This window comes from Arthrobacter subterraneus (genome assembly GCF_900099735.1).
Classification (GTDB): Bacteria; Actinomycetota; Actinomycetes; order Actinomycetales; family Micrococcaceae; genus Arthrobacter_D; species Arthrobacter_D subterraneus.
Genome location: NZ_FNDT01000009.1, coordinates 1 through 115,343, shown reverse-complemented (window position 1 = coordinate 115,343; position 115,343 = coordinate 1). Strand labels below are relative to the sequence as shown.

The window sequence follows — 115,343 nt, the reverse complement described above, 5'->3', positions numbered from 1 at the left end:
GCCATGCCGTACCCGCCGTGCGCACCGATGCTCTTCAGATCGGCCTGGATGCCTGCTCCACCGGTCGGGTCGGTTCCGGCCACGCTCAGTACGCGCGGAACAGTCCGGAGCCGGGCCGGGGCAGGCAGGCTCGACGGGTCTTTGGTGTGTTGGGTGTGTTCCTCAAGCGTGCGAATACTCATCCGCGACATCCCTCCGCTAGGCCAAGGGCCGCCTGTTCCGGCGGCCGTCTCTAGATCAGGTTCAACGCGTCTTATCTCAGCCCGCAACGGGCACCGCGTGTCACTTCGTCCCACCCTACCGCGCGGCGGGAAAATACCCATTCCATGACGCACGGCCGGGAAAAACAGAACACGCCGCTCCCGCTGGGGATACGGCGTGTTCTGTAGGGCAGGCAGGAAGCCTGAAGGGACACCTAGAGTTCGGAGGCGGGCACCCCGACACCGAGGATCATCGGCTCTTCGGTCTGCTTCGGTGCCGCCGCGGGCTCGGCAGCCCGTGCAATGTGCTGCGTACCGGCTGCCGGAGCGCTGCCGGCTGCAGCGACCCGCTCGATCGTCGCGTTCTCCGCTGAGCCCTGGGCACTGCTGGCGGCGCGGTGCCGCCGGTTACGCCGACCCGACGACGGCGCTGCTCCGGTGCCCGTGGCAGCCTGCTGCACGGTCTCGGGGCGGGAAGCAGTATCCGGCACCGCAGGTTCATCCCGCGGTGCCTCCGCCGGCCCGCTGTCCGTCCCCGCCGGGCCGGCCTGTGACGGCGCCGCAGATTCCGGCTGACCCGTCGCAGGGAAACGGTTGAACGCCTCCGTCAGACTCTCAAGTGTGAGGCTGGGCTCCGGCCGGACCGACGACGGCGCGTTTTCAGCGCGCGGCAGCGTCACCTTCTCGCCGTTGATGGTCAGCACAGGGCCCGACGCCGGCGCAGCCGCGGCGGGCGGAAGCACCTCGTGATCATGCTCATGCGCGGCATGGGTGGCTGCCGCGATGCTGGCCAGTGCAGCGCGGGCGGCTTCAGCGCGGGCCTGGCGTTCGGCGTCGTCGCCCTTCTGCTCGGGCGCAGGAGTGTGCTCTTCATTCGGCTGGGTGCGGGCCCGGCGCTTCCGTTCGCTGCGGGAAACCTTCTCCTGACGGAGGTGCTGCTGGTGATTCTCCGGCGAGACTACGTGCCTGCGGTGCTCCACGGGCTCGTCATGGGTCACCACGCCCCGCCCGGCGCAGTGTTCACAGTTCTCTCCGAACACCTCGAGCAGTCCGGTCCCCATGCGCTTGCGGGTCATCTGGACGAGGCCCAGGGAGGTGACCTCCGCAACCTGATGCTTGGTCCGGTCGCGTCCCAGGCACTCGACGAGCCGTCGCAGTACGAGGTCGCGGTTCGCTTCAAGCACCATGTCGATGAAGTCGATCACGATGATGCCGCCGATGTCCCGGAGGCGAAGCTGCCGCACAACCTCTTCCGCTGCCTCCAGGTTGTTCTTGGTGACGGTTTCCTCGAGGTTGCCGCCGCTGCCCGTGAACTTGCCCGTGTTGACGTCAACCACGGTCATGGCTTCCGTCCGGTCAATCACCAGTGAGCCGCCGGAAGGCAGGAACACCTTACGGTCCAGCGCCTTCTGGATCTGCTCATCGATGCGCCGGGCGGCGAAGATGTCCTCGTCCTTCGTCCACTTTTCGAGCCTGCCCACGAGGTCCGGAGCAACGTACATGACGTAGGCCTCGATGGTGTCCCATGCCTCCTCGCCGGAAACGATCAGCTTGGAGAAGTCTTCGTTGAACACATCGCGGACCACCTTGATGGTCAGGTCCGGTTCGCCGTACAGCAGTTCCGGTGCCAGCGTCTTGGCCGAGGCTGCCTTGGCCTCGATCGTCTCCCACTGGGAGCGGAGGCGGTTGATGTCGTGGGTCAGTTCCTCTTCGCTGGCGCCCTCGGCCGCGGTGCGCACAATCACGCCGGCGTTCTCCGGCAGCCGGTCCTTGAGGATCCGCTTGAGGCGGTTGCGTTCGACGTCGGGAAGCTTCCGGGAGATACCCGTCATGGAGCCGCCCGGAACATACACGAGGTAGCGCCCGGGAAGGGAGATCTGGCTGGTCAACCGGGCGCCCTTGTGGCCCACGGGATCCTTGGTGACCTGCACGAGGACCGGGTCACCGGACTTCAGCGCCAGCTCGATCCGGCGCGGCTGGCCGTCGAGACCTGCAGCATCCCAGTTGACCTCACCGGCGTACAGCACGGCGTTGCGGCCGCGCCCGATATCGATGAACGCAGCTTCCATGCTGGGCAGGACGTTCTGGACCTTGCCGAGGTACACATTGCCGATCAGTGAATCCTGCTGGGTCTTGGACACGAAGTGCTCGGCGAGCACTCCATCCTCCATGACGCCGATCTGGATCCTGTCATCGCGCTGCCGGACCACCATCTGGCGATCGACGGACTCGCGGCGGGCCAGGAACTCCGCCTCGGTGATGACATGGCGGCGCCGGCCGGAATCGCGCGATTCCCGGCGGCGCTGCTTCTTGGCTTCCAGGCGGGTGGAACCCTTCACGCTGGTGACGCGGTCCGACGGCGCCTCCTGGCTCTGCCGGGGCGCGCGGACGCGCGTCACCGTGTTGGGCGGATCGTCATCCTGCCCGCCGGTGAGTTCCAGGTCCTCTTCACCGCGGCGGCGCCGGCGACGACGACGCGAAGTCACCGACTCACCCTCCCCGCCCTGCTCTGCCGGTCCGCCGGACTCCGACTCGGGCGCTTCGCCCTCAGCGGACCGGCTGCGGCTCCTGCTCCGCCGGTTACGGCGGCGTCCGCGCCCGGTGTCGCTGTCCCCCTCGGCCTCATCATCGGCGTCGTCTGCGACGGCCGCTTTCGGCTGGGTCCGGGGCACCACGGCGGTGAGGTCCGGTGCATGAAACAGCAGCGAGACAGGCGAGTCCGGAACAGCGAACGGATCCAGTCCACCGCTGTTCTGAGCTGCGGATGAGTCCCCAGCAGGAGAGTCCGGGGCGTTGCCGGAAGTGTCGGCAGCCTTGTCTCCTGCCGCGGGGGCTGCTTCACCGGCGGCGGACTGTGCCGGGGCGGCCTCAACTTTCACGGCATCCTCGGCGTCCGGGGTCGCAGCGTTGGCCTGCCCGGCGTCGGCCGTTGCGCGGCGGGAGCGCGAGCGGGCCGAGCGGGAGCGGCGGGACCCCTGCCCGGAATCCGCCTCCCCCTCCGAGGAGGAATCGTCCGCTGCACTCGGGGCTACCGGCGGCTCGGCTGCTGCCTGTCCGTCGCCTGCAGGCTCTGCGGCGGCCGACCCTGCTGTATCGGGCAGGGCAGCCGATTCATCGGTGGTTGCTGCTTTTGCGCTCGCGCGGCGGCGACGGGCGGGCTGCTCGGGGGCGGCATCGCCGGCGGCGGGTGCCTCCGCAGCTTCCCCTGCAGCGGAATCGGGCCGGCCTGCCGGTACGGTTGCGCGGGTGCGCCGGGTGCGGGCCGGTTTGCGCGCCGGTGCGTCACCGGACAACGGTGCGGCGTCAGGAATTGCACCATCAGCGTTTGGCCCGTCAGAGTTTGGCCCATCAGCGTTTGGCCCGTCAGAGGTGCCGGTTTCCGTGACCGTCCCATCAGCGGACGCGGGTGCCGGTTCCGCGCCGATCGACGGCGGCTGGGCGGGCGACTCGGGCAACGTGAGTTCACCCTGGGTTGGCCGGCGGGTGGCCCGGCGGCGGGCCGGCGGCGCGGCCTCTGCCTCGCCGGCTTCGGGGGACTCCCCCGTCACCGCTGGTGCGTCGTCGCTCTTCTTGCGGCGCGTGCGCGGTGCCTTGCGTGCAGGTGCTTCTCGCTCAGCGGCATCCGTCAGGACCTCTGAGGAATCTGATGCGTTTGTATCCATATTCGGCTGTGCTCCACCCCCGGAACACCGTCCACATTCCGGCGCCCCGAGGCGCTTGGTCGGGTGTCCGCGGCGTGAGTGCACGCGCCACCCGGAAGTCGTTTTTGTGTCGTTCGAGGTCGCGCCAACCATGGGGCGCGGCATCACTCGAAGACCAGTGGCGCTTTTCCTGCCCGATCGCTGAAACCAGCGCGGGTTCTGCCCGGCGGATTCTGCGGGGTTCACCATGGAAATACCAAAATCCGCAGGAGCGTCGCCGGCAGAACCGGAAGCCTGTCACTGGACCGGCACCGGAATGTGGTTCCTGCGCCAGCCACGTTCATTGTCTCACACGCCCGTCGCTGCCTGCAGTACCGGAGGTTAGACTCGCTCGTGGCGGGCCGCTGCCGGAGCGGCGGCGGGAAGACCTGGACGGACGGGAACAGTTGGGAGTGGGCATGCCAGCCAATGCCGGGCACGGCGGAGCGGGGACCGCGGGTGCGCGGGAGGCCGGCGGGCCTGCATTCGCCACCGACCGGGGAATGGCATGGGCGTTCGCCGTGTGCGGCGCCGTCGGCTTCCTGGCCTCAGGACAGCTGGTCCTGGAACGGCTGGCGCTGTACCAGGACCCCGGTTACGTGACGTCCTGCGATATCAGCCCGTTTGTCTCCTGCGGTGAGGTGTTCCGGACCTGGCAGGCCGCGCTGTTCGGCTTCCCGAATCCGCTCATCGGTATTGTTGCCTTCGCGGTCATTCTTACGACGGCGATGGTCCTGTTCTCCGGCGCCCGCCCCGCCCGCTGGTACTGGCGGGGGCTGCAGGCCGGGGTGGGCCTCGGGTTCGTGTTCGTTATCTGGCTCTGGAGCCAGGCGCTGTTCGCCATTCACATTCTCTGCCTGTACTGCATGGTGGTATGGGCAGCGATGATCGTGCTGACCGTCCTGCTGACCGCGCGGAACGCCATCCACGGCGACGTTCCGTCCCCGGCCGCCCTGCGCCGCTTTCTCGCCGGGTGGGCCTGGCCGCTGACCGTGCTGCTGCTGGCTGCCACCGCTGCGTCAGTGTTCTTCAGCTTCTCCCGTGCGTTCCTCGGCTAGCGGGCCACCGGCTAACAGGGCGCCGGTGCTAGAGCTTCGGCAACTGCCCGGTGGCTGAGGGAACCTCACCCGGCAGCGGACGGGCGACAGGAACCTTGGTGCCGAGCACCTGTTCCACAATGTCCTGTGCCACCTTGCGGGCAGACAGCCCCACGCGTTCCAGCACCTCGCTGCGGGAACCGTGATCCAGGAACTCCACCGGCAGGCCCACCTCGTTGAGTGCTGTATCGACACCGGCCGAGCGCATCTCCTGGCGAATCCGTGATCCCACCCCGCCCGCGCGTACCCCGTCCTCGATGACGACGACGATCCGGTGTTCCGCCGCCAGCCGGATGACCGAACCGGCCACGGGCAGAACCCACCGCGGGTCAATGACCGTGGAGCTGATTCCCTGCGCACCCAACCTGTTGGAGACGTCGAGGGCGAGTTCGCTCATCGCGCCCACGCTGACAATCAGGACGTCGTTCTGGCGGGAGCCGGCCGGCCTGCGGCTCAGGACGTCCACCCCGTCGGCAAGCCGCTCTACCGACTCGACCTCGACACCGACGTTGCCCTTCGAATACCGCACCACGGAGGGCGCGTCACTGATTGCGACGGCTTCCCGCAATTCCTCCCGCAGCCGGGTGGCGTCGCGCGGGGCGGCGAGGTGCAGTCCGGGAACGATCTGCAGCATCGACAGATCCCACATGCCGTGATGGCTGGCCCCGTCCGGTCCGGTCACCCCTGACCGGTCCAGCACGATGGTCACCCCGGCCTTGTGCAGCGCAACGTCCATGAGGAGCTGGTCGAATGCACGGTTCAGGAAGGTGGCGTACAGGGCGATCACCGGGTGCAGGCCGCCGAAGGCCATACCGGCTGCACTGGTGAGCGCGTGCTGCTCGGCGATGCCGACGTCGAACACCCGGTCTGGATGCTTCGCCGCAAACTTGTGAAGGCCAACGGGGATGAGCATGGCGCCGGTGATGCCGACAATGTCCTTGCGCTCGTCGGCTATGGCGGCGATTTCCTCGGCGAAGACCGATGTCCAGGACTGCACTCCCCCGGCTCCGATGGGCTCGCCCGTCTCCGGGTCAATGATTCCCACGGCGTGGAACTGGTCGGCCTCATCGGCGCGGGCGGGGGCGTAGCCGTGGCCCTTCTCGGTGATGGCGTGGACAATAACCGGGCCGCCATAGTTTTTCGCCTGGGTCAGGGCGTGCTCCACTGCGGGGAGGTCATGGCCGTTGATGGGTCCGATGTACTTCATGCCCAGGTCCTCGAAGAGGCCCTGGGGCGCCCACCAGTCCTTCACACCCTTCTTGGTGGCGTGCAGGCTCCGGTAGGCGAACCGGCCGACCACGCCGCCGCCCTGGAGCTTCCGCTTCCACCAGTCGAGGGTGCCCTCATAGACCCGGTGGGTGCGGACGGAATCGAGGGTGGGTCGCAGCGACGCCAGGTAATCAGCAACCCCGCCGATGGTGGGTGCGTAGGAACGCCCATTGTCATTTACCACGATCACCACGCGGCGCCGCTTGTCCGCGGCGATGTTGTTGATCGCTTCCCACGCCATGCCGCCGGTGAGCGCGCCGTCCCCGATGAGGACGACGGCGGAGCGGTCTTCTTCCCCATTCAGTACCCGTGCGCGGGAAATGCCGTCCGCCCACGAGAGCGAGGCGGAGGCATGCGAGCTCTCAACGACGTCGTGCACTGATTCGGCGCGCGAGGGATAACCGGAGAGCCCGCCCTGCTGGCGGAGGGAATCGAAATCCTGCCGGCCGGTGAGCAGCTTGTGCACATAGGACTGGTGTCCGGTATCAAAGACGATGCTGTCGCGCGGCGAGTCGAATACCCGGTGGATGCCGATGGTCAGTTCAACTACACCGAGGTTGGGTCCGAGGTGCCCGCCCGTGCGTGAGACCGTGCGGATGAGGAAGGCTCGGATTTCCGCGGCCAGGCGGGAAAGCTGCTGTCCTGACAACCTGGTCAGGTCCTGTGGGCTGTGGATGGTCTCCAGAAGTCCCATCGCGCCTCCTTCTAAAACTGGTGATCTGCGGCGTCGGTGCGCTCTCACTCGCTGTTAACTCTAACGCCGCGTCCCGGCGACGGGTGCCGGGCCGGGCGTACGCCGCGCGTTAACGCAGAACACGCCGCCTCCGCCAGAGCGGATGCGGCGTGTTCTGCTGCGGCCCGTCGGTTAGGACGCGGACAGCTGGCGCAGGACGTACTGCAGGATGCCGCCGTTGCGGTAGTAGTCCGCTTCGCCCGGCGTGTCGATGCGCAGGACGGCGTCGAACGTGACCGGGTCGCCTCCCTCTTCAGGGGTAGCGGTCACCCTGACGGTTGCCGGGGTGTTGCCGTTGTTCAGTTCCGTGACACCCTCGATCGCGAACGTCTCCGTGCCGGTGAGGTGGAGCGTTGCGGCGTTCTCGCCGGCCGGGAACTGCAGCGGCAGGACACCCATGCCGATCAGGTTGGACCGGTGGATGCGCTCGTAGCTTTCGGCGATGACGGCCTTCACGCCGAGCAATGCGGTGCCCTTGGCTGCCCAGTCACGCGATGATCCGGAACCGTACTCCTTGCCTGCCAGGATCACCAGCGGCGTGCCGGCGGCATGGTAGTTCATCGCGGCGTCGTAGATGTAGGTCTGCGGGCCACCGGTCTGGGTGAAGTCGCGGGTGAACCCACCTTCCACGCCGTCCAGGAGCATGTTCCGCAGGCGGATGTTCGCGAAGGTTCCGCGGATCATCACCTCGTGGTTGCCGCGTCGGGACCCGTAGGAGTTGAAGTCCTTGCGGGCCACACCGTGCTCAAGGAGGTAACGGCCTGCCGGGCTGTCGGACTTGAACGACCCTGCGGGGCTGATGTGGTCGGTGGTGACCGAGTCGCCGAGCCTGGCCAGGACGCGGGCGCCCTCAATGTCCGCAACCGGTTCAGGGGTTGCCTGCATGCCCTCGAAGTATGGGGGCTTGCGGACGTAGGTGGAATCTTCGTCCCAGGCAAAGGTGTTGCCCTCGGGGGTGTCGAGCGCCTTCCAGCGGTCATCGCCGTCGAACACGCCTTCATATCCCTTGGAGAACATGGCCTCGTCGATGGAGGAATCGATGACCTGCTGCACCTCGGAGGGGCTTGGCCAGATGTCGCGGAGGAAGATGCTCTTCCCCGACTCGTCCTCGCCGAGCGGATCATTCTCGAAGTCGAAGTCCACGGTTCCGGCGAGTGCGTAGGCGATCACCAGCGGCGGTGAGGCGAGGTAGTTCATCTTCACGTCCGGGTTGATCCGGCCCTCGAAGTTGCGGTTGCCCGAGAGCACCGCGGCGACTGCCAGGTCATTGTTCTGCACCGCGTTGGAGATCTCTTCCTCGAGCGGACCCGAGTTGCCGATGCAGGTGGCGCAGCCGTACCCGACAATGTAGAAGCCCAGCTTCTCCAGGTACGGGGTGAGGCCGGACTTGTCGTAGTAGTCCGTGACCACCTTCGACCCCGGTGCCACGGAGGTCTTTACCCAGGGCTTCGAGGCAAGGCCCTTCTCGACGGCGTTCCTCGCGAGGATCGCTGCAGCGAGCATCACCGAGGGGTTGGACGTGTTGGTGCACGAGGTGATCGATGCGATGGTGACGGCACCATGGTCGAGAACAAACTCACGCCCGTCGCCCATGGCGACCTTCACCGGCCGGGACGGCCTGCCGTCTGCCGTGGCTGCGGCGGAGTGCTTCAGCGTGGAGGTCATGGCGGGCACGTCGGAAGCCGGGAAGGATTCCTCGAGTGCCTCATCCAGCGCCGCCTCGTCCGCGTTCCCGGTGTAGTTGTGGATGTCCTTGCGGAACTGTTCCTTGGCCTCGGTCAGCGCGATCCGGTCCTGCGGCCGCTTGGGGCCGGCGATGGACGGAACAACGGTGGACAGGTCCAGCTCGATGTATTCGGAGAAGCGGATTTCACGCGACGGATCATGCCAGAGGCCCTGTTCCTTGGCGTAGGACTCCACCAATGCCACGCTCTCCTCGGAGCGCCCGGTGAGGCGCAGGTATTCCAGGGTGACGTCATCGATGGGGAACATTGCGGCGGTGGAACCGAATTCGGGGCTCATGTTGCCGATGGTGGCGCGGTTGGCCAGCGGCACCTCGGCCACTCCCTCGCCGTAGAATTCGACGAACTTGCCCACGACGCCGTGCTTGCGCAGCATCTCGGTGATGGTCAGGACCACGTCGGTGGCGGTGGCGCCGGCCGGGATGGATCCGGTGAGCTTGAACCCGACAACGCGCGGGATGAGCATGGATACGGGCTGGCCGAGCATCGCGGCCTCGGCTTCGATGCCGCCGACTCCCCAGCCCAGCACGCCCAGGCCGTTGACCATGGTGGTGTGCGAGTCGGTGCCGACGCAGGTGTCAGGGTAGGCCCGGAGGGTGCCGTCAACTTCGCGGGTCATGACGGTGCGCGCCAGGTATTCGATGTTGACCTGGTGGACAATGCCGGTACCCGGCGGGACAACCTTGAAGTCGTCGAACGCCGTCTGGCCCCAGCGGAGAAACTGGTAACGCTCGCCATTGCGCTCGTACTCAATCTCCATGTTGCGCTCGATGGCCTCGGAGTTGCCGAAGACATCGATCTGCACGGAGTGGTCGATCACCATCTCGGCGGGTGCCAGCGGGTTGACGCGCGCCGGGTCTCCACCGAGTTCCTTGACGGCTTCACGCATGGTGGCAAGGTCCACCACACACGGCACACCGGTGAAGTCCTGCATGAGCACACGGGCCGGGGTGAACTGGATCTCGATACTCGGCTGGGCGTCGGCGTCCCAGGATGCGAGTGCGCGAATGTGATCCGCGGTGATGTTTGCGCCGTCCTCGGTGCGCAGCAGGTTCTCGAGCAAAACCTTGAGGCTGTACGGAAGGCCATCGGCGCCTTCAACTGCATTCAACCGGAAAATCTCGTATTCGGCACCGGCGACATCTAGTACGCCTTTGGAACCGAAGCTGTCCACATTACTCATGTCAGGACTCCTCTCGCCGTCTTCTATCCTTGTTCCGGCGGGCGCGAGCTGCCAGTTAGGAACACCTAAGACCCGGACTGCGGCAGGAATCGTTTTCGCAGGCGGGTGCCGGCTGCGAAGTCCACACGGAACAACCGTTTTTCATCCTATCCGCATGCGCAGGACAGGGGGCGTCACAGTGGGCGCAGGACCGCCACAGATTCCATATGGTGGGTATGGGGATAAAGATCGAAGACCCGGAGGGAGTCCAGGCCCCAGCCCGCCGCCGCGAAGTACGCGACGTCCCGGGCGAAGGACGCCGGATCGCAGGACACATACACCACGGCCTTTGCCCCGGTGCCCGCGATGGCCCGCACCGTCTCCCTGCCGGCTCCCGCCCGCGGCGGATCGAGCACGACGGCGTCCAGGTGCGGCCGGCGCTCGCGCAGCACCTTTTCCACCTTCCCCTGCACAATGTCCACGTGGTCCCGGCCATGCAGGTTCCGCCGTGCGTCGCGGCTTGCCGCCGGTGAACCCTCGACCGAGAGCACCGAGCCGGTCTGCCCCACTCGTTCGGCGAGGGCGGCAGTGAAAAGTCCGGCTCCCGCGTACAGGTCTGCGACCCGCGCTCCGGACGCCGGCTGGAGGCCCTCCAGCACGGCCTCGGTCAGCACCCGGGGCGCGCTGCGGTGAATCTGCCAGAACCCCTCGCCGGTGACCCGGAAGGTGTGGCCGCCGACAACCTCCCGCACCCAGGTGCGCCCGCGCAGCCGAAGGACCGACCCGGTGTCGGGGTTGAGGACGGCCACGGAAGCGCCCGGGATTCCCTCAGCAAGGGCACGGAGGGCACGGCCGGGCGGGTCCTGGGTGCTTCTCAGCAGCACCAGCGGCTCTTCATCGCCGGATCCGGCTGCCACCTCGACGCCGTCCACACCACTGAAGTCCCGCTCCCAGAGGGCGAGCGCGTTGATCGCAGGGACGGCGAGCGGCATGTCCGCCACCGGAACCAGCGTGGTCGAACGGTGTTCGTGCATGGCGAGGTGCCCGTCGGGATCGACGGCGAATCCCACGCGGGTGCGCCAGCCGAGCCCGTCCGGGGACTCGTCCGGCACGGCTTCGACGGTGATCCGGCGGTCGATCTTTCCGAGGCGGGCAAGCTGTTCCGTGAAGATGTCAGCCTTCAGCCGCCGCTGGGCGGCCAGCCCGATGTGGCCGAACTCGGCGCCGCCCACGGGGCGCGTGCCCCGCATTCCTGCCAGAGCCGCGTCTGCAAGCGGCCACGGGTGGTTCACCCGGTCGGTCGATGCCTGCACCACCTCGGTGGCGTCCGCGCGCCAGAAGCGGGCGTCGTCGTCGTACTCGGTCAGGCGGGCCTTCACCACCTCGCCGGGGAGCGCATGACGCACAAAGATCACCCTGCCCTCATGGCGGGCAACGCAGTGCCCGCCATGGGCGGGCGGGCCGATGGTCAGTTCGAGTTCTGGGGTCTGCGTCACCTGAGGTCCTGGAATTTGCGGGCGGCATCGGAGGAAGCCAGCTGCCATGGCACGCTTGCCACCATAACGCCCGGCTCGAAGTGGAGCCGTGTCTTGATGCGAAGTGCGGTCTGGTTGTGCACGAGCTGCTCCCACCATTTACCGACAACGTATTCGGGGATGTAGACAACGATGAGGTCCCGGGGTGAGTCCCTGCGCATCGACTTGATGTAGTCCATGATCGGCTGGATGGTGTCGCGGTAGGGAGAGGCAAGGACGGTGATCGGCACGGGCACCTCAAGGCGGTCCCAGTCCTCGAGCGTGCGCCGGGTTTCCTCCGGGTCGACGTCCACCACGATCGCATCCAGTTTGGAGGGCCGGGATGCCCGCGCGAAGGCCAGGGCACGCAGCACCGGTTTGCGCACGTGGGAGACGAGGATGACTGCGTGGACTCGGGAGGGCAGGGCACGGGCGGAGGCGGCATCATCGATGGCCAGTTCGCGGGCCACCTGGTCGTAGTGGGCCTTGATGCTGAACATGACCACAAACAGTGCGGCCATGGCCAGGACCGCAATCCAGGCACCGAACTCGAACTTCGTCACCAGCACCACCACGAGCACCGCCGCGGTCAGCACGAAGCCGATCGAGTTGATTGCCCGGGACTTGTTCATCTGCCAGCGGCGCTTCCTGTCCACGGTACTGCGCAGCTCGCGGCCCCAGTGCTTGATCAACGCCAGCTGGGTGGCGGTGAAGGACACAAAGACGCCGACAATGTACAGCTGCACCAGCTGTGTGACGTCCGCGCGGAAGACGAGGATGAGCAGGATGGCGCCGAGGCCGAGGGCCATGATGCCGTTGCTGAACGTGAGGCGGTCACCGCGGGTACGCAGCTGGCGGGGCAGGTAGCCGTCCTTGGCCAGGATCGACGCCAGCACCGGGAAACCGTTGAAGGCGCCATGCGCTGCCAGCAGCAGGATGAGCGCGGTCGCAGCGACGACCACGATGAACGGGAGGCTTCCGCCGTCGAAAATGGTCCGTGCAAGCTGGCTGATGACCGGGTTCTGCACGTAGGACCCGGGCACGGGCTCACCGTCCAGCAGCAGCTGCGTGGCGGGGTTCTGCACCACGTGGACCCGCGTGGCGTTGGCGAGGTAGATGACTCCGGCGGTCATCAGGGAGGCGACCACGCCGAGGATGAGCAGGGTGCTCGCGGCGTTCCTGCTGCGCGGAGGCTCGAAGCTGGGCACATTGGCGCTCGGAGCCTCCACACCGGTCAGCGCCGCAGCCCCCGAGGAAAACGCCCGCAGGATGAGGAGTGCGCCGGCAAGGCCCACCAGCCCGTTGTCGAACGCCGCGTCCGGAATGATTTCGAAGCGGGCGCTCGGCGCCTCCCCCAGCGTCCCCGTGAGCCGCTGGATGATCCCGGTGACGCACAGCGCCAGGATTGCGGCCATGAACACGTAGGACGGAAGCGCCAGGACGCGTGCGTCCCGGGTGAAGCCGCGCAGGTTCACCAGAACCAGCACGACGACGGCCCCCACCGCCAGTGAGGTCTGCGCCCCTGCGAGCACGGGGGCCAGGGAAATCAGATAGTGTGCGGCGGCGGAAACCGACACGGCAACCGTCAGGACGTAGTCCACCATGAGCGCCGCAGCCACGGTCACCCCCGCGCCGTCGCCGAGGTTGCGCCGGGCGATTTCATAATCACCGCCGCCGGAGGGATAAGCGTGTACGGACTGCCGGTAGGACGCGATGACCACCAGCAGGACAACGATGACGGCGAGCCCCACCCAGGGGGAAACAGCAACGGCGGTGACTCCCGCGAGTGCGAGGGTAAGAAGGATCTCGTCCGGTGAATAGGCCGTGGAAGACAGTGCACTGGTCGAAAACAGCGGCATGGCGATCTTCTTGGGCAGCGTCTCATGCCGGAGCCGGTCGTTGCGGAACGGTTTGCCCACCAGCACCCGCTTGGCGGCCTCGAAGAAAGTCAGCACAGCCCACAGACTAGCGCGTTTGGTGGTGCCGCCCTCCACTACCCTTGGAAGACAATGAACGGAACACAATCAGGGGTGGCGCAGTGGCGCATTTCGTAATCATGGGCTGCGGCCGGGTGGGAGTCAGCCTGGCACACACGCTGGACGAGTCCGGACACAGCGTGGCAATCATTGACCAGGATGACCGCGCGTTCCGCAGGCTCAGGGGTTCCTTCGGCGGCCGCAAGGTCACCGGCGTTGGCTTTGACCGCGACACGCTGAAGAACGCGGACATCGAAAACGCCTATGCCTTCGCCGCCGTGTCCAGTGGTGACAACTCCAACATTCTTGCCACCCGGGTGGCGCGGGAGATTTTCCACGTCCCGCACGTCGTCGCCAGGATCTACGATCCCGGGCGCGCCGAGATCTACCAGCGGCTCGGTATACCCACCGTTGCGGCCGTCCGGTGGAGCGCGGACCAGGTCCTGCGCCGGATCCTCCCTGAACAGAGCATCAACGGCGATTTCCGGGAATCCTCGGGAAGGCTCATCCTGGGCGAACTCACCCTCCATGACGGCTGGCTCGGCCGCTCGATCAAGGAGATCGAGGCGGCCGCCGGAGTCCGCGTCGCCTACCTGACCCGCTTCGGCGAGGGGATGCTGCCCGGCAGCGGCACCAGTTACCAGGAAGGCGACGTGGTCCACGCCATGATGGAAACCGCCGCTACGGATGAAGTGGCTCGGGTACTGTCCAAGCAGCCGCGGGAGGAGCAGGAATGAAGGTAGTCATTGCCGGGGCGGGAAGTGTGGGGTCCTCGATTGCCCGCGAGCTGTTGTCCAACAACCATGACATCCTGCTCATCGATGAGAAGCCCGAGGTGGTCGGGCGCAGCGGCCTTAAAGGGGCGCGCTGGCTGATCGGTGATGCCTGCGAGCTCACCACGCTCAAGGACGCCAAACTGGACGAGGCCGACGTCGTGGTCTCCGCGACCGGTGATGACAAGGTAAACCTGGTCGTCTCCCTCCTTGCCAAGAGCGAGTTCGGCGTGGGACGGACGGTGGGCCGGGTCAACAATCCCAAGAACGACTGGATGTTCGATGACTCCTGGGGAGTGGACGTCGCCGTCAACACGCCCCGCCTCATGACGGCACTGGTCGAGGAAGCGGTGGAAATCGGCGACCTTGTGCGCCTGTTGACCCTGCAGACCGGCGTGTCCGCGATTGTGGAGTTCACCGTTCCGCAGGACTCGCTGCTGGTGGGACGGACCCTCGGCTCCGTCGAGTTGCCCGCCGACTGCACGGCGGTGGCCATCCTGCGTGACGATGCTCCGATTGCTCCCAGCCCGGATGATGTGGTGGAGGCCGGCGACGAGCTGTTCTTCGTCGCTGCCATCGCCGCCGAGGATGCCCTCAGGACTGCTCTGCGGCCGACCTCGTAACGGAGCCTTCCGGCGAGCCGGCCGCGTCAGGCGGGCGGATGCTGCTGCTTCTCCAGCGCCGGCCGGGATACCAGCCACGCGAACCAGAGCCCCAGTGCGTAGAGCGGAACCCCCATGGCAACGCGGGTGGCGCCCAGGGCCGCGATATTGTCCGCAAGGTAGAGCGGCACCTGCACAATGAGCCGCAGGGCCAGTACGGCGACGATCAGCCAGGTTGCCAGGGAGTAGGCGCGGATCCTCGCCGGTTGTTTGCGCCATTCCGTGCCCTCGCCGCGGATAAACCCGAAGAGCAGTCCGGCCAGCGGCCATCGGACGGCGATGGACACAGCCATACCCACGATGTAGGCGGCGTTGGTGAAGAATCCGGGGAGGAAGAAGTCCTCCGCGTTGCCTGTCCGGTTCGCGACAAAGGCACAGATGGCCACGCCCACCAGGCCGGACAGAGCCTGCGTGAGGGGCGTTCTGGTCAGGAGCCGAATGACCGTGAACACTGCGGAGACGGCCAGCGCAGCCACGAGGGCGAGCTGCAGATCCCGCAGGATGGTGAAGACCACGGTGAACAGCAGGCCGGGCAGGATGCTCTCGGCGAGGCCGCGCACTCCTCCGATGGACTGCAGCACGTCGATGCGGCCGCTCTCATCCTGGCGGACCCCCGCCTTGGCAGCGTACTGGCCGGCCAGGCCGCCCATTCCCGGCTCGGGCTGCGGGACTTCACGGTTGTCGGACGGATCGCTGCCTGGCGGGTTCTCTGCGGGCTGGTTCACTCTGACTCCTCGACACGGCCGACAATCTCATACCGCGGGTTGTGAATGGTGGGTACCCCGTCAACGACGGTGAGCATTCCCTCGAACGCCAGGTTGACCCCCGGGTCGATGCCCGGGATCCTCCGCTGCCCGGTCCAGAGGAGCCGGACGCGGGCGTCGCGCGGTTCGTGCAGGGTTACCATCGCCGAGAACTGGGGCATGGCACTGCGGGGCAGGATGGTCACCCGCTCCACGAAGCCGTGCCCGCTGATCCGTCCACGGCGCGGCAGGGCCAGTTGGTCAGCCAATGTGGGTGATCTCGGGACCCCGGCGTAGCGGGTCATCCGGAGCCGTCAGCGGCTGCTCAGCCTGCTGCTTCGGGGCTCCGGCGTCCTTGGGCAACCGGAGCGGCAGGAGCTCACGCGGAGGCAGCGGATGCTCTCCGCGAACCACGACCACGTTCCGGAAGAGCTGTTCCATCGGCGCGGCTGCTGCTGGATCCATGGCACCAGGGCCCCCGAAGACGCCTCGGAGGAACCAGCGCGGACCGTCCACTCCGACGAACCTCGCCACCCGGAATCCCTGACGTCCGTCGGGAGTCTGTGCGGGAAGCCTGGCGATCAGTTCGGTACCGAACTCCCCCGTGCGCTCTTCGACGGTGCCGCCCTGCGAGCCCACCGATGCTGCGATCTGGCCGCGGATTTCATCCCAGAGCCCTTCCGACCGGGGAGCAGCGAACGCCTGCAGCTGCAGGTTCGAGCCCTTGATATCCAGCGTGACCGCGATGACCCGCTTTGTACGTTCCTCGACCTCGAGACGGAGCTGCAGGTTCTCGGCAGCGGCAATACGAAGGGCTCCGAGGTCGATGTAGCCGGCGGTAGTGTCCTTCTCGGACTCGTCGAACGGACCGGTAGCGGCGCGGCCGTCCTCTGTCGACGCGCCCTCGCCCTGCTCTTCCGGAAGCTCGTCGGTCTCGTCGGCAGAACTCAATGCAGCGCTTGAGTCCTTACCGGACTCCTGGTTTTTCTTGCGGCGCCCGAAAATCATGATCGGGATCCTCCTTCGATAGTTCTCGACAGCCGGCGGCTGCCGGTCGATTGCGTCAGCGTGTGGCTCCGGCCGAGGGCGTGAACCCCCCGGTGGAGCCGAATCCACCGGCACCCCGCACCGAATCGGGCAGCTCCTGGACCGTCACGAACGCTGCGTGTTCCACTTTCTGGATCACCAGCTGGGCGATGCGGTCGCCCCTTCTGAAGGACAGGGAAGCGGCCGGATCCGTGTTCAACAGGGTCACGGCGATTTCGCCGCGGTAGCCGGCGTCGACTGTTCCGGGCGAATTGACGACGGTGATGCCGTGTTTGGCGGCCAGTCCTGACCGGGGATGGACAAACGCGGCGTAGCCGGCCGGCAGTGCCAGGGATACCCCGGTGGGGATCAGCGCGCGCTCACCGGGCTGGAGCTCGAAGTCGATCCTGGTCCGCAGGTCCGCGCCGGCGTCACCGGGGTGTGCGTAGGAAGGAGGCTCGAGGCCGTCGTCGAGCATTTTGATCTGCACTGACAATGCTTCCGCTGTATCAAGCACGTCTTCTCCTGCACGGTTCTTCTGATGGGCGGGCACAGCATGCGCCGTCGGCCGGCGCTGCGCCGAAAGTGCGGAATGCACCGGAGCCCTTTGCACCATTTACTGTAGCGCTTCCACGGGCTGGCCTGCGCTTTCAGGCCGGGATGAAAAGCGGCAGGAAAGGTGCTTAGCTAGCTGACATGCCTACAGGATCCGCCGGTGAGCCGGTGCTTTACGAAGAGAAGCTGTGGCCGGCGCCGTGGATCTGGCTTGTGGTGGCCGGTGCCGCCGTTGCCTCCGTATTCACGTTCATTCCCATCAGCATCCAGGCAGGGATAGTGGCCGCCGTCGTCGTCGCCGCCGTCCTGAGTACCCTCCTCCTGCTTTCCACCCCCCACATCAGGGTGACCTCCACCGAGCTACAGGTGGGAAAAGCGCAGATCGAGCGGAAGTATCTGGGAGATGTTGAGGCGTTCACCGGCTCAGCTGCAACAGCGCAGCGAGGGACGGAACTGCACGGCAAGGCATACCTCTGTATCCGGGGGTGGATCTCGCCGGTGGTGAGGATCACGATCAATGATGCGGAGGACCCTACTCCTTACTGGTTAACGTCAACGAGGCGGCCCGAGCAGCTGACAGCTGCCCTGACCGCCCCGTCGCAGGGAACGTAAAGTCGCAGGAAAAGGCTCAGCCTTCGCAGTCCTTGCAGTAGGCCAGCCCGTCCTTCTCTTTCGCAATCTGGGAGCGGTGGCGCACGAGGAAGCAGGAAGCACAGGTGAATTCGTCGGCCTGCGCCGGAAGGACCCGCACGAGGAGTTCCTCGCCGGAAAGATCGGCGCCCGGAAGTTCAAAGCCTTCCGCTGCGTCAGTCTCGTCCTCGTCGACTACCGCGGACTGCTTGTCCGTACGACGGGATTTCAGCTCTTCAATGGAGTCTTCGCTGAGTTCGTCGTCAGTCTTCCGAGGCGCATCGTAGTCAGTCGCCATAGTTAGTAGTTCACGCTCCGGTGGATGTCGGTGGTCTATCGGTGGAAATCAGTGATCCAGGAACGGCGCCGTACAGCGCAGGTCCTGTTCGTGTCACAACGCTGCGGGGGCCAATTTTGTGCCCGTACCGCAGAGATTGTTGCTGATCGTCCCCTGAAAAGCGAATCGGTGCATAACTTCCGCGCCACACCTAGGGATGAAGTAGGAACGGACCCCTTTGGATGGCAAAGTTTCACCAAAGGTAATGTATGTCGGCTGGAGGGTTTTTGATGCAGGAGCTACGGCTGGTAGGCGTGGATGAGGGCGGAGGCCATCTGCTGCTGGGCGGTGAGGGTGGGGCTTCGTTCCGCCTGCCTATCAACGAGGCGCTGCGGATGGCAAGCACACGGCCGTCCACACGTCCGGCACGGCAGGAGGCACCCGGTACATCGGAGAGCCCGGACGGCAAGGCACGGCGCGCGCCCCTGAGCCCGCGGGACATCCAGGCGCGGATCCGGGGCGGCGCAACCGCCCAGCAGATCGTCGATGAGATGGGTGTGGAACTGCAGCATGTGCTGCGCTATGAAGGACCGGTCCGCGCCGAGCGCGATTACATGGCCCAGCTTGCGCAGCGGGTCGAGGTGGCTTCGCCGCTGCCCTCCAATGATGGCTACCGGTCCGCGTTCGGCGACAATCCGGCCCAGCTCGATGACATGGTCCGGTACCGCCTGCAGGCGTTCGGGGTGGATCCGGAAACCGCTGAATGGGACGCCTGGCGCAAGCCGGACGGCCTGTGGACCGTGGTGGTCCGGTTCGAGCTGCCTGCCGGAACTGCAGCCTCCGTGGGTGAGGAACCGCCCGCGCAGTGGACGTTCAACCCGTCCCGCAAGACGGTGCTGAATGCCAACCGCTGGGCCCAGGTCCTGAGCGAGCTGGAGCCGCTTGACGGCCCGCTCCCCTCCCGGAGGCTCAGCGCCGTGGCGGACAGGGTTTTCGACTTTGAGACCGATGCCGCCGAGGAAACACCCCAGGACGACGACGCCGATGAGCTGCTGGATGTGCTGCGGTCACGCCGCGGTCACCGCCTGGGCACGGATGAGGACGGCGATGATGCGCTTGCCCTGATGCTGGCCAAGGGCCACGTGCCCGCTGCGCATCCGCGTCCGGGCAACGGCGAGGCCGAGGAAGCGGACACTCAGTCGGCCGGTGCCCAGACCCGGCCTTTCCCCGGACTCAGCCTGGCTCCCTCCATTTTCGACGACGAAAACTCCGGGGACATGTACGACGACGGCACGCCACGCCTTTTCGAGGGCGTGAGTACGGACACCAGGGAGATCAGCGTTATTGCGCGGCCGCAGCGCCCGGCCGAGGAGTCAGAGTCCGTTGCCGCCCGGGAGCCATCGCGGCGGGCCGACGCCGCCGGGGAGAACCCGTCTACGTCCGATGAGACCCGGGATGCTGCGCAGAAGGCGCCGGAGGCCGACCGGAAGCTTCGGCCAAGGCGCTCCAGCGTGCCGAGCTGGGACGAGATCGTATTCGGCACGAAGGGCGACTAGCCTCCGTCGGAGACTGCACCTCCAGCCAGGGCGCCGGGAGACTACAGGCGCGCGGCCACGGGGTCGAACGGCAGCGCAACGTCGCTGCCTGCCTGGGTGCGCGCGCTGAGAGTGGTGACGCGGCGCATATGGTGCCGGCGGCACAGCGTTTCATAGCCGATCACCGGCGCGGCCGGCGGATCGAGCTCGTCCAGCCCGCCGCCCGTGAGCCTCGCCTGGCGTGGATCAGTCTCCACGGCAGCCGGCTCGACGTCACCGACCACCATCTGCTCACCCTCCACCACCATCACGCCGTCCACGGTGCGCGCATTGTGGGTGGCACGCCGTCCGCACCAGCACAGAGCCTCGACCTGCAGGACCTGCGTGCGGTCAGCGAGCTCGATGAGACGCTGTGACCCGGGAAAGAGCTCTGTGCGGAAGTCGGACGTGATGCCGAACGCAAAAACGTCAATGTCCATATCGTCGACCACCCGCGCCAGCTGTTCGATCTGCCGCCGGGTGTAGAACTGCGCTTCGTCGCAGATGAGATAGTCCACCCGTGTCCCATGCGTGCGGCGCCGCACCAGCTCCTCCCAGAAGTCGGTGTCCTGACGCACTTCCACGGCCTGTGTCATGAGTCCGAGGCGGCTGGAAATCACTGATTCCCCCGCACGGTCGTGGGAGCTGAAGAGCAGTCCGCTGCGGCCGCGGGCGGTGTGGTTGTGATCCATCTGCAGCGCGAGGGTCGACTTGCCGCAGTCCATTGTTCCGGAGAAGAACACGAGCTCGGCCATCGGTCAGCGACCCACCATACGGGCTGGGCCCGGTCCGGGCTTGGCGAGGGTCAGCAGCGGGACTTCCCTTTCGGCGCGGGTGATGGACCCGTGCTGGCCGACCACTTCGAGCGCCGACGCCGGGACCCTGCGGGTGTCATAGAACGCCACGGGCTCGCGTGCGGCAATGAGGACGTCTCCGATCCGGGGGCTGACTGCCGGGGCAACCGGACCGAACAGGCCGGCGGCAATCGCCTCCCCGCGTGTCAGGACCCAGGCCCTGTGTCCGTGGGCGCTGCGCCAGGACTCAACCAGACGCGCCACGCCCGCCTCCGTCAGATCCGGTTCTGTGTAGAGGTGGACCATCCGAGGCTCGCCCCCGGTGAGGGCTACGCCGTCAATCAGGGCGGGATCAGCGGAAAAGTCCACCTGCTGTTCCGGTGCAACATCCACCATCCCGTGATCGGCTGTCAGGAGGAGCAGCGTGTGGGGCGGCAGGCCGGCTGCAAGGGACCGCATGGTCCGGTCCAGGTCCTCCAGCCGGTCTCCCCAGTCGGCGGACATGCATCCGGAACGGTGTCCGGTCTTGTCGAGTTCATTCAGATACAGGTAAACCAGTGCCTGGTCAGTGGCTTCCAGCGCCCTGCAGGCTGCCTTGACCCGTGCCTGCGGGGTGCTTCCCGCAACATACGTGCCGCCCCGCAGCGCCGCGCGAGTGAGGCCCGAGCCGTCGAAGCGCGCCAGCCCGACGCTGGTGACCGGCACCCTGGGTGCCACACGCTCAAACACTGTCGGATGGGGCTGCCAACGGTCGGGCTGCACCGCTGCGTCCCATCCGCCGAGCATGTTCACTATCCTGCCCTGCCCCGGGTCCAGGACGTCGTAGCCCACCAGTCCATGCTGCCCGGGCGCGAGGCCTGTCCCGAGCGAAGCAAGCGCCGCCGCCGTCGTGCTCGGAAAAACCGAGCCGAGCTTGCGGCCGGAATCGAGGAACTGCCGCAGGAAGGGGGCGTGGCCGGAGCGCTGGCGGAGCAGGGCTGAGCCCAGTCCGTCCACCAGGACCACGCAGACCCGACGGGCCGCCGGCAGGTCCAGCGTGTTGGAGAAGTCCGGGAGTCCAAGCGCGGCAGCGGAGCTGGTGAAGACCTCGGCAACAGAGGTGCGCCCGTAGGCAGGCGCGGCTGGCAGGGGCTCCCTGTGGAGCGATGATGCAGTCACGTGCCGGATTACCGCCCGTGGTGGGCGCGGCTGAACCGGCTGGTCAGCCCGGGCTGCCTCCGGCTGGCACCCGGCTGGTTGACCACGACGCCGGCCACTGCCGGATTGGCGGTACTCACCGTGCGCAGGGCGCGGGCGAAGGACTTGGCATTCTGGACAGCCTGGAGCCCGTCCGCCTCCGCGCTGACCCGCAGGACGATGTCTTCCTGCGCAATGGTGCCGGTGTAACCGTGATCCGCGTCGCACTGCGGGTCTCCACAGCTGGCCGGCCCCATCTCCAGCCGCTGGCCGCCGGACCAGGCGATGCCCAGGGTGAGTTCGCGGACGGGATCGGAGGGCTTGTAGTTCTGCGGCTGGGCGTACTGGTAGCTGAGCACTACCGAGCGGATCTGGCTGACCGGAACGGACTCGGTGGAAACCTGCGCGGTGACCTGCTCGCCGGCGTCGTCCAGCTGCTGGTCATCAACGTGCGTCACCACCAGCATGTCCTCCGTCAGGACAAGGACGGTGATGTGCCGGCGGACCTCGGTCCGCTCGAAGTGGGTCTCCAGATGGACCACGTGGGAGAGCGGTTCCCTGCCGTCCAGGGCATCGTGGACGACGTCGGCCACCAGGCGCGGGTAGAAACCAGCTCGCTCCAGGGAGGCGTCCAGGTCGCGGCGTTCAGCCGACAGCGATGGAGTCATGCTATCCAGTGTGACTTATGGCGGCGGCGCACGCCTAACCGGGAGCACGCCGGTTCAGGACCATGGTGCGGGGTCAGTCCCGCATCGCCCGGCGGGCGCTGTCGGTGCGCTGCTGGGGATTTCCGACGCTGACTTCCGCGCTCAGGATCGCCAGGCCGGACGCGGACACCAGGACCGGATTGAACCGCAGCAGCGCAATCTCAGGATGCCGGTCCTTCAGCAGAGCGACGCGCAGGAGCAGGTCCTCGATGGCGGGAATGTCCACCGGCGGCAGGCCCTGGTAACCGAAGAGCCTCCTGCTGGCCCGGGGCGTCCTCACCAGATCCGCAACATCCACCGTGGTCAGCGGAGGAATGCCGTGCGCCCAGTCGTCAAGCAGGTTGACGGCGTCCCCTGCCAGGCCGAAGGAAATCACGGGCCCCAGGAGCGGGTCCTCGATCGCCCGGATGACGCACGCCTGCCCGGGCGGCGCCATGGCCTGGATTTCCAGGCCCGGGCTTCCGAAGGGACGGAGCTCGGCGCGCATGGCCTCGATCCCCGCCCGCAGTCCGGACTGGTCGCCGATGTTGAGCCGTACCCCGCCGAAGTCCAGCCTGTGCCGGAGGTTTTCCTCGACCGTCTTCAACGCCACAGGCCAGCCCAGCGCTTCGGCGGCCTCCAGGGCTTCCCCGATGGAATCGAATGGAATGGACGGCAGGACGCTGATGCCGTAGGCGCCGAGAAGCCTGCCGGCCTGCCCGCTGTCCAGGCGCCGCAGCCCGACATCCCTTACACCGGAGAGCACCTGCGCAAGCTGGGCGGCGGCGGCCTCCTCGTCGATCCCCTCAAGCTCCGCGAACACCCCATGCTCGCCGGCGCGCCAGCGGCTGTAACGCACGACGGCGCCCAGCGCCGACACGGCGGCCCCCGGACTGGCGAAGCACGGCACGGTGGCGTCCTCGTGATCGGACCCGCCGCCGGAACCGGACCGCAGGCCCTCCAGCTGCGCGGCGGGGTCCAGTACACCGGTGAAACAGGCGACCACGGCTTTTCCTGCCGCGCGGCCGCACCGATTCAGCACCGGCAGGATCGCTTCGGGGGCCAGCCCGACGGCGGGGATCAGCGTCAGGATGAGGGAAGACACGGCAGGATCCTCGAGCGCCTCCGTCAGCGCCTTCTCCAGCGCGGGCAGCGCCACGGACTGACCGCCGTCGAGTTCGAGGTGGGCATCCATCCGCACCACCTCGAGCTGCTGGGACCGGGCGGCGTCGGCGAGGACCTTTCCCAGTGCGAGGGAGTTGCTGAACACTGCGACGCCCGCGCCGTCGGGGACGGGCTGGCCCACCACTATCTGCGCCACGTCCATCAACTGCTCGTTCGTCTCGACGCGGATGACCCCGGACTGGCGGAGCATCGCGTCGAGTGCGCCGGCCGGCGCCTGGGTGGTGCGCACCGCATGGCCGGGAGGCAACTGCAGCCCCATGACGTCGGATTTGGCAACGATGACCGGCTTCATCCGGGAGAGCCTGCGTGCGATGCGTGAAAATTTGCGCGGGTTTCCGATGGACTCCAGGTACAGGGCCACCGCCCTGGTCCGCGGGTCGTCTTCCCAGTACTGCATGGCGTCGTTCCCGGACACGTCCGCCCGGTTGCCGGCCGACAGCGCCGAGGACAGGCCGAGCGAACGCCTGGCTGCGGCGGCATGGAGCATGACCCCGATCGCCGCGGACTGGCTGAACAGGCCGAGGCCGCCGGGGACCGGGAGTTCCGGGGCCATCGACGCATTCAACCGCACCGCAGGGTCCGTGTTGATGATGCCCAGCGACGCCGGTCCCACCACCCGCATGCCGTAGGAGCGGGCACAGTGCACCAGGGCACGCTGGCGCGAGAGTCCCTCGCCGTCGTCGTCGGCGAAGCCCGCCGTGGCAACCAGCAGTCCCTTCACACCGGCGCGTCCGCATTCCTCAACCACGGCGAGCACCTGGTCATAGGGCACGGCGATGACCGCAAGGTCAACCGGCCCGGGTACTTCCGCGATGGAGCCGTAGGCAACCATGCCGTTCAGTTCGAACGCCTCCGGATTGACCCCCGCCACCGGGCCGGTGAATCCGCCGTCGACAATGTGCTCGAGCAGGGAATACCCCACGCTCCCCCAGCTGCGGCTGGCCCCGATCACAGCAACCGACGACGGCGCCAGCAGGGTCTGCATGCTCCGCGCCTCCGCGCGGTGCTCCCGTGCCTCCATCACCGCACGGGACCGCTCGGTGGGATCGATATTGAAGTTGAGCTCCACCACGCCGTCATCGAACCGGCGCTCCACCTCGTAACCCGCTTCCGCGAAGACGGTAATCATCTTCCGGTTCTCGGGCAGCACCTCGGCCGTGAAGCGCCGGATTCCGTTTTCCCGTGCCGCCGCCGCGAGGTGTTCGAGCAGGATGGACCCCAGGCCCCTGCCCTGATAGGCGTCGGAGACATTGAAGGCGACTTCTGCCTCGTCAGGGTTGTCCAGGCGGTCGTAGCGGCCGATCCCGATGATGTCCTGGCCGCGCGTGACCACAAAGGCCACCCGGCCCACGTGGTCCACCTCGGTGAAGCGCTTGAGTTCCTTCTCGCTCAGGGAAGACTTGTAGGTGAAGAACCTCAGGTAGATGGAGTTCTGCGACTGCCGCATGTGGAACGCCTGCACAGCGTCCGCATCGTCGGGCGAGATCGGCCGGAGATGGCCCGTTGAGCCGTCCCGCAACACGACGTCCGCCTCCCAATATTCGGGGTATAGTCCCTGAGCCACCATAGACTCACACTAGTGGGCGGCTGCTTCTCCCGTCAGCAAGCATGCCTGCCGTCAACAATCAGCTGCCGAAGGACCCGACACACCATGGCCAGGCGCCAAGCCACACCACCGGATATGGATTACACCGAGAAGATCATCGACATCGATGTCACCTCCGAGATGGAAGGCTCCTTCCTGGAGTACGCCTACTCGGTGATCTATTCCCGCGCCCTCCCTGACGCCCGGGACGGGCTGAAGCCCGTGCAGCGCAGAATCCTGTACATGATGACGGACATGGGTCTGCGGCCGGACCGCGGGCACGTGAAATCCGCCCGGGTTGTCGGCGAGGTGATGGGCAAGCTCCACCCGCACGGTGACGCCGCCATCTACGACGCCATGGTGCGCATGGCTCAGAACTTCTCCCTCCGCCTCCCCCTCATTGACGGGCACGGAAACTTCGGTTCGCTCGACGACGGCCCTGCCGCCGCCCGCTACACCGAAGCGCGGCTCGCTCCGGCGGCACTGACCATGACCGACCACCTCGGTGAGGACGTGGTCGACTTCATTCCGAACTACGACAACCAGCTCACCCAGCCCGAGGTGCTCCCCGCCGCCTTCCCGAACCTCCTCGTCAACGGTGCAACGGGGATCGCTGTCGGCATGGCCACCAACATGGCCCCGCATAACCTCGGCGAGGTGATCGCCGCGGCCCGGCACCTGATCGACAACCCGGAGGCCACGCTCGAGGACATCATGCGCTTCGTGCCGGGTCCGGACCTCCCGAGCGGCGGAAGGATCGTCGGGCTGGATGGCATCCGGGACGCCTACGCGACCGGCAGGGGCTCCTTCAAGACCCGCGCCGCGGTTGAGGTCGAGCAGCTCTCCGCCCGGCGCACCGGCCTGGTGGTCACCGAACTGCCGTACATGGTGGGCCCTGAGAAGGTGATCGAAAAGATCAAGGATGCCGTAACGGCAAAGAAGCTGCAGGGCATCTCCGACATCGTCGACCTGACGGACCGGACGCACGGACTGCGGCTGGTCATTGAGCTGAAGAACGGATTCAACCCGAACGCGGTGCTGGCGCAGCTGTACCGGTATTCGCCGATGGAGGACTCCTTCGGCATCAACAATGTGACCCTCGTTGACGGCCAGCCCCGCACCCTGGGGCTCGTGGAACTGCTGCAGGTATACATCAGCCACCGGATTTCCGTGGTCCGGCGCCGCACGTCCTACCGGCTCGCGAAGAAGAAGGACCGCCTCCACCTCGTGGAGGGCCTGCTGATCGCCATCGTGGACATCGATGAGGTCATCCAGATCATCCGGTCCTCGGACGAGGCGGCGGCAGCCAGGACCAGGCTCATGTCCATCTACGACCTGACGGAAATCCAGGCCAACTACATTCTCGAGCTCCGCCTGCGTCAGCTCACCAAGTACTCCCGCATCGAGCTGGAGAAGGAGCAGGACGAGCTGCGCCGGGAAATCGCCGAACTCGAAGAGATCCTGGGGTCGGAGCAGAGGCTGCGCGCGCTGGTCTCCGATGAGCTCGCTGCTGTTGCTGAGCAGTTCGCCACGCCGCGGCGCACGGTTCTGCTGGAATCGGAGGCGAGCGCTCCGCTGAAGGGCACCGTTCTGCCCAGCCCTGCAGGCAACGGCGCCAAGGCACCGCTGGCCCTGGAGATCGCCGATGACCCGTGCTGGGTCATCCTCTCCACGTGCGGGCAGCTGGCGCGCACCACCGGCCGGGAGCAGATCAGCGACGGCGGACAGCGGGTGAAACACGACGCCTTCACGTCGGTGGTGGCAACCACTGCACGCGCAGAAATAGGCGCCCTGACCTCGTCCGGACGCATGGTGCGGCTACAGGTCGTGGACATGCCGGCGCTACCGCCCACCAACGGAATCCCCAACCTGGCCGGCGGAGTCTCCGTCAAGGAGTTCATCACCCTTGAGCGCGGCGAGGTGCTGGTGGGGCTGGTTCCCCTGGACAAGCCTTTTGCGCTCGGCACCGCCCAGGGCGTTGTCAAGCGGGTGGTCCCCGACTACCCGCTCAACCGGGACGATTGGGAGGCAGTCACCCTCAAACCGAAAGACAGCGTCGTGGGCCTCGCGGCTGCGGATGATGCCGACGACCTCGTCTTCATTACCAGGGAAGCACAGCTGCTGCGGTTCCCTGCCTCCCTGGTGCGGCCGCAGGGACGCCTGGCCGGCGGCGTGGCGGGCATCAAGCTGGCCGAGCGCGACGCCGTCGTGTTCTTCGGTGCCGTGCGCGCGCAGGATCCTGCCGCCGTCGTGGTGACCATTGCTGCCGGCAGCGAGTCCCTGCCGGGAACCGTGCCCGGTTCCGTCAAGGTGACGGAGTTCAGCGAATACCCGGCGAAGGGCAGGGCGACCGGGGGCGTGCGGTGCCACCGTTTCCTGAAGGGTGAGGACCATCTGAGCCTCGCGTGGGCAGGGCACGGGCCGGCGCGGGCCGTCTCTGCCACCGGCGTTGCGCGTGCACTGCCGACAGAGCACGGCCGGCGCGATGGTTCAGGTGTGGCGCTGTCACAGCCGGTGGACGCCATCGGGCCAAACCCGGTGTAGCCCGGGCGGATGCCCGGATCCCGGCGGCTTCAGAGACTGCGCTCGAACGCCATCGAGCGGCGGGTAGGGGTGTAGCCCAGGCGTTCGTACAGTCCGAGGGCGCCGGACGGGTTCTCGGTGTCCACGCCGAGCCCGGCATTCTCCATGCCGTCGGCCTTGAATCTGCGCATCGCTTCGGTGAGGAGTGCCGGCGCCAGCCGCCGGCCGCGCCAGGCGCGCCTGACCCCCAGGAGATCGGTATAGCCTTCGCTGTGTCCCACCAGTTCCCTGGACTCCGGGTCGTAGCTGGCGATCTGGTAGGCGGCGACCTCATCAGAAGAGGAATCGATCACCGCGAGGCTCCAGTCCGGCCGGAACTCGGGGTGGGTCACCGTGTAGTGCCAGCTTTCCTCGTCGCGGGGTTCGCTTCCCCAGTGGTCCTGGAAGGCTTCATTGTGGGCCAGGCGCACTGCTTCCGAGAGATCGTCGCTGAAGGTGGCGATTTCGAATTCCGGATCCAGCTCCACTTCGGGGATGTCAGCGGCCAGGCCCCTGGTCATCTCCGTGAACCAGCGCACGATGGTGTTACCGGCAGCCGTCATGAGCGCCTGATGGCCGGTGTTGCTTTCCTCGACGTAGGTGCGGACCACACCTCCCGTGATTCCCGCGTCAGCGAACCGCCTGCGGGTCCGCTCGATCTGCCACTCATGGACGGCGCGGCCTATTCCACGGCGGCGCCATGCAGGGTCAACCCCGCCGAAGGCGTGCGCAAGGCTGGACCCTGCATTGGCACTGATCCGACCGAAGGCGCGCGGTATTCCAGCGGTGTCGAAACCCATCACCGTGTCCAGCGCCGGATTGTTCTTGGACGCGTGCAGCACTTCCTCGAGATCGGCGCGCTGCTCGATCCAGTCCGGCTTGTCCTCCCCGGCCATGCGGCGCAGCAGGGCCTCCCAGCCGTCGATGTCCGCGTCCGTGATCGCCCGCCAGCTCAGCTGCTGGTCGGGTGGTGTCAGCTCAGGAGTAGGCATGCTCCCAGCGTAGGTGATTGCCCTGGCCACCGGCGGAAAGCTCGACGCCGGTGTCACAGCGCAGTGCCTCCGCCCGGTCATGCGTGACAAGCAGTACGGGGCGTTCGCCCAGGCCGGCACGCAGGTCCCGCAGGAGCCCGGCGGCGCCGTCGGAATCGAGGTGCGCTGTGGGTTCATCGAGGATCAGGGCCGGCGCCGGTGTAAGCAGTGCGCGGGCCACCGCGAGACGCTGCCGCTCACCGCCCGACAGCCTGCTCCCACCGGCTCCGATCCTGGCCTCCAGGCCCCCGCCGCGCCGCCGCACCGTGTCCGCCAGCCCGACGGCGTCCAGGACGCGCCAGAGGTCGTCTTCGGTCGCCGGTTGATCGGCGCAGGCGAGGAGCAGGTTCGCCCGCACTGTCGAATCGAACAGGTAGCCATCCTGCGGGCACCAGGCGGGCCGGACCGGAACGTGCGCCGGTCCGTGAGCCTCGGCCGCGGCCAGGAACCTGCCCCGGCTGAGCGGCAGGAAGCCGAGCAGTGCTCCGATCAGCGTGGATTTGCCGCTCCCCGAAGGGCCCGTCAGCGCCGTCCAGGAACCTTTGCGGATCTCGAGTGTCACACCCTGGACCACGTCGACCCCGGGCTCGTAGCCGACTGCGGCATCGACCAGGGCCAGCGCCGGCGCCCCGGCTTCGCACACCGTTTCCGCTTCAGGGAAACGGTCGACCGGCCGTTGCGCGGAAGTGTCTTCCAGGTGCTCGTCGAGCCGCCCCGCAACTGCTCCGAAGGGCGCCCACTGCTGGACGGCGGCCACGCCGAGCCCCAGCGGCTCGATGAGCGCAAGCTGCATCAGGACGACGACGGCCACCACCTCGGCGGACTGCCCGCCCGAACCGGTGAGGATCGCGATCGCGGCGGTGGTGCAGCCGAGGATGACGAGCGCCTGTCCGATGCCGGCGGCCCACGAGGTGCGCCGCAGGCCGCGGGCTGCGTGGTATTCCAGCTGCGCCAGGCGGTCCAGTGCCCTGTGGGACAGCCCGTTCACGCTGACGTCGCGCGCAGCCCGCAGCAGGCCGGTGGTTTCCGCGAGGGAGGCGGCCCGCAGCGCGATTCCCGCCGCTCCCGCCCTGCGTTCTGCGAGCAGCGCGGCGGCCGGTGCGGCCAGTAACCCCATCAGGGTCCCGAAGAGCTGCCAGCCGAGAGCTGACGGCAGGAGCAGCGCCGTCGTGATCAGTGCGGCAAAGCCGGTGAAGACGGCAGTGAGCGGAGGGAAGACTGCCCGCGCAGCCGTGTCGCGCAACTCGTCGATATCTCCCACGAGGCGTTCGATGCCGCCTGAACCACGGGAGAGAGAACGCCAGGACTCCGCCCTGCCGAGCAGCGCCTGCCACAGCCGGACCCGGATGCTGTCGGCGCTCTGAAGGATACTGCCGTGCAGCCAGAGCCTCTCGCAGTAGCGCAGCAACGACCGGCCGATGCCGAAGAAGCGCACTCCAACAATGGCGGCGAGCAGGTAGAGGATGGGCGGCTGCTCGGACGCGCGGACGATCAGCCAGCCCGAGAGCGCTGTGAGTGCGACGGCGAAGGCGGAGGAGCCCGTCCCGAACGCCAGGGCCGCCAGGAACCGCGGCGACCAGGGACGCACCAGGGCAAGCGCACGTAGGGCCGTCCGCAGACCGGTGCCGAGATTCCCGCCGCCGGGCTGGAGCCTGCTGTTCGCGCCGGGCCGCTGGGGCAAGGCCCGCGCGTCGGCCGGCTCAGGACGCTCCCGTTGCCCGTCCTCTTCCAAGCGGGCGGGCGGACAGAGCGCTGCCTCGCCCGCGTTGCTGCCGGATACGCCCACCCGATGGGTGTGCTCTACAGACCCGGCCGCCCGGACCGGAATTCCCAGGTCAATGGTGGTGTCGGCGAGCGCGGCTGTTGCCTCATCGTGCGCGATGAGGAGCACCGTCACAGTCCCGCTCAGCCGTCGAACAGTGTCCCGGATGGTGTCCGAGGTGGCCTCGTCGACGTGGGCTGTCGGCTCATCGAGCAGAAGGGTTCCGCCGTCCGGCCCCAGGCGCAGCAGTGCGCGCGCAAGCGCGAGGCGTCGCAGCTCGCCGGGGCTGAGTTCCCCCGTGGACCTGCCGAGCAGCTGCGGGCCGCCTACCGCTGCCAGCGCCGCGGCGAGGGACTCTTCACGGGGTTGCATGCCGGGCGCGGAAGCGGCATAGAAGGCGAGTTCGTCACGGACAGTGCCCATCAGCGGCTCCGGGTGTTGGGGCACCCACGCGAGCCGTCCGGGAAGCGGCTGGACTGTCCCTTCCACCTGCAGCCCGGGCTGCCGCACTCCCGCGAGCAGGCCCATGAGCGTGGACTTCCCCGAGCCGCTGGCGCCGCGCAGGGCGGTAACTGACCCGGCGGCCAGTGTGAAGCTGAGACCGCTCACCAGGGGCGCCTCTGCGCTGTCGAACCGGAGGGTGAGGTTCTGCGCACCGGCGGGACCGCCGTCGTACTGTGTGCGGGCGGCTTCTGTCCCGCCCGCGGTAGGTACCCTTGTCCAGCCGGCGGCGGGCGCATCGATGATCGTCCGGACGCTGCGCCCTACCGCAAGGCCGTCGTCGCTTGCGTGGTGCGCGGCGCCGAGATCCCGCAGGGGCAGGTAGCACTCGGGCGCGAGGATGAGGGCGAGCAACCCGACCTCGAGCCCCACCTCACCATGGATGAGGCGCACCCCGACGAACACGGCGACGACGGCGACCGAGATGGTGCTGATGAGCTCCAGAGCCAGCGAGGACAGGAACGCGACCCGCAGGGTTTCCATCGTCCGCCGCGAATAGCCGGCGCCGATGTCCTGGAGCGCACGGGTCTGGGCGCTGGCACGGCCCAGCCCCACCAGCGCCGGCAGCCCCCGGGCCAGTTCCAGCAGGTGGTCGGAGAGCCGGTCCAGCGACGCTCGGGCCTCGGCTGTCCGGTCCTGGGTATGCCAGCCGATGAGCACCATGAAGACCGGGATCAGTGGGATGGTGAGGACAATGACGACGGCGCTCACCCAGTCAGCGGCCAGGATCCGCGCCCCGACGAGGGGCGGAACCACCGCGCACGTGATCAGAGCCGGCAGGTACTGGGTGTGGTACTTGTCGAGCCCGTCCAGGCCGCGTGTGAGCAGCACGCTGAGCGCACCGGTCCCGTATGTGGCGCCCGGCGGGCCGCCATCGGCGAGTACGCGCTCCAGAGCTTCGCGGCGCAGCCGTTCCTTCACCCCGTGCGCCAGGCGCTGGGCGGTGCCCTGCTGCGCCCAGGCGGCGACAGCGCGGAGCGCTGCCCCTGCGAGCCCCAGCCAGAGGAGGTCCGTACCCGGCACAACACCGGCGGCGAGCGCTGCGATGCCCCGGGCAAGGGCTTCCGCGACCAGGACCAGGCCGGCTGCCTTGGCCGCGGCAAGAATACCCAGGATGTAGATGGGCGCGGCCGGAACAGCGGTGCCGGCGGGGCCCCTGGCCAGGAACCGCTCGATCACAGCGGGATTACCGAGTGGGCGTCCGGGATGCTCTGCTCGGTGACCCGTTTCCGGAAGACCCAGTACGTCCACCCCTGGTAGGCGAGCACCAGCGGAACGCCGAGCGCGGCGACGATGCTCATCAGGCCGAGGGTGTACGGCGAGCTGGAAGCGTTCACCACGGTGAGGTTGAACGCCTCGCTGATCGTTGAGGGCAGCACCACCGGGTACACGGAACCGAAGATGCAGGCCAGCGACGACGCGAGCGCCACGCCCAGCCAGAGAAAACCCCACCCGTCACGGGAGGACCGCTCGGCGAACCACGAGGCTGCGGCAGCCGCCACCGCGAGGAGAAGGGCGAGCCCGGTCCAGACCGTTCCACCGGCAACGTAGATCTTCGCCGCCCAGAAGAGCAGCGGCACCAGCGCGAACGGCAGCAGCCTCACCAGCAGGCGCCGCGCCCGCTCCCGGATGGGACCGTCAGTCTTGAGGACCAGGAACGCCAGCGCGTGGGCGAGGCAGAAGAGGACGACGGCGGCCGCGCCGAGCAGTGCATCGAACGTCAGCCACGCAAACGGGCCGCCCACCCGGTCCCCGTTTTCGTTGAGCGGCAGGCCGGTGGTGGTCAGGGCGAGCGCTGCGCCGATCCCGGCCGCGGAGGTGAATGAGCCGAGGAAGATCGCCCGGTCCCAATGCCCGCGCCAGCGCTCGCTGTTCATCTTCCCGCGGTACTCAAAAGCAACGGCACGGAAGATGAGGGCCAGCAGTACAAAGACGAACGGGAGGTACAGCGTGGAGAGCAGCGAGGCGTACCAGAGCGGGAAAGCCGCGAGGGTTGCCCCGACGGCGGTGACCAGCCATACCTCGTTGCCGTCCCAGACCGGTCCCACGGTGTTGAGGAGCACCCTCCGTTCGCGGTCGGTCCGGGCGAACAGTTTCATCAGCATGCCGACGCCGAGGTCGAATCCCTCAAGGAAGAGATAGCCGGTCCACAGCACTGCGATCAGGATGAACCAGAGGGTGGGAAGCATGTCGGTCATGCGCGGGATTCCTTTCCGCGGGACGGGGGCCGGTTCGGCAGGTGACGAGGTGTGGGCTCAGCAGATGGGGACCCACCAGCCAAAGGCTCAGTAGGCAAAGGCTCAGTAGGCGAAGGCGAGGACATCGTCGTCGTCCTTTCCGTGCGGGCCACCGTCGTCGTCGTGCTTCTCGGCCAGCTCCGGCATGGCGGAGGCAACCCCGCCCCGCACGTAGATGACCAGCAGCTTCACTTCGACAACCAGCAGCACCGCGTACACGAGCGTGAGCGCGATCAGCGAAAAGACGAGTTCCGCCAGGGAAACCCCCGGTGACACTGCCGCCGCCGTGAACATGAATACCCCGTCGATGCCGCTGGGATCCGGGTTCGGAGCAACGACGAACGGTTGGCGGCCCATTTCCGTGAAAATCCAGCCGGCCGAGTTGGCTCCGAACGGCGCCAGGATCCCGAAGACGGCCAGGCGCATCAGCCAGCGCGATTCGGGGACCGTTCCCTTCCGCAGGATCCACAGGGCCACCAGTGCGGCGAAGGCCGCCAGCCCGCCGAACCCGATCATGATCCGGAAGCCCCAGTAGGTGACCTCCATGACCGGCAGGTAGTCGATGGTCATGCCTGCGCGCTCGCCGTAAATGGGGTCATCGGGCAGGGTCTTGCCGTATTTTTCCTGGTACTCCGGCAGGAGGGTGTTGACGCCCTTGACCTCGGTGGTGAAATCGCCGTTGGCCAGGAAGGACAGCAGGCCCGGCACCTCGAAGACCGCGACAATGTCATCGCAGTCCTGCGAGCCGAGGTTGCCGACCGAGAGGACCGAGAAACCCGTGCCGTCGTGGCAGGCCGCTTCCGCTGCCGCCATCTTCATGGGCTGCTGTTCGAACATCAGCTTTGCCTGCAGATCCCCGGAAACCGCGGTTCCGGCGAAAGAGACAAGCGCGACGACGGCGCCGATGCGTGCCGAGCGCAGCCAGACGCGGTGGTCGATAACTCCGCGCGAACGGGTGGAGGCTCCGCCGATGATCACCGCGCCGTCGTCGTCGACCGTGTCCAGGCCGTCCCGGCGCCGCTTCCAGAGGTGGTACCAGGCGATGCCGAGAAGGAAACCGCCCGCTACGGCGAGGGCGCCGAACACCGTGTGGGTGAAGGCAACCAGCGCGGTGTTGTTGGTGAAAACCGCCCAGGCGTCCACCATCCGGGCACGTCCGTCCACAAGTTCCACGCCGACCGGGTGCTGCATCCAGGAGTTCGCAACGATGATGAAGTAGGCGGAGAACACGGAGGCCAGGACCGCCGCCCAGAGGGAGCCGAGGTGGAGGATGCGGGGCAGCCGCTGCCACCCGAAGATCCACAGGCCCAGGAAGGTCGACTCGACGAAGAAGGCCAGCAGCGCCTCCATGGCCAGCGGTGCCCCGAAGACGTCCCCGACAAACCGGCTGTATTCGCTCCAGGCAAGCCCGAACTGGAATTCCTGCACCAAACCGGTAGCCACGCCCATGATGAAGTTGATGAGGAACAGCTTCCCCCAGAACTTCGTCATGCGCAGGTAGTGTTCCTGGCCGGTCCGGAACCAGAGGGTCTGCATCACGGCGACGAGAAGACCCAGTCCGATCGTCAGTGGAACCATCAGGAAGTGGTAGACGGTGGTGATGCCGAACTGCCACCGGGCAATCTCGAGTGCTTCCACGGTTCCTCTATTCATCCGGAACAGGACTACAGCAAGTTTTCTACAGGCTGTAGAAAGATTTCTTCTACACATCGTAGAACAACTTTTCCCTCCACTTCTACATGGCGTAGAACCTTGCGCGAAAAAGTTGTAGATTAGGAGTTGCCGGTACCGGGATTGCATCGCAATACACCCGTCGGCCGGCATCGGGAAATCAACAAAGGAATAAGAATGGCCACGCTCGGTGAACTCGAACGCACAGTGATGGACCTGCTGTGGGGCACCCAGGAGGCCATGACCGCCAATGCTCTTCGTGATGCTCTGGCCCTTGCGCCGGAGGGGACCACGGAGGGCAAGGAACTCGCGGTCACCACTGTGCTGACCGTACTGTCCCGGCTGGAGAAAAAAGGGTTGGTGGAGCGTGAACGGGACACCCGCCCTCACCGCTACCGCGCGGTGACCAGCCGCGAAGACCACACCGCTGAACTCATGCATGAGGTACTGGTGACGGCCCCTGACCGTGAGGCAGTGCTCGCCCGGTTCATCGGCAGTGTTTCCGAGAGCGAGGCCCGCACCCTCCGACGGCTCCTGGGCAGCAGCTAACCTCCCATGTTCTGGGCCTCCCACTTCCTGGCCGCGCTTGCCGTGGTCCTGGCGTGGCCTGCGCCGATCGCGCTGTCACGGGCCCAGTGGCCTTCACGCTCGCCGTTCACAGCGATGATCCTGTGGCAGGCCATCGCGCTGGCCGGCGGTCTCTCGATGATCGGCGCCATGCTGGTCTGGGGCCTGGAACCTCTCGGAGACAATCTCCTTCAGGCGCTGCGCGGGCTGTGGGACGTGATGGTGAACAACCGGCCGGCGGACACCCTGGGCCTGGTCCACGTCTTTGCCCTCAGTGCGGCGAGCCTGCTGACCGCGCATCTTGTCTTCACGCTGCTCATCACCTACGCCCGGATCAGGGCTCAAAGGCGCCGGCACCGCAATCTGCTGAACCTGCTGAGCTCACCGTCACGCACCAGCCCCTCCACTCTCGTGATCAAGCACCCGTCACCCGTTGCCTACTGCCTTCCGGGAGGGGCGCGCTCGGTCACGGTCCTCTCGGACGGCCTGATGGGCCTGCTCTCGGACGAGGAACTGCGGGCAGTGCTCCTGCATGAACGGGCCCACCTGAGCCAGCGGCATCACCTGCTGTTGTGGGCATTCGCAGCATGGCGTGCCGCACTCCCCTGGCTCCCGACGTCGCGGCTGGCCCAGCGTGCGGTCAACGAACTCATCGAGATGCTGGCCGACGATGTGGCGGTCAAACAGGTGGACCATGAAACCCTGGTCGGCGCCATCGCCGTCGTCGCTACCGGGCGGCATGGTCCGGGTACCGAAACACCGGCACCGTCCGACGCCGGGATGGACCCGGAATCCGACGCCGAATCCGACGCCGACGACGGCTCCCTTTCGACTGTTCACCGGCTGCGCCGGCTGCTGCAGCCACAGCGGCCGCTTACTCCCGTCCAGCAATTTGCGGCGTTGGGAACCTCGGCCCTGCTGCTCACCGTTCCGACAGCGCTGCTGATAGCGCCCGGTTTGCTCGGCTGATTCCTTCGGGCTTCCTTGGGGCCGCCGCTGCAGGAGCTTTCCCGGTCAGGCGTCGATCCGCTCGCGGTCAAGGGACGCTGCTCCAGCAACAATGAAGTCCTTCCGCGGAGCGACATCACTGCCCATCAGCAGGTCAAAGACCCGCTCCGCCGCTTCGGCCTCCTGGATCCGGACCCTGCGCAAAGTGCGGTGGCGGGGATCCATGGTGGTTTCCGCCAGCTGTCCCGCGTCCATCTCCCCCAGCCCCTTGTAGCGCTGGATGGGCTCCTTGTAGCGTTTGCCCTCCCGTTCGAGGGTGGCAAGCAGCCGATGCAGCTCCTGGTCGGAGTAGGTATAAACGGTCTCGTTGGCCTTGCTGCCTGCGTTGAGGATTTCAACCCGGTGCAGCGGCGGGACAGCGGCGAAGACCCGGCCGGCATCCACGAGCGGGCGCATGTACCTGAAGAACAACGTGAGCAGCAGGGTGCGGATGTGCGCACCGTCTACATCGGCGTCAGTCATGAGGATGACCTTGCCGTAGCGGGCAGCATCCAACTGGAAGCTGCGGCCCGAGCCGGCACCGACCACCTGGATCAGTGCGGCGCACTCGGCATTGGAGAGCATGTCACCGACCGAGGCCTTCTGCACGTTCAGGATTTTCCCGCGGATGGGAAGCAGCGCCTGGTAATCGGAGGAGCGGGCCAGTTTGGCTGTTCCCAGCGCGCTGTCACCCTCGACGATGAAAAGCTCGGAGCGGTCGGAGTCGTCAATGCGGCAGTCGGCCAGCTTCGTGGGCATGGAGGAGGTCTCCAGCGCGTTCTTCCGGCGCTGGGTCTCCTTGTGCACCCGGGCGGACACGCGGGACTTCATTTCGGCGACGACCTTTTCAAGGAGGAGAGCCGCCTGGGCCTTGTCTCCGCGCGCCGGGGAACTCAGCCGGGCCTGGATCTGCGTTTCGACCACTTTCGCCACGATCGCCCGTACCGCCGAGGTTCCAAGGATTTCCTTCGTCTGGCCTTCGAACTGCGGCTCAGCCAGGCGTACGGTAAGGACAGCGGTGAGGCCGGCGAAGACATCGTCCTTCTCCAGCTTGTCGTTACCCGCCTTGAGCTTGCGCGCGTTGGATTCGACTGCTTTACGGAAGGTTTTCAGCAGTGCCTGCTCGAAGCCCGCCTGGTGGGTTCCGCCCTTGGGCGTGGCGATGATATTGACGAAGCTCTTGACCGTTGTGTCATAGCCGATGCCCCAGCGGAGCGCGATGTCCACCTCGCAGTCACGCTCGATCTCCGTGATCCGGCTGTGGCCCTGCTCGTCGAGAACGGGCACGGATTCCTTGAACCGGCCGGAACCCTGCAGGCGCCACACGTCGGTGACCCCGTGATCAATGGCGAGGAATTCAGCGAACTCGGAAATGCCGCCGTCGTGCTGGAAGACTTCCTCGACCACCCCGTCGGTGCCGGGCAGGGCGCGTTCGTCCCGCAGCGTCAGGCGCAGTCCGGGCACGAGGAATGATGTCTGGCGCGCACGCGCCTGCAGTTCCTCGTAGGAGAACTTGGCGTCGGGGGTGAAGATCTGGCGGTCCGCCCAGTACCGGATCCTGGTCCCGGTCACTCCCCGTTTGGCAGAGCCCACCACTTCGAGGCGGGAGCTGTCTACAAACGGGGCGAATTTTGCTGTCGGTGAGGGCTTGCTTCCGTCCGCGAAGCGCCCCGGCTCGCCCCTGCGGAAGGACATCTGGTACGTCTTGCCTCCCCGGTCCACCTGCACGTCGAGCCGGGCGGAGAGCGCGTTGACCACACTCGCGCCGACACCGTGGAGGCCGCCCGAGGCGGTGTAGGAGCCGCCACCGAACTTTCCGCCGGCGTGCAGCTTGGTGAAGACCACCTCGACTCCGCTGAGCCCTGTCTTGGGTTCCGCGTCCACCGGTATTCCACGGCCGTCGTCGTGCACCTCAACCGAGCCGTCAGCGTGGAGGATGACGGTGATGTTCTGGCCGTGCCCGGCGAGCGCCTCGTCGACGGAGTTATCGATGATTTCCCACAGGCAGTGCATCAGCCCGCGTGAGTCGGTGGATCCGATGTACATTCCGGGGCGCTTGCGTACCGCCTCAAGTCCCTCGAGTACGGAAAGATGGCGGGCTGTGTATTCAGAGCTGGGGGCCACTTCCTTGGAAACTCCTTGGGATTGCGGTCTGTCTCAGGCGGAACTGCGGCCGGGGGCGGCGCGCCTCACCAAGCATATTCCCTTGTGCGCGCTAAGAACCGCAGGCGTGCCGGGCTCTCCGGATGATCCTCAGCCCTGCCCGCGGACGTACGCGCTCAGCGAAAGCACACCCAGCCTGCGAAGAAACGGCGACGAATAGTGGTTATATGAACTACAGGAACCACTAAGGAGGCATCCATGACCACAGCTACAGCAACCCGTGAGCTGACCGCGCTGCACCGTTGTGACCGGTGCGGAGCCCAGGCGTATGTGCGCGCAGTCCTTCAGTCCTCCGGTGGTGAGCTTCTCTTCTGCGGGCACCACGCCCGTTCCGTCGAGAGCACTCTCCGGCCGCAGACTTCAGAGTGGCAGGATGAGACTTCCAGGCTGACCGAGAAGGCGCAGAGCGTCGTAGAAGCGTAGTCGCCCGGTTCGCCCCCCGGGCAGCGCAGCGCAGAGCCGGCCTCCTCACCCGAGGCCCGATAGACAGGAAGAACCCCCTCCGCGGAGGGGGTTCTTCCTGTCTATCGGGCCATGTTCGGTCTATCGGTACATGTTCGGCGAGCGGCGTTCGGCCCGGCTTCCTGCCGGGAAGCCGGCGCCCGCGAATCCTAGTCGAGGTAGTCGCGCAGCACCTGCGACCGGGAGGGGTGCCGCAGCTTTGACATCGTCTTGGACTCTATCTGGCGGATGCGTTCACGGGTGACTCCGTAGACCTTGCCGATCTCGTCGAGCGTCTTCGGTTGACCGTCGGTCAGGCCGAACCGCATGGCCACGACGCCGGCCTCACGCTCGGAGAGGGTGTCCAGCACGGAGTGCAGCTGCTCCTGCAGAAGCGTGAAGCTGACGGCGTCGGCCGGGACAACGGCCTCCGAATCCTCAATGAGATCGCCGAACTCGGAATCTCCGTCTTCGCCCAGCGGCGTGTGCAGCGAAATGGGCTCGCGACCGTACTTCTGAACCTCGACGACCTTCTCCGGGGTCATGTCGAGTTCCAGGGCCAGTTCCTCCGGTGTGGGCTCCCGGCCCAGGTCCTGGAGCATCTGGCGCTGGACACGGGCCAGCTTGTTGATGACTTCCACCATGTGCACCGGAATACGGATGGTCCGTGCCTGGTCCGCCATGGCGCGGGTGATCGCCTGGCGGATCCACCACGTTGCATAGGTGGAGAACTTGAAGCCCTTGGTGTAGTCAAACTTCTCCACCGCCCGGATGAGGCCCAGGTTTCCTTCCTGGATCAGGTCGAGGAAAAGCATACCGCGGCCGGTGTAACGCTTGGCGAGTGAAACCACCAGACGAAGGTTGGCCTCCAGCAGGTGGTTCTTGGCGCGCTTTCCGTCATGGATGACCCATTCCAGTTCACGCCGCAATTTCGGGTCGATGTTCCCATTGGCTGCCAGCTTCTCTTCCGCAAAGAGTCCGGCCTCAATCCGCAGGGCGAGATCGACTTCCTGTTCAGCGTTGAGCAGTGCGACCTTACCGATTTGCTTCAGGTAATCCTTGACCGGATCGGCGGTGGCGCCAGCAGAAACGACCTGCTGCGCCGGAGCGTCATCGTCATCCGCATCCGAGTAGACGAATCCGCTGCCTGTAGAGGCTTCTGCGACCTCGGGCTCCGCTGCATCCGTCTCAAGGTCTGCGGCGGGCTCGGCGTCCTGCTCAGGCAGGTCCTCTTCGGGCGCAGAGTCAGGAGCCTTCGTGTCTACGGCGGCCGCGTTTGCCCCGCGCTTTGCACCACGCGTGGCAGCGGTCTTCGACGCCGCTTTCGCGGCAGGGGCTTTGCGCTTGGTCGCAGTTGTACCGGGTTCTGATAACACCGGTGCTGTTGTCTTCTTGGCCGACACTGAGAACCTTTCATACGGCGGTTTGCGGCGCCGCCAAGGGGGCAACACCACTATGACCCTGTCAAGTCCGTGTTGAGATCAGACCTGTCAGCAGAAACTGTCCGTACCTGCAACAGCTCCGCCGATTGCGCTATTCCCTCGCGGCCGTTCGGTGGTGTCAACACCCACGTTCACGGGATCTGCAGCGCATCAATCTGAAACACGAACCCAACCGGGTCTCGGTTCCATTGTCGCACGCTTTGCCGGCCGCACGTAATCTCACTGAGCGCCTCGCTGCTCATTCAGCGCCTCAGGCAGCACGGCGGGAATCCGAGGTCCAGGCAGTTTCACGCCGGCGCGCCCACGGCGAAAGGGAACCCGTCCCGACCAGCGTCAACAGCAACTCGGCAAGGGTGTATTCAGGAGTTTCCGCCAGCGCTTCCTGCAGATAGTGATGGGCCCGGGAGCCCCGGCCGCGCGCCCACTCGAGCCAGCCGAGCATACTCAGCAGCGCCGAGCGCGGCTGGCCCTCAGCCACAGCGGCCATCCCCAGGAACACGGTGTGTGCCGCATCGAGCCGGTCCCAGTCCGGGTTGCCGAGGGTCGCGAGGAAGACTTCGCGGAAAAGGTCCGCGGGACGTCCGGTCGCATCTCCGGCTGACCCTGCCCGGACCGACCTTGCCTCGGCCTGTTGCGCCGCCAGCGCCTGGTTTTTCAGGACCTCGCATGCCTCCGGAAGCTCCACCTCCGGCGGGTCAGCCGGGAGCACGCCGGCATCGACGGCGGCCTCCTGGGCAGCAACCGCGCCGGCGGCAGCCAGCACAATGACGCTGTCCCGCACAGGGGCGCTTGCCAGTCCGGCCAGGAGGAAGGCCACAACGTCGGGCATCTCTGAGACGCATGTGCGCTCCGGGCCGGTGATGAGCGCGTCCCACAGGACGAGGCAGTCCCTGCCGAGGCTGGACCGGTCCCAGGTGCCGTGCCACTGCTCAGTGTAGGTTGCCGTCTGGAGGAGAATTTGTCTGTTGCGGCGGGTATCGGCTGATCCCACGGCCGCTTCAAGCGACTCGGCATAGGTGCTTCCCTGGTAAACCATTTCGGCGTTCAGAATGCTCGCAGTGATGTCTGCGAGGGAATGACCGGGCCAGGGGCAGCAGGACCCCTCGCCGCAGAAGTAATCGCGCCAGTGGCTGGAGCTTACGAGCCAGCCGTCCAGGAGTTCGAGACCGGCGGTATCCAGAACCAGGTCAAGGCAGTGGACCAGCGGCGCGAACGGCGGCGCTTCCGGCTCCGGCCATTTCTCGTCTGTGTAGATCACCATCAGTACCCCGTCGGCAGCTGAGTCTGCTTCAAGGTAGTCACGCACAGTGACCGCATAGTCCAGCGGGTCCGCGTCCTGCGGGGGAAGATCAAGCCGCAGGGTGGCACCGACGCGTTTACCGCACATTGTGAGGAAGACGAGGCTCTCGCGGGGTTGGAAGCCGAGGAGATGGGGGACGTAACTGAGAATGTCAGCCGGGGTGCTGACCGAGATGGGTGGTGAATCTGGACGGGGCGCTTTGGATGTCATGCCTACGACTGTGCCGCCGAATTCACCGCCCGCGGAGGCCCTGTTCCGCTATGTGGGTAAGTTCCCCGGTCTGGCGGCTGTGGAGGAGGGGTTTCCTACCTGCGGGCCTCGCGCCGTCGTCGTAATTCCCTGGCGATTGCCTGGCGCAGCGGCGGCACGATGATCGACTGCCGGGCAAGTTGGGCGCGCACCCGGCGGCGGAGCACCACAATAGCGACTGTGCCGACTCCGAGGACCACAAACTGCACGGCGAAGGCGATCCTGAACGAGTCAAGGGCGTACAGGTCTCCGTTCGAGAAACCGCTGGCCAGGAGCAGATCCAGGATGAGTCCCACCGCGAACATCGTGAGGAGGGCGGCGGTGAATCCGCCGATGTTGACGATTCCAGTTGCGGTTCCGAGCCGAGAGGCGGGGTTGAAGGTCCGGGCGAAATCGAAACCGATCATGGATCCGGGTCCGCCGACGGCCAGTGTCACCACCAGCAGCACCAGCAGCCAGACGGGTGCCTTCCCGGGATACGTCAGAACCACCAGCCACGCCAGGGCGGTCGCTGCGGTGATCGCCAGGACCATGGTCGAACGGCGCAGCGGGTGTCGGGCAACGTAGACGCCGAGGAGCGGTCCGCAGATCATTCCGACCACCACGAAGAGCGTCATCAGCACTGAGGCCGTGGGCGCCGCCAGTTCCTGAGCGCTCACCAGATAGGGGTACCCCCAGATCAGGACGAAGACCGTCCCCGAGAACTGTGTTGTGAAATGGCACCAGAGACCCAGGCGGGTGCCCGGCTGCTTCCAGGCCTCGGTCAGCGAAACACCGGTCTGGCGCAGCGACACGCGGTGTCGCTGGTCGGTTCCCTGCGGGTGGTCGCGGATCAGCGAGAGCGCCAGGACAGCGGAGAGGACCCCGAGTCCGGCCGCGGAGAGGAACGCTGTGTTCCAGCCTGCGACCTGCAGGACGGCGAGGAACGGGATAACGCTGATGATCTGGCCGAATTGGCCGAGGATGCCGGTGAGCTGGGTGAGCACCGGGATTCTCCGCGCCTCGAACCACGCCGGGAGCAGCCTGAGCACTGCCACGAAAGTCATGGCGTCGCCGCCGCCCACGAGCAGACGCCCGCCGATGCCGGCAGGAACGGACTCGGCGAACGCGAGTTGGGTCTGGCCAAGTGCCATCAGCACGGCGCCGCCGACGATCATGATGCGCGGGCCGAACCGGTCGACCAGGACGCCGACCGGGATCTGCAGTCCCGCGTACACCACAAGCTGTGCGACGGTGAAGACTGCGAGGGCGGAGGCAGTGGCGCCGAAACGTTCGGTTGCCTCAAGGCCCGCAACACCAAATGACGTGCGCTGTGTGACCGCTATCAGGTACGCCAGGACGCCGGCACCCCACACCAGCCAGGCGCGCCGGTCCGTCCGGGAAACCGGCTCAGTCGCCAGGCTCTTCGCCCCCGTCCCCGGTGCGGTGGTGGGAGCCGTCATCGTCAGTGTCCTCGCCGGTCACGGTTTCCGCCGCAGCGGCCGCGTCCCGGAAGGTCTGGGCAAGTTCGTTCGCCGCAAGGGGGCCGGCGAGGTAGGCCTCGACGGCGGCTCCCAGCTCCTCGGCACTGGCCAGTTCCATGTTCTGCTTGACCAGCAGTGAACGGCGGGATCCGTCGGAGTGCTCGTCGTAGCGCTTCTCCAGGGATGAGACCACGCCCTGCACTTCGGCCGAATTATCGACCTGCCGGGTGATCTGCCGCTCCGCGTCGCGGCCGGCCTCCCGCAGCCTGTCGGTGGGCAGCACACGGCCGATGGAGGCACCGACGTATTCCAGCGCTGTTACCGCGGCGGGCGGATATTCGGCCTCGGCGAGGTAGTGGGGCACATGCACCACATAACCCACGACGTCGTGCCCCGCCTCCATGAGGCGCAGTTCCAGCAGGTGACCGATCGAGGACTGCAGTTCCGCTGTCGGCTTCCACGTGGATCCCATTCCCTCGATGAGGTCGCCCCGGTTGCCGTGAACGGTCACTCCGAGGGGGCGGGTGTGGGGAACCGGCATGGGCAGCGAATGGACCCAGGCAACCAGCGGCACTTCGAGCAGGTCGACCAGCTGCCCGACGGCGGCGCAGAACCTTTCCCACTGGAGATCGGGCTCCATGCCGCTGAGCAGGAGGAACCTCTCCCCCAGCCCGTCGCGCAGAACCCGGAGTTCGAGGGCAGGAGCCTGATAGTCCGTCAAATGGTCCTGTTCGAAGGTGATACGTGGTCTGCGGCTCCGGTAGTCGATGAGCTGATCGGTGTCGAACACAGCCAGGACCTCATGGTCCAGAGAGCCCAGCAGCTCATCGCGCACCTGCACCACAACGTGACCGGCATCCACGAATCCGGTAAACCCGGCGACCAGCGGCAGGCCCAGCAGGGACGGGTCGGCACTGATCGAGTTGCTGACGTTGTACAGGCTCTGCGGCTCCAGCATGCTTCCTCCTCAGCTCGGATCCGGACGTTTGCGGGGGTTCCGCGGGCGCCTCGCAGTACGTGCGCACCCGGTTGACAACCCTAGTTGATGCGCTGCGTTTTCTTTCCGTCCGTGTAACGCGCCGCGGAGCTTCCGTGATTCCCCAACCCGTGCCCGTAGGACGCATGTCACAGGGTGCGGCTACGATCTACAGGAATGGATGAGCGCAACGAAATCCGTACGCGAGTCCAGGTACCCCCAGCCATCGGAAGCGAGGACGAACCTTCGTGAGCAACACCAGCGATATCCACCTGACCGCAGTCTCCCGGGACATCAAGAAGTCCGCGTGCGAGGTCCTGGTGATCGGCACCGGTCAGAGCCCCGACGGTCCCGTACTCCTGGACAACCCCCTGACTGCCAAGTCCGCGCGGGCGCTGACGGACAGCCTGCCCTCGCTGGGCATCACCGGGGCCGCTGACGAGGTCCGGCGCTTCCCCGGCCTGCCGGAGACCGGGGCAGACGTGCTCGTTCTGGCCGGCACCGGCCGCACCGCGGTGAGTTCGCCCCTGACCGAGGAGCGGTTACGGCGGGCCGCAGGAGCCGCCGCCCGCCAGCTGGGCGGTGTTGAAAGCATCGCCGTTGCGCTGCCCGCGGCCACCGTGGAGCAGGCCGCTGCGGTTGCCGAGGGGATTCTCCTGGGTAGCTACTCCTACACCGAGCACTACTCCTCCGTCGGAGGCAAGGCACCGCGTCCCTCCGCGAAGACCCTCTCCCGCGTCGCCATCCTGACGGCCGCGGCGCAGGACCGCGGGTTGAAGGCGGCCCTTGAGCGGGCCCAGGCCATCGGCCGCGGAGTCAACGCCACGCGGACCCTCGTCAACCAGCCGCCGAGCCATCTTTATCCCGAGTCGTTCGCGCAGTTCGCGCGCGACTACGTCAAGGGTCTGCCGGTGAAGGTGAACGTGCTGGATGAAAAGAAGCTGGAGAAGGACGGCTACGGCGGAATCCTCGGCGTCGGCAAGGGCTCCTCACGCCCGCCTCGGCTCGTCAAGCTCGAGTACAGCCCGGCCAGGTCAAAGATCAATCTCGCGCTCGTCGGAAAGGGAATCACCTTCGATTCCGGCGGACTGTCCCTGAAGCCTGGCGCAGGCATGCAGACCATGAAGCTGGATATGGCGGGTGCCGCCGTCGTGCTCACAGCCGTGGCGGCCATCGCGCAGCTCGGTCTCCCTGTCAGCGTCAGCGGCTGGCTGTGCCTGGCGGAAAACATGCCTTCGGGCACCGCGCAGCGGCCCTCCGACGTGCTGACCACCTTCGGTGGGCGCACCGTCGAGGTTCTCAACACGGACGCCGAGGGCCGTCTTGTCATGGCGGACGCGCTTGCGGCCGCCAGCGCCGAATACCCTGACGCAATCATCGACGTGGCCACCCTCACCGGCGCACAGATGGTCGCCCTGGGCAAGCGGGTTTCCGGCGTCATGGGAGACGACGGCGTCCGGGACGCGGTCAAGGCCGCAGCAGACCGGGTGGGTGAGCAGTTCTGGCCCATGCCCCTGCCGGAAGAACTGCGCCCCAGCCTCGATTCAACGGTTGCCGACATTGCGAACATCGGAGAGAAGTTCGGCGGAATGATGACGGCCGCTGTCTTCCTGCGGGAGTTTATCGGCGAGGTCGACGGCGAGAAGATCCCTTGGGCGCACCTGGACATCGCGGGCCCCGCCTTCAATGAAGGCAGCGCGTACGGGTACACGCCCAAGGGCGCCACAGGAGTTGGGGTCCGCACCCTCCTGGCGTACGTCGAGGACGTGGTCGAACGCGCGGAAAAGCAGTCAGCCTGAACCTGGCTCCATGCGGGGTGAGACTCGACACACAGTGAGGTGTCCCGCCCTTCATCAAGTGGCTGATGGTGGGATGTGGCGATAGGGTGAAGCCAGATCACACCAAGCATTCCGCCAGACATCAACAGACGCGCGAACCTAAGTGCGTCACCGACCACGCGAGGGAGCGTCCAAGTGGCCGATACGGCAACTGCGCAAGAATTCGACATCCTGGTATTGGGCGGAGGCAGCGGGGGTTACGCCGCCGCCCTTCGCGCCGTACAGCTCGGCTTCACGGTTGGGCTCATTGAAAAGGGCAAGCTCGGGGGAACCTGCCTTCATAACGGGTGCATCCCCACCAAGGCCCTGCTGCACTCCGCTGAAGTAGCGGACAGCGCACGCTCCGCGGCGAAGTACGGCATCAACGCCACGTTCGAGTCAATCGACATGACGGCCGTGAACGCCTACAAGGACGGCATCATTGCCGGCAAGTTCAAGGGTCTTCAGGGTCTGATCAAGGCCAAGGGAATCACCGTTATCGAGGGTGCCGGGCGGCTGACCGGTCAGAACACCATCGAGGTTGACGGCACCACCTACACGGGCAAGAACATTGTTCTCGCCACCGGCTCGTACTCACGTTCCCTCCCCGGACTGGAAATCGGCGGCAAGGTCATCACCTCCGACCAGGCACTGACCATGGACACCATCCCGTCAAGCGCGATCGTGCTCGGCGGCGGCGTCATCGGTTGCGAATTCGCCTCCGTCTGGAAGTCGTTCGGCGTCGACGTGACTATCGTCGAAGGCCTGCCCTCCCTGGTGCCCAATGAAGACGCCGTTATCGTCAAGAACCTCGAACGCGCGTTCAAGAAGCGCGGCATCAAGTTCAACACCGGAACCTTCTTCGACAAGGTCGAGCAGAATGACGACGGCGTCAAGGTCACCCTCGTCGACGGCAAGACCTTCGAAGCCGACCTCCTGCTGGTTGCAGTGGGCCGCGGCCCCGTCACCGACGGCCTCGGCTACGAGGATGCGGGCATCACCCTGGACCGCGGCTTCGTGATCACCAACGATCGCCTGCACACCGGCGTGGGCAACATCTACGCTGTCGGCGACATCGTTCCCGGCCTGCAGCTTGCACACCGTGGGTACCAGCAGGGCATCTTCGTCGCCGAGGAAATCGCCGGGCTCAAGCCCGTCGTCGTCGAAGACGTGAACATCCCGAAGGTGACCTACTGCGAACCCGAAATCGCCTCGGTTGGCCTGACCGAAAAGGCTGCCAGGGAGAAGCTGGGCGAAGACAGGGTTGAAACCCAGGAATACAACCTTGCGGGCAACGGCAAGAGTTCCATTCTCGGCACCGGCGGCATCGTCAAGCTGGTCAGGGAGAAGGACGGCCCCGTGGTGGGAGTCCACATGATCGGAACCCGCATGGGCGAGCAGATCGGAGAGGCGCAGCTCATCGTGAACTGGGAAGCCTACCCCGAGGACGTGGCACAACTGGTTCACGCCCACCCGACACAGAACGAATCGCTCGGCGAAGCTCACTTGGCCCTCGCCGGCAAACCGCTCCACGGCTGACCGCCGCTTCCACAGCGCACAACCTGCACCAAGCTCCACAAAGCATCACTGGCAACCTCGCACCGACCGGCTGTTCCCGGGACCGGCGGTGAAAGGTAGAAAGAACAAGGAGAAACGGACACCATGTCTGAATCCGTAAACTTGCCGGCCCTCGGCGAGAGTGTCACCGAAGGTACCGTCACCCGTTGGCTCAAGCAGGTCGGCGACCGCGTCGAAGTCGACGAGCCCCTGCTCGAGGTATCGACGGACAAAGTCGACACAGAGATCCCCTCCCCGATCGCGGGAGTCATCGAGGAAATCCTCGTCGCTGAAGACGAGACCGCCGAGGTGGGAGCTCCGCTGGTGAGGATCGGCGACGGTTCGGGCGGATCGGACAGTTCGAATGATGAGGACTCAGCGGCCTCGGCAGAAGATTCTGAGCAGCCCGCAGAAAATCCCGATCAGACAGACGCCGCCGAGGAAACCGCTGAAGCGGAAGCGCCCGCTGCCGAGGAATCCACGGACTCCGGTGAGAGCCAGGGCGGCGGGCAGGGCACAGAGGTGACGCTGCCGGCACTGGGGGAAAGCGTCACCGAGGGAACAGTTACGCGCTGGCTCAAGGCGGTCGGCGACGAGGTCGAGGTCGACGAGCCTCTGCTCGAGGTCTCGACTGACAAGGTTGACACCGAGATTCCCTCCCCCGTCGCGGGAACCCTGCAGGAGATCCGGGTCAATGAGGACGAGACCGCTGAGGTGGGCTCCGTCCTCGCAGTGATTGGTTCCGGCAGCGCTGCCCCCGCAGCGGCTGAACCCACCTCAGCTGAACCGGTTGCAGCAGCACCGTCGACCGAGCGGGAAGAACCGGCCGCTGAGCCGGCACCCGCCGAGACCACGTCCCAGCCGGAACCCGAGACAGAGCCTGCCGAGAGTGCGCCCCCCGCTCCGTCCAGGGAAGCTCCTGCTGCCGATGACAAGCAGGGTGAACCGTCCGGCGGGGACGCCGTGTACGTCACGCCCCTCGTCCGGAAGCTGGCCAACCAGCACGGAGTCGATCTCGGGTCACTCAAGGGAACGGGTGTCGGCGGACGCGTCCGCAAGCAGGATGTCCTTGAAGCCGCGGAGGCAGCGAAAGCACCGCAGCAGGAAACGGCACCCGCTGCCGCGCCCGCTGCGTCCTCCGCACCGGCCGCGGCTCCGGCCGCATCCAGTCTGCGCGGAACCGTGGAGAAGGCCCCGCGTATCCGGCAGACCATCGCCCGGCGCATGCGGGAGTCACTGGAAGCCTCGGCCCAGCTCACGCAGGTCATTGAAGTTGATATGACCCGCGTTGCGCGCCTCCGCTCGAAAGCAAAGGACAGCTTCCAGGCGCAGAACGGCGCCAAGCTCACCTTCCTTCCGTTCATCGCCAAGGCGGTGACCGAAGCGCTGAAGCAGCATGCCAAGCTCAACGCTTCCTTCGATGAGGAAGCAAAGGAAGTGACCTACCACGACGCCGAACACTTGGCCATTGCGGTGGATACCGAGAAGGGTCTGCTGGTACCGGTCATCAACGACGCCGGCAACCTCAACCTCGCCGGACTCGCCAAGAAGATCGCTGACGTGGGTGCCCGCACCCGCAACGGACAGATCGGACCGGATGAACTCTCCGGCGGTACCTTCACGATCACCAACATCGGGTCGGTGGGCGCGCTGTTCGACACCCCGATCATCAACCAGCCCCAGGTCGGAATCCTCGGCACCGGAGCCATCGTCAAGCGTCCGGTGGTTGTCACAGACGCGGACGGGGAAGACACCATCGCCATCCGGTCGATGATGTACCTGTGCCTCACCTACGACCACCGTCTGGTGGACGGGGCCGACGCCGGCAGGTTCCTGCAGTCGCTGAAGTCCCGTCTTGAAGATGGTGCGTTTGAGGCAGATCTCGGCCTCTGAACGGCATCACCATGCAGATGGCAGCGTTCCGGCTTCCCGGGGCGCTGCCATCTGCGTCCGGGGGCGGAACAACATAGCTTCTTCATCGAAAATGATGGAGAAATGCCGGGCGTCCCGCGTCCGGTGAACATGATTCACATCGAAAAGGAGAACTCATGGCTACCGTACGTGCAGCACACACTGTCTGGTCCGGCGATCTGTTCAGCGGATCGGGTCAGGTTTCACTCGACACCTCCGGTCTTGGCACCTATGACGTCACCTGGAAGGCCCGGGCAGAGGAGGCAGAGGGCAAGACCAGCCCCGAGGAGCTGATCGCAGCTGCCCACTCCTCATGCTTCTCCATGGCATTCAGTCTCGCGTTGAGCGAGGAGGGCAAGACCGCTGAGCGCATCAATACCCGGGCCGAGGTGGATTTCCAGCCCGGAGAGGGCATTACAGCCATCCGTCTCACGGTGCAGGCATCCGTTCCCGGGCTGAGCGAGGAGGACTTCCAGCGGCTCGCCAACGACGCCAAGAACGGTTGTCCCGTCTCCCAGGCCCTGGCCGCGGTGAAGAATATTACGCTGGACGCGACGCTGGAGTCCTAGGAACCGCCGAACGGCCCGGCGCCTTCGTCCCCGCCGAACGGCCCGGCGCCTTCCCATCCGGGGAGGTGCCGGGCCGCCGTCGTTCGCTGGCGCGTGACCGGAGTCAGGCCCGCGGAGGGAGGGGAGCCGGCACCAGTTTCGGGTAGTTCTTCCGCTCAGGAGGCACGTCCGTAGGCAGTTCCTCCAGCATCTCGCGGAGGATACCGACTGCGTGCTCAAGCTGCGGATCCTCCTGCGCCGCATAGGCATGCGGCGGGAACGGGACCTCGATATCCGGGTCCACTCCGTAGTTCTCCACTGCCCATTCGACGCCGCCGGTCATCCAGAAGGCGTATCGGGGCTGGGTGACACCGGTACCGTCGGCGAGTTTGAACCGCCCGTCGATTCCGACGACGCCTCCCCAGGTCCGCGTCCCGATCACCGGTCCGATCCCCCGAAGCTTCGCCACCTGGGTGATGATGTCACCGTCGGAACCGGCAAACTCATCCGTCAGGATCACCACTGGGCCGCGCGGTGCGTGCGCCGGGTAGGTGCCGGGCTGCTCTCCCCTAGGAAGCGACCACGCCGTCACCTTGCGCCCGATGAGTTCTGCCACGAGCTGCGAGGTGTGACCACCGCGGTTTCGGCGCACGTCGATGATCAGCCCGTCGCGGGCCGTCTCACGGTCGAGGTCGCGGTGGAGCTGCGCCCATCCGCGCGCCACCATGTCCGGAATATGCAGGTAGCCGAAGCGCTCCCCCGAAGCCTCGTGCACAATCGTGCGGTTGGCATTCACCCAGTTCTGGTAACGGAGCCGTTCTTCGCTGCGAAGCGGCACCACCGCAACCCGGCGCATCGTGGTCCGTGCGCCGTCGTCATGATGTCTGGCAACGGTCAGCTCCACCGGGCGTCCGCCCGCACCGGTGAGCAGCACGGCGGGGCCAAGGTCCGGAGGAACCGGAACGCCGTCGACCGCCTGGATGATGTCTCCGGGTTCTACGGCAACTCCGGGTGCAGCCAGAGGCGCGGCGGCCTGGGGATCCGAGGATTCTCCGGCGAAGATTCTGTCCACCCGCCAGCCGCGCTCTGAACGGCTCATCTCAGCGCCGAGGAAACCCTGCGCACCTGTGCCGGGCTCGCCGGCGAGAGCCGGCGTGACGTAGGCGTGGGATGTCCCCAACTCACCATGCAGCTCCCACAGGACGTCTACAAGGTCGTCGTGCGATCCAATGCGGTCCAGCAGCGGCCGGTAGCGCTCACGCACCCCCACCCAGTCCAGGCCGCCCATGTCCTCAGCCCAGAAGAAGTCCCGCTGCAGGCGCCACGCATCCTCGAAGGCCTGGCGCCATACGCTCGGAGGATCCAGCAGGACACGGATCCGGTTCAGGTCCACGCTGACACGCTCCGCTGACTCCGGGTCGGCCGGACCGGAGGTCGGCACGGCCGTCACCGACCCAGCGTTGACAATCACAGCCCGTTTGCCGTCGCCGCTGATCTCGAACGAACCTACCTCCTGCACGAGGGTGGTTGTCTCCCGTTTGATCATGTCGAAGCGCTCGAGCCGCTTGGCAGGTTCCTTCGCGTCGGTGGTGGCGCGCCCGTCTCCGGTGATTCCCATCGTGTCAGCAGCCACCCAGAGGAGCGCGTTCTCCACTGTGCGCAAGCCCTCATACGTCCCCTGCGGAACCGGCACGGGAATGATCCGCTCGGCAAGGCGTTCTGCCGCGACGTCCACCACGGCCTCCTTTTTATCCTCATCCTCCGGCGCCGGCCGATCGTGTACCGTCGGCCCGAAGGGTGAAGCAGTGCTCGCAGCAAGCGCCACCAGGAACGGCTTGGTCGAGGCAGGGAAGCTTAGGTCGAAGCGGTGAGTGTCATACACCGGGTCGAAGCTGCGGTCGGACAGGAAAGCGATATAGCGGCAGTCGGGGGTGAACGACGGCGCGTGGTCGCGGAAGCGCCCGTCCGTGACGTCGAGGATCTCCGCGTCCTCCGTGGCACGGGCCAGCCGGATGCGGGTGCGTGCTCCGTCTCCGGTCACGGGCTCCGCCCAGACCAGCCAGGCGGAGTCGGGGGAGAAAGCAAGATCATCGATGGCCCCGTGCGGGGTTGTGGACAGCGTGAAGTAGCCGTCGCTTCCGATCTTGTGGATGAGTATTTCGCCCATCTCCCCCGCAAGGGCCAGGATTTCCCCGTTGGGGCTCACTGCCAGATTGCTGGCCCTGAAGCGGTCTGCGAGCACTACACGGCTGAGCGCTGCGCTGCCGGCATGGTCCTGCGCATCGACAACCGCCGTTTCGGGTGCGGCGGGATCAACCGGCTGGTCCGGATCAGCACTTTCCCCGGGGGCTCCTATACTGCCCGGCCCCGCCGCCGGTACGGGGGCCGGAAGTCCTTCATCGGATGTGGTCGGCTCGGCAGGTACCGGGCCGTTCGAGGCCGGAAGATCGACGTCGAACACATTGCGGATGTAGAGCGCCTCCTCACCCTCGTGATCGGCAATGTAGGCAACGCGGTCATCACCTACCGGCCGGCCCAGCCGGGCACGAACACCTGCGGTTGCCTCAACCACCCGTGACGGTCCATCCCTGTGGGTCAGCAGGTGCAGGGTTCCGTGTGACTCAATGATGCTGGCCCGGCCGTCACCCACCGGCGAAGCGGCGGCGAGATGCCGGGAGACGTTCAGCGGCTGGGGACGGCGGCCAGTGGAGGCTGACCCAAGAGTGATCTCAAGGGTGCGCGGTTCAGCACCGAGGTTGTCCAGCAGCCAGAGCGTGCCGGCGGACTCGTACACCACGCGGGTTCCGTCCGTGCTGGCGTGCCGCACGTAGAAATCCTGATGGTCTGTGTGTCGCCGGAGATCCTGGCCGTTGGGCGCCACCGAGTAGAGGTTGCCGTATCCCTCATGGTCCGAAAGGAAGGCCAGCCGCCCGCCGACCCACATCGGGTCCGCGAGGTTACCGTCCAGCTCCGGCAGGAATCGGGTGAAGTCCCCGGAGCCGTCAGGATCAATCCAGAGCTTTCCGGCGGTGCCCCCGCGATATCGTTTCCACCAGGCCTGTTCACGGGTAATGACGCTTCCGATGACAACCGGACGCTCATCACCGACCGCTTCCCCGTAAACAATCGCGTCCAGTGGACCGTATGGCACAACGCTGCCCGCCGAACCATCCACCGGCAGCGTATAAGCCCACGTATGGCGGGGATCCTCGTGCCGGAAGGCGCTGGTTGCGACGATCCGTCCGTCGGCAGTGAAGCCTTTCACCCGTGTGCTTTGGTGCCCCCAGTAGGTGAGCCGCCGGAAGTTACCGCCGTCTGTATCCGCGGCCACTACTTCCGGCGCAGAACCCTGCACCACAGTCCACGCGATGGTTGAACCGTCGGGTGAGAACCTCGGATTGCGTACGGGCTGCTGAAGCGCCGATATACGCCAGGCCCGCCCACCGGAAACAGGAGCGACCCAAACGTCGTTTTCTGCGGCGAATGTGACGAAATCCTTGGACAGATGCGGATAGCGCAGGTAGTGATAGGGAGCCATTGTCCGATCATAACCACACCGGGCTGAGGCCCTCAGACGGTGTCGCTATTGTGCACTCGTGCAATTTTCCAGCGGTCGTCCTGCCTGACGAGAATGAAGATGAGGTCCTGCGGCACCGGAGCGGCTACATTCCGGACAGCAGCGCCCGTGCTGTCTGTCTCCGTGTAACCGGACAGAACGGCTGTGGCCGCCACCGCCGCAGCGCCCGCCGGGACCGCAATCGAATCCAGCTCCGTAGCGCCCTGAAGGCGGATGTTCAGACCGTTGAACACATACCCGCCCTCCCGCAATCCAGCGAGGAGTAGCCGGTCAGCTGCCATGGCGTCCGAATCCTCGATGTTGACGTGGGACAGGAGCCCTTCGTCTCCGGTTGACATGGCCATGGCCCGTACCGTCACCAGCGCCGACAGCGCTGTGACTGGCTCTGTATGCGCCAGCCTCTCCTCCATGGTGGGAGAAAGCGCCGCGCGCTCCGGGGTGCCTGCAAGGCTGTCCGGGCTGCCCGGAACATCCGGCTGCTGCCTCCCGGCGTCAGCTAGGTAATCAGCCACGGGCTGAATATGCGGCAGAGCGAGCAGCGCGCCGCACAGCACCAGTACCGCAGCCATGCTTTTCACCGGCGCCGCGCTCCACCGGACCGGTGAGCCGGCCCTTCGCCGCGCCTTCCGGGGCTTCCCGGACACCGCGCCTGGCCGCAGTGGGAGTTTAGCCCGCCCGCCCCTTGCCCCTCGCAGGACCCGGATCGCGGCAGAAAGACGGGACCGCGGGTCCCGCAGCTGTTCCCCTGCAGCGCGCCGGGTCAGCAGTTGCGGAAGGACGGAAGGATGCACCGCAGCAACCAGGTCCAGCGGAAGCGGCGCGGCCGAGCGCAGTACAGTGTCCGCCAGCTCGCCTGCTGAAGGCCGTTTCCGGGGATCGTCGTGCAGGCAGGCTTCGAGGATGGAAAGCAGCTCGGCCGGCACCTCAGGCACCAGAAGGGTCAGCGGCGCCCGGTCCCTTGCCTGGCCGGGCGGGCTGCCGGTCAGCGCGTACCAGCCGAGGGCAGCGAGGGAATAGACGTCCGCGGCGTGGCCGGTGGCCTGCGCCCACTCACGCCTCCCTTCGGCGAAACCGGCCGTTCCGGTGACGCGTTCCCGGGGTTCCCCGAGCAGGCGGCTGATACCCAGATCAGCGAGTAGCGGCTTTCCCTCTGCGGAGAATAGAACGTTTCCCGGCGATACATCGCCGTGCAGAACGGAGGAGGAATGGAGGTATGCGACCGCCTGCGCGATAGGCGCCAGAACTGTGACCACTTCACCGATACTGAGCCGCCCGCGGGCGCTGACCAGATTGAGCAGCGAACCGCCGGCCGCGTATTCCGCGAGGATTCCGGGACCGCAGTCTGTGGAGACGGATCCTCGGAGACCCAGCAGGTGCGGATGGTTCAGCGCCCCCAGAACCGCAATCTCACGATCCAACTGTGCTGTATGCGGGCTGTCCCCGCCAGTGCCACTTCCAGCGATACCGGGCGAAGCGGAAGGAATCTTGAGCGCCCACTCCGTGCCCGTGCGCGGATCCTCAACGAGCCAGACGGCTGCGCTGCTGCCCACGCCAAGCAGTCTGCGGGTGGTGTAACCGCTCAGGTGCGGAGGCTTCTCCCGTGCGGAGTCCAGGAGGTAACCGGTTGGCGGCCCCGCTGCAGTCTGGCGAAGGAAGTTGTCCATGCGCACCAGTCTCGGCCATACGGCTTTCCGGTGCAGAAGTTATCCACACCCATGGCCGTTTCACCGAATGTGGAATCGGTGCTGCGCGGGTCTACGCTTGTGGAATGACTCTGGAGTTCTCCCGAATCGGATTCGACCCGCACTTCGTTGACTACCTTGAAGGTTGGGACCGGCAAAAGGCGCTGCACGCCTCGGTTATTGCCGGAACATCGCCGAGCAGCGTCCTCCTGCTCGAACACTCCCCCGTCTACACCGCCGGCAAACGGACCGAAGAGCATGAGAAACCCTTTGACGGCACTCCCGTTGTCCCGGTTGACCGAGGCGGCAAGCTGACATGGCACGGACCGGGACAGCTGGTCGCTTACCCGATTTTGGCCCTTCCTGAACCCACCCGGGTTGCCGACTACGTCGGCATTCTTGAAGACGTCATCATCGCTGTGCTGACGGATTATGGCCTGTCCGGCATCCGTATCGAGGGAAGATCCGGAGTATGGCTGGCGGCGGATGACCGCGGACCGGACCGGAAGATCGCCGCAATCGGCATTCGCATCAACCGCCGCGTGACCATGCACGGATTCGCCATCAACTGCAGCAATGATCTTGCCCCGTTCGCCCAGATCGTCCCCTGTGGCATCACCGACGCCGGGGTGACAAGCATTTCGCATGAGCTCGGCCGGACCGTCACCCCGGCCGATCTGGTCTCGCGCATCGAAGAAGAGCTGCGCAACAATGAAACGGCACTGGTGCTTGGTGCCGACCAGCATCCCGCCGCAATCAAGACAGCACGGGCCGTCGGCAACGACCGGCCGGAAGGAGCCTTACTGTGAGCCTCGCCCCCGAGGGAAGACGCCTGCTGCGCGTCGAAGCACGCAACGCCGCCGTTCCGGTTGAGCGCAAGCCCGACTGGATCAAGGCCAAGGTAAACATTGGTCCCGAGTTCGTCGGCATGAAAAACCTGGTGAAGAAGGAAGGTCTGCACACAGTCTGTGAGGAAGCAGGCTGCCCGAACATCTTCGAATGCTGGGAAGACCGGGAAGCGACTTTCCTGATCGGCGGTTCGGAATGCACCCGCCGCTGCGACTTCTGCCAGATCGACACCGGGCGGCCGGCTCCACTTGACCGCAGTGAACCATTCAAGGTTGCCCAGTCGGTCCAGTCCATGAACCTCCGCTACGCCACAGTGACCGGAGTGGCCCGCGACGATCTGGAAGACGAGGGTGTGTGGCTCTACGCCGAGACCATCCGCCAGATTCACGCGCTCAACCCGGGAACCGGCGTCGAAATCCTCATTCCGGATTTTTCCGGCAACCCGGATCACATCACCGCGATCTGCGATGCGCGCCCGGAAGTGTTCGCCCACAATGTTGAAACGGTCCCGCGGATCTTCAAGCGTATCCGCCCAGCCTTCCGCTACGAACGGTCGCTGGACGTCATCACCCAGGGCAGGGACCAGGGAATGGTAACCAAATCCAACCTGATTCTTGGAATGGGCGAAACCCGGGCCGAGATCTCCGAAGCGCTCCGTGATCTTCATGCCGCGGGATGCGACCTGATCACCATTACGCAATATCTCCGTCCCAGTGAGCGGCATCTTCCCGTGGACCGCTGGGTGAAGCCCCAGGAGTTCGTTGAGCTTCAGGAGGAGGCCGACGAAATCGGTTTCCTCGGCGTCATGAGCGGGCCGCTCGTCCGTTCGTCCTACCGGGCCGGCCGGCTCTGGGCGCGGGCGATGCGAAAGAAGGGTCTTGAGCTTCCTCCCGAGCTCGCCCACATTGAGGACTCCGGAAGCACCCTGCAGGAAGCCTCCAGCCTGCTGGCAGGCTGATCGGCCGGCCGGGTTCCCCTGCTGAAATCGGACGTTCGCCTCGCGCGGGCGTCCGATGTGCGTTGGGCATCACGTAGACTTAAGGCACTATGGCCAACAGTACTGACAACAGCTCCGACACCGCTTCGAACGCCGACGGATCGGCCCCGCGGCGCCGATTTTTCGCACGCAAACCGAAGGCGGACAAGCCTCCGAAGAAGCCGGGCACTCTGAAGCGCATCGGCGAAGTTTTCGCAATGACGCGCCGCAATGATCCGAACGCCGTGTGGGTTATGGTGCTGGCGTTCCTGGGGGTCATTGCGGTAGGGCTCGTGATCGGATTCCTGATCCGCAACGTGGTCACCATGCTCATCATCGCCATCCCTCTGGCCTTCCTCGCAGCACTCTTTATCCTGTCCAGGCGCGCGGAACGGGCAGCCTTTGCGCAGATCGAAGGTAAGCCGGGGGCTGCGGGAGCCGCTCTGAGCGTCCTGCGTCGCGGCTGGATCCTGAAGGACGAGCCGGTCGCTGTCAACCCACGCACGCAGGACGCGGTCTTCCGTGCAATCGGCCGTCCGGGCATTGTGCTGGTAGCCGAAGGTCCCGTCAGCCGGGTCAAGCAGCTGGTCAACGCCGAACGGGTGAAGATGAACCGGATCGTGCCCGGGGTACCGGTCCAGGTGGTGCACGCCGGCAACGGAGAAGGCCAGGTTCCCCTGCAGCGCATCTCCAAGACACTCCAGAAGATGAAGAAGAACCTGACCAAGCAGGAAGTGTCCGCCGTCGACAAGCGTCTGAGCGCTCTTGGTCCGCGGATGCCTATCCCGAAAGGCGTGGACCCCTTCAAGGCCCGCCCGGACCGCAAGGCGATGCGCGGCCGCTAGGCTTCATCCGAAGCCGGGTCAGTTGGACGTCCGCACCAGTACGGTGCCCACGGCCCGGTCGTGCAGTCCGCGCTGATCTTCATCGAAAATAACTGCCGGAATCACGAGACAGATCAAGGCAGTGCGCACGATAGCCGGTCCAAAGCCGGCCGGACGGCCCTCCAGGCGCTGAACCTGCAGTTTGAAGACCCGGTGCCCGACGCTGTATCCGAGGGTTCCGACCAGAATCATCTGTTCAAGCGCGAAGATGCCGAGAGTTGCCAGGCCGTCGTATCCGAAAAAGGCGGCCGATATCAGGCTGCACAGAGCCCAGTCGATCATCAGTGCACCCAGCCTGCGCCCGGGGCGGGCGATCGAACCTCCGCCGTCGGCCGGCCGGCCGAGACGCCGGCCCGGCCAGTGACCCGGTCCCCGTGACGGCGGCCCTTCCAGCCATGAACTGATATCTCTGCGGTCAACCACCGTCCAACTCTATCCTGCGGGTCACCGGCGCCCGGCGGTGCTTCCCGGCAGGGCGGCGACGCGCTGTGAGGAACCGCAGCGAAGAGAGGGACCGCTAGGGTAGATGCATGAGCACGTGTGCGAAGCTGCCCGCTTAAGTTACATGCCGGAAACATTTGCGACACCAGTGGGTAACTGCGCATTCATAGTGTGGATGCTGTTGCGACCGCAGCAGGCAAGCCATGCGGCGTTTCCCCCGCGCTACCGGCCCCGGTCGCTCTCCCCCGAATATGCGTTAGGAGCATAATCCGATGTTCAAGAATGCGGACGAAGTCCTCAAGTACATCGCCGACGAAGATGTGAAGTTTGTCGATATCCGTTTCACCGATCTTCCGGGCGTGCAGCAGCACTTCAACGTCCCCGCGAAGTCCGTCGACGCAGACTTTTTCGTACACGGCCAGCTGTTCGACGGATCATCAATCCGCGGTTTCCAGGGCATTGCGGAGTCGGACATGCAGCTGATTCCCGATGTCACCACCGCATTCATCGACCCATTCCGGATCGAGAAGACGCTCGCACTGAATTTCTCCATCGTGAACCCCCGCACCGGCGACCCCTACCACCGCGACCCCCGCGGAGTGGCAGAGCGTGCCGAGGCCTACCTGGCATCCACGGGCATCGCGGACACCGCCTTCTTTGCTCCCGAAGCTGAGTTCTACATCTTCGAGAACGTCCAGTACGAGTCCAGCCCCCAGGGCAGCTTCTACAAGGTCGATTCGATCGAAGCTCCGTGGAACACGGGCCGGGAGGAAGTCGGCGGAAACCTCGGCTACAAGACTCCATTCAAGGGCGGCTACTTCCCTGTAGCTCCCGTGGACAAGCAGGCTGACCTCCGCGACGCAATGTGCGTCGAGCTGGACGCGGTCGGCCTTGAGGTTGAGCGTTCGCATCACGAGGTCGGCGGCGCAGGCCAGGCCGAGATCAACTACAAGTTCACCACCATGGTGCACGCAGCTGACGACCTGCAGAAGTTCAAGTACATCATCAAGAACGTCGCCAACGCCTGGGGGAAGTCCGCGACCTTCATGCCCAAGCCGATCTTCGGTGACAATGGTTCCGGCATGCACTGCCACCAGTCACTGTGGAGCAACGGCGATCCGCTGTTCTACGACGAGCGTGGGTACGCCGGGCTCTCGGATCTTGCCCGCTGGTACATCGGCGGGCTTCTCAAGCACGCTTCGGCAGTACTCGCCTTCACCAACCCGACGGTCAACTCCTACCGCCGCCTGGTCAAGGGCTTCGAGGCCCCCGTCAATATGGTGTACTCGCAGGGTAACCGCTCAGCCGGCATCCGTATCCCGATCACCGGTTCCAACCCGAAGGCAAAGCGCATCGAGTTCCGCGCTCCGGATCCGTCGTCCAACCCTTACCTGGCCTTCGCGGCACAGCTGATGGCCGGCCTTGACGGAATCAAGAACCGGATCGAGCCGGCGGACCCGATCGACAAGGATCTCTACGAGCTTCCGGCCGAAGAGGCCAAGGACATCCAGAAGGCGCCCGGATCGCTGGAGGAAGCTCTGCTGGCTCTGGAAGCCGACAACGAGTTCCTGCAGGCCGGCGGTGTATTCACCCAGGACCTCATCGATACCTGGATCGCCTACAAGCGTGAGGTGGAAATCACCCCTCTTGCCCTGCGGCCGAACCCCTACGAGTTCGAGCTGTACTACGGCGTCTAGCCACAAGACCGCAAAGCGGGGCAGCACTTCGGTGCGGCCCCGCTTTGCGGTTAACGGCAACCCGGTTCTACTCTCCGTACCCGTAGAAATACCGTTCAAAGATTGCGCGGCTCCGGCGGGTCAGCCGCAGGTAGTCCTCTTCGAGCTGGGTTCCTTTGCCTGGTCCGTAGCCACACCAGCGGGCTACCGCTTCAAGGTCCCGCCGGGAGGATGGCAGCAGGTCTGACTGTTTGCCGCCCCAGACGGTGTTCGCTGCCCTCACCCGTGAGGCGAGGCGCCAGCTTGAGCGCAGGGTGGCGACGTCGTCGTCCGGCAGGAGTCCGTGCGCTTCCACCGCGTCCATCGCCTCCAGCGTGGATGTGGTCCGCAGCGCAGGGATCTCACGGGCGTGCTGGAGCTGCAGCAGCTGGATGAGCCATTCAACGTCGCTGAGTCCGCCCCTGCCCAATTTCAGGTGGCGTGACGGGTCTGCACCGCGCGGCAACCTTTCGGACTCCATCCGCGCCTTCAGCCGGCGGATTTCCCGCAGGTCGCCGTCGTTGACCTCCCGCTCGTAGCGGACGGGGTCGATGAGCCTTCGGAAATCAGCGGCCAGCCCGTCGTCGCCGGCGATCGGCAGCGCCCGAAGGAGCGCCTGTGACTCCCAGACCAGCGACCAGCGCCGGTAGTACTCACGAAACGATTCGAGAGAGCGCACCATCGGCCCCTGCTTGCCCTCCGGCCGCAGGTCCGCGTCCACCTCGAGGACCCGTTCGGCGAGAATCGGAGGGGTACATGGCTGCTGCAGGAGCTGGCGCAGCTGGCCCACTATCCTTTCGGCCTGGGTCTGCGCCGCCGCCGGGTCGGCACCGTCCCGGGGCCGGTGCACATACATGACGTCCGCGTCGGACCCGTAGGTGATTTCCCGCCCGCCCTGGCGCCCCATGGCGACGACGACGACGTCGGTCAGCGCCTGCTCTCCAGCATGGACTTCCGCTTCGGCGACGTTCAGCGCCCCCAGAACCGCGGCGCGGTCGGCGTCTGCCAGCGCCGGGCCCACCTCTTCCTGCCTGAGGAGGCCTGAACTGTCTGCGATGGCGATCCTGAGGATCTCGCGGCGCCGGATCAGCCGGATGAGCCGCATTGCCTCGTTGGGTGCGGGATGCCGGGACATCTTCGACTGGATCTCCTGCCACTGCGCCTCGAACGGCAGCGGCATCAGCTCCTTGTCCGAGCCGAGCCATTTGGTGGACTCCGGGGAAACCTCCAGGAGGTCGGTGATGAACCGGCTCGAGGACAGGATGTGGCACAGCCGCTCTGCCGCGGCCTTGGAATCCCGGAGCATCCCCAGATACCAGTGCGTCTCCCCCAGCGACTCGCTCAGGCGGCGGAAGCCGAGCAGGCCTGCATCCGGGTCGACGCCGTCCGCCAGCCAGTCGAGCAGCACCGGCAGCAGTTGACGCTGCAGGGCTGAGCGTCGGCTGATTCCCGAGGTGAGGGCCTCGATATGGCGCAGCGCTCCGCGGGGGTCCACATAGCCCAATGCGGCAAGCCGGGCGCGGGCCGCCTCAGGGGTCAGGCGGACCTCGTCAGCGCTCAGGTTCGCGGCAGCATTCAGCAGCGGCCTGTAGAAGATCGATTCGTGGAGCCGGCGGACCAGCCGCTTGGTCTGCTGCCACTGTTCGCTGAGTGCTGCCGCCGTGGGGCGGGTTTCCAGCAGCGAACTGGCAGAGGATTTCGCCAGTGCCTTGAGGCTCGGCTCGTCTTCGGGCATGAGGTGTGTGCGGCGCATCTGCACCAACTGGATGCGGTGTTCGAGGACGCGCAGGAACCGGTAGGACTGATCGAACTCCTGGGCATCCCTCCGCCCGATATAACCCGCCGAGCTGAGCGCCGAGATGGCCGAGGTAGTGGACCGGGTGCGCAGCGACTCGTCGACTTTGCCATGGACCAGCTGGAGGAGCTGTACCGTGAATTCGACGTCCCGCAGGCCACCGGCACCCAGTTTGATCTGTCTGTTGACCTCATGAGCCGGGATATTCTCCGTTACCCGCCGCCTCATCGCCTGGACCGATTCCACAAATCCGTCCCGCTCGGAGGACGTCCACACCAGGTCGGACACCGCCGCGGAATACTTCGCCCCGAGACCCGGGTCTCCGGCAATCGGGCGGGCCTTGAGCAGGGCCTGGAACTCCCAGGTCTGCGCCCACCGCGCGTAGTACTTAAGGTGGGAATCGAGGGTTCGGACCAGCGGACCGTCCTTGCCCTCAGGACGCAGATTGGCGTCCACCTCCCACAGCCCGGGCTCCCGCCCCGCCGACGTCACGGCACGTGAAATTCCCGATGCCAGGCCTGTCCCGATGCGCACCGCTGTGTCTTCACCCAGCTCATCAGCCTCGATGACGTAGATGACATCAACGTCTGAGATGTAGTTCAGTTCACCCGCCCCGCACTTGCCCATCCCAATCACGGCCAGTCGCACAGCTGCGATATCCGCGGCCGGATAGGTTTCGGCGAGTTCCGCCCGCGTCACGGCAAGTGCAGCTTCGAGCGCGGCCGCCGCGAGGTCAGCGAGTTCCTGCCCCACCAAGGGTAGGAAGTCCGTCGGTGATGCTGCGCTCAGATCCCGGATGGCCAACTCGGTGAGATGCCTGCGGTAGCGCGTGCGGAGGGCGCGGTAGGCCTCCTCACCGGTTTTGGCGGCAACAGGATTGCTGTCGCCGGCGTTCGCTCCGACCGACTCAAGCAGCGAGCTCCGCAGCGAAGCGGCTTCCACTGTTCCGGGTTCAGCGCTGGTCCGGACTCGGACGACGTCGGAATGCTCGGGGTGGCGCATGAGGAACTCGGCGAGTGCCTCCGACGCGCCCAGCAGACGGAAGAGCGCCTCCGAATCGGCTGCCTCGCCCCGGACCAGTTCCCCCAGCGCGGGGTGGACCGCGAGCAGTCGTACCAGGGACTGGAGAGCAAGATCAGGGTTCGCGGCATGTGCCAGCCCAGCGAACAGCCTGTCCTCGGAAATATCCCGGAGCTCTGCAGCCGCAAGGAAGCGGCTGCTCTTGTCGAGGTCGGTGAATCCCCTGCTGATCAGTTCCCGGTTCAGGCTCATGGAGCTAGTCTCCCGCGGCTAGAGGATTCCGAGGTTGCGCCTGAGCTCGTAGGGGGTCACCTGAATCCGGTAATCATGCCACTCGGCACGCTTGTTCCGCAGGAAGTTTTCATAGACCTGCTCGCCGAGGATCTCGGCCACGAGTTCCGAATCCTCCATGGCCCGGACGGCGTCGTGCAGGCTGGCGGGCAGCGGATCGTGGCCCATGGCACGCCGTTCCGCGGCCGTCAGGCTCCAGACGTCGTCTTCCGCACCCGGCGGCAGGTCATACCCTTCCTCGATGCCCTTCAGGCCTGCCCCCAGCAGCACCGAGTACGCCAGATACGGGTTGGTGGCGGAGTCGATTCCCCGGTACTCGATGCGGGCGGACTGCCCCTTGTTCGGTTTGTAGAGCGGTACCCGCACCAGCGCGGACCGGTTATTGTGGCCCCAGGAAAGGTAACTCGGCGCTTCGCCGCCGCCCCAGAGCCTCTTGTAGGAATTCACGAACTGGTTGGTCACCGCCGTGAACTCGGGCGCGTGCCGCAGGATGCCTGCGATGAACTGACGCGCCGTCTTCGACAGCTGGAATTCAGCACCCGCTTCGAAGAAGGCATTGGAGTCCCCCTCGAAGAGCGAGAAATGCGTGTGCATGCCGGAGCCGGGGTGGTCTGAGAAGGGCTTGGGCATAAAGGTGGCGTAACTGTTCTGGGTGAGCGCCACCTCCTTGATGACCGTGCGGAACGTCATGATGTTGTCAGCGGTCTGGAGGGCGTCGGCGTAGCGGAGATCGATCTCATTCTGTCCGGGCCCTGCCTCGTGGTGGCTGAACTCGACCGAAATCCCTACCGATTCGAGCATTGCAACGGCGGTCCGCCGGAAGTCCTGCGCGACACCGCCGGGCACGTGATCGAAGTAGCCGGCCTGGTCCACGGGGATCGGCTGGCCGTCGGGGCCGAGCTCGTCCGACTTGAGGAGGTAGAACTCGATCTCGGGATGGGTGTAGCAGGTGAAGCCCATGTCTGCGGCTTTGGCGAGGGTGCGCTTCAGGACCCCCCGGGGATCGGCCGACGACGGCTGCCCGTCAGGGGTGAGGATGTCGCAGAACATCCGGGACGTCTGCTCCTTCTCGCCCCGCCACGGCAGGATCTGGAAGGTGGACGGATCGGGCTGGGCAAGCATGTCGGACTCGAATACCCGGGCGAGGCCCTCGATCGAGGACCCGTCGAATCCGAGCCCCTCCTCGAACGCGCCCTCAACTTCCGCCGGCGCCAGTGCAACCGACTTCAGGGAGCCGACGACGTCGGTGAACCACAGCCGGACAAAACGGACGTCACGTTCCTCGATGGTGCGTAGGACGAACTCCTGCTGCCGATCCATTCCAACCTCTTTCCTACTCATCCCCGGTCGCTGCGGCACTCCGCATGACAGGGGGCGCTGTTCCCCGGTCCGCTTCTCACTTTACTGACAATGCCCGGCCGGCGCGGGACCCGGGTCATGCAGGACTGTGCCCGGTCCAGTATGTCCGCCTTGTGTTACGCCGGAGTTACCCGTCAAGTAGGCTCGTGGTCATGAATTCCGCGGAAACTCCAGCCCCCTACGGAACCGGCTCCCCGACGGCGGCAAACGCCTCGCCGCCGTCCGCAGCGCGCATCCGGACGCATCACCTGCAGGCCGCGAAGGACGAGGGCCGGCGATTCGCCATGCTGACAGCGTACGACCAGTATGCTGCGGAAATCTTCGACGGAGCGGGTATCGAGGTGCTGCTGATCGGAGACTCCGCCGCCAACAATGTGCTGGGTCATGCCACTACCCTGCCCATCACCCTGGACGAGATGATCCTCTTTTCACGCGCTGTAACCAGGGGCGCAAGGCGCGCCCTGGTCGTAGCGGACCTTCCCTTCGGAAGTTATGAGGTCTCACCTGCGCAGGGGGTTGAGTCCTCGATCCGCCTGATGAAGGAAGGGCTCGTGCATGCGGTCAAGATGGAGGGCGGCAAGGATTACGCCGACACCGTGCGCGCAATTGTCCGGGCGGGCATTCCCGTCATGGCCCACGTAGGGTTCACTCCGCAGAGCGAGCATTCCCTGGGCGGATACCGGGTTCAGGGCAGAGGCGACGCCGGCCGGCGGGTGGTTGAGGATGCAGTGGCCCTTGCCGAGGCGGGCGCCTTCTGCGTGCTGATGGAAATGGTGCCGGCCGACGTGGCTGCCGAGGTGGACAAAGCTGTGAGTGTGCCGACCATCGGGATCGGGGCCGGCTCCGCAACCACCGGGCAGGTGCTGGTCTGGCAGGATATGGCCGGCCTGCGGGCGGGCAGGCAGGCGAAGTTCGTCAAGCAGTTTGCCGATGTCCGGTCGGTTCTCACCCAGGCAGCGCGAGCCTACGGAGACGAGGTCCGGGACGGAAGTTTTCCCGGCCCCGACCACAGCTTCCAGGGCTGACCGCGAGGGCTATTCCTCGTCCTGGGCTTCCCAGGCCCGGTTCCGCTCCTGAACCTTCTCCAGGGCGCGTTCGGCTTCCGCCCGCGTGGGGTAGGGCCCGATGAGCTGGCTCCAATCGGACTGGGCGTCTTCTTCAACCTCGTGCGTCTGGACGTTGTACCAGTACTGCACCATCCCGGCCTCCTTAGTGTTGCTTCCGCTTTCGGCTCCGGTGGTTCCCCACCGATAGGATCAAGGGTATGCCCCACCATTCCTCTACCGCACCCGTCGGCACGCTCGTCCAGGGGACCATCAGCCCTCCCCGCGCGGTGCCGGCGTCGATCCAGCGCCCGGAGTATGTGGGGCGCCCGGGCCCTGCGCGCTTCGAAGGTTCCGAAGTCAAGTCACCCGAAACGATCGAGCGGATCCGTCGGGCCGGCAGAATCGCCGCGCAGGCAATCCAGGAAGTGGGGCGCCATATCAAGGCGGGCGTCACCACCGATGAGCTGGACGCGGTGGGACACGAGTTCCTGGTCGGGCAGGGCGCGTACCCGTCCACGCTGGGCTACCGCGGATTCCCCAAGTCACTGTGTTCGTCACTCAATGAGGTCATCTGCCACGGCATCCCGGACTCGACCGTGCTCCGCGACGGAGACATCATCAACATCGACATCACCGCGTACATCGACGGCGTACACGGGGATACAAACCACACCTTCCTCGTCGGGGAGGTCGATGAAGAGTCGCGTCTCCTTGTCGAGCGAACCCGGGAATCCCTGAACCGGGCCATCAAGGCAGTGGCGCCGGGACGCGAAATAAACGTCATCGGACGTGCCATTGAGTCCTACGCCAGAAGATTCGGCTACGGTGTAGTGCGGGACTTCACAGGTCATGGAGTCGGCGAAGCGTTCCATACGGGGCTGATCATCCCCCACTATGACGCGGCACCGGCCTATAACCGGATCATCGAACCGGGAATGGTGTTCACCATCGAACCCATGCTCACCCTCGGCACCATCGAGTGGGACATGTGGCCCGATGACTGGACAGTCGTTACCCGGGACCGGAAACGCACAGCCCAGTTTGAGCACACGCTCGTTGTGACCGACACCGGCGCCGAGGTGTTGACGCTCCCCTAGCATTGCCAAGCATTACCGGCGGGCCCCGAAGCCATGCCCGCCGAACCCACCCCACACCAACCCTGGAGAATTATGGGCAAGAACAGCGGCAAACTGAAGGACGGCAGGAACCTGCCCGCAACGGTCATTGGTATCGACATCGGCGGCACGGGAATCAAGGGCGGTATCGTCGACCTGGCCGCAGGTGCCATTCTCGGTGACCGTTTCCGCGTTGAGACGCCGCGGCCTGCCACACCGGAGGCAGTGGCGGTTGTCGTCGCCGACATCGTGGCGGAACTGTCCACCCGTGAGGGCGCGCCTCCCACTTCCCTTCCGATCGGGGTCACTTTTCCCGCAATTATCCAGCATGGCGTGGCACGCTCAGCGGCGAACGTTGACGACAGCTGGATAGACACCGACGTCGATGCCCTGTTCACCCGGGTGCTCGGGCGGGACGTGCATGTCATCAACGACGCCGATGCCGCGGGCCTCGCTGAGGTCCAATACGGTGCGGGCAAGGGCGTCAACGGGACGGTGCTGGTGATCACTCTGGGCACCGGAATCGGCTCCGCCTTCATTTTTGACGGCAAACTGGTGCCGAACGCGGAACTCGGCCACCTGGAAATTGACGGGCATGATGCCGAGACCCAGGCCTCGGCCGTGGCCCGCGAACGGTTGGGGCTGAGCTGGGACGAGTATTCAGTCAAGCTGCAGCGGTACTTTTCACATGTCGAGTTCCTGTTTTCCCCGGAACTGTTCATCGTGGGCGGCGGGATCTCGAAGCGCAGCAAGGATTTTCTCCCCAACCTGTCGCTGCGTACCCCGATCATCCCCGCCGAACTGCGTAATCACGCAGGAATTGTGGGAGCCGCCCTGCAAGCTGCACTCCACTTCAAGAGCGAGCCGGTCGAGGCCGGCTAGATAATTGGTGCCGGTGGTGGCAGCGGCTTCCCCTCCGCAGCCACCACCGGAGATCAGGTGGCCGTCAGCGGCCGCTGGGTGCCGGCGGGAACCTTGCCGGCAGCATGCTCCGCTTCGCGGCGGAGTTTTTCGATTGCTTTCTCGAAGTCCTCGAGGGAATCAAACCCCTGGTACACGCTGGCAAAGCGCAGATACGCTACCTGGTCCAGCTTCTGCAGTGGGCCGAGGATCGCCAGACCCACCTCATGGGCATCGATTTCCGCTACCCCGCTCGCGCGGATTGACTCCTCGACTTCCTGCGCCAGCAGAGCCAGGTCATCCTCAGTGACCGGCCGGCCCTGGCATGCCTTGCGCACACCGCTGATGACCTTGCTGCGGCTGAAGGGCTCGGCAACACCCGAGCGCTTGATCACGGCCAGGCTGGTTGTCTCCACCGTGGTGAAGCGCTTGCCGCATTCGGGGCACTGCCTCCGGCGACGTATGGCTGATCCGTCATCGGTCAACCGGCTGTCAACTACCCGGGAGTCGGCACTGCGGCAGAACGGACAGTACATTCCACCCTCGTCTCGGCTAGGCGACTACAGTATGTCGATCGGTCCCACGGAACCGCTTGAAGCGGGGCCGTGGGACCATTCTAGGACTAGATGTAGTGAAACTACAACAGTGTCATTACTACATATGGTGGTTTGAGTTCGCGATCAGAGAGGGCCCGGGCGGGATCAGTCAGGGGAAGCGCACCTGCACAGCGTCGCCGTGTCCGGGAAGATCTTCCGCCTGTGCCAGCTGCACGACGTGCCGGCTTACCTCCTGCAGCGCGTCAGCGTTGTAATCAATGATCTGCATCGCCCGCAGGAAGGTGTAAATGCTGAGCCCGGAGGCAAACGCCGCTGTGCCCGCGGTGGGGAGCACATGGTTGGAACCGGCACAGTAGTCCCCCAAACTCACAGGGCTGTACTCGCCGACGAAGACCGCCCCCGCATTCCGTATGCGGGCAGCGACGGCCGCTGCGTCTGCGGTGTGGATTTCAAGGTGCTCGGCGGCGTAGGCATCACACACGGTCACTCCGTGGTCGATGTCGTCAACGAGGATGGTGCCCGACTGCGGTCCGGTCAGGGCGGTCTCCACGCGTTCGCGGTGCCTGGTGGAAGCCACCTGCACCGACAATTCGGCGCGTACGGCCGCCGCAAGCTCAACCGACGGGGTGATCAGCACCGACGCAGCGTTCGGGTCGTGTTCGGCCTGGCTGATGAGGTCAGCCGCCACCAGCCTTGGCTGGGCCGTACGGTCCGCCAGTACGGCGATTTCCGTGGTGCCTGCCTCCGCGTCGATTCCGACCACGCCCTTGACCAACCGTTTGGCGGTGGCGACGTAGATGTTCCCGGGGCCGGTCACCACATCCACGGGCTCGATCGGATTCCGGTTTCCATCCCCGGCGACGCCGTAGGCGAACGCCGCGATGGCCTGCGCCCCGCCGATGCCATACACCTCGTTGACGCCCAGCAGTTCAGCCGCCGCCAGGATGACCGGGTGCGGCAGCCCGCCGAAGTCCTTGTGCGGAGGCGATGCGAGGGCAATCGATTCCACGCCCGCTGCCTGTGCCGGCACCACGTTCATGACGACTGATGAGGCAAGCACCGCGAGCCCGCCGGGAACATACAACCCCACCCGTCCTACCGGAACCCAGCGGTGGGTGAGCACTGCGCCGGGACGGATATCCAGGGACACGTCCTCGGGCTTCTGCGCGGCTGCGAAGGCACGGGCACGGTCGATGGACTCTTCAAGCGCGGAGCGCACGCTGGGATCGAGGGTCCGGAGGGCTTCACGCAGGGCCTCCGCGGGCACCCGGGGATGGCGCTGCTGAACGCCGTCGAACCGTTGCGCGAGTTCGGTGAGCGAGTCGAAGCCGCGCGTGCGGACGTCTGCAATGATGCCTTCCACACGGGCAGCAACTGAATCAAAGGATGCGGAAGTGCTGCGGGGCATTGCCGACCTCAGCTCGGCCGCGGACAGATGCGTCCCGCGCAGATCTATGGTCCGGAAGGCGTCAAAGGAAGCGGGAGCGGTCTCGGCATTCACAGCCGCAATTCTACCGGCGGCGGCACCGGTTCCTTCCCACGCCCGGGGAGACGGCAGGCTCAGCGCTTCGGCTGGACCAGCAGGAGGCCAAGCAGCGAGGCAAGGAACACGACAAGCGTGGCTGCGGCGGGCCAGATTGCCGCAACGCCCAGGGAGCGCAGGACAAAGGGGAATTCACTGGCTCCACCGGAGAACAGGACCCCCAGCCCCTGGCCCACGGCCACGGCAAGCACGGAGCCCAGCACGCTCCCGACCACCGCAGTGCATACCCGCTGCCAGGCCCCCGGTAACTCCAGCCGGTTGCTGAGGAGCCAACCGACGACGACGCCGGCCACCAGTTCCAGACCACCGAGCACGAGATCCCGGGCGAGCCAGGTCTCCGCCTCGGCGCGATCACCGTAGAAAGCCCCTCCGGGGGAAGCCACCCACCAGAGGATCCCGAGGACGGGACCCAGCAACGCCATGGCGGCGCCCCACCATAGCAGGGACGACGGCGGCACCGGCGTGTGGGGGGCCGGCCCCGCATAGACGGGCGGCGGATAGGTGGCGGGCTGCGTGGATGAACTCGGCATTTTTCTACTCCAACCGTTCCGGCTGTCCGGCCTCACGCGTCGAGGCATGTCGGTCCGAGCAGCACCTTAAGGTCTCCAAACAGCGCCGGGGTGGGGTTGACCCGCAGATCGACCGGTAGCGAGAGCACCGACAGCTGGCGTTCCTTCCGCACGTGCAGCCTCACCTCGGAGTTTCCGCGGTGTTGCCTCAGTACCGACCCGAGTTCGTGGATCACCGGCTCGGTTGCCCTGTGGTGCAGCATGGAGATGACTACCGGGCCCGAGTGCCCCTCGGTGAGGTCCGGCACTGAAAGCTCCTGCGCGTTCAGCGTGACTGTGCCGTCGTCGCGCCGCTGGAGGCGGCCGCGAACCACCACGATGAGGTCCTCTTCCAGGACAGAGGCGATCGGACCGTACACCTGGCCGAAGAACATGACCTCCATGGATCCGCCCAGGTCCTCGATCTCGGCCCTGGCGTACGCATTCCCGCTGTTCTTCGCGATCCGCCGCTGCAACGACGTGATCATGCCCGCGATCGTCACGGAGGCGCCGTCGGCCGGACCGTCCTCCCCGATGATGGACGTGATCGCCGAGTCCGCGTGCTGGCTGAGGAGTCCTTCGAGCCCCTGGAGCGGATGGTCGGACACATACAGTCCCAGCATGTCCCGTTCGAAGGCGAGCTTGTCCTTCTTGGCCCACTCCGGCAGATCCGGAACCTCGACCGACAGGCCGGTACCGGCGCCCGGATCATCAAAGGCGCTGAAGAGGTCGAACTGGTTGGCCGCCTCGTTTCGTTTCAGCACGACGACGGAGTCCACCGCTTCCTCATGGATCATCGCCAGTGCCCTCCTCGGGTTTCCGAGGGAATCGAATGCGCCGGCCTTGATCAGCGACTCAATGGTTCGCTTGTTGCAGACCACCGCGGGAACCTTCTGGAGAAAATCGGAGAAGGACTCGAACGCGCCTTTCTCCTCGCGGGCAGCGACCATCGCCCCGACCACGTTGGCGCCGACGTTCCGGATGGCGCCCATGCCGAATCGGATGTCAGTGCCCACCGGGGTGAAGTTGACGCTCGATTCATTGACGTCCGGAGGCAGGACGGTGATGCCCATACGGCGGCACTCGTTGAGGTAGAGCGCAAGCTTGTCCTTGTCGTCGCCCACGCTGGTCAGCAGGGCAGCCATGTATTCAGAGGGGTAATGAGCCTTCAGGTAGGCAGTCCAGTATGCGACCACCCCGTAGGCGGCGGAGTGCGCCTTGTTGAAGGCGTAATCGGAGAACGGCAGAAGGATGTCCCAGAGGGTCTTGACCGCGGCGTCGGAATAGCCACTGTCTCTCATGCCCTGGGAGAAGCCGGCGAACTGCTTGTCCAGCTCTTCCTTCTTCTTCTTGCCCATGGCGCGGCGAAGGATGTCCGCCTGGCCAAGCGAGTAACCGGCTACCTTCTGTGCGATGGCCATCACCTGCTCCTGATACACGATCAGGCCGTAGGTGGTGTTGAGGATTTCGGCGAGCGGCTCCTCCAGCTCCGGATGGATGGGCGTGATTTCCTGGACGCCGGTCTTGCGCAGCGCGTAGTTGGTGTGCGAATTCGCTCCCATGGGGCCCGGCCGGTACAGCGCAATAACAGCGGAGATGTCCTCGAAGTTGTCCGGGCGCATCAGCTTCAGCAGCGAACGCATGGGCCCGCCGTCGAGCTGGAACACGCCCAGGGTGTCTCCCCTGGCGAGCAGCTCGTAGGATTCCTTGTCCTCGAGCGGCAGCGTCTCAAGGTCGAGCTCGAAGTCGCGGTTGAGCTTGATGTTCTCCAGGGCGTCGGTCATGATCGTGAGGTTTCGCAGACCGAGGAAGTCCATCTTGATCAGGCCAAGGCCCTCACAGGTGGGATAGTCGAACTGCGTGATGATCTGGCCGTCCTGGTCGCGGCGCATGATCGGGATGATGTCGATCAACGGCTCCGAGGACATGATGACGCCGGCCGCATGGACTCCCCACTGCCGCTTCAGCCCCTCGAGGCCGAGTGCGGTTTCGAAGACTTTCTGCGCGTCGGCGTCGGCCTTCAGCAGTTCCCGGAGTTCCTCGGCCTCCGAGTAGCGCTTGGCGTCCTTGTTGTGGACGTCGACCAGCGAGATTCCCTTGCCCATCACGTCAGGGGGCATTGCCTTGGTGAGCCGCTCCCCCATCGAGAACGGGTAGCCCATCACGCGGGAGGAGTCCTTGAGCGCCTGCTTGGCCTTGATAGTGCCGTAGGTGACGATCATGGCGACGCGTTCATCACCGTATTTTTCGGTGACGTAGCGGATCACCTCGGAGCGGCGGCGATCGTCGAAGTCGACGTCGAAGTCAGGCATGGAGACGCGGTCGGGATTCAGGAAGCGTTCGAAAATCAGTCCGTGGCGCAGCGGATCCAGGTCGGTAATGCGCATCGCGTAGGCGGCCATCGATCCGGCGCCGGAACCACGGCCCGGGCCTACCCGGATGCCGTTGTTCTTCGCCCAGTTGATGAAGTCAGCCACCACGAGGAAGTACCCCGGGAAGCCCATCTGGGAGATGACGCCGACCTCGTAGTCCGCCTGCTTGCGTACATCGTCCGGAATGCCTCCGGGATAGCGGTAGTGGAGCCCCTTCTCGACTTCCTTGACGAACCAGGACTGCTCGTTCTCCCCTTCAGGGACCGGGAAGCGCGGCATGTAGTTGGCGCTGGTGTTGAATTCGACGTCGCAGCGCTCGGCAATGAGCAGCGTGTTGTCGCAGGCATCCGGGAAGTCCCGGAAAATCGCGCGCATCTCGGCGGGCGATTTGAGGTAGAACTCATCGGCGTCGAACTTGAACCGCTTGGGGTCCGCCATGGTGGATCCGGACTGCACGCACAACAGCGCGGCGTGGGCCTTTGCGTCCTCGGCGTGGGTGTAGTGGAGGTCATTCGTCGCCACCAGCGGCAGGCCCAGCTCACGTGCGAGCTTGACGAGGTCAGCCTGGACGTTCCGCTCAATATCCAGCCCGTGATCCATGAGCTCGCAGAAGAAGTTGTCCCGGCCGAAGATGTCACGAAAATCCGATGCTGCCTGCACTGCTTCCCGGTACAGCCCGAGGCGCAGCTTTGTCTGCACCTCACCCGAGGGACAGCCCGTGGTGGCAATCAGGCCCTTCCCATAGGTCTGCAGCAGGTCACGGTCCATGCGCGGCTTGTAGAGATAACCCTCCAGGGACGCCAGGGAGGACATCCGGAAGAGGTTGTGCATTCCCTCCGTGGTTTCGGACCACAGCGTCATGTGGGTGTACGCACCGGCGCCGGAGACGTCGTCGCGCCCGCCGCCGCCCCACTGGACGCGGGTCTTGTCGGCACGTGCCGTGCCCGGAGTGAGGTAGGCCTCGACGCCGACGATTGGCTTCACGCCTGCGTTGCGGGCCTTGTTCCAGAAATCAAAGGCTCCGAACACAAATCCATGGTCGGTGGTGGCCAACGCATTCATACCAAGCTCCGCCGTATGGCTGAACAGGTCGTTCAGGCGGGCGGCGCCGTCGAGCATCGAGTACTCGGTGTGGTTGTGAAGATGGACGAACGAATTCCCGGAGGGAGCCGGGGACAGGCGGGAGGAGGCCGAAGCAGAGGAAACCACCAACTCATTCTAGCGAGCGGCGGCCGCGCTTCGTGGCGCAGGCTGCGGGTGTCGGGCTCAGACCGTCCCCGTGGCGAGCGCGTCAAGGGCGTACTGCAGGTCCATGGGGAACGGGCTCTCGACTTCCACCCGCTCACCGCTGCGGGGGTGCTCGAACGCGAGCCTGCTGGCATGCAGCCACTGCCGGGTCAGCCCCAGTTCCGCGGCGAGCCGGGGGTCGGCACCGTAGGTCAGGTCACCGGCACACGGATGACGTAGCGCAGAAAAATGAACCCGGATCTGGTGGGTTCGCCCGGTTTCCAGCCGGACCTTGACGAGGCTTGCCTTGCCGAAAGCCTCCACCACCGAATAGTGGGTGACCGACGGGCGCCCATCCTCGAGCACCGCAAACTTCCAGTCATGCGCCGGATGCCTGCCGATCGGTGCCTCAATTGTTCCTTCGAGCGGATCCGGCAGTCCCTGGACGAGCGCGTGGTACTGCTTGTCCACCGTGCGGTCCCTGAACGCCTGCTTGAGTACCGTGTAGGCGTGCTCGCTTTTGGCCACGACCATTGCCCCGGAGGTTCCGACGTCGAGCCGGTGGACTATGCCCACCCGCTCGGGAGCGCCCGACGTCGAAATCCGGTATCCGGCGGCCGCCAGCGCACCCACGACAGTGGGTCCTACCCAGCCCGGGGAGGGGTGGGCCGCCACCCCTACCGGCTTGTCAATCACTACGAAGTCATCGTCGTCGAGCAGGATTCCCATCCCCTCGACCGGCTCCGCAATGACGCGCAGCGGATCTGCTTCCTCCGGAACAGTGAGGGTGAGCCGGCTCCCCGGCACAGCACGGGCAGATTTCTGCACGGCCGCCCCGCCAACGGTCACATATCCGGCGCTGCACCAGGCCGCCGCCGTTGAGCGGGACGTGCCAGCCAGGGCGGCGACGACGGCGTCCAGCCGCTGACCTGCGGCCGACTCGGGCACGTCGAAGGTACTAGGGACGTTCGTCATCGGCTGCCTCCGCGGCGTCGACACCGTCACGAACCTCGTTGCTGCGCCGGCCGTCGAGTCCGATGCCCCGCAGGGTGAGCAGGCAGATGAGGATGACTCCGCTGACCACTGCGGTATCAGCGATGTTGAAAATGGCGAAATTCGGCAGCGCGATGAAGTCGACCACGTGTCCCTGACCGAAAGCCGGTTCGCGGAACAGCCGGTCGGTGAGATTGCCAAGCGCCCCACCGAGCACCAGGCCCAGGGCGACCGCCCATCCCTTGGTGGCAACCTTCCCGATCTGGGTGATGATTGCGATGGAGACGAGGGCCTGGATGATGGTGAAGACCCAGGTGATCTCGGTACCGATGGAAAACGCCGCTCCGGAGTTGCGGATGAAGTGCCAGCTCAGCACCGGCGGCAACACCGCGGTGACCTGCCCCTCCACCATCGTGGAAACGACCCAGATCTTGGTGAGCTGGTCGATGACATAGGCCGTCAGCGCAAAGGCGACCAGCAGCAGCGCATAGCGTGCTCCGATCCGTTTGCCGTGCTTGCGGTGCGTACGGCCTGAATCGTGGCCTGAGACGGGAGGATGCTCGGTCATGGTGCTTTCAGTTGTACGCGCCGCTGGCGGCAGCAATGGATGCGGTTCCACCATCCAGAATACGGCAGAGGCCAGCCGCCGGATAAACCGGCAGCTGGCCTCGGTGAGACGTCAGTGACGCTTAGGCGTCAGCCGTTTCCGATGCAACAGAGCCACGCGAATCCAGATCGCGGAGCTGACCCTCAATGTAGGCCTTGAGACGTGAACGGTAGTCGCGCTCGAAGCTGCGCAGCTGTTCGACCTTGCGCTCGAGGACGGATTTCTGCTGCTCAAGAGCGCCGAGGATCTTGCGGCTCTTGTCCTGTGCCTCGTTGACCAGGCCGCTGGCCTCGATCTGGGCTTCGGCGATGATCTTGTCGCGCTGCTCAACGCCGGCGTTGACGTATTCATCGTGAAGCTTCTGTGCCATGGCAAGAACGCCTGCTGCTGACTCGGCAGAGTTTCCCTGCTGGGCAGGCGCGGCAGCGGCCAAAGGCTGGGGCGCGGGGCGCTCCTCCACCTTCGAGGCTTCGACCTTGGGCTCCTCGGGCTTTTCTTCCTCGCGGACCTCTTCGGTGGTGGTGCTGGCGGCAACCGGAGCGGGGACCGCGGTGTTCTGCGCCGTACCCGTGGAAGCCTCGGAAAGCTGGCGGCGAAGGTCGTCGTTCTCCTGGTTCAGGCGGCGGAGTTCCACGACAATTTCGTCGAGGAAGTCGTCTACCTCGTCCTGGTCGTAGCCTTCACGGAACTTGGTGGGCTGAAACCGCTTGTTGACAACATCTTCTGGCGTCAGGGCCATCTGGTCACCTCATAGTGGATTTGGTCGAAGCCGCCTGTCGAGCAGACCTGACAACGGTACTGAATTGTGGACGTGCATGTGGAGGTTTGACCCTCCTGATGACTCACAATATGTGAGTCAGCGTATATCTTTTAGGTCTCGAAAACTAACCCGGATCACGCTACCGCCAAAGATCCTGCGATGGCCTTGAGGATTGTTGCCCCAAGAAACACCACAATGAACGCCATGTCGAGCGAAACGCCGCCCAACCGGAGCGGCGGAATCAGCCGGCGAAACATTTTGATGGGCGGATCGGTCACCGCATAAACCATGGAGGCCAGGATGAGCGCGAGCCGGCGGGGCCGCCAGCTGCGGGCGAACATCTGGACGGCGTCATACACGATACGGATGATCAGCGCGAGCTGGAACAGCATCAGCACCAGGTAGATCAGGGCGAAGACCAAGCTCACGTGTCAGTCACAGTCCTCTGGCATGAACGGAAATAGTTATCAGTACCAGTAAACAGCGTCAGCTTTGATTGAAGAAACTGGCTTGACCGTCGCTGGCCTTCTGATCTTCACCAAGGACCTCGATGTAGGAGGGTGAGAGCAGGAATACCTTGTTGGTGACCCGCTCGATCGAGCCGTGAAGTCCGAACACCAGGCCCGCGGAGAAGTCCACCAGGCGTTTGGCATCCGCCTCGCCCATGTCAGTGACGTTCATGATCACCGGGATGCCGTCGCGGAAGCTCTCCCCGATTATTTTTGCGTCATTGTAGGAACGCGGGTGCACCGTGGTGATCTGGCGGAGGGATGAGGCGTCCTCGCGGGCGGACTGTGCGCGCTTGATAGGTGTAACCGGGGCGCGGTACTCCTCGGGGGCAGCCTTGGCCGCCGGTGCGGGCTCGACATGGCGTTCGTCACGGTCGTAGTCCACGGAGTAGTCCTCATTCCTGCTGTGAGATGTCTTGGGCTCTGGTTCGTAGTGCTCGTCACCGTCGGCGAGCCCAAGGTAAATCATTGTCTTGCGCAGTGCGCCAGCCATGGTAGCTCCTGTCATTCCTTCGTCATGCAAGATTGTCCAGGACGCCTCAGGACGCCCGCGGTTACAGCGTTGACGCTACCCCACCGGAGGGCGGGCGCCGAGCACATCTGAGCCGACGCGCAGGTGTGTCGCACCGGCGGCGATTGCCTGTTCAAGATCACCGCTCATCCCGGCGGAAATGCCCGTCGCTCCGGGGTAACGGTGGACGACGTCGGCCGAGATCTCCGCAAGCCTGCCGAAGGCTTCCTGCGGGTCTCCTCCGAGCGGTGCCACAGCCATCACTCCCTTCAACTGCAGGTGTTCCGCGTCGTGAACCGCGGCGGCAACTTCGAGTACATCCGCAGGGCTCACGCCTCCGCGTCCGTTGTCCTCGGGCGCCAGGTTCAGCTGGACATAACAATCGAGGACGGCCCTACCGCCCGCTGCCTCCGACTCCCCTGCCGGTCCGGACTGTTCGTGACGGCGGGCCATCGCTTTCTCGAGTGCGTTGACCAGGGGGATGCGGTCGACAGAGTGGACCGTATGCGCGTAATTGACAACCGATTTGGCCTTATTGGTCTGCAGCTGGCCGACGAAGTGCCAGCGCAGCTGCGGATCAGCAACAGCTTCGGCCTTCGCCGCGGCTTCCTGGTCCCGGTTCTCGCCCACGTCCCGCACCCCGAGTCGGGACAGCAACGCGACGTCGGACGGCGGAAAGAACTTGGTGACGACAATCAGCGTCGGCCTCTCGCTGCGGCCGCATGCCGCAAGAGCCTCATCGATCCGGCTGTTGACCCTGCGCAGGTTGTCTTCGAGTTCAGCGCGCCTGGCGCCCGTGTCAGGCATCCTGCCACACCAGTCCGGCGAGCCGGCCCACCGGCCTGCCCTGGCCCACCGCACGATGCGAGAACAGCTGGTTGTTCTCAAGGGTGCAGAGGTTTCCACCGGCGCCCAGCTCCTGCACGTCAGCTCCCGCTTCTTCCAGCTGCCCCCGGACTCCGGCCGGCAGATCAAGCGCGGGGGAACCCCAGGAGGTGACACTGCGGGCAGGTGGAACAGTCCGGGACACCGTCTCCCGCATATCCTCGGGGACCTCGTAGCACCGCCCGCAGACGGACGGTCCTATCCATGCTGAGACCGATGCAGCGCCGCGCTTCCGCAACGCATCGACGGTGCGCCCCGCGATGTTGCCCTCGACTCCCTTCCGCCCGGCATGGACCACAGCTGTGACCGCGCCACCGCGGACGGTCGAACCAACGAGAACCACGGGAACACAATCAGCCACAAGCACCGCCAGCGCATCCTGCCCCGTTGGACTCATAAGGGCATCAGCGTCGGGTACACCGCCGGTTCCGGCCTCCGCGACCACAGTCGAGTGGGTCTGGTTCATGAAGTGCAGGGAGCCGGGTGCAATTCCCAATTCTGACTCGAGTGCGCGCCTGGAACGTGCGGCAGCATCCGGGTGGTCTCCGACGCGCAGCGCGAGGTTCCCCGCGCCGCGGTCGGTGAAGGCGACCCGGATGCCGGGCGCCACCTCCGACTTCCAGAAAAACACCCTTTACTTCAGGAAGTCGGGAACGTCCAGATCATCGGAGCGCCCGGTGGAGTAATCCGGTTCGACAACAGCCGGAAGGTCGACGTCGAATCCAGCGTCGCCGGGCACGTCGTTGCCTCGTCCGTTGGACGAGTGTGACCACGACCCGTAGCCGGCACCCGCACCGGCGGCAACGGTCTGCGGGGCCGCTGCCGGCGCATGCTCGCGTCCGATAGCGGGAGCAGATGCGGGCTTGGCTGCAGGAGACGCCGGCTGCGAGGTGGCATCCACCTGGTCGAAACCAGCCGCGATGACTGTCACACGTGCCTCGTCTCCGAGCGCGTCATCGATCACCGCACCGAAGATGATGTTTGCCTCGGGGTGCGCAACCTCCTGCACCAGCCGCGCAGCCTCGTTGATCTCGAACAGGCCGAGATCCGAACCGCCCTGAATGGAGAGGAGGACGCCGTGGGCGCCGTCGATAGAGGCTTCGAGGAGGGGCGAAGCGATGGCCAGTTCGGCAGCCTTCACGGCGCGGTCTTCACCGCGCGCCGATCCGATACCCATGAGAGCCGAGCCCGCACCCTGCATGACTGACTTGACGTCAGCGAAGTCGAGGTTGATCAGGCCCGGGGTAGTGATGAGGTCGGTGATGCCCTGGACACCCGAGAGCAGCACCTGATCCGCTGAACGGAACGCGTCCAGCATGGACACGTTGCGGTCGCTGATGGACAGCAGGCGGTCATTCGGGATAACGATCAGGGTGTCCACCTCGTCCCGCAGCGTATCGATGCCCGTTTCCGCCTGATTGGAACGACGACGGCCCTCGAAGGTGAAGGGCCTGGTCACAACACCGATGGTGAGGGCTCCGAGCGAACGCGCGATCCGCGCGACGACCGGCGCACCGCCGGTGCCGGTGCCGCCACCTTCACCGGCTGTCACGAAGACCATGTCTGCGCCGCGGATTACTTCCTCGATTTCCTCGGCGTGGTCTTCGGCCGCCTTACGGCCAACCTCGGGGTCCGCGCCGGCGCCCAGGCCACGGGTAAGCTCACGGCCGACGTCGAGTTTCACATCGGCATCGCTCATGAGCAGTGCCTGCGCATCTGTGTTGATGGCGATGAACTCCACGCCGCGCAGGCCAACCTCGATCATTCGGTTGACGGCGTTCACGCCACCGCCGCCGATGCCGACGACCTTGATGACGGCCAAGTAATTCTGCGGTGCTGCCACGTCCTGTGTCCCTTGTTCGATCTGTGCGCTGGTTGGGTCTTATGGGCTGGGGGTTCCAACCTTCAACCTGACAAACATTCACCTTCAACTTGAAAGTTAATGTTATGTCAAGTAGTTTCTTACTGAGACGCTAGGTGCATGGTCACCGGCATGCAATCACCAAGCCAGCGTGTCGGAAAACTTCACCGGGTTACCGGTCGTGATGGTGTGCTGACGTCATAGACCTTTACCGGCGGATCCTGCTCCGGGATGGTCAGGAGTGCCCCGATAACCCGCGACTTCTCGGCATTTTCCTCGGCGCTGCCCCAGAAGATGGTCTTTCCGTCCGTCAGTTTCAGCTCGACCGAATCAATGGAGCCCGCAGAGGCGTGCACCAGACGCTTCCTGATATCCGCGGGAAGGGCGGCAAGCACGTCCGCGATCGACGAAAAAACCTCGCTGTTCACGGCGTTTGTGCCACCGTCAATGAGCGGAAGCGCAGCGGATTCCCGGTCGGCCACGGTAGTCAGCTGCCTGCCCTCCGCGTCGATGAGTATGAACTTCCCGTCACTCTCCAGAACCGCGACCGGCGTCCGCTCGATCACGGTCACACTGAGCGTCGACGGCGGTGCCGCTGCCACGGAGACATCCTTGACCGGAGGAAATCCATCGAGGAGCACGCGGACGTCATCATCGCCGATCCGGGTCAGTGAGGTGCCGAGGAGGGGGGCCAGCGCAGCGGTAATCTGGTCCTCCGGGACCAGCTGGTTTCCCTGCACGTCAAGCGTCCGTACCGCCAGCGCGGGTGAGAACACCAGGTAGGCAATCAGTCCCGCAACAAGCGCAACGGTTCCAATGATGCCTGCCAGCCACCATTTCCTTCGACGGCGGCCCGGCGGCTCCGGGAACGCGATGACAGTGGCGGCGTCGTGATCGCGCTCGAGCAGCGCTATCGGAGCTTCCCTGGAGGCGGTGACCCGGTCCTCCTGTGGTCCGGCCGGGGGCTCGGACGGCAGGTTCTTCTCAGCGGTGATCGTCTCGACTGGAGCCAGGGGTGACTGTTTTCCGGGCATCCCCGGCTTGCGCGGACGGCGCGGTGTCACCGCACTCCCTCCTTCCGGGCCAGGAGCCCGACAATCCTCGGACCGAGACGGGTGACGTCCCCTGCGCCCACGGTCAGGATGATGTCCCCGCGCCGGGCGGAATCGACAACCGACTGCAGCGCTTCATCGACGTCCGGCGCATACCCTCCGTCGGTGGTGAGCCGATCGCTGATCAGCCGGCTCGTGACGCCCTCCACCGGGTCCTCGCGCGCAGCATAGATGTCCAGGACGCGGACCGTGTCGGCCAGGGACAGCGCGGCGGCGAACTCAGCAGCAAACTCCCGTGTCCGCGAGAACAGGTGCGGCTGGAATACCACGTGCACCGCGTACTGGCCCGCAACCGTCCGTGCGGCGTTCAGGGCTGCCGCGACCTCGGTGGGGTGGTGGGCGTAGTCGTCAAAAACCCGGACGCCGGAACCCTCGCCCTTTGCCTCGAACCGCCGGGCCGCACCGGAGAACGAGGCGAGCCCGGCGGCGGCGGCTGCCGGATCGACTCCCAGCTCAAGGCCTACGGCAAAAGCCGCGGCCGCGTTCAGGACATTGTGCCGACCGGGCACCGCCAGCTGAAGTTCCTGCTGGCTGTCCAGTCCGTCGACCGAGAAGGAGAGAATGCTGTTTGACGTGCTGCCCACCGAACGGGTGTCACTGATCCGGACGTCGGCGCCCGCGGTGTAGCCATACGTGCGCACCCGTCTCGCCCCGGCGGTCCGGTCCGCCAGGGCCTTGGCGCCGTCGTCATCGTGGCACGCGACCAGCACGCCGTCCTCTGCGGGCAGCAGGGCCGCAAAGCGGTCGAAGGAGTCGAAGACGGCTTCAGCAGACCCGTAGTGGTCAAGATGGTCGGCCTCCACATTGGTGACTACGCCGATGCGGGGACGGTAGTTGAGGAATGAGCCGTCGGACTCGTCCGCCTCAGCCACGAAGACACTCCCCTCCGTCCATTCGGCGTTAACACCCAGCGCCGCAACATCCCCTCCGATGGCAAACGATGGACTGGCCCCTGCAGCCTGCAGCATGACCGTGATCATCGCCGTCGTCGTCGTTTTTCCATGCGTGCCTGCAACGGCGACCACCAGGCGTCCGTCCATCGCTGCTGCAAGAGCTTCCGAGCGGTGGAGGATACGCAGACCCCGTTCCTTCGCAGCGACCAGTTCCGGGTTGGTATCGCGGATCGCACTGGAGACCACCACGGTGTCCGCGGACCCCAGGTTCCTGGGGTCGTGGCCGACGTGCACGTCCGCTCCGAGGGCGGCCAGTGACTGCAGGCCGCGCGAGTCCGCTGCATCCGAACCGGAAACGGCTGCGCCGCGGCCAAGGAGCACACGGGCCACCGCGGACATCCCGGCGCCGCCGAGACCGATGAAATGGACCCTGCCGAGATTTTCAACGGCTGTACTCATGAGCGGCCTCCGGCTGCATCGATAATCAGGTTCGCCATGCGCTCATCTGCGTCGCGCACGCCGAGCGACACCGTGGCCAGGGACATCTTCCGGAGGCGCCCGGCGTCCTGCAGCAGGGGAATGACTTCTGCGAGGAGCCAGTCAGCGGTCAGCTGCCCATCCTCGACCATGATCGCGGCGCCGGCGTCAACCAGTTCTGCTGCATTCCTCCGCTGCTCGCCGTTGCCGTGCGGCAGGGGCGCGAAAACAGCCGGCAACCCGACCGCCGCGACCTCGCTGACCGTCGCGGCGCCGGCCCGGGCAAGCAGCAGATCGGCGGCGGCGTACACCTTCTCCATGCCGTCCACATACTCGACCTGCCGGTAACCGGTGGCTGCCAGCAGCCCACCGTCCGCCGCCCTCGCCTGCTTGCCGCGCCCGGTGATGTGAAGCACCTGCACCTGCGCTCCGGTGTCGGCGATCCTGGGTGCCGCCGCTGCCACTGCACGGTTGATGCTGGCCGCGCCGGAGGAGCCGCCGGTCACAATGAGCGTTGCCAGATCCGGGTCCAGGCCCAGCGCCGTCCGCGCGTCCCTGCGCGCCGCAGCACGGTCGAGGGTGGAGATCTCCGGCCGCATGGGCATACCGACCCACTGCTCCCCCGGCAGCCCGGTGTCCCGGAAGGCTACGGCTACGGTCCGGGCAATGCGGGCTCCCAGTCGGTTCGCGAGCCCGGGCCGGGCGTTGGCCTCATGGATGACCACGGGCACTCGGCGGATCCACGCGGCGAGATACAGCGGGGTGGAGACGTAGCCCCCGACCCCGACCACGACGTCGGCAGCGGCGCCGTCGATGATTCTGAGTGCCTGCCGGACGGCGCGGACCAGGCGTACCGGAAGTTTGAAAAGGTCCACGGACAGGCTTCGCGGCATGGGAACCCGCTCGATGGTTTCGAGCCGGAATCCTGCTGCCGGGACCAGGCGGATCTCCATCCCGGCGGCCGTCCCCACAGCTACCACCCGGGCGTCAGGGCGGGTATCGACCAGGGCACGGGCAATGGCCAGGAGGGGGCTGATGTGCCCTGCGGTGCCTCCGCCGGCAAGGACGACCGACAGGGAAGAGGATTCAGTCAATGGGCTCTCTTGATCTTTCACTTGGTTTTCGCGGAGACGGGATTTGCGGATAAGGCTGTCCCCTGTGCCGCCGGCGGCATCCGCCGGGCAAACGCAAGGAGCACCCCGACGGCGGCAAGGGTGAAGGTGAGCGCCGAACCGCCGTAGGAGATAAACGGCAGCGGCACGCCGATGACCGGCAGGACACCGGTGACCATACCGATGTTCACGAAGGCCTGTCCGATCAGCCACACGAGGATGGATCCCATGAGGATACGGACAAACGGGTCGGTGTAACGGCGGGCTACGCGCAGGGTGGCCACGGCCAGGATGCCGAACAGTGCAATCACCACAAGGGTGCCGATCAGACCGAATTCCTCACCGATGATCGCGAAGATGAAGTCGTTGTGTGCTTCGGGTATCCAGTTCCACTTCTGCCGGCTCTGTCCGATGCCGACGCCCCACCATCCGCCCGACGCCAGGGCGAACAGGCCCTGGTTGGATTGGAAGCAGGGGTCGGAGGCGGAGTCGCAGTTCAGTCGCAGCCACGCTTCAATGCGGGTGCTCCGGGTGCTGTTGAGCAGGATTGCGCCGAACGCTCCCGCGATCCCCACAAGACCGGCGATGGTGAACATCTTGATGGGCGCACCCGCGAAGAAGAGCGCCGCACCCATGATCATGCCGAGAATGATCGCCGTTCCGAGGTCACCGCCGAGCATGACGAGCAGGAGGATGATCCCGCCGAGCGGCGCCACAGGGACGAGGGCGTGTTTCCAGTCCCGGATGAGTCCACGCTTGCGCTCAAGCACGGTGGCGCACCACAGGGCCAGGGCGAGCTTTGCCGGCTCCGACGGCTGCAGGGACTGGTTGCCGATGCGGATCCAGTTCTGGTTGCCGTTGATGTTCTCGCCGATGAGCAGCACCAGCACCAGCAGAACGATGGCGACTCCCAGTCCGGGCCATGCCAGGAATTTAAAGACCCGGGGGCCCAATCTCGACAGCCCGAGCATGAGGGCCACACCGAGCACCGCGTACACGCTTTGCTTGAAGAAAAAGTCGAAGACGATTGCGCCTTCGTCAGTGGGCTCCACCGTGGACGCCGCATTGGCGATCGACTCGACGGACGACGCCGAAAGCACCATCATGAGCCCGATCGCGGTCAGTGCCAGCGTGGCTCCAAGAATCATGTAATAGCTTGAGCCGCTGGTCTGCCGGTCCGAGCCCTCAAGAAAGCGCCACATCCGCGCGAACGCGCCGAGGGCACCTTTCCCTTCGGGGCGCGGAACGGCGTCCGCGGCCGCCGGCGCGGCAGGTGAGGACCGCTGCGCCGTGCTGGTTCCGCTGGAGTGCTGCCGCACCGCCGGCTTCCGGCGGGACGGCCGGGTAGGCGTGCTGACCATTACAACTCCTTAGCGGTGAATCCCTGCCCCTCCACAATCCCGCGGACCGCCTCGATGAAGGCGGCGCCGCGATGGGCATAGGAAGGAAACTGGTCCATCGACGCTGCCGCCGGCGCCATGAGCACAGTGTCGCCGTCCGCGGCGATGCGCAGCGCTTCGGTTACTGCCGCGCGCATGGCCTGGACGCCGTCTGACCCCGAGTGCTGGGACGGCAACTCGTCCTTACCAGTGTGACCCGCACCCAGCTCGATCACCGGAACATCCGGCGCGTGTCGGCGGAGAGCGGACGCAAGATCCGAACTGTCACGGCCGATCAGTACAGCGGCCTTGAACCGGGAAGAGTTGTTCCGCACAAGCTCGTTGTAGTCCACGCCCTTGGAGAGCCCTCCGGCAATCCAGACCACGCTGTGGAAGGACGACAAAGCAGCATGCGCGGCGTGCGGGTTGGTCGCTTTGGAGTCGTTGATCCACAGAACCCCGTCCCGGGCGGCCACCAGCTCGATACGGTGTCCGGACGGCCGGTAGTTACGGATGCCTTCACGCACCGCGGCCGGCGGGGCCCCGGCTGCCCGTGCGAGGGCTGCCGCCGCAAGGGCGTTCGCGACAAGATGGCGCGGCACCACTTCCCCCAGGTCCGTGACGGATGCCAGCTCGGCTGCCGAATCCTTGCGCTGTTCTATGAAGGCCCGGTCGACCAGCAGTTCATCCACCACGCCGAGCATGCTGACAGCGGGCGTATTGGTGGTGAAACCGATCGCCCGGCAGCCTTCCTGGACGTCTGCTTCTTCCACCATCCGCTCGGTGGCAGGATCTTCCGCGTTGTAGACGCAGGCCACGCGGGTATTCTCATAGACCTTCGCCTTGGCTGCACGGTACTCATCAAAGCCGCCATGCCAGTCCACGTGGTCCTCCGCGAGATTCAGGCACACGCTGGCCAGCGGCTCGAGGCTGTAGCTCCAGTGCAACTGAAAGCTCGAGAGCTCGACGGCAATGACGTCATAGCCCTGCGGGTCACGGATGGCATCAAGGATCGGGGTTCCGACGTTCCCGGCCGCGATGGCGCGGAGTCCGGCGGCCCGGAGCATCGACTCGGCGAGTGTGACCGTGGTGGTCTTGCCGTTGGTGCCGGTGATCGTCACCCATTCAGCGGTCGGCCTGCCCTCGCGGGTGCGGACCCGCCAGGCAAGTTCAACGTCTCCCCAGATGGGGACGCCCGCGGCGTCGGCGGCTGAGAGCAGTGGTTGGGTTGGGCGCCAGCCAGGCGAGGTGACCACCAACTCGGGGGTCTTCCCGTCAACGAGGGGCAGGGTGCCTGCGGCGTCTTCACCGAGCAGCACGTCCACTGCGCCGACAATCCTGAGGGTGTCCGCTTTCGAGCGGTTTTCCTCGGAGTCGGTGGAGTCGCAGACCACCACCCGCGCACCCAGTTCGATCAGGGTGTCAGCGGCCGAAAAGCCCGACAGCCCGATCCCGGTCACCACCACCCGCAGCCCGGCCCAGTCTGCGTTCCAGGAGGTCAGGTCCGCAAGACGCTGATGTGCGTCCCGCAGGTCATCCCCGCTCACAGCAGGACAACCCATTCAGCGTAGAAGATACCGAGCGCGACGGCCACGAACAGCCCGGCGAGAACCCAGAAGCGCACCACCACGGTGACCTCCTGCCAGCCCTTGAGCTCGAAATGATGCTGCAGCGGAGCCATCTTGAAGACCCGCTTGCCGCCGGAGAGCTTGAAGAACCCGACCTGGATGATGACGGACAGGGTGATCATGACGAACAGCCCGGCCATGATGACCAGGAGAAGCTGCGTGCGTGAGAGGATCGCGAACCCGGCGATTGCTCCTCCGATTGCCAGCGAACCGGTATCGCCCATGAAGATCTTGGCCGGTGACGTGTTCCACCAGAGGAAACCGACCAGTGCGCCGCACATGGCGCCGGCTATCAGCGCGAGGTCCAGGGGATCGCGCACTTCATAACAGATGTTCGCAGGGACATCAGGTGACGCGCAGCGCTGGTTGAACTGCCAGATGCCCATCAGCATGTAGGCACCGAAGACGAAGACCGATGCACCGGTCGCCAGCCCGTCCAGGCCGTCCGCCAGGTTCACGCCGTTCGTGGCAGCGGTGATGATCAGGTTTGACCAGAGGATGAAGAGGATCGCGCCGACCAGTGAGCCTGCAAAGGCGAGGTCGAAGGCTGTGTCCCGCACAAAGGAGATAGCTGTGGAGGCCGGCGTGCGGCCGTTCTCATCCGGGAAATTGAGCGCAAGGATGGCGAACAATATGCCCACCATGGTCTGCCCGATGATCTTGGCCGGCGCGCTGAGACCCAGGCTGCGCTGTTTGGAGATTTTGATGTAGTCGTCGAAGAAGCCGACGACGCCCATGCCGACGGTGACCATGAGCAGCAGCAGACCCGAGGCTGTGGGACCGTCAGAAACACCTGCGGCGCCCATGATGAGGTGCGTGGCGAAGTAGGCGGTCACCACGGAGCCCACGATCACGGCACCGCCCATGGTGGGCGTGCCGCGCTTGGTGTGGTGCGCCGTGGGTCCGTCGTCCCGGATGAACTGGCCGTAGCTCTTGCTCACGAGGAGCCTGATGAACAGGGGTGTTCCGATGAGGGCGAGGAGAAGGGCGGACGCTGAGGCAATCAGCAGCGCGATCACAGCGAGGGGCCCCCTTGATTTCCTGGACCGGGTCCATCCGGTTCAGCCTGTGGCCCCGGGTCAGCCTCGGGCGCCGCCGTCGATTTGTCTGACGCCAATGCTAGCCGATCGCCCAGATGGCGCAGACCTGCGCCATTGGATGATTTGACGAGAACGAGGTCGCCCGGCTGCAGTTCATGGCTCAGGATGTCCTCCGCCTCGGAGACGTCCCGCACAAACAGCGCTTCATCTCCCCATGATCCTTCCAGTACTGCGCCGGTGTGGATCGCCTTTGCCCCGTCTCCGACGACGAGCAGCTTGGAGATATTCAGCCGGACGGCAACCCGGCCGAGCCCATCATGGGCGCTGACGGAGTCATCCCCCAGCTCCAGCATCTCGCCGAGCACTGCCCAGGTGCGCCTGCCGCGTCCGAGTTCGGCCAGCGTGGCGAGAGCCGCCCGCATGGATTCCGGGTTCGCGTTATAGGCATCGTTGATGACCGTCACGCCGTCCGGCCTGTCGGTGCGCTCCATGCGCCAGCGGCTGATGGCGCGTGCGCCGCTCAGCCCGGCTGCGATCCGCTCGCCCGGGATGCCGAGGACGTGGGCGGCAGATGCAGCGGCGAGGAGGTTGGTGATGTGGTGCCGGCCGATCAGCAGCGGCCTCACCTCGTGGCGTTCCCCGCCGGGAAGAACCAGCGTGAAGCATGGATTGCCCTCGACGGACAACGTCACCTCCTCTGCGCGGACGGCAGTACCGGCGGCGTCGAACGTGGAGTCTTCGGTGAAGAAAAGAGTGCGTGCCTGCGTCTGCGCGGCCATTGCGCTGACACGTGCGTCGTCCCCGTTGAGAATGGCGGTGCCGTGGGAACCCAGCGACCGGGGCAGTTCACCCTTGGCCTGGGCGATCCGTTCAATACCGCCGAACTCTCCGGCGTGCGCCGAACCGACGCACAGTACGATTCCGATGTCCGGCTTCACCATGGATGCCAGGTAGTCGATGTGCCCGACGCCGGTGGCCCCCATCTCGATAACGAGATAGCGGGTGCCGTATTCCGCCGAGAATACGGTCAGGGGAACCCCGATTTCGCCGTTGTATGACCCGACCGGGGCCACCGTGGGCCCTTCTGCGCGCAGCAGCTGAGCGAGTACATCCTTGGTTGTTGTCTTTCCCGCCGACCCGGTGATGCCGATCACTGTCAGCGGTGAGTGCGCACGCAGCCGGCGCACCACTTCGCCGGCAAGCCGGCCCATGGCCGCCACTACGTCAGGTACGACGACGGCGGGAAATTCCGCGCCGTCGTCGTCCGTGACGACCCGCTCCACAAGAGCGAGAGCCGCCCCCCGGGAAAAGGCGCTGCCGACGAAACGGTGGCCGTCGGTGGATTCGCCCGGCTTGGCGATGAAGAGACCGCCCGGGAGGCTTTCGCGGGAATCCGTGGTGGCTGACGAAACAACAAGGGAAGCGGCTTCCAGAGCCGTTTTCGAGAGCGTTCCGCCCGTGACTGCCGCGATCTCGGCTGCGCTGAATTCAATCATGACGATCTAGGACTCTATCCTGTTGCCGGAACGGACAGAGAATCCATGCCGTGTCAATGCGGCCGCAAGCTCGACCCGGTCGTCCAGCGGCAGGTTCACGCCTTTGACCTCCTGCCACACCTCGTGTCCACGCCCTGCGATGAGGACCACATCCTGCCTCCGAGCAAGGGAAACTGCCCGGTTTATCGCCTCCGCCCGGGGAAACACCTCGAGGATCTCGCAGTCCAGGCCTTCGGCGTCGCGGGCCGCACGCGCGCCCTGGAGGACGCCGGCGCGGATCCCCGCTTCGTCTTCGTCATGGGGGTCGTCATCGGTGATGATCACCACGTCCGCGCGGCGCGCTGCTGTCGCGCCCATGACCGGCCGCTTGGAGACATCCCGCTGACCGGTGGCGCCGAACACCACCAGCACGCGGGAATCGCTATCCTCTATGCGCACGGAATCGAGCGTCAACGCAAGCGCATCCGGATTATGGGCGAAATCCACGATTGCGGCCGGGCTTTCACCAATAAGCTGCATGCGGCCGGGCACCTGGGTGGTGAACGGATCATGTTCATCCACCGCGCGCTGCACGTCGGCGATGCCGAACCCTGAGGCGAGAATCATCACAGCGGCCAGTGCCGCGTTCGCCACATTGAAGTTGCCGGGTAGCCCGCAGCGCAGCGCAAGCTGCGCACCGCCCGGACCGGCCAGGGTGAAGGTGTTTCCGAGGCCGTCCCGGCGCACCTCTCTGACGGTCCAGTCTGCTTCCGCGGCGCCAGCCACGGACAGCGTGAGCGTGGGTACTCCCGCCTCAGCGGCGAGACGGCGGCCCCAGCTGTCATCGATGATCACTACGGCCCGCTCTGTACGTTCGGGCCGGAACAGCGCTGCCTTGGCCGCGAAGTACTCCTCCATGCTTCCGTGAAGGTCCAGGTGGTCCTGCGTGAGATTGGTGAAACCGGCGACGTCGAACCGGACGCCGTCAACCCGGCGGTATTCGATGGCGTGCGAGGAGACCTCCATCGCAGCGGCGTCCACGCCCCGCTCCCTCATGAGGGCCAGGATCCCGTGTACCTCGGGCGATTCCGGCGTTGTCAGGATGGAGGGGATGACGGTCTCCCCTGCCCGGATCTCGATGGTACCGATCAACCCGGTGCTCTTCCCCAGCGCCGCCGCGAGCGCATTGACGAAGTAGGTTGTGGTGGTCTTTCCATTGGTGCCGGTGACACCGAACAGGATGGGCCGTCCGTCTGCGGGCTGACTGTCGAAGACGATGGACGCGAGCGGGCCCACATAGTCCCGGACCGGCGACGCCCGGTAGAGCGGGAGGCCGGATCCGCTCAGCGCCGGCGCTGCCAGGGCGGTGCCGGCGTCGTCAGTGAGGACGGCGGCCGCGCCGGCCGCAACCGCCTGGGCGGTAAAGTCCGCCCCGTGCCGGCCGGTGCCGGGAACCGCAACGTACAGGTCCCCCGGGCGAACCTGCCGCGAATCCATGGTGAGACCGGTGATGGTGGGCTGAGCGCCGCCGTCGGGAGCGCCGCTCACATGGTGAACGGCGGCCAGGTGCCTGGGGAGGGCGGACAGTACCTCTTCCATCGTTCGCGGGACGACGACGGCGGGCCGCATGGGCGCGGCGGAACCGGACTGTTCATTTGTGGACACGTTGGCCTGCTTACGCGGATCAGTACACAACCGGGTAAGTCTCGGGCTTACCGGTTGATGGCGGGACGTTGTTCGAGTTCAGAACGTACTTCATGACTTTCTGGAACGATTCCCCCGGAACCAGATAGTACAGGTCTCCCTGCGGCCGCTGCAGCGTAACCACCACAACGTATTGGGGATCCTCCATCGGTGCCATACCCGCGTAGGAGAGTGTATAGCCGTCATAGCCGCCCCGCGCACCGGGGGCTTCCGCGGTGCCCGTCTTCGAGCCCACGCGGTATTCCTCGAGTGCGCCGGAGGCACCGGATCCCTCAACGGTAACGGTCTCAAGCATGGTGTGGAGCTCGTCCGCCGTCTGCTCGGAAACCACGCGGGTGCCCTCACCCTGGGGGACCTTGTGCTCGGTGCCGTCCGGGTCGATGTAGGCATCCACCAGGCGGGGCTGCAGGCGGACGCCGTCGTTGGCTATTGTCTGGTAGACCATCGCTGTGTGCAGCGCTGTCTGTGCCAGCCCCTGCCCGAAGAGCACCGTGTACTGCTGGCGGTCATCCCACGTGTCCGGGGTGGGAAGAATACCTGAGGTTTCCCCGTTCAGCCCGACGTTGAGGGGTTCGCCGATCCCGAACTTGCGCAGCCAGTCATAGCGCTGCTGCTTGCTGAGCTGCTCGCCGATCATCACGGTGCCGGTGTTCATCGACTTGGCGAAGATTCCTGCAGCCGTCCGCTGTTCCGTTCCATGCTCAAAGGCGTCCTTGAAGGTCTGCCCGCCAACCGTATAGGTGGGTGGAGTCTTGAACCGGCTGGTCGGCTCGATGATCCCCTCCTCGAGCCCTGCAGCCATGGTGATCAGCTTGGTGGTGGATCCCGGCTCGAAGGACGCAGTCACCGATAGGGGTTTCCAGAACTCCGGATTGGTCGCCTCGTAGTCGTTGGGATCCGGGGTAGTGGACTCGGCCATCGCCTTGATTGCCCCGGTCGCAGCCTCCACCACAACGATGTTGCCCCATTCGGCGTTGTAATCCTCGACCTGCGCAGCGATGGTCTGCTGCGCGAAGTACTGTAGGTCCTGGTCAATGGTGAGCCGTACTGACTGCCCGTCCTGCGCCGGCACGTCCTCGTTGGTGGCATACGGTATGCGGATGCCGTCGCCGCCGATCTCGAAAGTGCGGCTGCCGGCTGTGCCGGTAAGGACCTCATCCTGGGTCAGTTCGATACCGCCGAGCGCGCGGCCATCGCCGCTCATGAAGCCCAGGATCGATCCGGCGACTGCCCCGGACGGGTAGGTGCGGAGGGTTGTGGGATCAGCGTAGACACCCGGCATCCCGACAGCGAGCACCTGGTTCCTCACCTCGGGCGTGACCGAGCGTGCGACGAAGCCGAAGGAAGCATCACCCAGGATGGCAGCCTTCAGCGTCTCGACGTCCTGGCCGAGAATCGCCGAGAGCTCTTCGAAACCCTGTTCCATCGGGATGTCCTGAACCCGTTCGTCCGTCTCCGGGTTGTATCGGTCGAACGTGTCACCGCCGCTGAGCCGCTGGTCCACCACGATGTCGAAGCGCTGGACCGTGTGCGCCAGTTCATTGCCGTCGTCGTCCAGAATGCTGCCCCGCAACGCCGGAACCTGCTGGGTCACAAGCCGCTTGTTCAGGCCGGCCTGAGCCATTCCTCCAAGGTCCAGTCCCTGGACCTGGAACAACCGGACACCCAGGACCAGCAGCAGGATCAGCACAAAAGCCAGTCCCACCCTGAGCCTCGCGGCTCCGAGCGCGACCCGTAGTGTTTCGTGTTGGGTGTTGTCGCCTGGTGCCACCGTGATTCCTCGCTGCTGTGGTTACTGCGGTCTCTTACTGTCCGGGCGCCGCCTGCGCCGGCGCAGGGATCGTGCCGCCATTGGCTGGTTCCGCGGGAGCGGCTGGTTCCGCGGGAGCGGCGTCCTCGACCGGGGCCGGAGGCGTTGCCTGCTCAGCGGCTTCCGACGGCGCAGCAGCCTCAGCCGTGGGTTCCGCTGCGGGTTCCTCCTGGGGAGCCGGGGCTGGCGGCGCAACAACTGTGCTGGGCAGGTTCACAGCGGGGGCGGGTACAAGAACGGGCGGGGCATCGGACTCCTTGGCTGGTTCCGGGCTTCCGGTGACTGCCAACGAATCTACATCAACCGTTCCGAAAGTCGGGGAGGCCACCATGTCGAGTTTGTGCGCCGCCGTTGCAAGGTTCTGCGGGGCCCTGAGGTTCTCAAGCCGTTGTGTCAGTGCCTGGTTCTGTTCAGCGAGGGCTACTTCCTCACCCCGCATGGACACCAGTTTGTACTGACTGCTTGAAACCGAGATGTTCAGCATGAGCACCACCACCAGCGCGGCAATCAGTGCGGCCATTGAGAACACCGCGAAGGGCACTCTGCCGCGGGTCGGCGCCGCGGGAACCACAGAGAGCGGGGTCCGGCGTCGTTCCCTCCCCGGCTGCGCCTCGGGATGGGCTCCTGCGGAATGCTGCAGGGCACGGGCCGTGCTGCCGGCTACGGCTCCGGCTGCCGCGTGGGCGCTGCGATACGCGGACGGCCTCTGCTGCACTGATTGGCTCATCGTGCGTTCCTGTCTGTCGTGCTGGTTCTGATGCGTTCCACGGCCCGGAGCTTGGCGGATGCGGCTCGGGGATTTTCGGCGATTTCCTCGTCGGTGGGGGCTTCTGTGCCCCTGGTGAGCGTTTTGAGGTAGGGCTTGTGCTCGTCAAGTTCGACGGGAAACCCGACCGGCGCTGAGGATCTGGTACCGGCGGTGAAGGCGGCTTTCACGATCTTGTCCTCGAGGGAGTGATAGGACATCACCACAACCCTTCCCTGGACACCGATCGAGTCGAGCGCAGCGGGAATCGCCCGGGTCAGGACCGAAAGCTCCTCATTGACCTCGATACGGAGTGCCTGAAAAGTGCGTTTCGCCGGGTGCCCGCCGGTCCGGGCGGCACCTGCTGGAACCACTGAGCGGATTGCATCGACCAGCTCGCCGGTGGTGGCGAAGGGCTTGTCCTGCCGTGCGGCGACGATTGCCGACGCAATACGCCCCGCAAATTTTTCCTCTCCCCAGGTGCGGATGATCCGCTTCAGGTCCTCTTCGGGATAGGTGTTCACGACATCCGCCGCGCTCTGCCCTTCGCTGGTGTCCATTCTCATGTCGAGGGGAGCATCGTAGGAGTAGGCGAAGCCGCGTTCACGCTCATCGAGCTGAAGGGAGGAGACACCGAGGTCGAACAGGATCCCGTGCACCCGGTCAATCCCGAGGTCCGCAAGGACGGAGGGGATCTCGTCATACACCGCGTGCACCAGGTCAATGCGGTCCTCGAAAGGCGCCAGCCGCTCTCCCGCCAGCTGCAGCGCCTGCCGGTCGCGGTCGATTCCCACGAGGTGCAGGCCGCGGAACCGCTGGAGCAGCGCCTCGGAATGGCCTCCCATGCCCAGGGTCGCGTCCACCACGACGGCGTCCGTGCCTGCAGCTTCAATCGCGGGAGCAAGGAGGTTGACGCATCGCCCCAGGAGTACGGGAACGTGCCGTTCCTGGGTGGGACGCTCCTCCCCCATATGCCCGCTCCTCTCTGCTGGCTCTTCAGGCCCGGGCCTGAGTTCGAACGGGTGCCTCGGTTCTTCGGTCAGATCCCCATCCGCTCCGGGGCCCGGCTGCCTGACTCCGGGGAAGGTGAGTCAGGAAACTCGGCCGCTGGGCGGCTGGAGGTCTCATCGAAGAGCTTGGTGCAACTCCGCATGCTGTTTGTCTTGCGTGGCCGGCAGCGACTGTCAGAAAATTCCTGGCAGTGCATCTTCGTCAGTTTCGGAGAAGGCTGTTTCCTTCTCTTCGAGATAGGCGTTCCACGCCCCGGCATCCCAGATCTCGGCCCGGCTGCCCGCACCGATCACTGCCAGTTCCCGGTCCAGCCCTGCATAGGTACGAAGCGCCGGTGGAATGGTCACCCTGCCCTGCTTGTCCGGCACCTCGTCCGAAGCGCCGGAAAGAAAAACACGGATGTAGTCCCGAGCCTGCCGCGACGAGATTGGAGCCTCGCGCATCTGCTCATGAACCTTCTCGAACTCCCGCTGACTAAAAACGTAGATGCAGCGCTCCTGCCCCCTGGTCAGAACCAAACCGTCGCTCAGCTCGTCCCGGAACTTCGCGGGAAGGATCAACCTCCCCTTCTCATCCAGCCGGGGTGAGTGTGTTCCGAGGAACATCCGTCACCGCCTGTCCGATCGGGAGGGCCAAGCGCCACCACTACGCTCTTATGACCTCCACTTTACTCCACATTCCTCCCCCGTCAATGCAGGCGGTGGTGTTTCCCATAACGCGGCCGGAAAAAGTGCCCGGAAATGTGCGGATCGGGAGGCGTGGTGGGAAGTGGAGGGAGATTGGACGGCACCCCAGCCGTGGATCGGGGCAGGCGCGAGTGAAGGGGGTTAAACACCACAGGACCCGCCTTTCGGCGGGTCCTGTGGGGGAAAGTGGAGGAAGTGGGTGGCTAGGTTTGATCCCGTTTACGCTCGTCCCACTTTTCTTCGAGGCTGCTGAGGAAACCGCCGCCTGCGGAGCTTGATGCCTTGGCTCCCTTGCCCGAGTTGGGTGCTGCCCCATCCAGCCTGGTTTTGCTGGTCGCGTAGTAGACGCCGGCTCCCATGACGAGGAAACCTGCGACCCCGACGGGGATGAACTGGTTCCAGATTCCAAGGAGCAGGACCGCCACGCCAGCGATGGTCACCAGCGAGCCAATCACGATGCGACGCGTGGACATCGAGCGGCTGGTGCTGGACGCCATGGAGTGGGCAAACTTGGGATCGTCGGCATGAAGCTGTTGTTCCAACTGGTCAAGCAGCCGCTGCTCGTGTTCCGAGAGTGCCATCACTGCCTCCTTGCTACTAATACCGAATCCCTCAAACCCAACAACGATTTCAGCCGGGAACAAGTTCCCGGCTGAAGCTGCGACTTATCCGCTGCAGCTTGTTGCTCTGAGCAGGGTCGACACCTAGTCAATCCCTACTTATAAGGATAGTTTGCATTCACTCCGAGGGAAAGCGGCAGTCCCGACGCGAGAGGCCCTCAAGCCGTGCGAATTTACTCATTCGATGGCCCCCCGAAGGGGTTTTTATCCTGCTGGGAAGGCCGGGGCCCGAGCAGCCTCGCGGGCATCACCATCGACGCTCCGAACTTCCCGTTAACCCGATCGAGGGCCTGCTCTGCCAGGCGCCAGTTGTCGTCCTGCCGGTCGATTGTCAGCTGGTGCGAGCTGCCGGTCGCGGTTTCGAGCCGTTCCGTCCGAATACCGATGAGACGCACGCTGAGGGGGCGCTCCCCGAGCGACTCGAGAAGCTTGGTGGCGGCCGAATACAACGCGTGCGCACTGTCTGCCGGCTCGGGCAGCCGCCGGGACCGCGTCAGCGTGGAGAAGTCCGCATAGCGGAGCTTCAGCGACACTCCGCCCGCCTGTAGGTGTGCCGAACGCAGGCGCGAGGCGGTGCGGTGCGCGAGGCGGAGAAGCTCAGCTTTCAGGGTGTCATCGTCGGAGACATCGGCAGCGAAGGTTTCTTCGGCGCCGATGCTTTTCTCCTGCCTGCTGACCGTTACCGGACGGGGGTCCTTGCCCCAGGCGAGTTGGTGGACCTGTGTGCCGGTTGCGCCAAGGGTACGCTGCAGCACCGATACGGGGGTGCGTGCCACATCCTCGACGGTCCGGATGCCCAGTCGCGCCAGGACCTCCTGCGTCCTGGCACCCACTCCCCATAGCGCCGATACGGGAAGGGTATGAAGGTATTCAACGGTACGAGCCTCGGGAATGAGCAGCAGGCCGTCGGGCTTGCAGCGAGTCGACGCTATCTTTGCCACAAACTTGGTGCCCGCGATGCCGACGCTTGCCGTGATGCCAAGCTCCCGGTGAATTGTGCTCCGGATCAGCTCACCGATGGTTCTCGGCGATCCCAGCCGGCGCAGTGATCCGCTCACGTCGAGGAAGGCCTCATCAACACTCAGTTGTTCCACCAGTGGTGTGATGGTGCCGAAGATGTTCATCACGGATGCCGACACTTCGGCATAGCGGTCATGATGTGGTTCAACAATCACGGCATGCGGGCAGAGCCGCATCGCGGTTGCCATCGGCATGGCGGACCGGACACCGAACCGCCGCGCCTCATACGAGGCCGAGAGCACCACCGACCGCCCGGAAGGCGAACCGGCGATGACCGCCCTGCCGCGAAGGTCAGGCCGGGAGAGCAGTTCCACCGACACGTAAAAGGCGTCCATGTCCACGTGGAGGATGGTGCATTCCGCGTCCTCGATTCCCGCGAGGTCGGAACGGACGGGCATGCAGACCATCCTACTGCGCCGTGATCCCGACAGTCGGCGGCCGCGCTGCACCGTGTGTGACGCCGGGCTGGTCGGACCGGCAAACGCCTAGACTGGCCCTATGACTGACGGAACTGCCGCTCCTTCCACCGGTGTCGAGGATGAGGAGGACCGCTTCCGGAAGTCCCTTGGCGAGACAACCCGAAGCTTTCTCGCGGCACAGCGCGCCCTGATCCGGACGGTGTCGGACGACGGCGTGGTGCTGGTTGACTCGATCGAGCGGCTGGCAGCCGGCGGAAAGAAAATGCGGCCGCTCCTCTGCTACTGGGGCTGGCGGGCAGCAGGCGGCGCTGCCGAGGATGCCGGCGTCGTCATCGCGGGTATGTCGCTGGAGCTCTTCCAGGCCGCCGCCCTCGTGCATGACGACATCATTGACCGCTCCGACCTCCGGCGGGGCGCACCGAGTGTGCATAAACAGTTTGAAAAACACCACGACGACGGCGGCTGGCACCTGGACGCGGAACGGTTCGGTGCAGGAGCTGCAATCCTCGCAGGCGACCTGTGCCTGTCGCTGAGCGAGGAGGCCTTCGCCTCCGTCCCCGGAAGCCCGGAGAGAATCGCCGGAGCCCGCACCATCTTCAACCGGATGCGCACCGAGGTCATGGCCGGCCAGTACCTTGACCTCCTGGAGGAGGCAGTGGGTCCAGGACGGGATCCCGGCGAAGCGACGGAGCGCGCACTGAGCATCGTGCGCTTCAAGTCGGCCAAGTACTCCACCGTGCATCCGCTGTGCATCGGCGGCGCATTGGCGGGTGCACCTGCCTCACTGCTCGCCGGCTACTCCGCCTTTGCACTGCCCCTCGGGGAAGCGTTCCAGTTGCGGGACGACCTGCTGGGCGTGTACGGCGATCCGGCGGTGACCGGGAAACCCGCCGGTGACGACCTGCGGGAGGGTAAGCGGACAGTCCTGGTGGCCAAAGCCCTGAAGGCGGCCGGCAACGATCAGGCCGAGCTGCTGAACGCCGGGCTCGGCCGCGCCGGGCTCAGCGAGGATGACATTCGCCGTCTGCGCGACATCATCGATGCGACGGGGGCCAGGGAAGAGGTGGAGCTGCTCATTGAAGAGCGTGCCCGCGCGGGCTATGAAGCCCTCGAAGCCCTTCCACTGGACGCAGTCTGCAGGGAGGCGCTTTACTCCCTGGCCGACGCCGCGGTTACGCGGGTTGCCTGAGGCGCTGCTACCAGGCCATTGCCTGGGCACGACGGCGGATCTCCGTCTTGCGCCCCTGCTTTAATGCATCGATGGGACGGCCCGGAAGCGACTCGTCTTCCGTGAAGAGCCAGCGGATGATCTCCTCGTCGGAAAACCCCGAATCGCCCAGTACCGCGACCGTCCCCTTGAGGCTGTCCAGCACGTGCCCGTCGGTGATGAACTCAGCGGGTACGGACCGTATTCCCCTGTCGGTAATCCGCACCGCCACCAGTGCCCGCTCATTGATCAGCCCGTGGACCTTGGTGATGGACAGGCCGAGCGCCTCGGCGACATCGGGAAGTGGGAGCCAATCGCCCACGAGATTCTCCAGTGTATTCACGCCTTAAGCGTGCCATGCCTGCTTCCTGCAACTCCACCTGCGACCGATCTTTCGTGCGCTTCCTGCGCGACACACCAATCCTGCGCAAATACTGAGACTTTCTGAGCTGTTGTGGTATCCGCCTCATGGTGTAGATTCACATAAGTCACACAAGTAACACTAACAACTTGCGTATCAACTGCACCATGGGGTTCGGGGATCACGACGGCATAGGCTGCTGCGCTCCTCGCCCTGCCATGCGGGCAAGCCCCGCCAACACAGACGAGGACCAACCATGACCGCCCAGCGCCCTTCATCGCCGCTGAACGTGCCGGCCGCCAGCACGACGCCTTTCAGGAACCGTGGAATGGGTATCGCGGTTACCTCTGCCGCAATTCCCGCCGTCGTACTCTCCTCGGTTGCCCTGGCTGCTCCGGCTGCGGCAGCACCGGCACCCGGCCAGGTCTCCTACCAGCCGCTCAAGACAGTCCCCGCGGCCTCCGGCTCGGCCTCCGCCTTCATTCCGGCGTCCCTGGTGGCTGCGCAGGTGCCGCGGATCGTGCCCATGCGGAGCACACCCTCGACCTACGTTGTGCGTCCGGGCGATACCGTCAGCGGTATTGCCGCCCGCCATGGTGTGGACATGCATGCGGTGCTCAAAGCCAACGGGCTGAAGACCACCTCGATCATCCATCCCGGCCAGAAACTCAAGCTCTCAGGCGCTACCGCACAGGCGGCCCCGGCCAGGAAGGCCGCTCCCGCTCCACAGTCGGCCACGTACACGGTGAAGGCCGGCGACACCCTCGGCGCAATTTCTGCCCGTCACGGGGTGAGCCTTTCCTCGGTGCTCAAGGCAAACGGTCTCTCGATGTCTTCGGTCATCCACCCAGGCCAGAAGATCAGGATCTCCGGTTCAGCGGCGGCGCCCACGCCGGCACCGAAGGCTGCAGCCCCGAAGCCTGCAGCACCTTCCTCCGGTGCCACCTACACCGTCAAGGCCGGAGACACTCTCGGCGCCATCGCGGCACGCCATAACGTCAGCCTTGGAACGGTCCTGGCGGCCAACGGCCTGTCGATGAGTTCGATCATCCACCCAGGCCAGAAGATCAAGCTGGGCGGCGGATCGAGCGTAGCGGTCCAGACCAGCCCCAAGCCCGCGCCCAAGCCGTCCGCAGCACCGGCCGGCGGCACCTACACCATCAAGGCCGGAGACACTCTCGGCGCCATCGCTGCGAAGCACGGCATCAGTCTCAGCGCGCTGCTCTCCGCCAACAAGCTCAGTGCCACGACAATCATCTTCCCGGGCAAGAAACTCACCATCCCCGGCGGATCCAAGACCTCATCCGGGGAGAAGCCGGCTGATCTGGTGCCGTCGACGTTCCTGCACTACACCTACCCGGATGCGGTCGTCGCAGAGGCGAACAAGAACAAGCACACGCTGAACAATCTTCCCGCTCCCTCGCAGGCCCAGATGAAGGCGATCGTCGCAGACACGGCCCGCAAGATGGGCGTCGACCCGAGCCTGGCACTCGCATTTTCCTACCAGGAGTCCGGTTTCAACCAGCGTGCGGTTTCCCCGGCGAACGCCATCGGCGCAATGCAGGTGATTCCGATGTCCGGTGAGTGGGCCTCTGACCTCGTGGGGCGGAAGCTCAACCTGCTGGACCCCTATGACAATGCCACCGCGGGGGTGGCCATCATCAAGGCCCTCATCCGCTCCAGCCCCAACCTGGACATAGCGATCGCTTCCTACTACCAGGGCCAGTACTCGGTAAAGACCCACGGAATGTTCGCGGACACCAAGAACTACGTGGCGGCCATCAAGGCGCACCAGAAGAACTTCCGCTAAACCACGGCACCCGCTGACTGACGGCGGCCGACGCCCACTGACCTGTGTTGGTCCGGGCGTCGGCCGCCGCTTCACTTAGTATCGAAGAGTGCGCGAGCGGCGGAATGACTCACTGGTGGACACCGTTGTGGACGGTCGGTACCACGTCCGTTCACGGCTGGCCCGCGGAGGCATGTCCACCGTCTATCTGGCCACAGACCAGCGCCTTGAACGGGATGTGGCCCTGAAGGTGCTGTATCCGCACCTGGCCGAGGACCAGCACTTCCTTGAACGGTTTGAGCGCGAGGCCAAGTCAGCTGCACGGCTCTCCCACCCGCACGTAGTGGGCGTGCTGGACCAGGGCGTGGAGGATGGACCGGAACACGGCGTGGCGTATCTGGTCATGGAGTACGTGCCGGGCAAGACCCTCCGGGATCTGCTCCGGGAGCGGGGCCGCCTCACTCCCCGGCAGGCCCTCGCAATGCTTGACCCCGTGATCGAGGGTTTGGGTGCGGCACATGATGCCGGGCTTATCCACCGCGACGTGAAGCCCGAGAATGTGCTGCTTGCCGAGAGCGGCGGTATCAAGATCGCCGACTTCGGGCTGGCGCGTGCAGTCTCTGCCGGCACCAACACGGGCACGCTGGTGGGTACGGCCGCCTATCTGCCGCCCGAGCTGGTCACCGGGGGCGCCGCTGATGCCCGCAGCGACATCTATTCGGCGGGCATCGTGCTCTTCGAGCTCCTCACCGGCGCCCAGCCCTACCAGGGTGAGGCGCCCATCCAGATTGCGTTTCAGCACGTGAATTCCCGGGTGCCCGCGCCCTCTACCGCTGTTCCGGGACTGGCCCAGGATCTTGACGAGCTGGTGCTCTGGTGCACGGCCGTGGATCCGGAGGAACGTCCCATCGACGGGAACGCGCTGCTTGGGGAGCTGCGGCACATCCGCACCACCCTGAGCGACGCCGAACTCGACTTTGGCCGGGACCGGCAACGCCCGCCCGCCGCCCGCCCCGGGACCGCAGCCGATTCTTCCGGCGATGGGCACAGCCACCACGCCACAGAGGTGCTGGGAACGGCGGGTTCCACCGAAGTGGTGGGGCGGCCACCCTCCTACCCAACGGAAATTCTCGGCGCGCAAGGCTCCCCGACCACCGTCCTCGGAGGTTCCAACCCCACAACCGTTCTGGGTTCCACGCCGGTCGCTGGATCGATGCCGGAGCGGCAACTGGACGCGGCTGCGCGCGAGAAGCTCGCAGCGCGGGAGTTCAAGGCTCACCGGAAGGAGCAGGCGAAGGCTGCGCAGCGTCCGGAAAAGACGTTGCGGTCGGGCAATGCACGACGCCGGAACATCCTCCTTGTTCTCCTGCTGACGCTGCTTGCCCTGCTGGCTGCAGCAGCAGGGTGGTTCTTCGGTGTCGGCCCCGGAGCCCTGGTCGCGGTTCCGGATGTCTCCAGCCGCCCGGTCAGTGCTGCGCAGGCGATGCTCACGCAGGCTGGCCTGTCGTCCACCGCCGAGCAGGTTCACTCCGATTCCGTTGCCGAGGGTCTGGTCATTGCCAGCGAGCCGCGGGGATCGGCGACCGTCCGTCCGTGGGAAGAAGTCCAGCTGCTCGTGTCGCTGGGACCCGAGCTCTTTGATGTGCCCGAGGTCGCCGGCCTCGCCGAAGCAACGGCGGCTGCCACCCTGGTGGCAGCGGGCTTCGACGTCGGAGAGGTGTCGCGCCAGTTCAGCGGCACCGTTCCGGACGGCGAGGTCATCGCGACCAATCCGGCCGTCGGTGAAGCGATTCCGGCCGGCACCCCGGTTGGCCTGGTGGTTTCCCAGGGCCCCGAGCCGGTCGACGTGCCCTCCGTCGTCGGGCTGCCTGAAGAGGAGGCTGTCAGCGCGCTCGAAAGCGCCGGCCTTACTGCAGCCGTCTCGCCCGAGCCGGTGAACGACATCACCGTGCCTGCAGGATCAGTGCTGACCCAAAGCCCCGCCGGTGGCCAGCTGCGCCCGGGTGAATCGGTCACACTGAGCATCTCCGCCGGGCCCCGCATCCTCCCCGTGCCGGACGTGTTTTCCGATTCCGAGGCGGACGCAGTCGCGGCGCTGGAAGAGGCCGGGTTCACCGTCGAGGTTGAGTACGCGTTCGGCAGGCCGGTGCTGGGACTTGTGGCCGGTCAGGACCTCACGGGCGAACACCCCGAAGGGTCGACGGTCACCATCACGGTGACCTGAGAACGAGCGCCTGCGCACCGGGTGCGGGAATGAGCCCGCGCGCCGGGATCGCCGGAATCAGCGCCGGGACAGCGCCCCGGCCACGAGGAAGGCCATCTCCAGGGACTGCATGTGGTTCAGCCTCGGATCACAGACCGACTCATAGCGGTCCAGGAACGCTTCCTGGTCAATGGGGTCGGCCCCGCCGAGGCATTCCGCGACGTCGTCGCCGGTCATTTCCACGTGCAGGCCGCCCGGGAACGTCCCCAGTTCATTGTGAACCTCGAAGAAACCGCGTACTTCATCCATGACGTCGTCGAAGTTGCGGGTCTTGTAGCCGTTCGGGGAGGTGACGGTATTGCCGTGCATCGGATCGGTGACCCATAGGACCTGCGCGCCTGAGTCAGTCACCCGGGAGACAAGGTTCGGCAGCTTCTCGCGGATGTTCTTGGCGCCCATCCGGGTAATGAACGTGAGGCGGCCCGGTTCGCGGTTGGGATCCAGCTTGTCGATCAGTGCCAGGGCGTCATCCGGTGAGGTGCCCGGACCGAGCTTGACGCCGATCGGGTTACGGACACGGGACAGGAAATCGATGTGCGCGCCGTCAATGTCGCGGGTGCGCTCACCGATCCAGAGGAAATGCGCGGATGTGTCGTAGGGCAGCCCGGTGCGCGAGTCGGTCCGGGTCAGTGCCCGCTCGTACTCGAGCAGCAGTGCCTCATGGCTGGCAAAGAACTCGACCCGCGTCAGCGCGTCGAAGTCGGCGCCGCAGGCCTCCATGAACCGGACTGCGCGGTCGATTTCCCGTGCCAGGGATTCATAACGGGAGTGCGCCGGGTTGGCCGTAAAACCCTTGTTCCAGTGGTGCACAAGGCGCAGGTCCGCGAAACCGCCCTGCGTGAACGCGCGGATGAGGTTAAGCGTGGAGGCGGACGTGTGGTAGGCCCAGACCATCCGGGAGGCGTCATGGCCGCGGCTCTCCGGAGTGAATTCATATCCGTTCACCATGTCGCCGCGGTAGGCGGGCAGTGTCACGCCTTCACGGGTTTCGTCATTCGATGAGCGCGGCTTGGCGAACTGCCCGGCCATGCGGCCCATCTTGATAACGGGCAGTGAGGCTCCGTAGGTGAGCACTACGGCCATCTGCAGGATTGTCTTTACGCGGGCGCTGATCTTGTCGGCGGTGGCGCCGTCGAAGGTCTCAGCGCAGTCGCCTCCCTGGAGGAGGAACGCTTTCCCCTGGGCAGCTGAGGCGAGCCTCTCGCGAAGTACATCGACCTCGCCGGCGAACACCAGCGGCGGCAGCGTGGACAGCTCCTGGAGGGAGGACCGGTGCACCGCGGCATCCTGCCAGCTGGGCTGCTGGGAGATGGCAAGCTCCCGCCAGTTGTCCAGCCCGTGGTTGGGTGCGGCTGTTGAGGGTGCGGAGGTCACGGTTGATTCGGTCACCCGTTAAGCCTAATGGCAACAGCTGACGACGGCGGACTCCCCCGGTCATCCAGCGGCGCAGGCTGGTCACATAGCCCGGCTGCTGGGTCCGTCGTCGTGCTTTTTCCGGCTTTGTCCGGAGGCAGAGGCCGGCTCCTGGCCGCCGCGGGCGCCCCCACCGGTTTCCCGCCCGATGATCCGCACTTCACCGGGCAATGGGCCCTCGACGCTCGGCGGGAGCGAAGTGTCCGACGACGGCGGAACGGGATTCGCCGGCGTGGAGCCTTCCAGCCGGACGGCTGCCTGCCGGAGCGGGTCTGCGGCGCGTTCCGGCTTCTTTCCGGCTTTCTTGCCTGCCGTCTTGGCACTTGCGAGCCGTTCCTTCACGCTGCTCGCGTAGACGTCTACATACTCCTGGCCGGACAGCCTCATCAGCGCGTACATGATCTCATCGGTGACAGAGCGCTGGATGAAGCGGTCATCGCCCATGCCGGCGTAGCGCCGGAAGTCCATCGGTTCTCCGACGATGATGCCGACGCGACGGATGTTCGGGATCCGTCGGCCGATCGGCTGGACCTTGTCCGTTCCGATCATGGCTACGGGGATCACGGGCACTCCCGTTGCGAGGATCAGCTTCGCGACGCCGGTCTTTCCCCGGTAGAGCCTGCCGTCGGGGCTGCGGGTTCCCTCAGGGTAGATGCCCAGGATTCCGCCGGACTTCAGGATTTCCTCCCCCGCCGAGAGCGAGGTTGCCGACGCCGCGCCGCCGGAACGGTCCATGGGCAGCTGGTTGGTCAGCCGGAAGAAGGTGGCGGTCAGCTTTCCCTTCAGTCCCTTTCCGGTGAAGTACTCGGATTTGGCGAGGAAGATCACCGGCCGCGGCACCGCAAGGGGCAGGAAGATCGAATCCGAGAACGACAGATGGTTGCTGACAATTACAGCCGCACCGGTTGCCGGAATGTTGTCCAGGCCCTTGACCCAGGGCCTGAAGAGGAGATTCACAAGTGGACCGATAAAGATCCGCTTCATGATCCAGTAGAACACTCTGCCAGCCTTCCTGAGTGGGGTTCTTGGAACACTACTCTACGGGCGGCGGTGTGTGCGCGTGCGTCACTGGCAGTGCGCCGGACACGGTGACACCATTGGAACCATGACCGTCGATCCCGCTCTGGCAGCGTTCTCCTCCAGCGGTTCCGGGAGCCGCGCGCGCACCGGGGTGATCCTCAGCCACGGCTTCACCGGTTCGCCGGCGAGCATGATCGAATGGGCGCGCTACCTCGCGGACCGGGGATTCGCCGTACGGCTTCCCGTGCTGGCCGGGCACGGCACCACGTGGCAGGAGCTCGCGAGGACACCATGGGAGCGCTGGTATGAGGGAGTCGAAACCTCCTACCGGGAACTTGCGCGGGAAACCGACGCCGTGGTGGTGGCAGGGCTGTCGATGGGCGGTGCCCTCGCCCTGCGGCTGGCCGCGCTGGAACCGGTGGCCGGCGTCGTCGTCGTCAATCCAGGGCTCACCATCGCCGATCCGCGCGCACGCTATGTGGGCGTGCTGAAGTACCTGCTCAGAAGCGTCCCGTCGATCGGCAACGACATCCGGAAGGAGGGCGTGGACGAGCGCGCGTATGCCCGTACGCCCGTCTCGGCTGTGCACCAGCTCGCGCAGCTCTTCCGTGACACCACTGACCGCCTCCCCCAGGTGACCGCTCCTACCCTGGTATTCCGCTCCAACACTGACCGGGTTGTTCCCGAAAGCAGCCTCGAAGTTCTACAGCGGCGCATCGGGAGTGCAGACTTGGAGATAATACGGTTGGAGAACAGTTACCACGTGGCCACTATGGACCACGACCAGGAGCTCATCTTCGAGCGCTCCGCAGCATTCATCGAGCACGTGACGGCAGGTACCACCGCATGAGTCCCCGAGCCCAGGATCCGAACGAGTCCACTGACGACGCCGTCTGGCAGGACCTCGTCGCCCGCCTGGAAGAAACGCCCAGCAGTGAGCTGCCCGAGCGTCCGGCCTCAGACCCGGCGCCCTCCGCCGAGGAGCGTGTGCGGGCGATCTTCGAAGGCCAGCCCGTCCAGGCCCCCGCCGGCCCCCGGGACTACACGGCGCCTGTAGACGAGGAAGACGGATCCTTCCAGCCGCCCGAGCCCCCGGCCTTGGGCGTCGGGGATCCGCTGGTGGTCCTCGCCTGGCTGGGCGCAGTGGGCGGTCCTGTAGCGCTGGTGCTGATTGCCATGTTCTGGCGCGCGGCCTCGACAACGGTGATGCTGGGTATCGTCGCGATCTTCCTGGCGAGCGTGACCTTCCTGATCTTCCGCCTCCCCAAGAACCGCGATTACGACGACGACGGCGCTGCGGTCTGATCCCTTGCCGGCGCGTTAGCGCCGGTCGCTGAAGCGGCCCGACGGCATGGTGCCGTAGGCCCTGCGCAGCAGCGGCCGGTACCTGATCCGGGAGAGGTCCGCCGCACCGACGAGTCCGGCATCCGGCCCCAGCGCGGCGGCAGTGATGGTTGCCGCAGGGCGGAAGCCCCGCCCTGTCAGGTTGCGTTCGAAGGCGCGCCGGGCGGGATCGATCAGCAGCGTTCCGGCCGCTCCCAGTCCCCCGCCGATCACGAAGGTCCCCGGGTCCAGCGCAGCGCCGAGGTTGGCCAGGCCGAGGCCAAGCCACTGTCCGACGTCGTCAATCAGTTCCTGGCACACGGGGTCACCCCGCAGCGCCAGCCGGGTGACCACCGCACCGGTGATGGCCTCGACGTCGCCACCCACCTCCTGGAGCAGGGTCTGCGCGACCGGTGAGTTGGCGGTGGCCAGTTCCCGGGCCTCCCGGCCGAGCGCGTTGCCCGAGGCGTACTGCTCCCAGCAGCCGCGGTTGCCGCACTCGCAGCGGTGCCCGTTGGGCACGATGATCTGGTGGCCGAACTCACCCGCGACGCCGTGGCGGCCGCGTTCGAGCATGCCGTCCATGATCATCGCCCCGCCGATCCCCGTGCCCAGCGTGATGAGCACAAGCCGCGGCTCTCCGCGACCGGCACCGAACCGCCATTCCGCCCACGCAGCCGCATCAGCGTCATTGAGGACGGTCACCCGCCGTCGGAGGGCCTTCTCGAGATTGGCCCGCAGCGGTTCATTGCGCCAGGCGAGGTGGGGGCTGAAAAGCACGGTCCCGTTGTCCAGGTCCATCCACCCGGCCGCCCCGATTCCGACCGACCGGATACGCCGGCCGCGCCCGAGCTCGCCCACCAGGTCCACGATCACTGCTTCCACCGCGCGCGCGTCCTGCCCGGGCGTTTCCCTCCGCGCGGACGCGACGATGGTGCCATAGGGGTCCACGACGCCGGCAGCCACTTTGGTGCCGCCGATGTCGATGCCGATTGCGAGGCCCCGGGAGCGCAGGGGCCTCGGTGCCGGGCGAGGGTACGGTGCCTGCGGCATCCCCAGCCGCCGGCTCCCACCGCGGAGCCGTCCGCCCGCTGTGGCGCCCTCTTGCGGTTCCGGATTCATGGGTGCCGGCCTCCCGCCGTCGTTCTGGAGCTGTGCCGCGCTGACCTTTTCGGATTCACCGTTACTGGTTCGTACATTACTGGACGGTAAGAACGTCCGGGAAAACCTATAGGCTAAAGATGTCTCACAGGATGTGACAAAGATCAAAGGAGATTTCCGTGCGCGAATTCAGCGTTCCGGCCAAGGTGCAGGTCCCCCGGGACAGCAACACCACCCATCTGGTGGTCAAGCAGGCCGAGAAGGCCAGCAATCCTGCCCTGTTTGCCACCAAAGATGCCTCCGGGCAATGGTCCGATATCCGCGCAACCGATTTCCTTACGGATGTTCGCCGGATCGCCAAAGGTCTCATGGCATCGGGGGTGGGCGCGGGTGATCGCGTGGCGATGATGGCGCGCACCCGGTATGAATGGGCGCTCGTGGATTTCGCGGTCTGGTTTGCGGGCGCCGTCTCCGTCCCTGTGTATGAAACCTCCTCCCCGTCTCAGGTCGCCTGGATTCTCGGGGATTCCGGGGCGGTCGCGGCCTTCGTTGAATCCGGCCGACACGAAAACGTGGTGCGCCAGGCTGTGGCCTCCGAGAACCTGACTGCGTTCCGCGACGTATGGCAGTTCGACGGCGATGGGCTGGACACGCTGCGGGCAGCCGGCACCGGCATTGATGACGCGTCTCTCGAGGAACGCCGCCTGATCGCGGGCCTGGATGATGTTGCGACCATCATCTACACCTCGGGCACCACCGGAAAGCCGAAGGGATGTGAGCTCACGCACGGCAACTTCGTTGAACTGTCGGAGAACGCTGCCGCGTCGCTGCCGGAAGTTGCCCACGAGGGTGCGCAGACCATCATGTTCCTGCCGCTCGCCCACGTCTTTGCCCGCTTCATCTCGGTACTGTGCGTTGCCGCCGGCGCCACCGTTGCGCATACCCCGGATGTGAAGAACCTGCTGCCGGATCTGCAGAGCTACAAGCCGACCTTCATCCTGGCCGTGCCCCGCGTCTTCGAGAAGGTCTACAACAACTCGATGCTCAAGGCTGAAGACGCCGGCAAGGGCAAGATCTTCCACGCCGGAGCCGACACGGCGATCGCCTGGTCGAAGGCCGACCAGGCAGGTAAAGTGCCCCTCGGCCTCAAGGTCAAGCACGCCATCTTCGACAAGCTGCTGTACGGCAAGATCCGCACCGCGATGGGTGGCCGGGTGCAGCATGCGGTCTCCGGCGGTGCCCCGCTCGGCGACCGTCTCGGCCACTTCTTCCACGGCATCGGCCTCATGGTGCTCGAAGGCTACGGGTTGACCGAGACCACCGCACCCATCTCGGTCAACACGCCACAGAAGATCAAAATCGGTACGGTGGGCGCTCCGCTTCCCGGCAATGCGGTCAGGATCGCAGACGACGGCGAGATTCTCGCCAAGGGCGTCTGCGTGCTGAAGGGCTACTTCAAGCGCCCCGACCTGACGGAGGAAGCCTTCACGGACGGCTGGTTCCACACCGGCGACATCGGCCAGCTCGACGAGGACGGTTTCCTCAGCATCACCGGGCGCAAGAAGGAAATCATTGTGACCGCCGGCGGGAAGAACGTCATCCCGGCGCAGCTGGAGGACATGATCAGGGCCAATGCCCTGGTCTCGCAGTGCGTTGTGGTCGGCGACCAGCGACCGTACATCTCCGCGTTGATCACCCTTGACGAGGAGGCGCTGCCCGGCTGGCTTGAGCGGCATAACCTCCCCGCTGAAACCACCATGGCTGAGGCAGCACGGCATTCCGCGGTCCAGGCGGAAATCCAGGCGCTGATCGATTCCGCCAATGAGTCGGTGTCCCAGGCTGAAGCCATCAAGGTGTTCCGCATCGTTGAGCAGGACTTCACCGAGGCCAGCGGCCACCTCACGCCGTCCATGAAAATCAAGCGCGCGCAGGTCCTCAAGGACTACTCAGCGGTGGTCGAGGAGATCTACTCACACCCGCGCCCGCAACCCGCCTGACGGGTCAGGTGGAGGGCGCCCGCAGCGAAAGCAGGGCGTTCTCCACCACCTCGGCCAGCGCCGGATGAATCCAGTACTGTCCGCGGGCCATGGTGAAGGCGTCAAGGCCAAAGTGCATCGCCTGGATGAGGGGCTGGATGAGGTTTGAGGCTTCGTGTCCCATGATGTGCGCGCCGAGGATGGTTCCGGTGTCTTCTTCGGCGAGGATCTTCACGATTCCCGTGGTGTCCTCCATGGCCCAGCCGTACGCCGTTGACCCGTACTGCTGGACCGCCACCGCAACACGTGAGCCGGTCCTTTCCGCCCGTTCCAGGGCCTGTTCCTCAGTGAGCCCCACCGTCGCTATCTGGGGTCTGGTGAACACGGCGGCGGGTACGTAGCGATGGTCGCTGGCGTGCAGGGCATCCGGGTGCAGCAGGTTGTGTGAAACCACCCTGGCTTCATGGTTGGCCACGTGCTTGAGCTGGAAGGGGCTGGAGATATCGCCGAGCGCCCAGACACCGGGGACGGGTTTACCCTCCCTGGTGACACGCTGGAACGCATCGACCGCGATCCTGCCGTCCGCTGTCAGATCGAAACCGGCTTCCAGCGCACCCACCCGGTCGCTGTTCGGTGTCCTTCCGGTAGCGACGAGCACGACGTCGGCTCCGACTTTCGATTCCCCGCCGTCCGTCGCCACCACCGTGGCTGTGACCGACCCGTCCGCGTTGCTGTCCACCCGGGTCACCTGCCGGCCCGTCAGCACCGTCCACTGCGATTGCGCGCGCTCCGTGAAGCGTTCAGACACCGTGTGGTCAAGTGAGCGCAGCAGCTGCCCGGACCGGACCGCGAGAGTGACGTCGGTGCCGAGGGCGGAGAAGACGTGCGCAAACTCGGCCGCGATGTATCCGCCGCCGATGATCAGCATGCGTCGCGGTTGTTCGTCCAGCCTCATCACGGTGTCCGACGTGTGCACCTGCGGCAGGTCCAGTCCGGGGATACCCGGCACCACAGGACGGGAGCCAGCGGCAATCACCACCTGATCAGCGGTGATGACAGCGCCGGAGGCGGTGACCAGCGTGCGGTCCGCCGTGAACCGGGCCTCTTCCTCGTACAGATCCACGTGCTGCAGTTCATCTGCCCGGTACGCCCGTCCCGCTTCCGAGATGCTGTCGATGCGGGTGAAGATGCGGTCCCTCAGGTCCGCCCAGCGGGTCCCGGTGTGCTGCAGGTCGACGCCGAGGCGGCCGGCGTCGTCAGCGGCCCGGGCAAGCTCCGCCGGGTAGACGAGCATCTTCGTGGGGATGCATCCCACGTTCAGGCACGTTCCGCCGAACGTCCCGCCCTCAATGATGGCGACCTTCTTGTTGTCCCACTCGGGCGTGATGAGCGTGTTGCCGGAGCCTGAGCCGATGATCGCCAGATCGTAGTGAACCACGGATCAGTGCAGCTGGTCCACGACAAGCGCCGCCAGCTCCACGACGGCGTCCCGGGTCTTCGGCTGCAGCTTGGCGAGGTCAACGCGGGACCCCTCGGCGAGGTGGCGGTCATAGGGTATCCGCACCACGGTGCTCACCCGGGACCGGAAGTGTTCCTCGATCTCGTTGACGTTGACCTCGGTGCGGTTGCCCGATGACATGTTGACGACCACGATGGCCTTCGCCACCAGGTCGTGGCGGCCGTGCGCTTCAAGCCAGGACAGGGTCTCCGAGGCGAGGCGCGCCTCGTCGACGCTCCCGCCGGAAACAAGCACGACGGCGTCGGCCTTCTCGAGCGTGCCCTTCATGACCGAGTGCACCATTCCGGTGCCGGAGTCGGTGAGGACGATGGAGTAGTATCTGCCGAGGATGTCCGTGACGGCGCGGTAATCGGCGTCGTCGAAGGCCTGCGCAATGGTGGGGTCCGTATCCGACGCAAGCACATGCAGGCGGGACCCGTCGCGGGCGACGTAACTGGAGAGCTGGGCAAAGGAGTCCACCATGAACCGGTTCTGCACCAGCTGGCGCGCCGTGAAGTCGGCCTTGCCCGGTGACCGGTCTGAGAGGGTTCCCCGGTCCGGGTTGGCATCCATCGCGATGATCCGGTCCTCACGGATATCCGCCAGCACCATTCCCAGCAGGGTGGTCACTGTGGTTTTGCCGACCCCTCCTTTCCGGGACAGCACCGGAACATAGCGGGTCCGCTCCCCCAGCCGCACGCCCACCCGGTGCTCAAGCGCCCGACGGATCCGCACGGCGTCGGAATCGCCCAGATTCACGTAGCCGAAGGTCGCCTTATACAGCCATAGCCGCCATCCCCCGATGGGCTGGCGCTGCTGCGACGTCAGGAGCCGGTCCGCGGTCAGGGACGAGGCCGGCTCGGGGCCCTCCTCCCTGGTGCGGCGTGCGCTCCGGTCCGGAACCGCCGGTGCCTGCTCCTGAGGCTCCGGCGCAGGCTCCGCACGTCCGCCTGACGGTTGCCACCCTGTGGCTTCCTCGTCCCCGGTAAGCCGGACATCACTGTCGGCGAGCGTGAGATCGGCAGGATCAGCCGGATGCTGTCCCGGACGTTGGCCCTCGCTGGCCGGCGTTATCCCGATGTGCGGGAGCCGGTCCGGCATCGGAGCCTGGACCATCGGGGAGCCAGGTACGTCCGCGTCTCCGCGCTCTTCGGGATCTACGGCGTCCGCCTCCGAGCTCAGTGTGTACTCCGCCGGCGCATCGGCCGCCAAGTCATGGCCGGCCCCGGTCTCTTCTTCGCGCGGCCCCCCGCCCTCCGCAGGTCCAGCGCCGGGCTGATCCTGCACAGGCACGGTTTCAGCGGGGTCCCCGGGGACCCCGCCGCTATCCGCGGACTGATCTGAGGGGTTCTTCTCGTTCGCCATGATTCCTCACGCTCGCCTGACGCCCGCAGCAGGAGCTGCAGGTGGATTCTGCATCACCTTAGCGCAGGCGCGCGTCAGGAGGGGTCAATCACCAGGAGGAGGTCCCCGCCCTGCACCTGTTCGACGGCGCCGATGGCCAGCCGCTTGACGGTTCCGCCCACGGTGGTGGTGATGCCGGCTTCCATCTTCATCGCCTCTATGGTGGCCACGGTGTCACCGGCCTGAACGGTGTCGCCTTCGGCTACGCCGAGGGTCACTGCCCCGGCGAACGGCGCGGCGACGTGGCCCGGCTGCGCCGGGTCGGCCTTCTCCGCTGCCTTCACGTCGGTGTGGACACTGCGGTCCCGCACGACGACGGGGCGCATCTGCCCGTTCAGCGTGCACATGACCGTGCGCATGCCGCGTTCATCGGCGTCCGAGACCGCTTCGAGAGTGGCGATGAGACGCACACCCTTTTCGAGCTGGATGACGTGCTCGCTGCCCTGCTGCAGCCCGTACAGGTAGTCGCGGGTGTCCAGGACGGACACGTCGCCGAAGGTGTGGCGGGTGGTCTGGAAGTCCCTGGTGGGACCCTCGAAGAGCAGCCGGTTGAGCGTGGCACGGCGGGTCGCGGAGTCGCCGTCCAGTGCCTGCTGGTCCTCGGCGCTGAGCTCAGCGTCGCGGACCTTGACGGTGCGACCCTGAAGAGCCTTGGTGCGGAACGGCTCCGGCCATCCTCCGGGAGGGTCGCCGAGTTCGCCGCTGAGGAAACCGATCACGGAGTCCGGGATGTCGTACTTCTGCGGGTTCTCCTCGAACGCCGCCGGCTCCACGTTGGACCCGACGAGCTGCAGGGCGAGATCGCCGACCACCTTGGAGGACGGAGTGACTTTTACCAGGCGCCCGAGCATCCGGTCCGCCGCTGTGTACATGTCCTCAACCGCCTCGAACCGCTCGCCAAGACCCAGGGCGATGGCTTGCTGGCGGAGGTTGGAGAGCTGCCCGCCGGGGATCTCGTGACGGTAGACCCGCCCGGTGGGCCCGGGCAGGCCGGACTCGAAGGGCGCGTAGACGCGGCGCACTGCTTCCCAGTACGGCTCAAGGGAGCTGACGTTTTCCAGCGACATGCCGGTGTCACGGTCGGTGTGCGCAAGGGCCGCGACCAGAGCCGAGGCCGAGGGTTGGCTGGTGGTACCGGCCAGTGAGGCGCTGGCGACGTCGACGGCGTCGACTCCGGCGTTGGAGGCGGCCAGAAGGGTGGCCAGCTGGCCTCCCGCGGTGTCGTGCGTGTGCAGGTGCACCGGAAGGTCGAACCGGTCACGCAGGGCGGTAACGAGTTTGGCTGCCGCGGCCGGTCGCAGCAGGCCTGCCATGTCCTTGATGGCGAGGATGTGCGCCCCGGCGTCGACGATGCGCTGGGCGAGGTCGAGGTAGTAATCCAGCGTGTAAAGCTTTTCCTCGGGGTCCAGCATGTCCGAGGTGTAGCACAGCGCCACTTCAGCGACCGCGGTGCCGGTTTCGCGGACTGCGCGGATGGCCGGTTCCATCTGCGACACATCGTTGAGCGCGTCGAAGATACGGAAGATGTCGATTCCCGTGGCTGCGGCTTCCTGCACAAAGGCCTTGGTGACCGCCTCCGGGTACGGGGTGTAACCGACGGTGTTGCGTCCGCGCAGCAGCATCTGCAGGCAGATGTTCGGCATCTCCGCGCGCAGGGCAGCGAGCCGCTCCCACGGGTCCTCACCCAGGAAGCGCAGTGCGACGTCGTAGGTTGCACCGCCCCACGCCTCCACCGACAGCAGGTCCGGCATTTTGGCGGACACGGCCTTGCCCGCGGCGACAAGATCCCGGGTGCGCACGCGGGTGGCCAGCAGTGACTGGTGCGCGTCGCGGAACGTGGTGTCCGTGACGGCCAGGGCTGTCTGCGCCCGCAGCTCGGCCGCGAAGCCCTCCGGCCCGAGTTCCTGCAGCCGCTGACGGCTTCCGGGCCGCTGCTCTGCCTCGGTGACCGCCGGGAGCTTCTCCGCCGGGTCCAGCTCGACGGTGAGCTCACCATGGGGCTTGTTGACGGTAACGTCGGCGAGCCAGTTCAGCAGTTTGGTTCCACGGTCGGCTGGAACGCGCGCGGTGAGCAGTTCGGGGCGCTCGTCGATGAAGGAGGTGGCCACGTTGCCTGCGATGAAGTCCGGGTCATCGAGGACGGCCTGCAGGAAGGAGATGTTGGTGGACACTCCGCGCACCCGGAACTCGGCCAGGGCACGCCGTGCCCGGCGCACAGCCGACTCGTAGTCCCTGCCCCGGCAGGTGAGCTTCACCAGCATCGAGTCGAAGTGCGGGCTGATTTCCGCTCCCGCGTACACGGTGCCGCCGTCCAGCCGGACGCCCGCACCGCCGGCGGAACGATAGGCGGTGATTTTTCCGACGTCGGGGCGGAATCCGTTCGCCGGGTCCTCGGTGGTGATGCGGGACTGCAGCGCAGCGCCGCGGAGCCGGACGGAGTCCTGGGACAGACCGAGATCCGCCAGCGTCTCCCCCGCGGCGATTCGCAGCTGCGACTGCACCAGGTCCACGTCGGTGACCTCCTCGGTCACTGTGTGCTCCACCTGGATGCGCGGGTTCATCTCGATGAACACGTGCTGCCCGGCCCGTTCGCCCACGGTGTCCACGAGG

General features: G+C 65.8%; 89 protein-coding genes and 1 riboswitch (1 of these 90 running past the window's edge). Of the genes, 26 read left to right on the top strand and 63 right to left on the bottom strand.

What is annotated here, in order from left to right; all coding sequences use genetic code 11:
* Together BLS52_RS11260 and BLS52_RS11255 are read right to left on the bottom strand one after the other, a co-directional pair.
* Nucleotides 1-182, bottom strand: the beginning of a protein-coding gene (locus BLS52_RS11260) for a bifunctional hydroxymethylpyrimidine kinase/phosphomethylpyrimidine kinase (protein ID WP_090586800.1). The gene continues 1,420 nt to the left of window position 1, outside the view; only the first 182 of its 1,602 coding nucleotides appear in the window; it begins with the start codon at nt 180-182; the stop codon falls past the left edge of the window.
* Nucleotides 174-290: riboswitch (TPP riboswitch) on the bottom strand. (Overlaps the previous gene by 9 nt.)
* A 125-nt stretch (nt 291-415) precedes the next feature.
* Nucleotides 416-3,862, bottom strand: coding sequence for a ribonuclease E/G (locus tag BLS52_RS11255; RefSeq protein WP_090586798.1), 3,447 nt, complete (start codon nt 3,860-3,862; stop codon nt 416-418).
* Nucleotides 3,863-4,299: 437 nt separating this feature from the next.
* Between BLS52_RS11255 and BLS52_RS11250 the strand changes: the two genes are divergently transcribed.
* Nucleotides 4,300-4,938: a vitamin K epoxide reductase family protein gene (locus tag BLS52_RS11250; protein WP_090586842.1), complete on the top strand. Its 639-nt coding sequence runs from the start codon at nt 4,300-4,302 to the stop codon at nt 4,936-4,938.
* 28 nt (nt 4,939-4,966) lie between these two features.
* Here the strand turns inward: BLS52_RS11250 and dxs are convergent, their stop codons facing one another.
* From dxs to BLS52_RS11230, 4 genes are all read right to left on the bottom strand, one after another.
* Entirely contained in the window at nt 4,967-6,940 is a 1,974-nt protein-coding gene (gene dxs, locus BLS52_RS11245; protein WP_026543543.1) for a 1-deoxy-D-xylulose-5-phosphate synthase, read from the bottom strand.
* A gap of 171 nt (nt 6,941-7,111) precedes the next feature.
* Nucleotides 7,112-9,904: an aconitate hydratase AcnA gene (gene acnA / locus BLS52_RS11240; protein ID WP_026543542.1), complete on the bottom strand. Its 2,793-nt coding sequence runs from the start codon at nt 9,902-9,904 to the stop codon at nt 7,112-7,114.
* Between the two features lie 173 nt (nt 9,905-10,077).
* Entirely contained in the window at nt 10,078-11,379 is a 1,302-nt protein-coding gene (locus BLS52_RS11235) for a class I SAM-dependent RNA methyltransferase (protein WP_245702823.1), read from the bottom strand.
* Nucleotides 11,376-13,352, bottom strand: coding sequence for an APC family permease (locus tag BLS52_RS11230; RefSeq protein WP_026545746.1), 1,977 nt, complete (start codon nt 13,350-13,352; stop codon nt 11,376-11,378). Before BLS52_RS11230 ends, BLS52_RS11235 begins: the two co-directional genes overlap by 4 nt.
* A gap of 83 nt (nt 13,353-13,435) precedes the next feature.
* Here BLS52_RS11230 and BLS52_RS11225 point away from each other — a divergent pair, with 83 nt between their 5' ends.
* Nucleotides 13,436-14,110 (top strand): potassium channel family protein, encoded by a 675-nt coding sequence (locus BLS52_RS11225; protein ID WP_026545747.1) that lies wholly within the window; start codon nt 13,436-13,438, stop codon nt 14,108-14,110.
* Nucleotides 14,107-14,769, top strand: a complete 663-nt coding sequence (locus tag BLS52_RS11220) for a potassium channel family protein (protein WP_035779314.1) — start codon at nt 14,107-14,109, stop codon at nt 14,767-14,769. Before BLS52_RS11225 ends, BLS52_RS11220 begins: the two co-directional genes overlap by 4 nt.
* Before the next feature lie 26 nt (nt 14,770-14,795).
* Here BLS52_RS11220 and BLS52_RS11215 read toward each other — a convergent pair whose 3' ends face one another.
* From BLS52_RS11215 to dut, 4 genes are all read right to left on the bottom strand, one after another.
* Complete coding sequence (locus BLS52_RS11215) at nt 14,796-15,458, bottom strand: DUF3159 domain-containing protein (RefSeq protein ID WP_035779363.1); 663 nt, start codon at nt 15,456-15,458, stop codon at nt 14,796-14,798.
* Nucleotides 15,459-15,529: 71 nt separating this feature from the next.
* Complete coding sequence (locus BLS52_RS11210) at nt 15,530-15,820, bottom strand: hypothetical protein (RefSeq protein ID WP_245702822.1); 291 nt, start codon at nt 15,818-15,820, stop codon at nt 15,530-15,532.
* Nucleotides 15,813-16,559 carry a DUF3710 domain-containing protein gene (locus tag BLS52_RS11205; protein WP_026545749.1) on the bottom strand — a complete coding sequence of 249 codons (747 nt, stop codon included), beginning with the start codon at nt 16,557-16,559 and terminating at the stop codon, nt 15,813-15,815. Before BLS52_RS11205 ends, BLS52_RS11210 begins: the two co-directional genes overlap by 8 nt.
* 55 nt (nt 16,560-16,614) lie before the next feature.
* Nucleotides 16,615-17,094 carry a dUTP diphosphatase gene (gene dut, locus BLS52_RS11200; protein WP_281241713.1) on the bottom strand — a complete coding sequence of 160 codons (480 nt, stop codon included), beginning with the start codon at nt 17,092-17,094 and terminating at the stop codon, nt 16,615-16,617.
* A gap of 179 nt (nt 17,095-17,273) precedes the next feature.
* Here dut and BLS52_RS11195 point away from each other — a divergent pair, with 179 nt between their 5' ends.
* The gene (locus BLS52_RS11195) at nt 17,274-17,744 is read left to right on the top strand and encodes a DUF3093 domain-containing protein (RefSeq protein WP_090586793.1); all 471 of its coding nucleotides are present in this window, start codon (nt 17,274-17,276) and stop codon (nt 17,742-17,744) included.
* A 16-nt stretch (nt 17,745-17,760) separates the two neighbouring features.
* On the opposite strand, the gene BLS52_RS11190 is transcribed toward BLS52_RS11195, so the two are convergent.
* A complete protein-coding gene (locus tag BLS52_RS11190) occupies nt 17,761-18,060 on the bottom strand; it encodes a DUF4193 domain-containing protein (protein WP_026545752.1) in 300 nt (99 codons plus the stop codon).
* A gap of 269 nt (nt 18,061-18,329) precedes the next feature.
* Between BLS52_RS11190 and sepH the strand changes: the two genes are divergently transcribed.
* On the top strand, nt 18,330-19,595 hold the full coding sequence (gene sepH, locus BLS52_RS11185) for a septation protein SepH (protein WP_090586791.1): 1,266 nt from the start codon (nt 18,330-18,332) through the stop codon (nt 19,593-19,595).
* A 41-nt stretch (nt 19,596-19,636) separates the two neighbouring features.
* Here the strand turns inward: sepH and BLS52_RS11180 are convergent, their stop codons facing one another.
* From BLS52_RS11180 to BLS52_RS11165, 4 genes are all read right to left on the bottom strand, one after another.
* Nucleotides 19,637-20,368: a thymidine kinase gene (locus tag BLS52_RS11180; RefSeq protein WP_090586790.1), complete on the bottom strand. Its 732-nt coding sequence runs from the start codon at nt 20,366-20,368 to the stop codon at nt 19,637-19,639.
* Between the two features lie 3 nt (nt 20,369-20,371).
* A complete protein-coding gene (locus BLS52_RS11175) occupies nt 20,372-21,565 on the bottom strand; it encodes an alkaline phosphatase family protein (protein WP_090586788.1) in 1,194 nt (397 codons plus the stop codon).
* An 8-nt stretch (nt 21,566-21,573) separates the two neighbouring features.
* Nucleotides 21,574-22,251, bottom strand: coding sequence for a DUF5998 family protein (locus BLS52_RS11170; RefSeq protein ID WP_090586787.1), 678 nt, complete (start codon nt 22,249-22,251; stop codon nt 21,574-21,576).
* A gap of 73 nt (nt 22,252-22,324) precedes the next feature.
* A complete protein-coding gene (locus tag BLS52_RS11165) occupies nt 22,325-25,021 on the bottom strand; it encodes a bifunctional acetate--CoA ligase family protein/GNAT family N-acetyltransferase (RefSeq protein WP_090586785.1) in 2,697 nt (898 codons plus the stop codon).
* Nucleotides 25,022-25,105: 84 nt separating this feature from the next.
* Here BLS52_RS11165 and BLS52_RS11160 point away from each other — a divergent pair, with 84 nt between their 5' ends.
* Nucleotides 25,106-27,583, top strand: a complete 2,478-nt coding sequence (locus BLS52_RS11160; RefSeq protein ID WP_090586784.1) for a DNA gyrase/topoisomerase IV subunit A — start codon at nt 25,106-25,108, stop codon at nt 27,581-27,583.
* Between the two features lie 29 nt (nt 27,584-27,612).
* On the opposite strand, the gene BLS52_RS11155 is transcribed toward BLS52_RS11160, so the two are convergent.
* The 4 genes from BLS52_RS11155 to BLS52_RS11140 form a co-directional block, all read right to left on the bottom strand.
* The gene (locus BLS52_RS11155; protein ID WP_245702821.1) at nt 27,613-28,593 is read right to left on the bottom strand and encodes a GNAT family N-acetyltransferase; all 981 of its coding nucleotides are present in this window, start codon (nt 28,591-28,593) and stop codon (nt 27,613-27,615) included.
* On the bottom strand, nt 28,580-32,074 hold the full coding sequence (gene cydD / locus BLS52_RS11150) for a thiol reductant ABC exporter subunit CydD (RefSeq protein ID WP_175460153.1): 3,495 nt from the start codon (nt 32,072-32,074) through the stop codon (nt 28,580-28,582). The genes BLS52_RS11155 and cydD overlap by 14 nt, the downstream gene beginning before the upstream one ends.
* Nucleotides 32,071-33,093, bottom strand: a complete 1,023-nt coding sequence (gene cydB, locus BLS52_RS11145; protein ID WP_026545761.1) for a cytochrome d ubiquinol oxidase subunit II — start codon at nt 33,091-33,093, stop codon at nt 32,071-32,073. Before cydB ends, cydD begins: the two co-directional genes overlap by 4 nt.
* 102 nt (nt 33,094-33,195) lie before the next feature.
* Complete coding sequence (locus BLS52_RS11140; RefSeq protein WP_090586781.1) at nt 33,196-34,770, bottom strand: cytochrome ubiquinol oxidase subunit I; 1,575 nt, start codon at nt 34,768-34,770, stop codon at nt 33,196-33,198.
* 210 nt (nt 34,771-34,980) lie between these two features.
* Here BLS52_RS11140 and BLS52_RS11135 point away from each other — a divergent pair, with 210 nt between their 5' ends.
* Nucleotides 34,981-35,352, top strand: coding sequence for a BlaI/MecI/CopY family transcriptional regulator (locus tag BLS52_RS11135; RefSeq protein WP_026545763.1), 372 nt, complete (start codon nt 34,981-34,983; stop codon nt 35,350-35,352).
* 6 nt (nt 35,353-35,358) lie between these two features.
* Entirely contained in the window at nt 35,359-36,339 is a 981-nt protein-coding gene (locus tag BLS52_RS11130; protein ID WP_090586779.1) for a M56 family metallopeptidase, read from the top strand.
* A 45-nt stretch (nt 36,340-36,384) separates the two neighbouring features.
* Here the strand turns inward: BLS52_RS11130 and BLS52_RS11125 are convergent, their stop codons facing one another.
* Nucleotides 36,385-38,481, bottom strand: coding sequence for a DNA gyrase/topoisomerase IV subunit B (locus BLS52_RS11125; RefSeq protein ID WP_090586777.1), 2,097 nt, complete (start codon nt 38,479-38,481; stop codon nt 36,385-36,387).
* Nucleotides 38,482-38,718: 237 nt separating this feature from the next.
* On the opposite strand from BLS52_RS11125, the gene BLS52_RS11120 reads away from it, so the two are divergent.
* Nucleotides 38,719-38,943 (top strand): DUF7455 domain-containing protein, encoded by a 225-nt coding sequence (locus tag BLS52_RS11120; protein WP_026545766.1) that lies wholly within the window; start codon nt 38,719-38,721, stop codon nt 38,941-38,943.
* A gap of 188 nt (nt 38,944-39,131) precedes the next feature.
* On the opposite strand, the gene BLS52_RS11115 is transcribed toward BLS52_RS11120, so the two are convergent.
* The 4 genes from BLS52_RS11115 to BLS52_RS11100 all read right to left on the bottom strand — a co-directional run bounded on the left by BLS52_RS11115 (nt 39,132) and on the right by BLS52_RS11100 (nt 44,373).
* The gene (locus tag BLS52_RS11115; protein WP_090586775.1) at nt 39,132-40,364 is read right to left on the bottom strand and encodes an RNA polymerase sigma factor; all 1,233 of its coding nucleotides are present in this window, start codon (nt 40,362-40,364) and stop codon (nt 39,132-39,134) included.
* Nucleotides 40,365-40,653: 289 nt separating this feature from the next.
* Nucleotides 40,654-41,913 carry a DUF4192 domain-containing protein gene (locus BLS52_RS11110; protein ID WP_090586774.1) on the bottom strand — a complete coding sequence of 420 codons (1,260 nt, stop codon included), beginning with the start codon at nt 41,911-41,913 and terminating at the stop codon, nt 40,654-40,656.
* 95 nt (nt 41,914-42,008) lie between these two features.
* Nucleotides 42,009-43,394, bottom strand: a complete 1,386-nt coding sequence (locus BLS52_RS11105; RefSeq protein ID WP_090586772.1) for an MFS transporter — start codon at nt 43,392-43,394, stop codon at nt 42,009-42,011.
* Nucleotides 43,342-44,373 carry a proteasome assembly chaperone family protein gene (locus BLS52_RS11100; protein WP_090586770.1) on the bottom strand — a complete coding sequence of 344 codons (1,032 nt, stop codon included), beginning with the start codon at nt 44,371-44,373 and terminating at the stop codon, nt 43,342-43,344. The genes BLS52_RS11105 and BLS52_RS11100 overlap by 53 nt, the downstream gene beginning before the upstream one ends.
* Nucleotides 44,374-44,639: 266 nt before the next feature.
* Here BLS52_RS11100 and BLS52_RS11095 point away from each other — a divergent pair, with 266 nt between their 5' ends.
* The 4 genes from BLS52_RS11095 to BLS52_RS11080 all read left to right on the top strand — a co-directional run bounded on the left by BLS52_RS11095 (nt 44,640) and on the right by BLS52_RS11080 (nt 50,245).
* Complete coding sequence (locus BLS52_RS11095; protein WP_090586769.1) at nt 44,640-46,190, top strand: leucyl aminopeptidase; 1,551 nt, start codon at nt 44,640-44,642, stop codon at nt 46,188-46,190.
* Nucleotides 46,191-46,364: 174 nt separating this feature from the next.
* Nucleotides 46,365-47,747 carry a dihydrolipoyl dehydrogenase gene (gene lpdA, locus BLS52_RS11090; protein ID WP_026545770.1) on the top strand — a complete coding sequence of 461 codons (1,383 nt, stop codon included), beginning with the start codon at nt 46,365-46,367 and terminating at the stop codon, nt 47,745-47,747.
* 123 nt (nt 47,748-47,870) lie between these two features.
* Nucleotides 47,871-49,658 carry a 2-oxoglutarate dehydrogenase, E2 component, dihydrolipoamide succinyltransferase gene (gene sucB / locus BLS52_RS11085; RefSeq protein WP_026545771.1) on the top strand — a complete coding sequence of 596 codons (1,788 nt, stop codon included), beginning with the start codon at nt 47,871-47,873 and terminating at the stop codon, nt 49,656-49,658.
* A gap of 155 nt (nt 49,659-49,813) precedes the next feature.
* Nucleotides 49,814-50,245: an OsmC family protein gene (locus BLS52_RS11080; protein WP_026545772.1), complete on the top strand. Its 432-nt coding sequence runs from the start codon at nt 49,814-49,816 to the stop codon at nt 50,243-50,245.
* 103 nt (nt 50,246-50,348) lie between these two features.
* Here BLS52_RS11080 and BLS52_RS11075 read toward each other — a convergent pair whose 3' ends face one another.
* Together BLS52_RS11075 and BLS52_RS11070 are read right to left on the bottom strand one after the other, a co-directional pair.
* A complete protein-coding gene (locus BLS52_RS11075) occupies nt 50,349-53,762 on the bottom strand; it encodes a S41 family peptidase (protein ID WP_090586767.1) in 3,414 nt (1,137 codons plus the stop codon).
* A gap of 32 nt (nt 53,763-53,794) precedes the next feature.
* Nucleotides 53,795-55,465 (bottom strand): serine/threonine protein kinase, encoded by a 1,671-nt coding sequence (locus BLS52_RS11070; RefSeq protein ID WP_051470801.1) that lies wholly within the window; start codon nt 55,463-55,465, stop codon nt 53,795-53,797.
* 104 nt (nt 55,466-55,569) lie between these two features.
* Here BLS52_RS11070 and lipB point away from each other — a divergent pair, with 104 nt between their 5' ends.
* The 3 genes from lipB (at nt 55,570) to BLS52_RS11055 (ending at nt 58,153) form a co-directional block, all read left to right on the top strand.
* Entirely contained in the window at nt 55,570-56,292 is a 723-nt protein-coding gene (gene lipB, locus BLS52_RS11065) for a lipoyl(octanoyl) transferase LipB (protein WP_026545775.1), read from the top strand.
* Nucleotides 56,289-57,290, top strand: coding sequence for a lipoyl synthase (gene lipA / locus BLS52_RS11060; protein ID WP_026545776.1), 1,002 nt, complete (start codon nt 56,289-56,291; stop codon nt 57,288-57,290). The genes lipB and lipA overlap by 4 nt, the downstream gene beginning before the upstream one ends.
* 89 nt (nt 57,291-57,379) lie before the next feature.
* On the top strand, nt 57,380-58,153 hold the full coding sequence (locus tag BLS52_RS11055) for a DUF4191 domain-containing protein (RefSeq protein ID WP_026545777.1): 774 nt from the start codon (nt 57,380-57,382) through the stop codon (nt 58,151-58,153).
* Nucleotides 58,154-58,171: 18 nt separating this feature from the next.
* On the opposite strand, the gene BLS52_RS11050 is transcribed toward BLS52_RS11055, so the two are convergent.
* The gene (locus BLS52_RS11050) at nt 58,172-58,615 is read right to left on the bottom strand and encodes an RDD family protein (RefSeq protein ID WP_090586766.1); all 444 of its coding nucleotides are present in this window, start codon (nt 58,613-58,615) and stop codon (nt 58,172-58,174) included.
* A gap of 290 nt (nt 58,616-58,905) precedes the next feature.
* Between BLS52_RS11050 and glnA (BLS52_RS11045) the strand changes: the two genes are divergently transcribed.
* Nucleotides 58,906-60,330, top strand: coding sequence for a type I glutamate--ammonia ligase (glnA, locus tag BLS52_RS11045; protein ID WP_026545778.1), 1,425 nt, complete (start codon nt 58,906-58,908; stop codon nt 60,328-60,330).
* 67 nt (nt 60,331-60,397) lie between these two features.
* On the opposite strand, the gene BLS52_RS11040 is transcribed toward glnA (BLS52_RS11045), so the two are convergent.
* Together BLS52_RS11040 and glnA (BLS52_RS11035) are read right to left on the bottom strand one after the other, a co-directional pair.
* A complete protein-coding gene (locus tag BLS52_RS11040; RefSeq protein WP_090586764.1) occupies nt 60,398-63,415 on the bottom strand; it encodes a bifunctional [glutamine synthetase] adenylyltransferase/[glutamine synthetase]-adenylyl-L-tyrosine phosphorylase in 3,018 nt (1,005 codons plus the stop codon).
* Nucleotides 63,416-63,433: 18 nt separating this feature from the next.
* Nucleotides 63,434-64,774, bottom strand: a complete 1,341-nt coding sequence (glnA, locus tag BLS52_RS11035; protein WP_026545779.1) for a type I glutamate--ammonia ligase — start codon at nt 64,772-64,774, stop codon at nt 63,434-63,436.
* A gap of 191 nt (nt 64,775-64,965) precedes the next feature.
* Here glnA (BLS52_RS11035) and panB point away from each other — a divergent pair, with 191 nt between their 5' ends.
* A complete protein-coding gene (gene panB / locus BLS52_RS11030; protein WP_090586763.1) occupies nt 64,966-65,838 on the top strand; it encodes a 3-methyl-2-oxobutanoate hydroxymethyltransferase in 873 nt (290 codons plus the stop codon).
* Between the two features lie 9 nt (nt 65,839-65,847).
* On the opposite strand, the gene BLS52_RS18325 is transcribed toward panB, so the two are convergent.
* Entirely contained in the window at nt 65,848-66,012 is a 165-nt protein-coding gene (locus BLS52_RS18325; RefSeq protein WP_139186259.1) for an SPOR domain-containing protein, read from the bottom strand.
* 65 nt (nt 66,013-66,077) lie between these two features.
* Between BLS52_RS18325 and map the strand changes: the two genes are divergently transcribed.
* Nucleotides 66,078-66,956, top strand: coding sequence for a type I methionyl aminopeptidase (gene map / locus BLS52_RS11025; protein ID WP_090586762.1), 879 nt, complete (start codon nt 66,078-66,080; stop codon nt 66,954-66,956).
* Nucleotides 66,957-67,028: 72 nt separating this feature from the next.
* Nucleotides 67,029-67,856, top strand: a complete 828-nt coding sequence (ppgK, locus tag BLS52_RS11020; protein ID WP_090586760.1) for a polyphosphate--glucose phosphotransferase — start codon at nt 67,029-67,031, stop codon at nt 67,854-67,856.
* A 53-nt stretch (nt 67,857-67,909) separates the two neighbouring features.
* Here the strand turns inward: ppgK and nrdR are convergent, their stop codons facing one another.
* The 26 genes from nrdR to dinB form a co-directional block, all read right to left on the bottom strand.
* Entirely contained in the window at nt 67,910-68,410 is a 501-nt protein-coding gene (gene nrdR, locus BLS52_RS11015) for a transcriptional regulator NrdR (RefSeq protein ID WP_026545783.1), read from the bottom strand.
* Between the two features lie 169 nt (nt 68,411-68,579).
* Nucleotides 68,580-69,932 carry a histidinol dehydrogenase gene (hisD, locus tag BLS52_RS11010; protein WP_245702820.1) on the bottom strand — a complete coding sequence of 451 codons (1,353 nt, stop codon included), beginning with the start codon at nt 69,930-69,932 and terminating at the stop codon, nt 68,580-68,582.
* Nucleotides 69,933-69,991: 59 nt separating this feature from the next.
* Complete coding sequence (locus tag BLS52_RS11005; protein ID WP_139186258.1) at nt 69,992-70,504, bottom strand: hypothetical protein; 513 nt, start codon at nt 70,502-70,504, stop codon at nt 69,992-69,994.
* Between the two features lie 32 nt (nt 70,505-70,536).
* Entirely contained in the window at nt 70,537-74,106 is a 3,570-nt protein-coding gene (dnaE, locus tag BLS52_RS11000) for a DNA polymerase III subunit alpha (RefSeq protein ID WP_425425038.1), read from the bottom strand.
* A 54-nt stretch (nt 74,107-74,160) separates the two neighbouring features.
* Nucleotides 74,161-75,096: an RluA family pseudouridine synthase gene (locus tag BLS52_RS10995; RefSeq protein ID WP_090586757.1), complete on the bottom strand. Its 936-nt coding sequence runs from the start codon at nt 75,094-75,096 to the stop codon at nt 74,161-74,163.
* Nucleotides 75,080-75,682 (bottom strand): signal peptidase II, encoded by a 603-nt coding sequence (gene lspA, locus BLS52_RS10990; protein WP_090586755.1) that lies wholly within the window; start codon nt 75,680-75,682, stop codon nt 75,080-75,082. The genes BLS52_RS10995 and lspA overlap by 17 nt, the downstream gene beginning before the upstream one ends.
* Nucleotides 75,683-75,803: 121 nt before the next feature.
* Complete coding sequence (locus BLS52_RS10985; protein ID WP_090586754.1) at nt 75,804-76,460, bottom strand: DivIVA domain-containing protein; 657 nt, start codon at nt 76,458-76,460, stop codon at nt 75,804-75,806.
* A gap of 155 nt (nt 76,461-76,615) precedes the next feature.
* The gene (locus BLS52_RS10980) at nt 76,616-76,909 is read right to left on the bottom strand and encodes a YggT family protein (RefSeq protein ID WP_026545787.1); all 294 of its coding nucleotides are present in this window, start codon (nt 76,907-76,909) and stop codon (nt 76,616-76,618) included.
* Nucleotides 76,910-76,967: 58 nt separating this feature from the next.
* Nucleotides 76,968-77,483, bottom strand: a complete 516-nt coding sequence (locus BLS52_RS10975; protein ID WP_026545788.1) for a cell division protein SepF — start codon at nt 77,481-77,483, stop codon at nt 76,968-76,970.
* Nucleotides 77,484-77,558: 75 nt separating this feature from the next.
* Complete coding sequence (locus BLS52_RS10970; protein ID WP_090586752.1) at nt 77,559-78,308, bottom strand: YggS family pyridoxal phosphate-dependent enzyme; 750 nt, start codon at nt 78,306-78,308, stop codon at nt 77,559-77,561.
* Nucleotides 78,301-79,017, bottom strand: a complete 717-nt coding sequence (locus tag BLS52_RS10965; protein WP_090586751.1) for a purine nucleoside phosphorylase YfiH/LACC1 family protein — start codon at nt 79,015-79,017, stop codon at nt 78,301-78,303. Before BLS52_RS10965 ends, BLS52_RS10970 begins: the two co-directional genes overlap by 8 nt.
* Nucleotides 79,018-79,020: 3 nt before the next feature.
* On the bottom strand, nt 79,021-80,229 hold the full coding sequence (ftsZ, locus tag BLS52_RS10960) for a cell division protein FtsZ (protein WP_026545790.1): 1,209 nt from the start codon (nt 80,227-80,229) through the stop codon (nt 79,021-79,023).
* Between the two features lie 182 nt (nt 80,230-80,411).
* On the bottom strand, nt 80,412-81,311 hold the full coding sequence (locus BLS52_RS10955) for a cell division protein FtsQ/DivIB (RefSeq protein ID WP_245702819.1): 900 nt from the start codon (nt 81,309-81,311) through the stop codon (nt 80,412-80,414).
* Nucleotides 81,308-82,711, bottom strand: a complete 1,404-nt coding sequence (gene murC / locus BLS52_RS10950; RefSeq protein ID WP_090586749.1) for a UDP-N-acetylmuramate--L-alanine ligase — start codon at nt 82,709-82,711, stop codon at nt 81,308-81,310. Before murC ends, BLS52_RS10955 begins: the two co-directional genes overlap by 4 nt.
* The gene (murG, locus tag BLS52_RS10945; protein WP_090586747.1) at nt 82,708-83,823 is read right to left on the bottom strand and encodes an undecaprenyldiphospho-muramoylpentapeptide beta-N-acetylglucosaminyltransferase; all 1,116 of its coding nucleotides are present in this window, start codon (nt 83,821-83,823) and stop codon (nt 82,708-82,710) included. Before murG ends, murC begins: the two co-directional genes overlap by 4 nt.
* A gap of 17 nt (nt 83,824-83,840) precedes the next feature.
* Nucleotides 83,841-85,202: a putative lipid II flippase FtsW gene (ftsW, locus tag BLS52_RS10940; RefSeq protein WP_090586745.1), complete on the bottom strand. Its 1,362-nt coding sequence runs from the start codon at nt 85,200-85,202 to the stop codon at nt 83,841-83,843.
* Nucleotides 85,202-86,782 (bottom strand): UDP-N-acetylmuramoyl-L-alanine--D-glutamate ligase, encoded by a 1,581-nt coding sequence (gene murD, locus BLS52_RS10935; RefSeq protein WP_090586744.1) that lies wholly within the window; start codon nt 86,780-86,782, stop codon nt 85,202-85,204. The genes ftsW and murD overlap by 1 nt, the downstream gene beginning before the upstream one ends.
* Nucleotides 86,764-87,867 carry a phospho-N-acetylmuramoyl-pentapeptide-transferase gene (gene mraY / locus BLS52_RS10930; protein WP_026545794.1) on the bottom strand — a complete coding sequence of 368 codons (1,104 nt, stop codon included), beginning with the start codon at nt 87,865-87,867 and terminating at the stop codon, nt 86,764-86,766. Before mraY ends, murD begins: the two co-directional genes overlap by 19 nt.
* Nucleotides 87,864-89,384, bottom strand: coding sequence for a UDP-N-acetylmuramoyl-tripeptide--D-alanyl-D-alanine ligase (locus BLS52_RS10925; RefSeq protein WP_090586741.1), 1,521 nt, complete (start codon nt 89,382-89,384; stop codon nt 87,864-87,866). Before BLS52_RS10925 ends, mraY begins: the two co-directional genes overlap by 4 nt.
* Nucleotides 89,385-89,390: 6 nt before the next feature.
* On the bottom strand, nt 89,391-90,992 hold the full coding sequence (locus BLS52_RS10920) for a UDP-N-acetylmuramoyl-L-alanyl-D-glutamate--2,6-diaminopimelate ligase (protein WP_090586740.1): 1,602 nt from the start codon (nt 90,990-90,992) through the stop codon (nt 89,391-89,393).
* A gap of 55 nt (nt 90,993-91,047) precedes the next feature.
* Entirely contained in the window at nt 91,048-92,838 is a 1,791-nt protein-coding gene (locus BLS52_RS10915) for a peptidoglycan D,D-transpeptidase FtsI family protein (RefSeq protein WP_245702817.1), read from the bottom strand.
* Between the two features lie 34 nt (nt 92,839-92,872).
* Nucleotides 92,873-93,604 (bottom strand): cell division protein FtsL, encoded by a 732-nt coding sequence (gene ftsL, locus BLS52_RS10910; protein WP_090586737.1) that lies wholly within the window; start codon nt 93,602-93,604, stop codon nt 92,873-92,875.
* Nucleotides 93,601-94,593, bottom strand: coding sequence for a 16S rRNA (cytosine(1402)-N(4))-methyltransferase RsmH (gene rsmH, locus BLS52_RS10905; protein WP_090586736.1), 993 nt, complete (start codon nt 94,591-94,593; stop codon nt 93,601-93,603). Before rsmH ends, ftsL begins: the two co-directional genes overlap by 4 nt.
* 213 nt (nt 94,594-94,806) lie before the next feature.
* Nucleotides 94,807-95,238, bottom strand: coding sequence for a division/cell wall cluster transcriptional repressor MraZ (gene mraZ, locus BLS52_RS10900; RefSeq protein ID WP_026545799.1), 432 nt, complete (start codon nt 95,236-95,238; stop codon nt 94,807-94,809).
* 284 nt (nt 95,239-95,522) lie between these two features.
* Nucleotides 95,523-95,900 carry a DUF3040 domain-containing protein gene (locus BLS52_RS10895; RefSeq protein WP_090586734.1) on the bottom strand — a complete coding sequence of 126 codons (378 nt, stop codon included), beginning with the start codon at nt 95,898-95,900 and terminating at the stop codon, nt 95,523-95,525.
* A gap of 212 nt (nt 95,901-96,112) precedes the next feature.
* Nucleotides 96,113-97,357, bottom strand: coding sequence for a DNA polymerase IV (gene dinB, locus BLS52_RS10890; RefSeq protein WP_090586732.1), 1,245 nt, complete (start codon nt 97,355-97,357; stop codon nt 96,113-96,115).
* 100 nt (nt 97,358-97,457) lie between these two features.
* Between dinB and BLS52_RS10885 the strand changes: the two genes are divergently transcribed.
* Nucleotides 97,458-98,567, top strand: a complete 1,110-nt coding sequence (locus BLS52_RS10885) for a polyprenyl synthetase family protein (protein WP_090586731.1) — start codon at nt 97,458-97,460, stop codon at nt 98,565-98,567.
* Nucleotides 98,568-98,574: 7 nt separating this feature from the next.
* Here the strand turns inward: BLS52_RS10885 and BLS52_RS10880 are convergent, their stop codons facing one another.
* The gene (locus BLS52_RS10880) at nt 98,575-98,928 is read right to left on the bottom strand and encodes an Rv2175c family DNA-binding protein (protein WP_026545803.1); all 354 of its coding nucleotides are present in this window, start codon (nt 98,926-98,928) and stop codon (nt 98,575-98,577) included.
* 274 nt (nt 98,929-99,202) lie between these two features.
* On the opposite strand from BLS52_RS10880, the gene BLS52_RS10875 reads away from it, so the two are divergent.
* Complete coding sequence (locus BLS52_RS10875; RefSeq protein WP_090586729.1) at nt 99,203-100,756, top strand: LysM peptidoglycan-binding domain-containing protein; 1,554 nt, start codon at nt 99,203-99,205, stop codon at nt 100,754-100,756.
* Nucleotides 100,757-100,844: 88 nt separating this feature from the next.
* A complete protein-coding gene (locus tag BLS52_RS10870; protein ID WP_090586727.1) occupies nt 100,845-102,959 on the top strand; it encodes a Stk1 family PASTA domain-containing Ser/Thr kinase in 2,115 nt (704 codons plus the stop codon).
* Between the two features lie 57 nt (nt 102,960-103,016).
* On the opposite strand, the gene BLS52_RS10865 is transcribed toward BLS52_RS10870, so the two are convergent.
* Both BLS52_RS10865 and BLS52_RS10860 read right to left on the bottom strand, forming a co-directional pair.
* Nucleotides 103,017-104,387 (bottom strand): class II 3-deoxy-7-phosphoheptulonate synthase, encoded by a 1,371-nt coding sequence (locus BLS52_RS10865; RefSeq protein ID WP_090586726.1) that lies wholly within the window; start codon nt 104,385-104,387, stop codon nt 103,017-103,019.
* 66 nt (nt 104,388-104,453) lie between these two features.
* On the bottom strand, nt 104,454-105,410 hold the full coding sequence (locus tag BLS52_RS10860) for a lysophospholipid acyltransferase family protein (RefSeq protein ID WP_026545807.1): 957 nt from the start codon (nt 105,408-105,410) through the stop codon (nt 104,454-104,456).
* Nucleotides 105,411-105,516: 106 nt separating this feature from the next.
* On the opposite strand from BLS52_RS10860, the gene BLS52_RS10855 reads away from it, so the two are divergent.
* Nucleotides 105,517-106,281 (top strand): alpha/beta hydrolase, encoded by a 765-nt coding sequence (locus tag BLS52_RS10855; RefSeq protein WP_090586724.1) that lies wholly within the window; start codon nt 105,517-105,519, stop codon nt 106,279-106,281.
* Nucleotides 106,278-106,736, top strand: coding sequence for a hypothetical protein (locus tag BLS52_RS10850; protein ID WP_090586722.1), 459 nt, complete (start codon nt 106,278-106,280; stop codon nt 106,734-106,736). Before BLS52_RS10855 ends, BLS52_RS10850 begins: the two co-directional genes overlap by 4 nt.
* Before the next feature lie 15 nt (nt 106,737-106,751).
* Here the strand turns inward: BLS52_RS10850 and BLS52_RS10845 are convergent, their stop codons facing one another.
* Nucleotides 106,752-107,807 carry an ROK family glucokinase gene (locus BLS52_RS10845; RefSeq protein WP_090586831.1) on the bottom strand — a complete coding sequence of 352 codons (1,056 nt, stop codon included), beginning with the start codon at nt 107,805-107,807 and terminating at the stop codon, nt 106,752-106,754.
* A 227-nt stretch (nt 107,808-108,034) separates the two neighbouring features.
* Here BLS52_RS10845 and BLS52_RS10840 point away from each other — a divergent pair, with 227 nt between their 5' ends.
* Complete coding sequence (locus BLS52_RS10840) at nt 108,035-109,852, top strand: AMP-dependent synthetase/ligase (protein WP_090586721.1); 1,818 nt, start codon at nt 108,035-108,037, stop codon at nt 109,850-109,852.
* A gap of 4 nt (nt 109,853-109,856) precedes the next feature.
* On the opposite strand, the gene BLS52_RS10835 is transcribed toward BLS52_RS10840, so the two are convergent.
* The 3 genes from BLS52_RS10835 to BLS52_RS10825 all read right to left on the bottom strand — a co-directional run.
* Nucleotides 109,857-111,269: a mycothione reductase gene (locus BLS52_RS10835; protein WP_090586719.1), complete on the bottom strand. Its 1,413-nt coding sequence runs from the start codon at nt 111,267-111,269 to the stop codon at nt 109,857-109,859.
* A gap of 3 nt (nt 111,270-111,272) precedes the next feature.
* The gene (locus tag BLS52_RS10830; protein WP_090586717.1) at nt 111,273-112,694 is read right to left on the bottom strand and encodes a MinD/ParA family ATP-binding protein; all 1,422 of its coding nucleotides are present in this window, start codon (nt 112,692-112,694) and stop codon (nt 111,273-111,275) included.
* Between the two features lie 74 nt (nt 112,695-112,768).
* Nucleotides 112,769-115,343, bottom strand: a 2,575-nt coding sequence (locus tag BLS52_RS10825) for a pyruvate carboxylase (RefSeq protein ID WP_090586716.1), incomplete at its 5' end; no start/stop codon positions are given.

Coding starts and splice junctions, on each gene's coding strand:
- BLS52_RS11005 (WP_139186258.1), bottom strand. CDS start 70,504: ATGCCGAGTTCATCCACGCAGCCCGCCACCTATCCGCCGCCCGTCTAT.
- BLS52_RS11070 (WP_051470801.1), bottom strand. CDS start 55,465: ATGGACAACTTCCTTCGCCAGACTGCAGCGGGGCCGCCAACCGGTTAC.
- panB (WP_090586763.1), top strand. CDS start 64,966: ATGAATTCCGCGGAAACTCCAGCCCCCTACGGAACCGGCTCCCCGACG.
- BLS52_RS10985 (WP_090586754.1), bottom strand. CDS start 76,460: ATGGCCCTGACGCCAGAAGATGTTGTCAACAAGCGGTTTCAGCCCACC.
- BLS52_RS11250 (WP_090586842.1), top strand. CDS start 4,300: ATGCCAGCCAATGCCGGGCACGGCGGAGCGGGGACCGCGGGTGCGCGG.
- acnA (WP_026543542.1), bottom strand. CDS start 9,904: ATGAGTAATGTGGACAGCTTCGGTTCCAAAGGCGTACTAGATGTCGCC.
- BLS52_RS11160 (WP_090586784.1), top strand. CDS start 25,106: ATGGCCAGGCGCCAAGCCACACCACCGGATATGGATTACACCGAGAAG.
- lspA (WP_090586755.1), bottom strand. CDS start 75,682: ATGACCGAGCATCCTCCCGTCTCAGGCCACGATTCAGGCCGTACGCAC.
- BLS52_RS10885 (WP_090586731.1), top strand. CDS start 97,458: ATGACTGACGGAACTGCCGCTCCTTCCACCGGTGTCGAGGATGAGGAG.
- BLS52_RS11120 (WP_026545766.1), top strand. CDS start 38,719: ATGACCACAGCTACAGCAACCCGTGAGCTGACCGCGCTGCACCGTTGT.
- BLS52_RS10970 (WP_090586752.1), bottom strand. CDS start 78,308: ATGCCTGACACGGGCGCCAGGCGCGCTGAACTCGAAGACAACCTGCGC.
- cydB (WP_026545761.1), bottom strand. CDS start 33,093: ATGACCGACATGCTTCCCACCCTCTGGTTCATCCTGATCGCAGTGCTG.
- BLS52_RS10975 (WP_026545788.1), bottom strand. CDS start 77,483: ATGGCTGGCGCACTGCGCAAGACAATGATTTACCTTGGGCTCGCCGAC.
- BLS52_RS11170 (WP_090586787.1), bottom strand. CDS start 22,251: ATGACTCCATCGCTGTCGGCTGAACGCCGCGACCTGGACGCCTCCCTG.
- ftsL (WP_090586737.1), bottom strand. CDS start 93,604: ATGAGCCAATCAGTGCAGCAGAGGCCGTCCGCGTATCGCAGCGCCCAC.
- BLS52_RS10850 (WP_090586722.1), top strand. CDS start 106,278: ATGAGTCCCCGAGCCCAGGATCCGAACGAGTCCACTGACGACGCCGTC.
- BLS52_RS11080 (WP_026545772.1), top strand. CDS start 49,814: ATGGCTACCGTACGTGCAGCACACACTGTCTGGTCCGGCGATCTGTTC.
- nrdR (WP_026545783.1), bottom strand. CDS start 68,410: ATGTACTGTCCGTTCTGCCGCAGTGCCGACTCCCGGGTAGTTGACAGC.
- BLS52_RS11155 (WP_245702821.1), bottom strand. CDS start 28,593: ATGCCTACTCCTGAGCTGACACCACCCGACCAGCAGCTGAGCTGGCGG.
- BLS52_RS11190 (WP_026545752.1), bottom strand. CDS start 18,060: ATGGCGACTGACTACGATGCGCCTCGGAAGACTGACGACGAACTCAGC.
- sucB (WP_026545771.1), top strand. CDS start 47,871: ATGTCTGAATCCGTAAACTTGCCGGCCCTCGGCGAGAGTGTCACCGAA.
- dinB (WP_090586732.1), bottom strand. CDS start 97,357: ATGCCCGTCCGTTCCGACCTCGCGGGAATCGAGGACGCGGAATGCACC.
- BLS52_RS10895 (WP_090586734.1), bottom strand. CDS start 95,900: ATGGCACTCTCGGAACACGAGCAGCGGCTGCTTGACCAGTTGGAACAA.
- glnA (WP_026545778.1), top strand. CDS start 58,906: ATGTTCAAGAATGCGGACGAAGTCCTCAAGTACATCGCCGACGAAGAT.
- BLS52_RS11105 (WP_090586772.1), bottom strand. CDS start 43,394: ATGACGGCTCCCACCACCGCACCGGGGACGGGGGCGAAGAGCCTGGCG.
- lipB (WP_026545775.1), top strand. CDS start 55,570: ATGACTCTGGAGTTCTCCCGAATCGGATTCGACCCGCACTTCGTTGAC.
- BLS52_RS11165 (WP_090586785.1), bottom strand. CDS start 25,021: ATGGTGGCTCAGGGACTATACCCCGAATATTGGGAGGCGGACGTCGTG.
- sepH (WP_090586791.1), top strand. CDS start 18,330: ATGCAGGAGCTACGGCTGGTAGGCGTGGATGAGGGCGGAGGCCATCTG.
- BLS52_RS11055 (WP_026545777.1), top strand. CDS start 57,380: ATGGCCAACAGTACTGACAACAGCTCCGACACCGCTTCGAACGCCGAC.
- BLS52_RS11220 (WP_035779314.1), top strand. CDS start 14,107: ATGAAGGTAGTCATTGCCGGGGCGGGAAGTGTGGGGTCCTCGATTGCC.
- BLS52_RS11110 (WP_090586774.1), bottom strand. CDS start 41,913: ATGACATCCAAAGCGCCCCGTCCAGATTCACCACCCATCTCGGTCAGC.
- BLS52_RS11215 (WP_035779363.1), bottom strand. CDS start 15,458: ATGGGCGGCCTGGCCGGCCAGTACGCTGCCAAGGCGGGGGTCCGCCAG.
- BLS52_RS18325 (WP_139186259.1), bottom strand. CDS start 66,012: ATGGTGCAGTACTGGTACAACGTCCAGACGCACGAGGTTGAAGAAGAC.
- BLS52_RS10855 (WP_090586724.1), top strand. CDS start 105,517: ATGACCGTCGATCCCGCTCTGGCAGCGTTCTCCTCCAGCGGTTCCGGG.
- murC (WP_090586749.1), bottom strand. CDS start 82,711: ATGAGTACAGCCGTTGAAAATCTCGGCAGGGTCCATTTCATCGGTCTC.
- BLS52_RS11075 (WP_090586767.1), bottom strand. CDS start 53,762: ATGGCTCCCTATCACTACCTGCGCTATCCGCATCTGTCCAAGGATTTC.
- BLS52_RS11255 (WP_090586798.1), bottom strand. CDS start 3,862: ATGGATACAAACGCATCAGATTCCTCAGAGGTCCTGACGGATGCCGCT.
- dxs (WP_026543543.1), bottom strand. CDS start 6,940: ATGGGACTTCTGGAGACCATCCACAGCCCACAGGACCTGACCAGGTTG.
- ftsW (WP_090586745.1), bottom strand. CDS start 85,202: ATGGTCAGCACGCCTACCCGGCCGTCCCGCCGGAAGCCGGCGGTGCGG.
- BLS52_RS11195 (WP_090586793.1), top strand. CDS start 17,274: ATGCCTACAGGATCCGCCGGTGAGCCGGTGCTTTACGAAGAGAAGCTG.
- BLS52_RS10925 (WP_090586741.1), bottom strand. CDS start 89,384: ATGATTGAATTCAGCGCAGCCGAGATCGCGGCAGTCACGGGCGGAACG.
- map (WP_090586762.1), top strand. CDS start 66,078: ATGCCCCACCATTCCTCTACCGCACCCGTCGGCACGCTCGTCCAGGGG.
- glnA (WP_026545779.1), bottom strand. CDS start 64,774: ATGGATCGGCAGCAGGAGTTCGTCCTACGCACCATCGAGGAACGTGAC.
- BLS52_RS10920 (WP_090586740.1), bottom strand. CDS start 90,992: ATGCGGCCCGCCGTCGTCGTCCCGCGAACGATGGAAGAGGTACTGTCC.
- ppgK (WP_090586760.1), top strand. CDS start 67,029: ATGGGCAAGAACAGCGGCAAACTGAAGGACGGCAGGAACCTGCCCGCA.
- BLS52_RS11135 (WP_026545763.1), top strand. CDS start 34,981: ATGGCCACGCTCGGTGAACTCGAACGCACAGTGATGGACCTGCTGTGG.
- BLS52_RS10830 (WP_090586717.1), bottom strand. CDS start 112,694: ATGGCGAACGAGAAGAACCCCTCAGATCAGTCCGCGGATAGCGGCGGG.
- murD (WP_090586744.1), bottom strand. CDS start 86,782: ATGGGTTGTCCTGCTGTGAGCGGGGATGACCTGCGGGACGCACATCAG.
- BLS52_RS11180 (WP_090586790.1), bottom strand. CDS start 20,368: ATGGCCGAGCTCGTGTTCTTCTCCGGAACAATGGACTGCGGCAAGTCG.
- BLS52_RS11040 (WP_090586764.1), bottom strand. CDS start 63,415: ATGAGCCTGAACCGGGAACTGATCAGCAGGGGATTCACCGACCTCGAC.
- BLS52_RS11100 (WP_090586770.1), bottom strand. CDS start 44,373: ATGCTGGAGCCGCAGAGCCTGTACAACGTCAGCAACTCGATCAGTGCC.
- BLS52_RS10875 (WP_090586729.1), top strand. CDS start 99,203: ATGACCGCCCAGCGCCCTTCATCGCCGCTGAACGTGCCGGCCGCCAGC.
- rsmH (WP_090586736.1), bottom strand. CDS start 94,593: ATGGGGGAGGAGCGTCCCACCCAGGAACGGCACGTTCCCGTACTCCTG.
- BLS52_RS11130 (WP_090586779.1), top strand. CDS start 35,359: ATGTTCTGGGCCTCCCACTTCCTGGCCGCGCTTGCCGTGGTCCTGGCG.
- mraZ (WP_026545799.1), bottom strand. CDS start 95,238: ATGTTCCTCGGAACACACTCACCCCGGCTGGATGAGAAGGGGAGGTTG.
- BLS52_RS10845 (WP_090586831.1), bottom strand. CDS start 107,807: ATGCCGCAGGCACCGTACCCTCGCCCGGCACCGAGGCCCCTGCGCTCC.
- BLS52_RS10995 (WP_090586757.1), bottom strand. CDS start 75,096: ATGACGAACGTCCCTAGTACCTTCGACGTGCCCGAGTCGGCCGCAGGT.
- BLS52_RS11205 (WP_026545749.1), bottom strand. CDS start 16,559: ATGATTTTCGGGCGCCGCAAGAAAAACCAGGAGTCCGGTAAGGACTCA.